This window comes from Finegoldia sp. P1-F-LS (genome assembly GCF_052932205.1).
The window spans coordinates 1-115,343 of record NZ_JBRFJH010000005.1; the positions used below are offsets into that span (position 1 = coordinate 1).

General features: G+C 32.1%; 113 protein-coding genes, 2 tRNA genes and 1 other RNA gene (1 of these 116 running past the window's edge). 96 read left to right on the forward strand and 20 right to left on the reverse strand.

All coding sequences use genetic code 11. The features are described 5' to 3' along the window. Positions 1–125: 125 nt before the first annotated feature. The 4 genes from grdA (ACU68Y_RS05340) to ACU68Y_RS05355 form a co-directional block, all read right to left on the reverse strand. On the reverse strand, positions 126–602 hold the full coding sequence (gene grdA, locus ACU68Y_RS05340; protein WP_080545251.1) for a glycine/sarcosine/betaine reductase complex selenoprotein A: 477 nt from the start codon (positions 600–602) through the stop codon (positions 126–128). 59 nt (positions 603–661) lie between these two features. After that, the gene (locus tag ACU68Y_RS05345; RefSeq protein ID WP_002837524.1) at positions 662–1,954 is read right to left on the reverse strand and encodes a glycine/sarcosine/betaine reductase component B subunit; all 1,293 of its coding nucleotides are present in this window, start codon (positions 1,952–1,954) and stop codon (positions 662–664) included. Between the two features lie 107 nt (positions 1,955–2,061). Further along, the gene (gene trxA / locus ACU68Y_RS05350) at positions 2,062–2,382 is read right to left on the reverse strand and encodes a thioredoxin TrxA (protein WP_002835444.1); all 321 of its coding nucleotides are present in this window, start codon (positions 2,380–2,382) and stop codon (positions 2,062–2,064) included. A gap of 21 nt (positions 2,383–2,403) precedes the next feature. Further along, the gene (locus ACU68Y_RS05355; protein WP_002837523.1) at positions 2,404–2,778 is read right to left on the reverse strand and encodes a GrdX family protein; all 375 of its coding nucleotides are present in this window, start codon (positions 2,776–2,778) and stop codon (positions 2,404–2,406) included. A gap of 332 nt (positions 2,779–3,110) precedes the next feature. On the opposite strand from ACU68Y_RS05355, the gene selA reads away from it, so the two are divergent. Next, complete coding sequence (gene selA, locus ACU68Y_RS05360; protein ID WP_035111905.1) at positions 3,111–4,517, forward strand: L-seryl-tRNA(Sec) selenium transferase; 1,407 nt, start codon at positions 3,111–3,113, stop codon at positions 4,515–4,517. 281 nt (positions 4,518–4,798) lie between these two features. Then, positions 4,799–5,932, forward strand: a complete 1,134-nt coding sequence (locus ACU68Y_RS05365) for a YkvI family membrane protein (RefSeq protein ID WP_304151534.1) — start codon at positions 4,799–4,801, stop codon at positions 5,930–5,932. A 192-nt stretch (positions 5,933–6,124) separates the two neighbouring features. Here the strand turns inward: ACU68Y_RS05365 and grdA (ACU68Y_RS05370) are convergent, their stop codons facing one another. After that, on the reverse strand, positions 6,125–6,601 hold the full coding sequence (gene grdA / locus ACU68Y_RS05370; RefSeq protein ID WP_080503388.1) for a glycine/sarcosine/betaine reductase complex selenoprotein A: 477 nt from the start codon (positions 6,599–6,601) through the stop codon (positions 6,125–6,127). 175 nt (positions 6,602–6,776) lie between these two features. After that, complete coding sequence (gene trxB, locus ACU68Y_RS05375; RefSeq protein ID WP_002837510.1) at positions 6,777–7,709, reverse strand: thioredoxin-disulfide reductase; 933 nt, start codon at positions 7,707–7,709, stop codon at positions 6,777–6,779. 441 nt (positions 7,710–8,150) lie between these two features. Between trxB and ACU68Y_RS05380 the strand changes: the two genes are divergently transcribed. Further along, positions 8,151–9,542, forward strand: a complete 1,392-nt coding sequence (locus ACU68Y_RS05380; RefSeq protein ID WP_002841417.1) for an alanine/glycine:cation symporter family protein — start codon at positions 8,151–8,153, stop codon at positions 9,540–9,542. A 242-nt stretch (positions 9,543–9,784) separates the two neighbouring features. Here the strand turns inward: ACU68Y_RS05380 and ffs are convergent. The 3 genes from ffs to ACU68Y_RS05395 all read right to left on the reverse strand — a co-directional run bounded on the left by ffs (position 9,785) and on the right by ACU68Y_RS05395 (position 10,561). After that, positions 9,785–10,048: signal recognition particle sRNA large type (ffs, locus tag ACU68Y_RS05385), an RNA gene on the reverse strand. Beyond that, positions 10,048–10,138: transfer RNA gene (locus ACU68Y_RS05390), tRNA-Ser, on the reverse strand. The genes ffs and ACU68Y_RS05390 overlap by 1 nt, the downstream gene beginning before the upstream one ends. Before the next feature lie 171 nt (positions 10,139–10,309). Further along, the gene (locus ACU68Y_RS05395) at positions 10,310–10,561 is read right to left on the reverse strand and encodes a GlsB/YeaQ/YmgE family stress response membrane protein (RefSeq protein WP_002837517.1); all 252 of its coding nucleotides are present in this window, start codon (positions 10,559–10,561) and stop codon (positions 10,310–10,312) included. Between the two features lie 188 nt (positions 10,562–10,749). Here ACU68Y_RS05395 and ACU68Y_RS05400 point away from each other — a divergent pair, with 188 nt between their 5' ends. Genes ACU68Y_RS05400 through ACU68Y_RS05410 form a run of 3 tightly spaced genes read left to right on the forward strand, consistent with a single transcriptional unit; the run spans position 10,750 to position 14,667 of the window. Further along, on the forward strand, positions 10,750–11,649 hold the full coding sequence (locus tag ACU68Y_RS05400) for a Ppx/GppA phosphatase family protein (RefSeq protein ID WP_002841399.1): 900 nt from the start codon (positions 10,750–10,752) through the stop codon (positions 11,647–11,649). Between the two features lies 1 nt (position 11,650). After that, positions 11,651–13,837: an RNA degradosome polyphosphate kinase gene (locus ACU68Y_RS05405; protein ID WP_316449165.1), complete on the forward strand. Its 2,187-nt coding sequence runs from the start codon at positions 11,651–11,653 to the stop codon at positions 13,835–13,837. 47 nt (positions 13,838–13,884) lie between these two features. Then, the gene (locus ACU68Y_RS05410) at positions 13,885–14,667 is read left to right on the forward strand and encodes an Mrp/NBP35 family ATP-binding protein (RefSeq protein ID WP_002838559.1); all 783 of its coding nucleotides are present in this window, start codon (positions 13,885–13,887) and stop codon (positions 14,665–14,667) included. A 63-nt stretch (positions 14,668–14,730) separates the two neighbouring features. On the opposite strand, the gene ftsH is transcribed toward ACU68Y_RS05410, so the two are convergent. Both ftsH and ACU68Y_RS05420 read right to left on the reverse strand, forming a co-directional pair. Further along, entirely contained in the window at positions 14,731–16,617 is a 1,887-nt protein-coding gene (gene ftsH, locus ACU68Y_RS05415) for an ATP-dependent zinc metalloprotease FtsH (RefSeq protein WP_446755323.1), read from the reverse strand. Between the two features lie 9 nt (positions 16,618–16,626). Further along, positions 16,627–17,064 carry a MarR family winged helix-turn-helix transcriptional regulator gene (locus ACU68Y_RS05420; protein WP_060790100.1) on the reverse strand — a complete coding sequence of 146 codons (438 nt, stop codon included), beginning with the start codon at positions 17,062–17,064 and terminating at the stop codon, positions 16,627–16,629. 123 nt (positions 17,065–17,187) lie between these two features. On the opposite strand from ACU68Y_RS05420, the gene ACU68Y_RS05425 reads away from it, so the two are divergent. The 9 genes from ACU68Y_RS05425 to ACU68Y_RS05465 all read left to right on the forward strand — a co-directional run bounded on the left by ACU68Y_RS05425 (position 17,188) and on the right by ACU68Y_RS05465 (position 23,856). Then, positions 17,188–17,862, forward strand: coding sequence for a hypothetical protein (locus ACU68Y_RS05425; RefSeq protein ID WP_316449164.1), 675 nt, complete (start codon positions 17,188–17,190; stop codon positions 17,860–17,862). Next, positions 17,862–19,400 carry a ClC family H(+)/Cl(-) exchange transporter gene (locus tag ACU68Y_RS05430; protein ID WP_232501043.1) on the forward strand — a complete coding sequence of 513 codons (1,539 nt, stop codon included), beginning with the start codon at positions 17,862–17,864 and terminating at the stop codon, positions 19,398–19,400. Before ACU68Y_RS05425 ends, ACU68Y_RS05430 begins: the two co-directional genes overlap by 1 nt. Beyond that, positions 19,393–20,355: a hypothetical protein gene (locus ACU68Y_RS05435; RefSeq protein ID WP_004167013.1), complete on the forward strand. Its 963-nt coding sequence runs from the start codon at positions 19,393–19,395 to the stop codon at positions 20,353–20,355. The genes ACU68Y_RS05430 and ACU68Y_RS05435 overlap by 8 nt, the downstream gene beginning before the upstream one ends. Positions 20,356–20,357: 2 nt before the next feature. Continuing rightward, complete coding sequence (gene yedF / locus ACU68Y_RS05440; protein WP_002838545.1) at positions 20,358–20,939, forward strand: sulfurtransferase-like selenium metabolism protein YedF; 582 nt, start codon at positions 20,358–20,360, stop codon at positions 20,937–20,939. Next, the gene (locus ACU68Y_RS05445) at positions 20,939–21,193 is read left to right on the forward strand and encodes a DUF3343 domain-containing protein (protein WP_002835422.1); all 255 of its coding nucleotides are present in this window, start codon (positions 20,939–20,941) and stop codon (positions 21,191–21,193) included. Before yedF ends, ACU68Y_RS05445 begins: the two co-directional genes overlap by 1 nt. A gap of 3 nt (positions 21,194–21,196) precedes the next feature. Then, positions 21,197–22,036: a mechanosensitive ion channel family protein gene (locus ACU68Y_RS05450; protein ID WP_094202564.1), complete on the forward strand. Its 840-nt coding sequence runs from the start codon at positions 21,197–21,199 to the stop codon at positions 22,034–22,036. Continuing rightward, positions 22,026–22,253 carry a DUF951 domain-containing protein gene (locus ACU68Y_RS05455; RefSeq protein WP_002838581.1) on the forward strand — a complete coding sequence of 76 codons (228 nt, stop codon included), beginning with the start codon at positions 22,026–22,028 and terminating at the stop codon, positions 22,251–22,253. The genes ACU68Y_RS05450 and ACU68Y_RS05455 overlap by 11 nt, the downstream gene beginning before the upstream one ends. Positions 22,254–22,270: 17 nt before the next feature. Continuing rightward, positions 22,271–23,260: a bifunctional glycosyltransferase family 2/GtrA family protein gene (locus tag ACU68Y_RS05460; RefSeq protein ID WP_316517722.1), complete on the forward strand. Its 990-nt coding sequence runs from the start codon at positions 22,271–22,273 to the stop codon at positions 23,258–23,260. A 122-nt stretch (positions 23,261–23,382) separates the two neighbouring features. Beyond that, positions 23,383–23,856, forward strand: coding sequence for a hypothetical protein (locus ACU68Y_RS05465; RefSeq protein ID WP_012290412.1), 474 nt, complete (start codon positions 23,383–23,385; stop codon positions 23,854–23,856). A gap of 69 nt (positions 23,857–23,925) precedes the next feature. Here the strand turns inward: ACU68Y_RS05465 and ACU68Y_RS05470 are convergent, their stop codons facing one another. Beyond that, complete coding sequence (locus ACU68Y_RS05470; RefSeq protein ID WP_316517723.1) at positions 23,926–24,429, reverse strand: GNAT family N-acetyltransferase; 504 nt, start codon at positions 24,427–24,429, stop codon at positions 23,926–23,928. A 139-nt stretch (positions 24,430–24,568) separates the two neighbouring features. Here ACU68Y_RS05470 and ACU68Y_RS05475 point away from each other — a divergent pair, with 139 nt between their 5' ends. The 19 genes from ACU68Y_RS05475 (at position 24,569) to sufU (ending at position 45,678) form a co-directional block, all read left to right on the forward strand. After that, positions 24,569–25,750: an arginine deiminase gene (locus ACU68Y_RS05475; protein ID WP_012290414.1), complete on the forward strand. Its 1,182-nt coding sequence runs from the start codon at positions 24,569–24,571 to the stop codon at positions 25,748–25,750. 2 nt (positions 25,751–25,752) lie between these two features. Next, positions 25,753–26,742 carry an ornithine carbamoyltransferase gene (gene argF / locus ACU68Y_RS05480; protein ID WP_002838550.1) on the forward strand — a complete coding sequence of 330 codons (990 nt, stop codon included), beginning with the start codon at positions 25,753–25,755 and terminating at the stop codon, positions 26,740–26,742. A 184-nt stretch (positions 26,743–26,926) separates the two neighbouring features. Then, positions 26,927–28,153: an O-antigen ligase family protein gene (locus ACU68Y_RS05485; RefSeq protein WP_316517725.1), complete on the forward strand. Its 1,227-nt coding sequence runs from the start codon at positions 26,927–26,929 to the stop codon at positions 28,151–28,153. Positions 28,154–28,252: 99 nt separating this feature from the next. Then, on the forward strand, positions 28,253–29,086 hold the full coding sequence (locus ACU68Y_RS05490) for an MBL fold metallo-hydrolase (RefSeq protein WP_094202570.1): 834 nt from the start codon (positions 28,253–28,255) through the stop codon (positions 29,084–29,086). Then, a complete protein-coding gene (locus tag ACU68Y_RS05495) occupies positions 29,061–29,888 on the forward strand; it encodes a tRNA 2-thiocytidine(32) synthetase TtcA (RefSeq protein WP_002838555.1) in 828 nt (275 codons plus the stop codon). The genes ACU68Y_RS05490 and ACU68Y_RS05495 overlap by 26 nt, the downstream gene beginning before the upstream one ends. 22 nt (positions 29,889–29,910) lie before the next feature. Continuing rightward, positions 29,911–31,104, forward strand: a complete 1,194-nt coding sequence (locus ACU68Y_RS05500; protein WP_316517726.1) for an FprA family A-type flavoprotein — start codon at positions 29,911–29,913, stop codon at positions 31,102–31,104. A 186-nt stretch (positions 31,105–31,290) separates the two neighbouring features. Beyond that, the gene (locus ACU68Y_RS05505) at positions 31,291–32,955 is read left to right on the forward strand and encodes a formate--tetrahydrofolate ligase (protein WP_012290418.1); all 1,665 of its coding nucleotides are present in this window, start codon (positions 31,291–31,293) and stop codon (positions 32,953–32,955) included. A 154-nt stretch (positions 32,956–33,109) separates the two neighbouring features. Further along, on the forward strand, positions 33,110–34,210 hold the full coding sequence (gcvT, locus tag ACU68Y_RS05510; RefSeq protein WP_080551593.1) for a glycine cleavage system aminomethyltransferase GcvT: 1,101 nt from the start codon (positions 33,110–33,112) through the stop codon (positions 34,208–34,210). Positions 34,211–34,222: 12 nt separating this feature from the next. Continuing rightward, a complete protein-coding gene (gcvH, locus tag ACU68Y_RS05515; RefSeq protein ID WP_002838561.1) occupies positions 34,223–34,603 on the forward strand; it encodes a glycine cleavage system protein GcvH in 381 nt (126 codons plus the stop codon). Then, positions 34,603–35,949: an aminomethyl-transferring glycine dehydrogenase subunit GcvPA gene (gene gcvPA / locus ACU68Y_RS05520; RefSeq protein WP_035111943.1), complete on the forward strand. Its 1,347-nt coding sequence runs from the start codon at positions 34,603–34,605 to the stop codon at positions 35,947–35,949. The genes gcvH and gcvPA overlap by 1 nt, the downstream gene beginning before the upstream one ends. 1 nt (position 35,950) lies before the next feature. Further along, on the forward strand, positions 35,951–37,405 hold the full coding sequence (gene gcvPB / locus ACU68Y_RS05525; protein WP_002838552.1) for an aminomethyl-transferring glycine dehydrogenase subunit GcvPB: 1,455 nt from the start codon (positions 35,951–35,953) through the stop codon (positions 37,403–37,405). Continuing rightward, a complete protein-coding gene (gene lpdA / locus ACU68Y_RS05530; protein ID WP_002838541.1) occupies positions 37,405–38,814 on the forward strand; it encodes a dihydrolipoyl dehydrogenase in 1,410 nt (469 codons plus the stop codon). Before gcvPB ends, lpdA begins: the two co-directional genes overlap by 1 nt. 169 nt (positions 38,815–38,983) lie before the next feature. Then, a complete protein-coding gene (locus ACU68Y_RS05535) occupies positions 38,984–40,186 on the forward strand; it encodes a S1C family serine protease (RefSeq protein ID WP_002841328.1) in 1,203 nt (400 codons plus the stop codon). A 198-nt stretch (positions 40,187–40,384) separates the two neighbouring features. Continuing rightward, positions 40,385–40,660: a hypothetical protein gene (locus ACU68Y_RS05540; protein ID WP_002838556.1), complete on the forward strand. Its 276-nt coding sequence runs from the start codon at positions 40,385–40,387 to the stop codon at positions 40,658–40,660. A gap of 115 nt (positions 40,661–40,775) precedes the next feature. Beyond that, a complete protein-coding gene (gene sufC / locus ACU68Y_RS05545) occupies positions 40,776–41,525 on the forward strand; it encodes a Fe-S cluster assembly ATPase SufC (RefSeq protein WP_002838564.1) in 750 nt (249 codons plus the stop codon). Beyond that, a complete protein-coding gene (gene sufB, locus ACU68Y_RS05550; RefSeq protein ID WP_446755321.1) occupies positions 41,525–42,937 on the forward strand; it encodes a Fe-S cluster assembly protein SufB in 1,413 nt (470 codons plus the stop codon). The genes sufC and sufB overlap by 1 nt, the downstream gene beginning before the upstream one ends. A gap of 9 nt (positions 42,938–42,946) precedes the next feature. Then, positions 42,947–43,996, forward strand: coding sequence for a SufB/SufD family protein (locus ACU68Y_RS05555; protein ID WP_446755320.1), 1,050 nt, complete (start codon positions 42,947–42,949; stop codon positions 43,994–43,996). Further along, positions 43,986–45,236, forward strand: coding sequence for an aminotransferase class V-fold PLP-dependent enzyme (locus ACU68Y_RS05560; protein WP_446755319.1), 1,251 nt, complete (start codon positions 43,986–43,988; stop codon positions 45,234–45,236). Before ACU68Y_RS05555 ends, ACU68Y_RS05560 begins: the two co-directional genes overlap by 11 nt. Then, positions 45,223–45,678, forward strand: coding sequence for a Fe-S cluster assembly sulfur transfer protein SufU (gene sufU, locus ACU68Y_RS05565; protein ID WP_002838553.1), 456 nt, complete (start codon positions 45,223–45,225; stop codon positions 45,676–45,678). Before ACU68Y_RS05560 ends, sufU begins: the two co-directional genes overlap by 14 nt. A gap of 116 nt (positions 45,679–45,794) precedes the next feature. Here sufU and ACU68Y_RS05570 read toward each other — a convergent pair whose 3' ends face one another. Then, complete coding sequence (locus tag ACU68Y_RS05570; protein ID WP_446755318.1) at positions 45,795–47,030, reverse strand: 2,3-bisphosphoglycerate-independent phosphoglycerate mutase; 1,236 nt, start codon at positions 47,028–47,030, stop codon at positions 45,795–45,797. 19 nt (positions 47,031–47,049) lie between these two features. Continuing rightward, positions 47,050–48,405 carry a DASS family sodium-coupled anion symporter gene (locus ACU68Y_RS05575; RefSeq protein ID WP_446755317.1) on the reverse strand — a complete coding sequence of 452 codons (1,356 nt, stop codon included), beginning with the start codon at positions 48,403–48,405 and terminating at the stop codon, positions 47,050–47,052. A gap of 193 nt (positions 48,406–48,598) precedes the next feature. Here ACU68Y_RS05575 and ACU68Y_RS05580 point away from each other — a divergent pair, with 193 nt between their 5' ends. The 3 genes from ACU68Y_RS05580 to ACU68Y_RS05590 all read left to right on the forward strand — a co-directional run bounded on the left by ACU68Y_RS05580 (position 48,599) and on the right by ACU68Y_RS05590 (position 51,405). Next, positions 48,599–49,528, forward strand: coding sequence for a LysR substrate-binding domain-containing protein (locus ACU68Y_RS05580; RefSeq protein WP_446755316.1), 930 nt, complete (start codon positions 48,599–48,601; stop codon positions 49,526–49,528). A gap of 471 nt (positions 49,529–49,999) precedes the next feature. Next, positions 50,000–51,082 carry a hypothetical protein gene (locus tag ACU68Y_RS05585; RefSeq protein WP_094223294.1) on the forward strand — a complete coding sequence of 361 codons (1,083 nt, stop codon included), beginning with the start codon at positions 50,000–50,002 and terminating at the stop codon, positions 51,080–51,082. Positions 51,083–51,189: 107 nt separating this feature from the next. Next, a complete protein-coding gene (locus tag ACU68Y_RS05590) occupies positions 51,190–51,405 on the forward strand; it encodes a hypothetical protein (RefSeq protein ID WP_199797321.1) in 216 nt (71 codons plus the stop codon). 714 nt (positions 51,406–52,119) lie between these two features. On the opposite strand, the gene ACU68Y_RS05595 is transcribed toward ACU68Y_RS05590, so the two are convergent. Further along, positions 52,120–52,629 carry a hypothetical protein gene (locus tag ACU68Y_RS05595; protein ID WP_446755315.1) on the reverse strand — a complete coding sequence of 170 codons (510 nt, stop codon included), beginning with the start codon at positions 52,627–52,629 and terminating at the stop codon, positions 52,120–52,122. Positions 52,630–52,709: 80 nt separating this feature from the next. Further along, complete coding sequence (locus ACU68Y_RS05600; protein WP_446755314.1) at positions 52,710–53,831, reverse strand: FAD:protein FMN transferase; 1,122 nt, start codon at positions 53,829–53,831, stop codon at positions 52,710–52,712. A 130-nt stretch (positions 53,832–53,961) separates the two neighbouring features. On the opposite strand from ACU68Y_RS05600, the gene glmU reads away from it, so the two are divergent. From glmU to lepB, 32 genes are all read left to right on the forward strand, one after another. After that, positions 53,962–55,326: a bifunctional UDP-N-acetylglucosamine diphosphorylase/glucosamine-1-phosphate N-acetyltransferase GlmU gene (gene glmU / locus ACU68Y_RS05605; RefSeq protein WP_446755313.1), complete on the forward strand. Its 1,365-nt coding sequence runs from the start codon at positions 53,962–53,964 to the stop codon at positions 55,324–55,326. A gap of 15 nt (positions 55,327–55,341) precedes the next feature. Beyond that, on the forward strand, positions 55,342–55,911 hold the full coding sequence (gene pth / locus ACU68Y_RS05610; protein WP_004269569.1) for an aminoacyl-tRNA hydrolase: 570 nt from the start codon (positions 55,342–55,344) through the stop codon (positions 55,909–55,911). Continuing rightward, a complete protein-coding gene (gene mfd / locus ACU68Y_RS05615; protein WP_446755312.1) occupies positions 55,908–59,414 on the forward strand; it encodes a transcription-repair coupling factor in 3,507 nt (1,168 codons plus the stop codon). The genes pth and mfd overlap by 4 nt, the downstream gene beginning before the upstream one ends. An 11-nt stretch (positions 59,415–59,425) precedes the next feature. Beyond that, positions 59,426–60,391, forward strand: coding sequence for a peptidylprolyl isomerase (locus ACU68Y_RS05620; RefSeq protein WP_002841317.1), 966 nt, complete (start codon positions 59,426–59,428; stop codon positions 60,389–60,391). A 113-nt stretch (positions 60,392–60,504) separates the two neighbouring features. Continuing rightward, positions 60,505–60,795 (forward strand): HU family DNA-binding protein, encoded by a 291-nt coding sequence (locus ACU68Y_RS05625; RefSeq protein ID WP_002838549.1) that lies wholly within the window; start codon positions 60,505–60,507, stop codon positions 60,793–60,795. Positions 60,796–60,864: 69 nt separating this feature from the next. Continuing rightward, entirely contained in the window at positions 60,865–61,359 is a 495-nt protein-coding gene (locus ACU68Y_RS05630; protein ID WP_446755311.1) for a hypothetical protein, read from the forward strand. Continuing rightward, positions 61,359–62,240: a YitT family protein gene (locus ACU68Y_RS05635; RefSeq protein ID WP_035111520.1), complete on the forward strand. Its 882-nt coding sequence runs from the start codon at positions 61,359–61,361 to the stop codon at positions 62,238–62,240. Before ACU68Y_RS05630 ends, ACU68Y_RS05635 begins: the two co-directional genes overlap by 1 nt. Before the next feature lie 26 nt (positions 62,241–62,266). Continuing rightward, positions 62,267–63,466 (forward strand): diphosphate--fructose-6-phosphate 1-phosphotransferase, encoded by a 1,200-nt coding sequence (locus tag ACU68Y_RS05640; RefSeq protein ID WP_094225514.1) that lies wholly within the window; start codon positions 62,267–62,269, stop codon positions 63,464–63,466. 100 nt (positions 63,467–63,566) lie between these two features. Then, positions 63,567–63,642 (forward strand) — tRNA-Lys (locus tag ACU68Y_RS05645). 45 nt (positions 63,643–63,687) lie between these two features. Then, positions 63,688–64,491 (forward strand): metallophosphoesterase, encoded by an 804-nt coding sequence (locus ACU68Y_RS05650; RefSeq protein ID WP_446755310.1) that lies wholly within the window; start codon positions 63,688–63,690, stop codon positions 64,489–64,491. A gap of 102 nt (positions 64,492–64,593) precedes the next feature. Further along, on the forward strand, positions 64,594–64,878 hold the full coding sequence (locus ACU68Y_RS05655) for an isoleucyl-tRNA synthetase (RefSeq protein ID WP_316531677.1): 285 nt from the start codon (positions 64,594–64,596) through the stop codon (positions 64,876–64,878). 10 nt (positions 64,879–64,888) lie between these two features. Beyond that, positions 64,889–67,333: a hypothetical protein gene (locus tag ACU68Y_RS05660; RefSeq protein ID WP_446755309.1), complete on the forward strand. Its 2,445-nt coding sequence runs from the start codon at positions 64,889–64,891 to the stop codon at positions 67,331–67,333. After that, complete coding sequence (locus ACU68Y_RS05665) at positions 67,333–68,181, forward strand: ABC transporter ATP-binding protein (RefSeq protein ID WP_002838543.1); 849 nt, start codon at positions 67,333–67,335, stop codon at positions 68,179–68,181. The genes ACU68Y_RS05660 and ACU68Y_RS05665 overlap by 1 nt, the downstream gene beginning before the upstream one ends. A 131-nt stretch (positions 68,182–68,312) precedes the next feature. Beyond that, positions 68,313–68,726, forward strand: coding sequence for a 30S ribosomal protein S12 (gene rpsL / locus ACU68Y_RS05670; protein WP_002835374.1), 414 nt, complete (start codon positions 68,313–68,315; stop codon positions 68,724–68,726). Between the two features lie 109 nt (positions 68,727–68,835). Then, the gene (rpsG, locus tag ACU68Y_RS05675) at positions 68,836–69,306 is read left to right on the forward strand and encodes a 30S ribosomal protein S7 (RefSeq protein WP_002838554.1); all 471 of its coding nucleotides are present in this window, start codon (positions 68,836–68,838) and stop codon (positions 69,304–69,306) included. A gap of 28 nt (positions 69,307–69,334) precedes the next feature. Beyond that, positions 69,335–71,422 carry an elongation factor G gene (gene fusA / locus ACU68Y_RS05680; RefSeq protein ID WP_446755308.1) on the forward strand — a complete coding sequence of 696 codons (2,088 nt, stop codon included), beginning with the start codon at positions 69,335–69,337 and terminating at the stop codon, positions 71,420–71,422. Between the two features lie 13 nt (positions 71,423–71,435). Continuing rightward, positions 71,436–72,629, forward strand: a complete 1,194-nt coding sequence (tuf, locus tag ACU68Y_RS05685; RefSeq protein ID WP_002842030.1) for an elongation factor Tu — start codon at positions 71,436–71,438, stop codon at positions 72,627–72,629. 169 nt (positions 72,630–72,798) lie between these two features. Further along, positions 72,799–73,092, forward strand: a complete 294-nt coding sequence (locus tag ACU68Y_RS05690; RefSeq protein ID WP_094202581.1) for a hypothetical protein — start codon at positions 72,799–72,801, stop codon at positions 73,090–73,092. A gap of 30 nt (positions 73,093–73,122) precedes the next feature. Further along, entirely contained in the window at positions 73,123–75,462 is a 2,340-nt protein-coding gene (locus tag ACU68Y_RS05695) for a hypothetical protein (RefSeq protein ID WP_446755307.1), read from the forward strand. Next, entirely contained in the window at positions 75,455–76,273 is an 819-nt protein-coding gene (locus tag ACU68Y_RS05700) for an ABC transporter ATP-binding protein (protein WP_446755306.1), read from the forward strand. Before ACU68Y_RS05695 ends, ACU68Y_RS05700 begins: the two co-directional genes overlap by 8 nt. An 84-nt stretch (positions 76,274–76,357) precedes the next feature. After that, positions 76,358–77,275: an AEC family transporter gene (locus ACU68Y_RS05705; RefSeq protein ID WP_446755305.1), complete on the forward strand. Its 918-nt coding sequence runs from the start codon at positions 76,358–76,360 to the stop codon at positions 77,273–77,275. A gap of 65 nt (positions 77,276–77,340) precedes the next feature. After that, entirely contained in the window at positions 77,341–78,627 is a 1,287-nt protein-coding gene (locus tag ACU68Y_RS05710) for a 2-hydroxycarboxylate transporter family protein (protein WP_094202585.1), read from the forward strand. Between the two features lie 129 nt (positions 78,628–78,756). Further along, a complete protein-coding gene (locus tag ACU68Y_RS05715) occupies positions 78,757–79,929 on the forward strand; it encodes an NAD(P)-dependent malic enzyme (protein ID WP_002838642.1) in 1,173 nt (390 codons plus the stop codon). 9 nt (positions 79,930–79,938) lie between these two features. Beyond that, a complete protein-coding gene (gene pepT, locus ACU68Y_RS05720) occupies positions 79,939–81,150 on the forward strand; it encodes a peptidase T (protein ID WP_316531999.1) in 1,212 nt (403 codons plus the stop codon). A 95-nt stretch (positions 81,151–81,245) separates the two neighbouring features. Further along, the gene (locus tag ACU68Y_RS05725) at positions 81,246–82,706 is read left to right on the forward strand and encodes an APC family permease (RefSeq protein ID WP_316531998.1); all 1,461 of its coding nucleotides are present in this window, start codon (positions 81,246–81,248) and stop codon (positions 82,704–82,706) included. Positions 82,707–82,900: 194 nt separating this feature from the next. Continuing rightward, positions 82,901–83,983: a non-hydrolyzing UDP-N-acetylglucosamine 2-epimerase gene (gene wecB / locus ACU68Y_RS05730; protein WP_094225521.1), complete on the forward strand. Its 1,083-nt coding sequence runs from the start codon at positions 82,901–82,903 to the stop codon at positions 83,981–83,983. A gap of 11 nt (positions 83,984–83,994) precedes the next feature. Then, positions 83,995–85,215, forward strand: coding sequence for a glycosyltransferase family 4 protein (locus ACU68Y_RS05735; protein ID WP_035110921.1), 1,221 nt, complete (start codon positions 83,995–83,997; stop codon positions 85,213–85,215). Between the two features lie 75 nt (positions 85,216–85,290). Next, on the forward strand, positions 85,291–86,064 hold the full coding sequence (locus tag ACU68Y_RS05740) for an FAD binding domain-containing protein (protein ID WP_446755304.1): 774 nt from the start codon (positions 85,291–85,293) through the stop codon (positions 86,062–86,064). Then, entirely contained in the window at positions 86,061–86,522 is a 462-nt protein-coding gene (locus tag ACU68Y_RS05745) for a (2Fe-2S)-binding protein (protein WP_002835357.1), read from the forward strand. Before ACU68Y_RS05740 ends, ACU68Y_RS05745 begins: the two co-directional genes overlap by 4 nt. Further along, complete coding sequence (locus tag ACU68Y_RS05750) at positions 86,509–88,782, forward strand: xanthine dehydrogenase family protein molybdopterin-binding subunit (RefSeq protein WP_232501044.1); 2,274 nt, start codon at positions 86,509–86,511, stop codon at positions 88,780–88,782. Before ACU68Y_RS05745 ends, ACU68Y_RS05750 begins: the two co-directional genes overlap by 14 nt. Positions 88,783–89,099: 317 nt before the next feature. Next, complete coding sequence (locus ACU68Y_RS05755; RefSeq protein WP_002838615.1) at positions 89,100–90,386, forward strand: dicarboxylate/amino acid:cation symporter; 1,287 nt, start codon at positions 89,100–89,102, stop codon at positions 90,384–90,386. Positions 90,387–90,489: 103 nt separating this feature from the next. Then, a complete protein-coding gene (gene lepB / locus ACU68Y_RS05760) occupies positions 90,490–91,017 on the forward strand; it encodes a signal peptidase I (protein WP_002838654.1) in 528 nt (175 codons plus the stop codon). A gap of 45 nt (positions 91,018–91,062) precedes the next feature. On the opposite strand, the gene ACU68Y_RS05765 is transcribed toward lepB, so the two are convergent. Beyond that, positions 91,063–93,015: a fructose-1,6-bisphosphatase gene (locus ACU68Y_RS05765; RefSeq protein WP_002838639.1), complete on the reverse strand. Its 1,953-nt coding sequence runs from the start codon at positions 93,013–93,015 to the stop codon at positions 91,063–91,065. 178 nt (positions 93,016–93,193) lie between these two features. On the opposite strand from ACU68Y_RS05765, the gene nox reads away from it, so the two are divergent. Continuing rightward, positions 93,194–94,531 carry a H2O-forming NADH oxidase gene (nox, locus tag ACU68Y_RS05770; protein WP_446755303.1) on the forward strand — a complete coding sequence of 446 codons (1,338 nt, stop codon included), beginning with the start codon at positions 93,194–93,196 and terminating at the stop codon, positions 94,529–94,531. A 42-nt stretch (positions 94,532–94,573) separates the two neighbouring features. Here nox and ACU68Y_RS05775 read toward each other — a convergent pair whose 3' ends face one another. Beyond that, positions 94,574–95,350, reverse strand: a complete 777-nt coding sequence (locus ACU68Y_RS05775; RefSeq protein ID WP_002838593.1) for a ZIP family metal transporter — start codon at positions 95,348–95,350, stop codon at positions 94,574–94,576. A gap of 154 nt (positions 95,351–95,504) precedes the next feature. Here ACU68Y_RS05775 and dnaX point away from each other — a divergent pair, with 154 nt between their 5' ends. The 5 genes from dnaX (at position 95,505) to ACU68Y_RS05800 (ending at position 99,159) form a co-directional block, all read left to right on the forward strand. Next, positions 95,505–97,118, forward strand: coding sequence for a DNA polymerase III subunit gamma/tau (dnaX, locus tag ACU68Y_RS05780; RefSeq protein ID WP_446755302.1), 1,614 nt, complete (start codon positions 95,505–95,507; stop codon positions 97,116–97,118). An 8-nt stretch (positions 97,119–97,126) separates the two neighbouring features. Beyond that, the gene (locus ACU68Y_RS05785; RefSeq protein ID WP_311433146.1) at positions 97,127–97,468 is read left to right on the forward strand and encodes a YbaB/EbfC family nucleoid-associated protein; all 342 of its coding nucleotides are present in this window, start codon (positions 97,127–97,129) and stop codon (positions 97,466–97,468) included. 16 nt (positions 97,469–97,484) lie between these two features. Next, positions 97,485–98,093 (forward strand): recombination mediator RecR, encoded by a 609-nt coding sequence (recR, locus tag ACU68Y_RS05790; protein ID WP_446755301.1) that lies wholly within the window; start codon positions 97,485–97,487, stop codon positions 98,091–98,093. Between the two features lie 78 nt (positions 98,094–98,171). Further along, positions 98,172–98,864, forward strand: a complete 693-nt coding sequence (locus ACU68Y_RS05795) for an AzlC family ABC transporter permease (protein ID WP_012290456.1) — start codon at positions 98,172–98,174, stop codon at positions 98,862–98,864. After that, positions 98,857–99,159, forward strand: coding sequence for an AzlD domain-containing protein (locus ACU68Y_RS05800; RefSeq protein WP_002838595.1), 303 nt, complete (start codon positions 98,857–98,859; stop codon positions 99,157–99,159). Before ACU68Y_RS05795 ends, ACU68Y_RS05800 begins: the two co-directional genes overlap by 8 nt. A gap of 45 nt (positions 99,160–99,204) precedes the next feature. Here ACU68Y_RS05800 and ACU68Y_RS05805 read toward each other — a convergent pair whose 3' ends face one another. Both ACU68Y_RS05805 and ACU68Y_RS05810 read right to left on the reverse strand, forming a co-directional pair. Further along, a complete protein-coding gene (locus tag ACU68Y_RS05805; protein ID WP_446755300.1) occupies positions 99,205–101,292 on the reverse strand; it encodes a molybdopterin-containing oxidoreductase family protein in 2,088 nt (695 codons plus the stop codon). Between the two features lie 11 nt (positions 101,293–101,303). Beyond that, a complete protein-coding gene (locus ACU68Y_RS05810) occupies positions 101,304–101,624 on the reverse strand; it encodes a hypothetical protein (RefSeq protein ID WP_446755299.1) in 321 nt (106 codons plus the stop codon). An 83-nt stretch (positions 101,625–101,707) separates the two neighbouring features. Between ACU68Y_RS05810 and ACU68Y_RS05815 the strand changes: the two genes are divergently transcribed. From ACU68Y_RS05815 to nusG, 21 genes are all read left to right on the forward strand, one after another. Further along, positions 101,708–101,944 carry a glutaredoxin family protein gene (locus tag ACU68Y_RS05815; RefSeq protein ID WP_002838591.1) on the forward strand — a complete coding sequence of 79 codons (237 nt, stop codon included), beginning with the start codon at positions 101,708–101,710 and terminating at the stop codon, positions 101,942–101,944. A 288-nt stretch (positions 101,945–102,232) separates the two neighbouring features. Beyond that, a complete protein-coding gene (locus ACU68Y_RS05820) occupies positions 102,233–103,456 on the forward strand; it encodes an NAD(P)/FAD-dependent oxidoreductase (RefSeq protein ID WP_446755298.1) in 1,224 nt (407 codons plus the stop codon). After that, positions 103,457–104,749 (forward strand): NAD(P)H-dependent oxidoreductase, encoded by a 1,293-nt coding sequence (locus tag ACU68Y_RS05825; RefSeq protein WP_002838629.1) that lies wholly within the window; start codon positions 103,457–103,459, stop codon positions 104,747–104,749. It abuts the gene before it with no gap. A gap of 163 nt (positions 104,750–104,912) precedes the next feature. After that, a complete protein-coding gene (locus ACU68Y_RS05830; RefSeq protein WP_446755297.1) occupies positions 104,913–106,376 on the forward strand; it encodes an aspartate ammonia-lyase in 1,464 nt (487 codons plus the stop codon). Positions 106,377–106,508: 132 nt separating this feature from the next. Continuing rightward, a complete protein-coding gene (locus ACU68Y_RS05835) occupies positions 106,509–106,883 on the forward strand; it encodes a hypothetical protein (RefSeq protein WP_002838620.1) in 375 nt (124 codons plus the stop codon). Positions 106,884–106,894: 11 nt separating this feature from the next. After that, on the forward strand, positions 106,895–107,854 hold the full coding sequence (locus ACU68Y_RS05840; protein WP_035112240.1) for an NAD(P)H-dependent glycerol-3-phosphate dehydrogenase: 960 nt from the start codon (positions 106,895–106,897) through the stop codon (positions 107,852–107,854). A 118-nt stretch (positions 107,855–107,972) separates the two neighbouring features. Beyond that, on the forward strand, positions 107,973–108,338 hold the full coding sequence (gene ylxM / locus ACU68Y_RS05845) for a YlxM family DNA-binding protein (protein WP_002835331.1): 366 nt from the start codon (positions 107,973–107,975) through the stop codon (positions 108,336–108,338). Then, positions 108,328–109,668 (forward strand): signal recognition particle protein, encoded by a 1,341-nt coding sequence (ffh, locus tag ACU68Y_RS05850; protein ID WP_002838602.1) that lies wholly within the window; start codon positions 108,328–108,330, stop codon positions 109,666–109,668. Before ylxM ends, ffh begins: the two co-directional genes overlap by 11 nt. A gap of 19 nt (positions 109,669–109,687) precedes the next feature. Continuing rightward, the gene (gene rpsP / locus ACU68Y_RS05855; RefSeq protein ID WP_002835329.1) at positions 109,688–109,939 is read left to right on the forward strand and encodes a 30S ribosomal protein S16; all 252 of its coding nucleotides are present in this window, start codon (positions 109,688–109,690) and stop codon (positions 109,937–109,939) included. A gap of 21 nt (positions 109,940–109,960) precedes the next feature. Continuing rightward, entirely contained in the window at positions 109,961–110,191 is a 231-nt protein-coding gene (locus ACU68Y_RS05860; RefSeq protein ID WP_002835328.1) for a KH domain-containing protein, read from the forward strand. Then, entirely contained in the window at positions 110,191–110,679 is a 489-nt protein-coding gene (rimM, locus tag ACU68Y_RS05865) for a ribosome maturation factor RimM (protein ID WP_002838613.1), read from the forward strand. The genes ACU68Y_RS05860 and rimM overlap by 1 nt, the downstream gene beginning before the upstream one ends. Beyond that, positions 110,679–111,380 carry a tRNA (guanosine(37)-N1)-methyltransferase TrmD gene (gene trmD / locus ACU68Y_RS05870; RefSeq protein WP_002841610.1) on the forward strand — a complete coding sequence of 234 codons (702 nt, stop codon included), beginning with the start codon at positions 110,679–110,681 and terminating at the stop codon, positions 111,378–111,380. Before rimM ends, trmD begins: the two co-directional genes overlap by 1 nt. After that, the gene (gene rplS / locus ACU68Y_RS05875; RefSeq protein WP_002835325.1) at positions 111,380–111,727 is read left to right on the forward strand and encodes a 50S ribosomal protein L19; all 348 of its coding nucleotides are present in this window, start codon (positions 111,380–111,382) and stop codon (positions 111,725–111,727) included. Before trmD ends, rplS begins: the two co-directional genes overlap by 1 nt. A 51-nt stretch (positions 111,728–111,778) precedes the next feature. Further along, on the forward strand, positions 111,779–112,636 hold the full coding sequence (ylqF, locus tag ACU68Y_RS05880; RefSeq protein WP_446755296.1) for a ribosome biogenesis GTPase YlqF: 858 nt from the start codon (positions 111,779–111,781) through the stop codon (positions 112,634–112,636). Continuing rightward, the gene (locus tag ACU68Y_RS05885) at positions 112,623–113,246 is read left to right on the forward strand and encodes a ribonuclease HII (protein ID WP_012290465.1); all 624 of its coding nucleotides are present in this window, start codon (positions 112,623–112,625) and stop codon (positions 113,244–113,246) included. The genes ylqF and ACU68Y_RS05885 overlap by 14 nt, the downstream gene beginning before the upstream one ends. After that, positions 113,227–113,568, forward strand: a complete 342-nt coding sequence (locus ACU68Y_RS05890; RefSeq protein WP_002838660.1) for a YraN family protein — start codon at positions 113,227–113,229, stop codon at positions 113,566–113,568. The genes ACU68Y_RS05885 and ACU68Y_RS05890 overlap by 20 nt, the downstream gene beginning before the upstream one ends. Positions 113,569–113,640: 72 nt before the next feature. Then, complete coding sequence (locus ACU68Y_RS05895; RefSeq protein WP_002841630.1) at positions 113,641–114,129, forward strand: MogA/MoaB family molybdenum cofactor biosynthesis protein; 489 nt, start codon at positions 113,641–113,643, stop codon at positions 114,127–114,129. Positions 114,130–114,186: 57 nt separating this feature from the next. Further along, positions 114,187–114,744: an elongation factor P gene (gene efp / locus ACU68Y_RS05900; protein WP_002838657.1), complete on the forward strand. Its 558-nt coding sequence runs from the start codon at positions 114,187–114,189 to the stop codon at positions 114,742–114,744. A gap of 76 nt (positions 114,745–114,820) precedes the next feature. After that, positions 114,821–114,970 (forward strand): 50S ribosomal protein L33, encoded by a 150-nt coding sequence (rpmG, locus tag ACU68Y_RS05905; protein ID WP_002835319.1) that lies wholly within the window; start codon positions 114,821–114,823, stop codon positions 114,968–114,970. Between the two features lie 9 nt (positions 114,971–114,979). After that, positions 114,980–115,198, forward strand: a complete 219-nt coding sequence (gene secE / locus ACU68Y_RS05910) for a preprotein translocase subunit SecE (RefSeq protein ID WP_002838623.1) — start codon at positions 114,980–114,982, stop codon at positions 115,196–115,198. Between the two features lie 23 nt (positions 115,199–115,221). Further along, on the forward strand, positions 115,222–115,343 hold the start of the coding sequence (gene nusG, locus ACU68Y_RS05915; RefSeq protein WP_002838609.1) for a transcription termination/antitermination protein NusG. 460 nt of this gene lie beyond the right edge of the window; 122 of the gene's 582 nt are visible here — the first part of the coding sequence; the start codon lies at positions 115,222–115,224; its stop codon lies beyond the right edge, outside the window.

Consider the following 115,343-nt stretch of genomic DNA (forward strand, 5'->3'; position numbering starts at 1 on the left):
AACCCTATTTTTAAATTCTTAAACTCTAGGGTATTTTTTCATGCTTATTTTTATTCAGTTTTTATCAATATCAATTCTTATATTTTTAGCATTTTACCTCTTGACTTTTAATAGTTAGTCTTTCTTTATAAAAATTTACAATAATCGCTTCTGATATCGTTCATTTCTTCAGCGATTTCATCAACGTCAAGAACCATTTCCATCATACCAACTTGTTCATCATAAACGTCAGCATCGAATTGTTCTTTACATTCTTCTTCTACAACATGGTAAACTAACAATCCAAGTTCAACGCCTGCTAATGGGCCTGCGAATGTTGGGTCACCTGCTGTTACTGTTTCAGCTGCAAGACCTGCAGCTTCAGCTTCTGCGGCACCTAGAAGAACCACTACGTTTTCAGCTCCGTATTGTTCAGCGAAGTCTTTAACTCTCTTTTGGTTTTCTAAGTCCATAGCTCCTGCACTAGTTCAGACGAAACATTCTGTAGATGAGAAAATTACTTCTGTGTTAGGAACTGTGTTTACACATGTTTCAATTGCAAGACCTGGAATTCCATCACGGTCTCCAATTATGATAACTTTTTTATTTTCTAAAAATCCCATAACTATCCTTTCTTAAGTTTATATTTTGTTTATATTTTTGAATAAATCTTTTTTATTAATTAATAAGTTTTTGCTGTTAATCTGTTGAATCCAGTTTCGTTAGTAGCACCAGTAATTGCTTGGATTTCTACTTCGATAGTACCGTCATCTTTTAATGCTCCATCAGATCCACCAGCGATTGTGTCAACGAATTGGATGTGACCAATTACTTTGTCCATCTTTGGTAAAGTGATGAATTGGTTAGCATTACCACCAGTTACTACTGCGTTTGCAGCTGGGTCAGCGTCTGCTAATGATTGAGAAGCACCGTCACGTCCTGCATATTCATCAGTGATGATAACAGTCTTGATTCCTTTACCTTCAATCTTCTTACAGTTCATGATTAAGTCAGTATCTGGGTTACCGAAACCTTCTTGTGATACGATAGCAGCGTCAGCTCCTAAGAATTCACAAAGTTTTGCAGTCATGTCAGAGTGTCTGATCTTATCCATCAAGTATACATTTTCGTTAGTAATTACAACTCCTAAGAAGTTGATTGATTTACCGTGTTCTTTGTATAATTCTCTGATTACACCATTGTTTAGGTGAACGTAAGTTGGGTTTTTGTCACAAGCACTTACACAGTTACCTGAACAAATAGCTCCGTCCATGATTTCAGTTGGGTATAAGAAAGTTGGAATAATTTTCTTAGCGTCAACTCCATAAACATAAGTGTCGTGTAATAAACCTTGAGTTTGTAACATGTAAACATATACAACTTTTGGTAATTCTGGATATTGTTTAACTTGTTCTAAGATTGGAAGAGTTTCGAATGTTTCCCATTCATCTGCTTCTAAATCTTTTGCTAATCTACCGATGAAATCAGTGATTCTTAAACCAGCCATTCTAACGCCAGCTTCGTGATTGTGTTGTTTAACACCTTCAACTGGTTCGATAGTTACTACTAAGTTAACTGTCTTAGAGAATGGAGTGTATTCAGCACCTAAACCTGACATGTCGATGATACCTTCTTGGAATCCTACGATTTTACCTGTTGTAACAACAGCAATGTCTTTAAGAGCGATAGTTTTACCTGAACCAACAGGATCAACTTTGTTTAATATTCCTGGGAATATTTCTCCACCTTCAACTTTAACTCTTGGTTCGTTAACATCCTTTACTGGTGTTATACGAGTGCTTTCACCTGGATGAGCGATATCAAAATCAATTGATTCTAAGTGTTCGTCATCAGCTACACCTGATACATCTGCTAATTCTTTCTTATTAAGATACAAAATGTGGTCTTCGATTCTTGACTCACCTTCATCAAAGATGATGTCTTTAATAAAAATCTTACCTAATTCAAGACGCATATCTTAACCTCCTATAATAATTTTTTATTTAAACTCAATAGGGGAGTGACCCCTAATGAGTTTTAACCTAATTTACTTCTACTTTAATCTTTTAATCTAGCTTAAGATTAGTTGTAGTGTTTTTGGATCATAGCTTCTATGTTTTCCAAATTAGCGTCATCTTTATTGATTTCATCAATTTTTTGACCGTCTTTGTACATTAACATAGTTGGTAATCCTAATACTTGTTGTTTGATAGCAACTCTTCTTGCTGAAGTAATGTTTAGTGAACAGAATTTAATTTTGTCACCGTATTTTTCAGCTAATTCATGAACGCCTGGCATAAGTGCCTTACATGGTTCACAACCGTCACTCCAGAAGTCTACGAATACTAATCCTTCAGCTTCTAATACTTCTGGTTCAAAAGTTTTCTTGTCTAATTCTAACATTTCAAATGCCTCCTAAAATTTTTATATTAATATTCTATCCAAAGTTTGACTAATAATGTCAAAATCAACAACTCTGAAATCATCAAGGATTTCAGCTGGCCAACGCTTTGGCTTAGAAATATTCATAAACTTAGTTGCAGTATTGATACATTCTTCAATCATCATCAAAGAGTCCGTATCAAATTTGTCACCCTTTTCTAATATAACAGATCTAAAAACTGTTTCATTTGGTTTTACTGATCCGTAAAGTGGGTGAGTTACTAGGCGATAATTTTGATGAATTAAATCGCGTGCTTTTTTCAAAATCCCGATATAGTCGATATCCATGTATTCAACTTTTATATCAGATCTTTTGATAGCATCTTTAAAATATTCATTGTTTGTGATTAATAACATCTTTTACCCTACCTGTCTTTTGATTCGTTATTAGCTATCTTTCAAGCTCAGTATTATTATATAACAAAATCACACAAAAGTAATCATATATAGAAAATCATAATAACCGCTCATAAAAAATCACAAATTCCTTTAATATATAAAATTTAATTTGTTAAAACAGAAACATAAATCTGTAAATAAAAAACTGGAATTATTTTCTAATTTAAAAAGTGATTACTACAATACAATCCTTATATGATAGACAATTCTCTGCTCTTATATTATAATTTACTCATAAGTTAATGTCAAATACGTATATATTATATAGAAGAAAATGGAGGCAAATAAAAATGGGAATTGATTTAAAAGAAATGTTTAAGAAACTTCCACAAGTTTCAGAAATTTTAGAATCGGAAGAAATTTTACAAGCGTACGAAGAATATCCTGAAAGTTTAATAAAAGATTCAGTAAGAGAATCAATAGAATTTTTTAGAAATAGAATATTAAATAAAGAAGAGTTTGACTTTTATAACAAAGATGTTATTGACAAGGCATTTGAATTGATGGACAAAAACTTCTCGCCATCATTGAAGCCTGTAATAAATGCAACAGGAGTTATTTTACATACAAACCTTGGTAGATCATTATTAAATGAAAAAGTAGTCGATAACTTATGCAAAATTGCTGGGAATTATTCTAACTTAGAATATGACTTAGATGAAGGGAAAAGAGGCTCAAGATATGTCCATGCTGTAGAACTTTTGAAAAGAATTACAAAAGCTGAAGATGCTGTAGTAGTAAATAACAATGCGTCGGCAGTTTTTCTTACTCTAAATACTTTGGCTCAAAACAAAGAAGCTATTATAAGTAGGGGAGAATTGGTAGAAGTTGGAGGATCTTTTAGAATATCTTCCATTATGGAAAAATCTGGAGCGAAGTTAGTAGAAGTTGGTTCAACGAACAAAACGCACATGTACGATTATGAAGATAATATTAATGAAGAAACTGCTCTTATTATGAAGGTTCACACTTCAAATTATTCTGTAGTAGGATTTAGTGAAAGTGTAAGTGGAGATGAATTGAGGCAATTGTGTGATGAAAAAGGAATACATTTAATAGAAGATTTGGGTTCTGGTTCTTTAATAGATTTGTCAAAGTTTGGTCTAAGCTACGAAAGAACTGTCAAAGACTGTATTAATGAAGGAATTGATTTGGTATCATTCTCTGGTGACAAGATTTTAGGTGGTCCACAAGCTGGAATTATTGTAGGTAAGAAAGAATTGATATCTAAGATTAAGAAAAATCAATTATTAAGAGCATTCAGAGTTGACAAGTTTACATTAGGAGCATTGGAAGAAACACTCAAATTTTACTTAGATGAAGAAAAAGCAATTGCAAATATTCCTACTTTGAAGATGATATCTATGCCAAAAGAAGAAATTCTTCGAAAAGCAGAAAAACTAAAGTCTATGATTGAAAAAGAAGTAGATTTGAATATGGAAATTGTTGAATCGCAAAGCGAAGTGGGAGGCGGGGCATATCCGTTAGATAAATTAGATTCATATTCAATTGCTATAAAACCAGATATGAAGGTGTCTGAATTTGAAAGAGGTCTCAGATTATCAAAGGATCACATTATAGGAACGGTTCACGATGATACATTCTTCATGGATTTAAGATGTATTTTTGAAAAAGATTTTGAAAGAATTGTAAAAGTGATTAAACTCAATACTATTTTGAAAAAAATGCCAATGTGATTTAACTGAATATTATTATAAAAATCTTATATGAAAATCCCGAATTGATAATTCGGGATTTTTGATTTATTGAACAAAAATTTTAGAAAAATTGTAGGAAAAAATTTACAAATTGAGATTAAATATGTTATAATGACTAAACAGGATTTAATCCTTGTTTTTTTATTGTTTACTATTTTAATGTAAAAATATTAGGTTAATTTATATTTAACTCTTTGCATTTTTTGGAAAACGATACACTTATAATATCAATCGGAAGAAAAATCAATAGGAGGTAATTTATGAAACAAAAATATAACATAGGTCAGGTAATCACCTATGCAGGAGCGTTTATCGCTTTACTTATTGGATCTGGATTTGCAACGGGCCAAGAAATTTTACAATTCTTTTCTTCGTATAGATTATATGGATTAATCGGAATTATGATTTGTTTCGGATTGTTTACGTTTGCAGGATTATCATTTTTGAATGATGGTTATTATCAAAAATTTGAAAAACCAAATGATATTTACAAGTTGATGTGTGGAAATAAGATAGGTACTATTTTTGACTATTACGCAGTATTTTTTATTTTCTTATCTTACACAGTTATGATTGCTGGTGCGCAAGCAACAGCAGTTCAACATTTTAACGCTCCAAAATATGTTGGTGGCGCTATTATGGCTGCAATTTGTATTACTGTTGTAATGCTTGGTTTAGGCAAAATTGTAGATGTTATCGGTAAAATTGGACCAGTAATAGCAATAATGGCGATAGTTATTGGGATTATTTCAATTATAATGAACATGGACAAGTTGCAATCAAGCTTGGCTCTAATGGACCAATTAGTAAAAGGCGGTCAAGTTAAAGTGGCAAGCAAGAATTTCTTCTTGGCAGCTGGATCTTATGTTGGATTTAACATGATATGGTTGGTTGCTTTCTTGGCTGAAGTTGGTAATAAAGCAAAAAGCTTGAAAGATGCTCAAGCTGGTGTTTATGTAGGTGCTACAGGATTTTCTGTTGCAATATTTATCATGAGTATCGCTATCATATTATCAATTCCTGATTTGTACAATTCACAAATTCCTGTGTTGATTTTGGCAGGAAAAATACATCCAGTATTAGCAACAGTTTTCTCGATTTTTATCATGCTTGGAATATTCACGACATCTGTTCCATTATTATGGACTGTAACTGGAAGATTCTTTAAAGAAGGAACTAAAAAATACAAACTATTTACGTTAATTGCTGGAATTATTGGAGCAATTATCGGATTGACATTAAAATTTGACTCATTAGTAAATGTAGTTTATGTAGTTAATGGTTATATCGGAATGGTATTATTAGCATGGATGATAATTAGAAGTGCATCAGGTAGAGCAAAAAAACAAAACCTAGATGGCGCTAAGAGAAACAATATTGAATATGAAAATTAATTTAAGTCGGCGAATTATTCGCTGACTTTTTTATATGTTCATTTATAAAAATTTACTATTAATCAGATAAATAAATAACAATATAATTTAACCCGAAGTTAAAAAATCAAGAAAAAAACAGCCTAATTAAAGGCTGTTTTCTTTTTAAATAATAATAAGAAGAATATTCACTTTCAAGTGAAATGTTAGATTTTATAAAAATTTACAATATTCGCTTCTGATATCATTCATTTCTTCAGCGATTTCATCAACGTCAAGAACCATTTCCATCATACCAACTTGTTCATCATAAACGTCAGCATCAAATTGTTCTTTACATTCTTCTTCTACAACATGGTAAACTAACAATCCAAGTTCAACGCCTGCTAATGGGCCTGCGAATGTTGGGTCACCTGCTGTTACTGTTTCAGCTGCAAGACCTGCAGCTTCAGCTTCTGCGGCACCTAGAAGAACCACGATGTTTTCAGCTCCGTATTGTTCAGCGAAGTCTTTAACTCTCTTTTGGTTTTCTAAGTCCATAGCTCCTGCGCTAGTTCAGACAAAGCATTCAGTACTTGAGAAGATTACTTCTGTGTTAGGAACAGTGTTTACACATGTTTCAATTGCAAGACCTGGAATTCCATCACGGTCTCCAATGATTATAACTTTTTTATTTTCTAAAAAACCCATAATACATCCTTTCTTTAATTAAAAATTTTATTTTTCATTCCCTCAAAAGAATGAAATTACCACAATCGAACGCCTATCGTTCGTTGACATCATTATAATATCATAATTAAAAAAAATTGCAAATTTCACAGTGGAAATTTGCAATTCTTTTATAGAAAATCTCAATAAATGAAAATTAGAATTTATCTACGTATTTTTCAGCTTGAGTAGCAGCGATAGCACCGTCAGCTGCAGCAGTAACTACTTGACGTAAAGTTTTTTGTCTAACATCACCAGCTACATAAACGCCTTCAACGTTAGTATGCATTTCTTCATCGCCTAAAATATATCCATATTCGTCTAATTCAATCTTGCCTTTGAATACATCAGAGTAAGGAATAGTACCTACGAATACGAATACACCCATTGTTCCGTCATCTTCGTCACAGTGATATTCTTCTTCTTTTCCAGATTCTTTGTCAACCATAACGATTGATTCCAAGATTCCTTCACCTTTAATTTCTTTAATAGAAGTGTTGAATCTCATTGATAAGTTATCGCAAGCTTTTGCTTCATCTTCAGCAGTCTTATCACATTTTAAGTGATCGCCTCTAACTAAAAGAGTAACTTTTCTAGCGAATTTTGTTAAGTAAGTAGCTTCTTCAACAGCAGAGTTACCACTACCAACAACGAATACTTCTAAGTCAGTAAAGAAATCTGCGTCGCAAGTTGCGCAGTAAGATACACCTTTACCAGTGAATTCTTTTTCACCAGGGCATCCTAATTTTCTTGGAGCAGCACCAGTTGCAATAATAACAGCTTTAGCTTCTAATACATCTCCATTTTTTAATGTAAGTTTTTTAACTTTGTCTGAAAAGTCAACGTCTACAACATCTGCTCTTCTAATTTCAAGACCGAAGTTGTCGATTTGGTCAGCCATTTTTTTGATTAAGCTTGGACCAGATTCTCCAACGATTCCACCTGGATAGTTTTCAATAGAATCAGTAGTAGTGATTTGACCACCAGTTTTTTCTTTTTCAACTATCAATGTGTTCATCTTAGCACGTGCAGCGTATAAACCAGCTGATAAACCAGCAGGGCCAGCACCAATAATAATTAAATCATACATGTAAATTCACTCCTTAAAATTTCTTTTGAGTAAGAACTCTATAAATAATAATATCACAAATAATCAAAAAAATCACTATTAAGCAGTTTTTTGGAAGAAAAAACTAATTATGACAAAAATGTAACAATTCAAACATTAGTGTAATATAGCAATTAGTTTACAATAAAACGAAAAATATTTGTAAAATAACAAAAATTTTAGTAAAGTTGTTGATTTTTAAAAAAAACATAGTATAATAATAGTAAGAGATATGAAAAGATTTTCATAAGTGATTTGGTTAGAGTTACTTAAGTCAAGCATTCGCATTAATTTTATTTAATAATCCAGGATATAAAACAAAAAATGCTTGACATAAACAAATTTGAGAGAAGATTTGTTGTATCATATTTTAATCACAATAAAGGTTTTCAAGTATCTCAAAAAATTTAAGGAGGAAATATTATGGATCAAAAAGTATTGAACGATACCATAGTGGCCATTAACAGTTTTCTAAGTAATAATATTTTATTAATTGCACTTTTAGGTTGCGGTATTTTCTACACAATCTATTCAAAAGGTGTTCAATTTAGAAAATTAGGCGCAGCATTTAAACAAACTTTTGGAGGAGTTTTCTCAAAAGAAAAGAAATCTGAGGAAGAAGGAGTATCTTCTTTCCAAGCATTAGCAGTAGCTATAGCAGCTCAAGTAGGTACTGGAAACGTTGCAGGGGTTGCAACAGCTATCATGGCAGGTGGTCCAGGAGCAATATTCTGGATGTGGTTAGCAGCAATACTAGGTATGGCTACAATCTACGCCGAAGCAGTTTTAGCACAAAAATTTAGAGAAAAAGACGATGAAGGCAACTTCGTCGGAGGTCCTGCATATTATATTAAAAATGGTATTGGACCAAAACATCCTGGATTAGCAAAAGTAATGTCAACAGCATTTGCAATTTTAATCGTAATTGCATTAGGATTCGTAGGTAACATAGTTCAATCAAACTCAATTGCAACAAGTGTTGTAGCAGCTACTGGTGGTAAACTTAATCCTATTATTGTAGGTATTGTAGTTGCAGTATTAGCTGGTGGAGTATTCATCGGTGGTATTAAGAGAATTGCGAACTTTGCTCAATTGGTAGTTCCTTTCATGGCATTAGTTTATATAATAGCTGCAATTATAATGATGGTTAAATTCCACTCTCACATTATTCCAGCATTCAAACTTATCTTTGAAGCAGCTTTCAATCCAGAAGCAGCTCTTGGTGGTGCATTAGGTATTACAATTAAAATGGCAGCAGCTAAAGGTGTTGGTAGAGGATTATTCTCTAACGAAGCTGGTATGGGTTCTACACCACACGCTCACGCTACAGCTAATGTAGCTCACCCTGTATTACAAGGTTACACAGCTATGGTTGGTGTATTCATCGATACAATAGTTATTTGTACAGTAACAGCATTAATGATTTTAGTTACAGAAGCTTGGACAGATAAAAGTCTTAATGGTGCATTAGTTACTCAAGAAGCTTTTACTAGAGCTTTTGGACCTACTGGTACAATTTTACTTGCGGTTGCATTAGGATTCTTCGCATTTACAACAATCGTTGGTTGGTACTACTTCGGTGAAACAAACATCAGATTCTTATTCGGTCATAAAGGTTTGTGGCCATACAGAATTTTAGTATTGTTATGTATCATTGCAGGTTCTTTACAAGAAGTAGACTTAGTATGGAACACAGCTGACTTAACAAACTCACTAATGGTTATACCAAACATTATCGCTATCATTATGCTTCATAAACACGTTAAGAATATGACTTTACATTATGAAACAAATGGTAAAGAAGGTTCATTATAAAATAAGTCAAGATTTATTTATAAGAGATAAAAAGCATCACGAAAGTGGTGCTTTTTATTTGGTTAAAAGCATTTTAAATACGATTCATGAAAACTTGAATTTGATTTATTGGAAAGTAATATAAATTTAATAGGGAAAATGCATATAAAATTAATAGAAATTATTTAAAAATCAGGATTTGAAACCATAAATAAATTAAAAAATTGCAAAAAAAAAATACCATAAAAGTCTGGTAAATATGTAAGCACACCCGAGTCTGTTAGAAAAAGCGGAGGCGATCCCTACTAGTTAGCTCAAAATAGGCACCCTCACATCACACAGGAATGACTGCTTATGGCTGCTACCTTCCGATCCTGACCAGGTTCACAGGTTCCTGTTGCGTGAGACCCACTTCTCAACACCACTTTTTAAGTTCATACCAACACTTTTAATCCCTCGCTCGGGAATTCGATCCTGCTGTAGCGATTGCAGGTAACAGGGCATCGCTAATTCCCCATCTAGTGCATGGCGGAGAGTAAGGGATTCGAACCCTTGAAACACGTTAATGTTTACATGATTTCCAATCATGCTCCTTCGGCCAACTCGGACAACTCTCCATATCATATTGTTAAATTATAATATGATAATTAATATTTGTCAAATTTTTACATTATTTATAATTGTAGATTTTTGATGATAAATTTGAAAGAAAATTGATGATTTTCAATAAAATTTTTCAACAAAAAAGTAGTATGTCGAAAAAGACATACTACATAAAATCAAATTGATTATTTCTTTTTAATTTTGTTAATAATAGATAGTAAGATTACTGAACCTAAAATTGCAACTAAAATGCTGTAAAGGTTGAATCCATTTACTCCGCTTTTTCCGATAATACTCATTACCCAGCCACCGATTGTAGCTCCGACAATTCCGCATAGGATGTTAGCACCTGCTCCCATGTTTGCATCGTTGCCAGTAATTTTAGATCCTATCCATCCTGCTAATGCTCCTACTATAATCCATGAAATAATTCCCATACATAATACCTCCTTAAAGTATTCTAATTTATTACAATTTATTTATACCCGTATGATTTAAATTATAAACACATTTAACAAAAATTTGACATATTCTGTAAAAATAATGTAAATTTAACGAAAAATTATTGTAAATTTGACAATTTAACTGATAAAATATAGTAAAATTATATTAAAGAGGTGTTTTTATGATTTATGCTGTTATTGATATAGGATCGAATACAATTAGATTATCGGTTTATAAAGTTATAGGAGATGAAGTTAAGAATCTTTTTAATGAAAAATCAAGTGCATCACTTGCGTCATTCATAGAAAAAGGAATGATGAACGAACATGGGATTCAAAAGTTGATTAATACACTAAAAGAATTTAAGAATTTGATTTCAAATTTTGAAGATATTTCAAAAACATATGCAATCGCTACTGCATCCATTAGAAATTCTTGTAATAGACGAGAAATTATTGAAAGAGTTCGAACAGAAGTGGGAATAGACATTGAACTTATAAGTGGAGAAGAGGAAGCAAAGTTATCTTTTTTAGGATCTGGAATAGATTCTCAAAGCGGCATATTGACGGATATAGGTGGTGGAAGTAGTGAGATTGTAGTATTTGAGCAGGGAAAAGTTGTGAAGACTTCTAGTTTGAATATAGGTTCACTAGTTGCTTTTGATAATTTTGCAAGAGGATTATTCATTACTAAAGATGAGAAAAAATTATTGGAAGATGATATAAAATTAATGATTGCTTCAAATAATCTCAACAGAGTTCAACACGATCTTGTGTGTGCTGTAGGTGGAAGTGCCAGAGCATGCCTTAAACTTTACAACGAATATTATGACAAGGAAGCTGGTAATGTAATTATTACTATGGATGGTTTGAAAAACCTTATTAATACACTTATAAATATGGAAAACAGAGCAAAGATGAAATTGATTTTAAAAGTTAAAGCAGATAGAATCCACACATTGATTCCAGGAATGATAATTTTGTATAGAATTGCAAAATATTTCTACGCAGACATTATAAGAGTTAGTATGACTGGTATTAGAGAAGGATTCGTCTACAATAAGATATTAGAAAGGGGATAAAATGAACGATATTTCATTCACCCAAAATAGGGAATTATCATGGTTAAAATTTAATGAAAGAGTGCTTGAGGAAGCAGCAGATAAAAGTGTAGAATTATTTGAAAGAGTTAAGTTTTTTTCTATATTTGATACTAATTTTGAAGAATTTTTCATGGTAAGAGTTGGAAGTCTAACAGATATCAATGATATGAAAAAAAAGGTCATTGACAACAAAACTCTTATGAGCACCCAAGAACAGATTGATTGCATTATGGATGAATCTAAAAGGTTGTATGAGAAAAAAGATACTGTGTATGAGGATTTGAAGCAAGATTTACAAGAAGAAAATGTAACTATTTGTAGAGTTAATGAATTAGATGATAAGGAAAAAAGACTTGTTTATTATTATTTTAACTCTACCATTGCTCCTATATTGAGTTTTCAAATAGTAGATAGAGTTCATCCTTTTCCACAAATTCCAAACCTTGCAATTGTGGTTTTATTTCAATTAACATCTCAATCAAAAAACAAAAAGCATTTTATGGGGCTTATTCAACTTCCTGATAAAATAAAAAGATATGTAAAATTATCTGACACAAAAGTTGTGCTTATTGAAGATATCATTAGAGAATTTGGTCAAGAAATATTTGATAACTACGATTGTACATCAAAGTACATATTGTCTGTAACTCGAAATGCAGATATAGAATATGACGATGAGGATTTGGAATTTGATGATGATTACAGATCATACATGAAAAAGATGATTAAACTCAGAAAAAGACTTAGACCTGTAAGACTTGAAATCAACGAATATCCTAATGAAGAAACAAGGGAATTCTTGTTGAAAAACCTGAATTTGACAGAGCATCGTATGTTTGTAACTAAAAGTCCTATGAGATGTGGATTTTTGTTTGATTTAGTGTATGATATGCCAAAGAATGTAATTAAAAAGTATACTTATGAGGATTTTTCTCCACAAGAATCTTCGATGATTTCAAAAGAAAAATCAGTTATAGAACAAGTTTACGATAAAGATTTGTTCCTATCATTTCCTTATGAATCAATTGATCCATTTATTAGACTTTTGAATGAGGCTGCAGAAGATGAGTCGGTAGTTTCCATCAAGATTACAATTTATAGATTGGCTAAAGATTCTGAAATCACTAAAGCCTTGATAAAAGCCGCTGAGAATGGCAAAGAGGTTGTGGTTCTTATGGAATTGAGAGCTAGATTTGATGAAGAAAATAATATTTTGTGGTCATCGAGATTAGAAAATGCTGGTTGTAGAATAATATATGGATTTGATCACTATAAGTGCCATTCAAAAGTTTGTTTGATTACCAAGATTAAAGATGAAAAGATTTCTTATATTACACAAGTGGGTACGGGAAATTATAACGAAAAAACATCGAAACTCTACACTGATTTTTCTTATATGACAACAAGACAAGAAATAGGTGAAGATGCGAAGGAACTTTTCGATAATTTTTTGTTGGGGAATTTGAATGGTGAATACAAGCATTTGATGGTGAGTCCTCATTCTATGCAAGTTGGACTAGATAAATTAATCGATGAGCAAATTGAAAAAGCAAAAGTATCCGAAGATGGTTATATAAGAATTAAAATGAACTCGATTTCTGATAGAAAACTTATCGACAAATTATCCAAGGCTTCATGCAAGGGAGTTAAGATTGATTTGATGGTGAGAGGAATTTGCTGTTTGGTTCCAGGAATAAAAGATAAGACTGAAAATATAAATGTTTATCAAGTTGTTGGAAGGTTTTTGGAACATCATAGAATTTATCAATTTGGTAAGGCCGAAAACTGTAAACTTTACATTTCTTCTGCAGATTTTATGACTAGAAATATCAGAAAAAGAGTGGAAGTTGCAGTTCCAATCTATGATGATTACATTAAGCACAGAATATTAAATTTTATGGATATAATGTTTGCCGATGATACGAAAATAAGAAAACTAAATTCTGATAAATCATATTCTAAGGTTGAAAATACTGAAAATAAAAACGCACAAGAAATTCTAATAGATATTGCAAAAGAAAATTCCGTAAAAAGAAATTTGCAATCAGATGATAATAGAGTTATTAGCTCACATTCTAATAAAACTATAAATTCAGATAATAATGATAATAAAAGGATAACTGTATTCGACAAAATTAAGAATTTCTTTAAAAACTTGACACATTAATAAATTATGTGAGAATATTTAGGTATAATTTTTAATGGGGTGAAATTATGACAGAAAGAAAAGTTCCTAATTTTTTGATTGAATCAAACACAGGAAGTAATATAAAAAACATCGTTGGAATAGTGAGTGGTAAAGGTGGGGTAGGAAAGAGCCTTGTCACTTGTTTATTGGCAAACGAAATGGCAAAAAAAGGATATAAAGTTGGTATCATGGATGGAGATATTACGGGACCATCTATACCAAAATATTTTGGATTAACTGAAAAGGCAACAGCTGATTCTGAAGGTCACATCAATCCTGTTACAACATCTAATGGAATTAAAGTTATATCAATGAATTTGATGCTTCCAAAAGATGATGATGCAGTAATTTGGAGAGGACCTGTAATCGCTGGAGTTGTTAAACAATTTTATCAAGATGTAAATTGGGGAGATTTAGATTATTTATTCGTGGATATGCCACCAGGAACTGGTGATGTACCATTGACTGTGTTCCAATCAATACCAATCAAAGGTATAGTTGTTGCGATGTCACCATCAGGACTTGTAGAAATAATTGTAAAAAAAGCATTGCACATGGCAAAAATGATGGGAAAGAAAGTAATAGGATTAGTTGAAAATATGAGTTACTTGGAATGCCCTGATTGTGGAAAACACATCGAAGTTTTCGGAACAAGTACTGTTGATAAAATTGCACAAGAAGAAAATATAGATACAGTTTGTAAACTTCCAATTAATCCAGAAATTTCAAAATTAACTGAAACTGGAAAAATAAGTGATGTTGACACAAATTATTTGGAAAATATTACAAAGAAAATAGAAACTTTATAAATTACAAACAAAAAAACATTCTCTAAATTTGAGCATTACTCAAAATAGAGAATGTTTTTGTTTTTATAAATCGCTAACTGTAGTATCGTCTACTTCTTCTTTTTTAACAGCATTTTCGTCTGTTTCAGGTTTCTTTTCATCTTCAAGATTAAGAATTTCCATGAATTCTTCTCCAGTTATAGTTTCTTTTTCTAGTAAGAATTTTGAAATTTCATGAAGTTTATCGATGTTCTCAGTTAAAATGTTTCTAGCTTTTTCGTGAGCGGATTTTATAATCGATTCGACTTTATTATCGATTTGTCCTGCTTTGTGATCACTTGCAGCTAATGTATTACCGCCGCCAAGATATTTAGAATTTGTAGTTTCCAAACTCATCATATCGAACTCATCAGTCATACCATATTGAGTGACCATTGCACGAGCGATTTTTGTAGCTTTTTCTATATCATTTGAAGCGCCAGTAGTTCTTGTGTTAAACACAACTTCTTCCGCACTTCTTCCTCCTGTTAATGTGACTATCATGTTAAATAGTTCTTCTTTACTCATGAGGAATTTTTCTTCTTGATCTACTTGCATTGTGTAGCCCAACGCACCGCTTGTTCTAGGAATAATTGTAATCTTAGTAACAGGAGCAGAATGTGATTGCATTGCAGCAACTAATGCGTGTCCTACTTCGTGATAAGCTATAAGTTCTTTTTCTTTTGGAGTTATAACTGTGCCTTTTCTTTGTTGACCGGCTATTACAACTTCAACAGACTCTATCAAATCTTCTTGTGTTACGATATTTCCTCCCATTCTTACAGCTCTTAGTGCAGCTTCATTGACTATGTTTGCCAATTGAGCACCACTTGTACCTGCTGTCATCAAAGCAACTGCCTTGTAATCCATATCTTTTTCGATTTTGATTTTACGAGCGTGAACTTTAAGAATATCGATACGTCCTTGTAAATCTGGAAGTTCAACAGGAATTTGTCTGTCGAATCTACCAGGTCTAGTAAGTGCTGGATCCAAAATTTCAGGTCTATTAGTAGCTGCTAATATAACAACTCCTGAATTTCCACTGAAACCGTCCATTTCATTTAATAATTGGTTAAGAGTTTGTTCTCTTTCATCATTACCAGAAATTCCTGCAGTATCACGTCTCTTACCGATAGCATCGATTTCGTCTATGAATACAATACAAGGAGCTTTTTCTGCTGCTTGTTTGAACAAATCACGAACCTTGCTGGCTCCCAATCCGACAAACATTTCAACGAATTCTGAGCCACTCATTGAAAAGAATGGAACTTTTGCTTCACCAGCAACAGCTTGTGCAAGCAAAGTCTTACCAGTTCCAGGAGGCCCTACTAACAAAACTCCTTTTGGTAACACAGCACCAATTTCGTTGTATCTTTTTGGATCGTGCAAGAAATCTACAACTTCTAGCAAAGCATCCTTGGCTTCCTCTTGACCGGCAACATCTGTAAATTTCTTTCCAGTTTGACTTTCAACGTAAATTTTTGCGTTGCTCTTACCAAATTGTAATGCATTGCCGCCCATTTTTTTAGTAGCTTGGCTCATTGCTAATTGCAAGAAACCAAATATTATTATAAATGGTAAAACAAATTGCAAGAAAATTGATAATAGCGGAGCATATTTACTAGGAATATCGCTTGAAAATTGAACTTTGCTGTTCAATAGACGATCGACTAATTTTTCGTCTCTGATCAAACCTGCTTTGTATATAACATTGTTTTGATTCTTAGCTTTGAAATTGATATGAGTGTCTAATATTTTTACCTCTTTAACTTCTCCTTTATCGAGCATTTCGACAAATTTATTATAAGGTACTTCTTCTTCTTTTGTTTTTGAAAAAGTAGGGAAAAGTAAGCCGGCAACCACAGCATATAGAACTATAGCTATAAGATAATAAATTATTATCTTTTTCTTAGATTGCTTATTTTCTTTCATATTGTGCCACTACATTAATTCAACGTTCAATTTTTCGTTCAATAAATTCAAGCTTTTAATAATACTGTTGTATTCTTCGTTAGTTAATTTAATTTGTTTTTTGTATTTTTCAGAAATTTCGTTAACTATGTTTTCGATAATTTTCTTGCCTTTTTCTGTCAAACGAACAGTAACAATTCTTTCGTCTTTTTCAGATCTTTTTCTTGAAACATATCCTTCTTTTTCTAATGCTTTACATAAGTTAGAAATGTTTCCTCCTGCCATACCAACTAACACTCCGATATCACCAATAGTTAAATCGTCGTTTTTTCCTAATTCAAATAAAGTTTTAACTTTCATTATAGTCAATCCATATTTATCTGAAATTGGTGCTAATAAAGCGTCTGTTTTACGATAAGTTTCTCTCAATAATTGAGATAATTCTGTGTTTATTAAATTGTAATCCATACTTCCTCCATTTAATTTTTAAAATATTATGTATTTTGATATAATAAAATACACATAAGTGGTTATCCACTGACTACAGTATATATGTTAATTATATAGAAATTATGGAGATAAATTTAAATTATGGAAAATTTTAATAAAAAAGATTATAAAAAATTGTGGGTTAATTTTAAATCTAGTACACAAGCTATGGACATGCTCGTGATTTTATATAATATAGAAATTTTTGAAATATCGTTGATAACAATAGAATCTGATGTTAACAACAACGTATTGGACTTGATGGATAATTTGGATTGGGATGTTGAAGTTGTATTTTTGAAAGATTTTATGAGTGAAAATGATGTTGTTTTATCGAGATTTTTAGGTGATTTTAAAAATATTGACTTACTTAATTTTTCAGATATGAAATATTTGTCAGAATTTTTTGCAGAAAACAACGAAGCATTAGAATCAATAGATGATATTTTTATGTATGACAAATACATCAAATCAAATGAAAGTAATTTGAGTGTATTAAATGGAAAAAGTGTATTCATGATTACTAATGATACATTTAACAAAAATGATTATACGGATATATTGAATGAAATGTTTGATGAATCATCGGAAAAATTAATTGAAGATTTGTTCTTGTTGTACGCATATTCCAAGAAAGATCATTTTATTTACGCACAAACAAATATAAATATTGATGAAGAAAATAATTTGATAGAAGGCGAAGGAATTGATACGTATATTTCAGTTACATATAATATCGACAGATTTAGAGAATTTTTAGAAAGCGTGATTATTTAATGAATAAAAAGTTTAAAATAGGATCTTCGATGTCGCTTTTCTTAGCGAGTTTATCCATAGGAGTATTTTCAGGTGGATTGGCTGTTTTTTACAGATTTTTGCTAAGTAAATTAGAAGTGGTTAGAAATACTATTTACTCAAACAACAGTTTTCCAAGAGCGATTTTGATCATTGCAGTATCATTTCTGCTTGGAATTTGTGTTAGTAAATTACTTAAATGGGCTCCATTATCAGGTGGTAGTGGTATTCCACAAGTTCAAGGAGAACTTATCGGAGCTTTTAATCAAAATAGTTTCAGAGTTACTATATCCAAAATTGTTGGAGGTGCGATTGCATCGTTAGTGGGACTTTCTTTGGGAAGAGAAGGTCCATCAATACAATTGGGAGCAAGCAGTGCGAAGTGGCTTTCTGAAAAATTCGGAAAGAGCAAAACAGAAGAAAAATTGTACTTGACTGCAGGAGCTGCGGCTGGTCTTTCGGCTGCATTCTCGGCGCCGATTTCTGGGCTTGTGTTTATACTGGAAGAACTTCACAAATCTTTTTCAAAAAAAGTTGTTGCAATTAGTTTTTCAGCAGCAGTAATTGCAGATGTTATTGCAGTTTGGGTCTTCAAAATAAAACCAGTGTTTTCTTTTGGAATGACACATGTTCTTCCTACAAAATATTATTTGTTGATTTTCCCAATGATAATTATTTGCTCTGTTGTTGGGAAATTATTCAACTCTTCAATAACATTTTTCCAAGATGTATTTGCGAAGATTAAGCTAGAACAAGATATAAAAATTGCGATATTTTTTGCATTCGTATCAGTCGTTGGATTGTTTTACAAAGATATTTTAGGTGGTGGACATTCTTTCATAGAAAATATGGCAACACACAATTACAATTCATTTTTTGTTTTGATAATACTTTTGTTGTTCAAAATGTTTATGACATCGACATCTTATGCAACAGGAACTCAAGGTGGTATTTTCTTGCCTGTTTTAGTATTAGGTGGAATTACTGGATTGTTTTATTTTAATTTAATGAGTGCATTTGGATTCGTACAAGATGTTTATTTATCAAATTTTGTTGTTCTCGCTATGGTTTGTGTGCTAACAGCTGTTGTTAGAAGTCCGCTATTGAGTGTTGTCTTGGTATTGGAATTAAATGGTAACATGACACATTTATTGGGACTGGCATTTTGTTCAATCATGGCATATTTTATATGCATGGCGTTGGATTTCGAACCTATTTACGATATTTTGTTGAAGAGAATGTTGAATAAAAGAGTTGTTGGTAAAGGTGTAAACGACGAATTTACAATGTTCGATATAAAACTTGGGTACAATAATGGTGTTTCCAACAAAAAAATCAAAGATATTGATTTTCCAAAAGATGCATTGATTGCTGAAGTGGATTCAAATGGAGAAAAATACGTTCCAAATGGAGATAGCGTACTAAAAACAGGAGATATTGTCACTGTTTTAGTAAAAGATGAACAACTTTACGATACTAGAATGAAAGTTCTCGAAGTTTTTGGAGAAAATAATGGATAAAATAAAAGAAAACTTGAACTATATATTGCTTGCGATAGTTGCACTTCTCGTATGCATCTTGGCATTGATGATGTTTTCTAAGAAAAATGTCTACACTATTAATACTGGAAACAGCACCGTTTTGAAGAAAAACTACGTAGTAACTCATTATGATAACAAGATTTTTATGTACAAAAATGAGGATTTAATTTTAAAGAAGGATTACGACGATAAAAAACCTTATTATTTTGATGGCAAATTTCTCTATTTGATTGATAAAAAGGATTTATTGCAATATAATACAAAAGGAAAGATAAATTCGAAACTTTCGTTTAAATCAGATATAAATTACATTTTTGCGAACAAGGATCACATTATTGTCGATTTAGAAAATGAGTTTTCCATTGTGAATGATATGAAAGTTTTGGAAAGTTTTGATCTTAAAGATGAAGTATCGAGTCTGATAGCATCGAACAAATCAAACTACACTTTCACAACGATTGGAAAGCGCGATGGAAGAATTTTTTCTAAGATTTACATGTACGATGATAAGGGACTTGTTTACAAAAATATATTCATTGACAAACCAATTTTTAGAATGAAGTATGTCGGGGACAATTTGATTGTTGTGTTTGACGGATATATCAAAGTTTTTGACAAGGCTAAGATTATAAAATCAAAATCTTTTGATGGAACAAAAAATGTCGGTATTTCTGATAACAACGTATATGTTATTACAAAAACAGGAGAGCTTTTGATATACGATAAAGATTTGAATTTGGTGAGCCAATCTAAAATAGACGATTCACTAAAAATTTATTCGAATGATAAAAACTGCATATTATATAACCAAAACGGGTATTTTATCTTTGAGGATTCCAAACTAGTGGAATATAAAGCATCCGATCTTAAATCAATAACAGGAGAAGATGATTTTTATTTAATATTTAATAACAGAATAGAAAGGATTAGGTAATTATGGAAATTGTAGATGCAAGAGGACAAGTTTGTCCAAGACCAATTATTATGACAAAAAATGTATTTGACGAATTAGAAGAAGGTACTGTTAAAACACAAGTTGACGACATGTACTGCGTTGAAAATTTGCAAAAATACGCTAATGGTCAAGGTTTTGAATTCAGTTATGAAGAAACTGATTATGGTTTTGAAACTACTATTGTAAAAGAAAAAGGAGCACAAAAAAAGGTTGAAGAAACTAATGGTAATTTAGTATTAGCATTCTCAACCGATAAAATGGGTGATGGAGATGAAAAACTCGGTAAATCTCTTATTAAATCATACATTTATTCTGTTGCAGAAGCTGATGAAGTTCCAAGTACACTTTTATTCTTCAACTACGGAATTCATTTGACAACAGAAGGATCAGAAGTTATCGACGATTTGAAGAGAATCGAAGAAAAAGGCGCAAAGATTATGACTTGTGGAGCTTGCTTAGACTTCTATGATAGAAAAGAAAAACTTTTGGTTGGTGAAGTTACTAACATGTATGTAATTTACGATACGTTATCAAAAGCAGACAGAAATGTAATTATAAGATAATGGAAAAGATATTATTAACTTTTACATCAGTTAATTTTACAATGATGACAGAAAGTAAACTTGTGAGTATGGGATACGATATTAAAACTATCCCTACTCCAAGGGAAATTTCTGAGAGTTGTGGATTAGCGATTATGTTGGATCCTGATAAAAAAGATGAGATGATAGCATTGAAAAAAGAACTTCCAATCGCAAAGATTTGGTCGTATCTTAAAGTAGATGGAGTAATTTTTGTAAATGAGGTAAAAGAATAATTAATGTTATTTAGTATTCAAAAATTTAACGAAATATTTTATAATTCAGCCGGCCAACTAAATTTGTTGGCCAAGATTTTATTGGCCTTGTTAATTATTGTGCTTACGCAAGTTGTCGTAAGCATTTTAACTACGAGCTTCGATAAATTATTAATGAAAAAAAGAAGTTCCATCGAAGGAAGACAAATCACGGTTACCAAATTATTGAACAATACAATAAAATATTTGATTTATTTTTTCTGTGTAGTTCATGTCCTAGATTTATTCGGGGTTAAAACAGATAAAATATTGGCAACTGCTGGTATCGGTGGGGTTGCAATTGGTTTTGGTGCGCAATTTATAATCAGGGATGTAATCAGTGGGCTTGCAATAATTCTTGAAAATCAATTCAAAGTGACAGATCATGTAATTATCAACGGAATTGAAGGAAATGTTCAAGAATTGGGGCTTCGCGTTACAAAAATCAGAGGATTTGACGGAGCTATTCATTTGATTAGTAACGGTCAAATCAACACAGTTACTAATTTATCTAAAGAAAATCAAAGAATTGAAGTTAAAATGGAAGTTCCAATTAAATATAGTTTGGATCAATACGCAGAAATTGTAAATGAAATTTCCAATGAATTGGTAGACAAGTATACAGATATTGTAAAAAAACCAGAATTAATTGGAGTTACCAAAATGGACAAGAACTCCATGACTATTACGATTTGGGGAAGTTGCAAACCAGAATCACAATATTTGTATCAAAGAGAAATTATTAAAAAATTCATAGAAAAAGCCAAATCAAAATCAATGGATTTGAATTGTTATTTTGTAGCAGGTGATGAAAATGAAATATAAAGTAAATGATATTGTAACACTAAAAAAAGGTCATCCATGTGGCGAAAATAAATGGGAGATTTTGAGAACTGGAGCAGATATTAAATTAAAATGCTTGGGATGCGATAAAATAGTGTGGCTTACAAGGTTAGAATTTAACAAAAGAATCAGAAAAATACAAGATAAAACTGGCAAATTTGTATCTATAGTTCATTACGAACCAGAAGATGACGAATAAAAAAAGATAGGAGAATTATGAATTACGTTGTAATACCAGCGTACAAACCAGACGAAAAACTCACGAAATTGGTGGAGAATTTATCAGAAAACCACCTCAATATAATTGTAGTTAAAGATGGTCCGTGCGATTATGATTTTTCAAAACTTAATAATATAGTTCTTCTAGAGCATCAAACTAATATGGGAAAAGGAGCCGCTCTTAAAACTGCGTTCAAATATTTGAAATCACAACAAGCAAATGGGACTGTGGTTACAAGTGATGCTGACGGACAACATTTGGTGAAGGATATTTTAAAATTAATAAAATTTTCTGAACAAAACAAGGATAAGCTGATACTTGGAGTCAGAGATTTAAAAAGAGGAATCCCGATTAAATCTTTGCTAGGCAACACTATAACGAGAATGGTATTTTATTCTAGTTCATCGAAATACATTAAGGACACGCAAACGGGACTTCGTGCATTCAACACATCACAGCTTGATAAAATGATTGAAATCGAAGGGGACAGATACGAATACGAAATGAATATGCTTTATGAATTTGACTCGGAAAGCATAATGCAAGTTCCTATCGAAACCATTTATATAGAAAATAATGAAACAAGTCATTTTAATGCACTTAAAGATTCAGCAAAAATCTACAAAAGTATATTAAAATTTTCTACGTCAAGTTATTTGAGCTTTTTGGTGGATTATTTTACTTTTATATTGTTATTTTACAAATTAGATGTACAAAGTTTGGTGTTGTCTAATATAATAGCAAGGGCAGTATCAAGCACGTTTAACTTTTATGTGAATAACAAATACGTATTCAAAAACAAAGATAAAATTCTAAAAAAATACATCAAATATGTGACACTCGTAGTGTTCATATTAGCCTTGAATACAGTCGTGTTAAAAATTTTGCAAGCTTTAGGAATCAGAGTCTTTGTGGCGAAAATCATAACCGAAGCTTTGATGTTCATAGTAAGCTACAATATTCAAAAAAGAATAATATTCAAATAGCGCTTTTAATAGAAAAAAATTATAGAATTTTTATTAGAAGTGCTTTTTTAGTTAAAATCTTTAAAATTTTGTAGATTTTTTAGTATTGGATTTGTTGTATAATAATCTTGAAAGGAGTTATTATGAAAAAAATTGGATATTTGTTATTTGCGATTATCATTTCTTTATTAATGGTAAGTTGTGCGCAAAGTGACAAATCAAGAGTCTCTGATGAACTTAACTTAAAATTAGTTAAAGCAAATCAAATCATGAAATACGATGATCACGGAGCAATGGGAGATGGGACAAGATTTATAACATTTGAATTTGGCAGCAACGATACATTGAATCAGATAAAATCGGATAGTAAATGGAAGAAATTTCCGTTGGATAAAACAACGAAAACTTTAATGTATGGAGATGAAAAAACATCATCTTATGTGACAGATAATAATTCCAGATTGCTTTTTCCAGAAATTTCTGAAGGTTATTATATGTTAATCGACAGACAAGAAGACAAGAGTCAAAATATCTTAAAACGTTCATCTTTAAATTTTACACTTGCAGTTTACGATACAAAATCTAATACTTTGTTTTTTGCAGAAATTGATACTTAAAATTATAGATTGAAAAAATAGCAAACCAACGGTGGACAATCCTCACGCAAATGGTTTGCTATTTTTATTTTATTTCAATGATTTTTCGAATGCTATTCTCTCATCTGTTTTTCTGATATAAACTATTCCACATTTTTGAAATCCGTTTTTTTCTATAAATCTTAGCATGGATTTGTTATCTTTGTGTGTGTCAACTCTGATGGAGTCGTAGTTTAGTTCTTTTAATTTATCTTCAAAGAAATCCAATAAATTTTTGGCTACATTTTGTGACTTGAAATCAGGGTGAACAGCTATTCTGTGAATTACCCCATATTTTCCATCAACTAGCCATTGTCCATCGATGTTTTTGTAATCATCATCCCCATCCAAGACCAACACAGCCATTCCCACGACTTTTTTATCTATTTCTGCTACGTATAATCTATTTTCTTTCAAATCAGTTAAGAATACATCTTCATTGGGATAATTTTCGCTCCATTGATTTATTTTATTTTCTTTCATGTATGATTTGGCTTTTTCTACAATTTCCATTATTTCAGAAATATCATTTTCATTTGCAATTCTTGTTATCATTTTTTCACCTCGTTTTATCTCAAATTTTATCATATTTTAAATAGTATTTTAATATTAAAAAAATTTCGATATTTTTGTGTTAAATTTTCTCACAAATGTGTTATAATTTTATGTGGAAATCAGTTAAGGAGGCAGCATATTGAAACCAAATATTTACTCTGAGATTGATAAGTTAAAATCTGTAATAGTTCACAGACCGGGAGAAGAATTGAACAATTTGACTCCTGATTTTATGGAAGAGTTATTGTTCGACGAACTTCCTTACTTGGAAAATGCTATCAAAGAACATGATTTTTTCTGTGAAACTATGCGTAATGAAGGTATTGAAGTATTGTACCTAGAAGATTTGGCTGCAGAATCTATTGAACAAGATGACGTTAGAAAACAATTTATTGAAGATTTTCTTGAAGAATCGGGAAATAAATCCGCAGATGAAATCAATTTACTTAGAGATTTACTTACAAATATCTCAGATGAGAAAGAATTGATACTTAAAACTATGTCAGGAGTTAGATTGGATGAAATCGGTATTAATGACGAAAGCGGAAGACTTTTGGCTGTTAATCCAATGCCTAACTTGTATTTCACAAGAGATCCATTTTCTTTTGTGGGAAATTGTGTAAGTATCAACAGAATGTGGTCGGAAACTAGAAATAGGGAAACGCTTTACGCAAAATATATTTTTACTTACAATTCTAGATTCAACGATATTGAAAAGATCTACGATAGAACTGAAGATACTTCTATCGAAGGCGGAGATATTTTAATTTTGAACAGCGAATGTGTAGCTGTTGGTATTTCTCAAAGAACACAAAAAGAAAGTGTAGACAAATTCGCTAAGAATTTATTAGAAAAATCAGATTTCAAATTTGTTTTGTCTTTCAAAATTCCTAACAAAAGAGAATTTATGCACTTGGACACTGTGTTCACAATGATTGATAAGGGAATTTTTACAGTTCACCCACTAATCGAAGGACCTTTGTATGTTGAAAAGTTGTATCTTGAAGATAGTACTTTACAAAGAGAAGTTCAAAAGGGTTCATTAGAAGAAATTTTATCTTCAAATTTACACGTTGATAATGTTAAAATTATAAGATGCGGTGGAACAAACCCAATCGATCAAATGCGTGAACAATGGAATGACGGTTCAAATACTTTGGCGATTGCACCAAATACTGTTATTGTTTACGACAGAAACAATGTTACAAACAGCTTGCTACAAGAAGCTGATGTAAATATAAGAACTATTAAATCAGGCGAATTATCTAGAGGACGTGGGGGTCCAAGATGTATGAGTATGCCATTTGAAAGGGAGATGTAATTATGTTAAAAGGAAGAGATTTTTTAACTTTAAAAGATTTCACTAAAGAAGAAATCGAACATTTACTAGATGTAAGTGCTGCATTAAAAGAAAAGAAAAGAATGGGTATTGTAGGAGAAACTTTAAAAGGCAAGAATATTGTTTTGTTATTTGAAAAAACTTCTACTAGAACAAGATGTTCATTTGAAACAGCTTGTCACGATGAAGGTGGTAATGTAACATTCTTAGGTATGAATGATAGCCAATTCGGTAAGAAAGAATCTGTAAGAGACTCTGCTTTAGTATTATCAAGATTCTACGATGGTATCGAATTTAGAGGATTTGACCATGCAACTGTAGAAGAATTAGCAAAATATTCTTCAGTTCCAGTATGGAATGGTTTAACTGATATTTATCACCCAACACAAATCTTAGCAGACTTTTTAACTGTAAAAGAAAACATCCACAAAAACTTAGACCAAGTTAAATTCGTTTATGTTGGTGATGGTAGAAACAACATGGCAAACTCTTTAATGATAGGAGCTGCTAAATTAGGTATGGAATTTGTAAATCTTGCTCCAAAAGAATTACATCCATCAAATGAAATGATGAACACTATCCAAGAAATAGCTAAAGAATCTGGTGCAAAAATCACAGTAACTGATGATTTCAATAGCTTAAAAGGTGCAGATGTAATCTACACTGACGTTTGGGTATCAATGGGTGAAGAAGATCAATTCGAAGAAAGAATCAACCTACTTAAAGATTACCAAGTAGATATGAAGAAAATTGAAATGACTGAAAATCCTAACGTAATCTTCTTACATTGCTTACCATCTTTCCACAACTTAGAAACTAAAGTTGGTCGTGAAATCCACGAAAAATTTGGCTTGAGTGAAATGGAAGTAACTGATGAAGTATTCTACAGTAAATATTCAAAAGTATTTGATGAAGCTGAAAACAGAATGCACACTATCAAAGCAGTTATCGTTGAAACAATTGGTAATAAATAAATTTTAATTTTTAAGAGGTAACTTTCACGAGTTATCTCTTTTTTTATTGAAAAAATATTGCAATTTTCATAAATTTTTGGTAAAATATCTTGTCATTGTCAATAGTTACGATTTGTCAAAATACGTGTATTATTGCGAATTTTTGATATTATATAATTAGAGGATTTTGAATGAGAGGTGAGATATGAAAAGTTTATACAATAGAATACTAGATTACAGTACGGACCAAAAATTAATTCTGTTGACTGCGATTACAATGTTTATGCCGTTTTATATTGGAATAAGCGTTTTAATTGTAGATATGTTTTATTTTGTATACCAAAATAAATTCAAGAAAATTTTTGATAAGTCTAATCTTTCTGTATTTGGATTGATTTTTGCTGTGTATTCTTTGGTAGTAAGCATTGTGTTCAACAATACTTATGGAATACTTGCGACAGTTGGAATGTTTGTGCTTTTCGTATTTTTGCTCTTTATTAGAAAAAATATGACAGAACAATTTATGGAAGATTGTATGTTAATCATCATGATGTTCGCATCGATATGCTTTTTGATAACATTGACTCAGTATTCGATTATTTTGAAGGACAATTCTTTCAACTACACTCAATTTATGAAATACATCAGCGAGAACAGAACAACTGTTGGAACATTTTTCTTCAATGCAAATTACTATGCTATGGTATGTTCATTGGTTGGAATTATCAGTGCGTACAAATATTTTTCGACAGAATCATTTGAAAGATTATTTTCTTTTGTGGTTGGTGTTTTAAGTGTTCTCACATTATTAATCACAGATTCAAGAGGAGCGATGTTTGCTAGTTTCGTGGCGGTATTTGCTCTTACAATTATGATGAAGAAAAGAAAATATACTATAGCAATTATTTCCGTATTTGCATTAGCTTTTGTTGGAATTGTAGCTTTAGGAAGAATGGATTTGATTCCGAGAGTTGATAAAATTGGATTCGATATGGGCCTTAGAAGATCGATTTGGATTAGTGCCATTGCTGCTTTCAAGAAGAACTTCATAATTGGCGTTGGTCCACTTGGAATTCACAATATTTATACTACAATAAGAGATCGTGCAATACTTCATTCGCACAATTTGTATTTGGATATTTTGGTAAATTACGGACTTATAGGAGCTGGATTGTTGATTCCTATTATTTATCAACTATTTCGAGAAATTAAAAGTCTGTATTCACAAAAATACACCAAAATGATTATTGCAATGGTGATCATGGTTATGATTCACAGCATGGTGGATGTTACAATTTTTTGGACACAAACATCATTCATATTTTTAACATTTGTAGCTGGAGTCGGTGAATTATCAACAGTTCCAGTTTCTGAACTTAGTTTGTTCAAGGCTAAGAAATCTTTTAAAACAAAAAATATTTATGAAAAATAAAATAAAATTTACAAGATAGTTGGTAAAACTTGCCAGCTATCTTTTTTACTTTAAAAAAAATTCAATATCAATTATAATATTAAATAAGGAGGATTTTTAATGAGCTTTAAATTTTGTTCGCTATCAAGTGGATCAAGCGGAAATAGCGAATATATAGAGACTGAACACTCCAAAATTTTAATCGATGCAGGTTTTAGTGGAAAAACAATTGAAAACCTACTTAAATATATAAATGTTGATCCAAGTGAATTAGATGCGATTTTTGTGACACATGAACATGCAGATCACATTAAAGGGATTGGCGTATTGAGTAGAAGATACAATCTTCCAATTATAGCAAATACTGAAACTTGGTATGCTATGGATAACAAAATAGGGAAAATAAATGATAAAAATATTTATATCTTCGAAAATAATAGACACATTAATTTTAAAGATTTGGATATTTTACCTATCAAAACTAGTCACGATAGCGCAAATAGTTGCGGATATGTGATTAGCAAGGACAATAAGAAATTATCTATAGTTACTGATACTGGAATTATCGAAGACAGCGTTTACGAAGAAATTAAAGATTCAAATCTTTTTTTTATTGAAGCAAATCACGATATTGATATGCTAAAATACGGAAGCTACCCTCCAGCATTAAAACAAAGAATCTTGTCAGATCATGGACATTTGTCAAATGATTCTTGCGCATATTTATTGGGAGATATTTTAAGAGGTAATCATGAAGTTATTCAGTTAGCGCATTTGAGTAAGGAGAACAATACTCCAACAAAAGCGTTGAGTACTGTAGAAGGTTATTTGAAAAGTTTAGGACTTGATGTTGGAGAATCTGTAACTTTGGAAGTTGCAGAAAGATACAGTCCTAGTAACATAGTGGATTTAGAAAAAATGGAGATATATGCAAAGAACTGTACAAGAAGTTGAAAGAGCAATTATAAAAAAATATAGAAAACACATTTGGTCGAAGTTTATCAAGGCGATAAAAGAATATGATCTTATTCAAGATGGAGACAAAATCGCCGTTTGTATGAGTGGAGGCAAGGATAGTTTGCTTCTTGCGAAATTATTTCAAGAACTTCAAAAACATGGAATGAATAATTTTGATCTTGAATTTATAGCGATGAATCCAGGATACAGCGAAGAAAACACTAGACTTGAAAAGGAAAATTTTGAAAAGCTTAACATCCCTTATCACATGTACGATACAGATGTATTTAGTGTTAGTGAGAAAATTTCATCGAACAATCCATGCTACATGTGTGCAAGAATGAGAAGAGGAGCACTTTATTCAAAAGCAAAAGAGCTTGGCTGTAACAAAATGGCATTAGGACATCACTTTGATGATGTTATAGAGACTATTTTATTGAACGTTTTGTGTTCTGGAAATTATAAAACAATGATGCCAAAACTTCACTCGAATAATTTTGAAGGAATTGAACTTATTAGACCGATGTATTTGATTAGAGAAGAATCTGTAAAAAGTTGGTTGAATTATTCAGGATTAAAAGCATTAGATTGTGCTTGTTCTGTAACTAAAAAAACAGAAGGATCCATGAGAAAACAAATTAAACTATTAATTGCAGAACTTTCAGATAGAGGATTTACGAATGTAGAAAATTCGATTTTTAAATCTAGTGAAAATGTTGATGTATCCAGAATACTTGGGTATGAATATAATGGAGAAAAGCATAACTTTTTGGATACTTATGGTGAAAATGATTTATAATCGTTAATTTATAGGAGGAAATATGGGAGTAGAACCAATTAAAATCCAAGAAAATTTGTATTACTTGGGAGTGAACGACAGACAGACAGAATTTTTTGAGAACATGTGGCCATTGCCTTACGGAGTTGCTTATAACTCATATTTAATTACAGGCGAAAAAACTTGTTTGATGGATACTGTAAAAGTTAGTAAAAGTGATGAATTTGTAGATAATGTTAAGGCGATATTAAAAGATAGAAAATTGGACTATTTGGTAATTCATCACATTGAACCAGATCATTCAGGATCAATTCCACAAATTTTAGATCTTTATCCAGATATAAAAATAGTTGGAAACAAGAAAACAAGATCTATGTTGAATGACTATTATGAAATTGATTCAGATCATTTTGTTGAAGTTGGAGAAGGCGATGTACTTGATTTGGGAGATAGAAAACTTACATTCTATCTAACAGCAATGGTTCACTGGCCAGAATCAATGGTTAGCTACGATGCTGAAAATAAAATTTTATTCTCACAAGATATTTTCGGCGGATTTGGAACTAATGACGGAGCAATCTATGATGACGAATTAGATTACGATTTGAGAAGAACAGAATTCAGAAGATATTATACAAATATCGTTGGAAAATATTCTCAAATGGCTGTACGCGCTATAAACAAATTGTCTTCTCTAGATATCGAAACAATCTGTCCAGTTCATGGTTGTATTTGGAGAAAACAACCTTCAAGAATTGTAGAAGATTACACTAAGTGGGCAACTTATGAAGTAAATGAAGGAGTTGTAATAGCTTATGCATCAATGTATGGAAATACAGAATTGATGGCAGATCAATTAGCTAGATATTTGGCAGACGAAGGCGTTAGAAATATTGAAGTAATGGATGTAAGCAAAACTCACGAATCTTATATACTTTCAAATTGCTGGGAAAAGAAATCATTAGTATTAGGATCTTGCACATACAACAACACTGTATATCCAGTAATGAATAATTTATTGAACATTTTGAAAATGCAAAAATTAAAAAATCATGTGGTTTCTGTTTTTGGATCATTTGGATGGAGCGGTGGCGCTGTCAAAAATCTAAAAGAATTTGTTGAAGAAGGAAAATTCGAAACAACAGAAACAATTGTTGAAGCAAAAGGTCGCATGAAAGAAGAAGACGATCAAGGCTTAAGACAAATGGCAAAAGAAATTGCAGCAAAAATTAAATAATAAATTTTTAAAAGCCAATCATTAAATGATTGGTTTTATTTTTTATTTGAAAAATGCGTTAAATTAATAATAATTATCAAAAAAATAAAAAAAAGCGTTTTTTAGTGTTATTATTAAATTAAGTTGGGTATAAATTAGATAGTGGTTATTAGGTTAATAGCTAATTAAAATAAAAATTTGGAGGTAATGTTTATGGCTACAGATGTAGAAATTGCTCAAAAAGCGAAATTAGAAAAAATCAGCGTGATTGCTGAAAAAATGGGATTAACAGAAGAAGATTATGAACAATATGGTAGATATAAGGCAAAATTAGATTTAAATCTTTTTGAAAAAAATAAAGATAAAAAAGATGGTAAATTAATTTTGATGACAAGTATTAACCCTACACCAACTGGAGAAGGTAAAACAACTATGAATGTTGGTTTGGCAATGGGACTTAACAAAATTGGCAAAAACGCTATCTCAGTATTAAGAGAGCCATCTTTAGGACCAAACTTCGGTATGAAAGGTGGAGCTGCAGGCGGTGGATATGCACAAGTAGTTCCAATGGATGAAATCAACATGCACTTCACAGGTGACTTCCACGCAATTACTACTGCAAACAACTTGATTTGCGCTATGATGGACAACCACATTCACCAAGGTAATGCGTTAAACATAGATCCAAAACAAATCTTAATTAAAAGATGTATGGATATGAACGAACGTGAATTAAGAGATATAATTATCGGAGTTGGCGCAAAAGGTAACGGAGTTATGCGTCAAGATGGTTTCGAAATTACTGTTGCAAGTGAAATCATGGCTATTTTATGTCTTGCAAAAGATTTGAAAGACTTAAAAGAAAGAGTTGGAAATATTCTAATCGCTTTCGATAAAGAAGGTAAACCAGTTTATGCAAGAGACGTTAAAGCTGATGGTGCAGTAGCATTAGTTATGAAAGAAGCTATCAAACCAAACTTAGTTCAAACATTAGAACACACTCCAGCAATTATTCACGGTGGACCATTCGCTAACATTGCACATGGTTGTAACTCTTTAATAGCTACTAAATTAGGATTGAAACTTGGAGATTACGTTGTTACAGAAGCAGGTTTCGGTGCTGACTTAGGAGCAGAAAAATTCTTCGATATTAAATGTAGAAATGATTTACATCCAAACATGGTATGTATCGTAGCTACAATAAAAGCATTAAAACATCACGGGGAAGCAGAAGATTTCAAAGTTGAAAATGTAGAAGCTTTGGAAAAAGGATATGCTAACCTTAAACGTCATATTGAAAATATGAAGAAATACAAAGTTCCAGTAGTAGTAGCAATCAATAGATTTGCAACTGATACAGATGCAGAAATTAAGAAATTAACTGAATTAGTTGAAGCAGATGGAACAAGAGCTATTTTCTGTGATGTATGGGCTAAAGGTGGAGAAGGAGCTAAAGAATTAGCAGAATATGTTGTTGAAAATACAAAAGAAGAAAACGACTTCGAATTCTTATATGACCTTGAATTACCTATCAAAGAAAAAATCGAAAAAATTGCAAAAGAAATTTACAGAGCAGACGGCGTAGAATTCAGTGCAAAAGCTAAGAAAAAATTAAAACAAATCAAAGAATTAGGATTAGACAATTATCCAGTATGTATGGCTAAGACTCAATACTCATTCTCTGATAATAAAAAATTAATCGGAGCTCCAACTGGATTTACAATCACAGTAAGTGATTTCAAAATCTCAAGAGGTGCCGGATTTGTTGTTGCATTATTAGGATCTGTAATGACAATGCCAGGTTTACCAAAAGTACCTTCAGCAGAAAATTGCGATGTTTTAGATGACGGTACAGTTGTAGGATTATTCTAGAAAATTTAAAAGCCTGAATTTGTGTGAATTTAATGAGGTTTATAAAATTTCTATAAATTCAGGCTTATTTATTCTCACAATTAATAAATTTTGTTACAAAAACTAATAACTTTTATGGTACAATAGTTGTGAAAAGGATTATAAGTAAAAGGAGATGCTTATGAGTACAAAAAAAACTCCTCTATATGAGGAACACAAAAAATTAGGTGGAAAAGTTGTTGACTTCGCTGGTTTTTATTTGCCAGTAGATTATGAAGGTTTACAACAAGAACACGAAGCGGTAAGAAACAACGTTGGCCTATTTGATGTAAGTCACATGGGTGAATTTACTGTTAAAGGCAAAGATGCATTGAAATTTATCAACTATGTTTGCACAAATGATTACTCTAAATGTGCAGATGGACAAATCCAATATTCTTTATTATTACACGAAGATGGCGGAATGGTTGATGACTTATTAGTTTACAAAAACAACGATGAAGACTTTTTAATGGTTCCAAATGCAGCTAATACTGAAAAGGACTTCAAACATATTTCTAAATATGTAGATAAATTTGACGTTGAACTTAAAAACATTAGTGATTCAGTAGCTGAAATCGCTATTCAAGGTCCTAAAGCTGAAGAATTATTACAAAGATTAGTTGATTATGATCTTTCTAAAATCGAATACTATCATTTCGTAAAAGATATTAAATATAAAGAATACGATGTACTAATTTCTAGAACTGGTTATACTGGTGAAGATGGATTCGAAGTTTATGCAACTGCTGAAGCAATTGTAAAATTATGGAATGAGTTATTAGAAAAAGGAAAAGACTTAGGTGTTAAACCATGTGGTCTTGGATGTAGAGATACATTGAGATTTGAAGCAGCAATGCCTTTATATGGTAACGAACTTTCAGATGAAGTATCTCCATTAGAAGTTGGCTTGAAGTTTGCAGTTAAAATGGACAAAGACGACTTCGTTGGTAAAGCAAAAACTCAAGAAAAAATTGATGCAGGAATAAACAAGAAACTTATTGGTATCGAAATGCAAAGCAAACGTATCGCAAGACAAGGTGCTGAAGTTCAAAAAGATGGCAAGACTATCGGTAAAGTAACTACAGGATACCTTTCACCAACATTTGGCGTATGTTTAGCAAACGCATTTGTAGATAAATCAGCTGTAGCATTAGGTGATGAAGTAGATGTTGTTATCAGAAATAAACCAGCTAAAGCAACAGTTGTTAAAAGAAAATTTTTGGATAGAAAATAGGGGGAAAAGAAAATGGCAGAAGTAGCAAAAGATTTATTGTACACAAAAGATCATGAATGGATTAAAGTAGACGGAGATGTTTATGAAATTGGTCTTGCAGATTATGCACAAGACAGTTTAGGAGACATCGTATACGTTGAATTACCAGATGTAGATGATGAAATTGATGCAGAAGACTCTGTAGCAAGTGTTGAATCTGTAAAAGCAGCATCAGAAGTTTATACTCCATTTGCTTGTACTATAGTAGAAGTTAATGAAGAATTAGACGATGAACCAGGCAATATCAACAAAGCTCCATATGAAAGCTGGATTGCTAAGGTTAAATTCGAAGACTTCGATGAATCTAAACTAATGAATTCTGATGAATACGAAAAATTCTTAGGAGAATTATAATGTATCCATACATCTCAGTTACTGATCAAGAAATTGAGGAAATGCTAAAAACAATTGGCATTTCCTCTCTAGATGAACTATATTCAGACGTTCCTGAAAATGTTCAATTTAAAGGCGAGTTAAATATTCCTAAAGCAAAAAGTGAAGAAGAAGTTAGAAGATACTTCAAAGACATTTTTGCTAAGAACATATCTACTGATGATAAGGTTTGTTTCTTGGGTGGTGGAGCTTATGATAGATACGTTCCTTCAGTTATCCCAGCAATGGCAAGCAGAAGTGAATTCTACACTTCATATACACCTTACCAACCAGAAATAAGCCAAGGTACTCTTTCCTATATTTTTGAATATCAAACAATGATGGCAAACCTTACTGGTATGCCAATATCAAACGCTTCTTTATATGATGGTGGAACAGCTATCACAGAAGCAGCTTTGATGACTATCCAAAAGTCCAAAAAATCTAAAATTCTATGTGCTGACACAGTTAGCCCTTCAGCAAAAGAAATATTGTTGACTTATTGTCACGATAGAGGAGTTGAAGTAGAATTTGTTCCTATGAAAGATTTATTAACAGATATGGACGAATTGGAAAAAATGATGACTGACGAAGTTGGTACAGTTATCGTTCAATCTCCAAACTATTACGGATATATCGAAGATGTTAAAAAATATGAAGAGTTGACTCACTCTATCAAGAAAAACTACTTGATTATGTCAGCAGATCCAATGAGTTTAGGCTTATTAAAGAAACCATCTGAATACAACGTTGATGTTGTTGTAGGTGAAGCTCAACAATTCGGAGTTAACTTACAATATGGTGGACCTTATTTAGGATATATGTGCTTTACTGATGAATTTGTTAGAAAATTCCCTGGCCGTGTTGTAGGACAAACTACTGACGAAGACGGCAAGAGATCATTCGTTTTAACACTTTCAGCAAGAGAACAACACATTAAACGTGATAGAGCAACTTCAAATATCTGTTCTAACCAAGGTGTTAACTTACTTGCAGCAAGTATTTATTTATCACTTTTAGGTAAAGCTGGTATTAAAGAAGTAGCAACTCAATCATTACAAAAAGCTCATTATCTATTTGACGAATTAAAGAAATTAGATAATGTTAAAGTTCTTAGTGAAAAACCATTCTTTGATGAATTCACTATCGGTTTTGACAAAGACACTGAAGAAGTTAAGAAAGCATTATTTGATAAAGGATTCTTAGCTGGAATTAGCATTAAAGAAGCTACAAATGGATGTGGCAATGGTTTAATTATTGCTGTAACTGAAAAGAGAACAAAAGAAGAAATGGATAATTTCGTAGCAGCAGTTAAGGAGGTATTATAATATGGCTTATAATAAGTTAATATTTGAATTATCACAACCAGGTAGAACTGGATATAAACTTCCTGAATTAGACGTAGAAGAAAAAGATAACTTAATTCCTGAAGAATTTTTATCAAATGAAGAATTAGATTTACCAGAAGTTAGTGAAGTTGACGTAGTTCGTCACTATACTAACCTTTCAACTCTAAACTTCGGCGTAGATACAGGTATGTATCCATTAGGATCTTGTACAATGAAGTACAACCCTAAAATCAATGAAGAAATTGTAGCAAATCCAAAACTTGCTCGTCTTCACCCAAAACAAGACGATTACCAAGTTCAAGGTGCATTGGAAGCAATGTATACTTTACAAAAATCACTATGCGAAGTATCTGGTATGGATTATATGACATTACAACCAGCAGCAGGTGCTCACGGTGAAATCACTGCTATTACAATATTCAAAAAATATCATGAAGTTAATGGTAATTCTGAAAAGAATGAAATCATAGTTCCAGACTCAGCTCACGGTACTAACCCAGCAACAGCTGCAATGGCTGGATATAAAGTAGTAGAAGTTAAATCAAATGCAAATGGTGTAGTTGACGTTGAAGACTTAAGAAAAGTTGTAAACGAAAAAACAGCTGGTTTGATGTTAACTAACCCTAATACTTTAGGTTTATTTGAAACTAAAATCAAAGAAATCGCTGAAATAGTTCACGAAGCAGGCGGATTACTATACTACGATGGAGCAAATGCTAACGCCATTTTAGGACACGCAAGACCAGGGGACATGGGATTCGATGCAATCCACTTCAATGTTCATAAAACATTCTCTACACCACACGGTGGTGGAGGTCCAGGTGCAGGTCCTGTAGGTGTTAAGAAATTCTTAAGAGAATATTTACCAAAACCAATTGTAGAAAAAGATGGAGATAAATATTTCTTAGATTACAGCATGGAACATTCTATTGGTAGAATGAAAGACTTCCAAGGTCACTTCGGAATTTTAATGAGAGCATTGACTTATATCCTAACAATGGGTAGCGATGGATTGAAATGTGCATCTACTACAGCAGTATTAAATGCAAACTATCTACAAGCTCAATTAAAAGATGACTATAACTTACCACACGACTTCATCTGCAAACACGAATTCGTATTAGGCGGATTAAAGGATGATTGCGATGGACAAGTTAAGACATTGGATGTAGCTAAGAGACTGTTAGATATGGGATTCCATCCACCAACAGTATACTTCCCATTAATCGTTCACGAAGCATTAATGGTAGAGCCTACTGAAACTGAACCAAAACAAACTCTTGATGCTTTCGTTGCTGCAATGAAACAAATTGCACAAGAAGCAAGAGAAAACAAAGATATATTATTAGAAGCTCCTATTACAACTGTTGTTAGAAGACCAGATGAAACAGAAGCTGCTAAGAATTTAATATTGACTTTCAAAAAAGGAGAATAATGACTAAAGATATCATTATTATCGGCGCTGGACCTGGTGGCTATGAAACAGCCATCAGGGCATGCCAGCTCGGTTTAAATGTAACTTTAATCGAAAAAGCTGAAGTAGGTGGTACATGCTTGAACAGAGGATGTATACCTACTAAAACTTTATGGAAAATTGCTGATTTGTATAAAGAAATTAGAGAATCAGAAACTTTTGGAATTGAAGTTAATGACCATAAATTATTAGCCGATAAAATTAAACAGAGAAAAACGGAAATTATCGAAAGACTTAGAAGTGGTGTTGAATACCTTTTCAAAACTTACGATAATTTAACTTTTATTAGAGGAGAAGCTAGCTTTAAGGATAATAAAACTGTTGTTGTGAAGACTTTGGAAGGAGAAACTAAAGAACTCACAGCAGATAAAATTATCATAGCTACTGGATCCAAAGACTATAAGCCAACTAATATTGAAGGCATCGACCATCCTAGAGTTTTGACATCAACAGGACTTTTGGAATTAGAAGAAATTCCAAAATCTATGGTTGTTATCGGAACTGGCGTAATAGGAATGGAATTTGCATCAATATATTCACAATTTGGAACTGAAGTTACTGTAGTTGGTAACAAATTGTTGAAAACAGAAGATGGCGAAATTCAAAAACGTCTAAAATCAATTTTGAAGAGCGATACTTTGAAGTTTGTAACGGGAGTTTACGCTAAGAAAATTGTTGAAGAAGACGGAAGATTAAAAATCATTAGTCAAAAAGTTGGCAAAGATAAATTCGAAGAAACTTATGCAGACTACGTTCTTGTAGCGAGTGGTAGAAGCAGTAATACAGACAATCTTGGACTTGAAAACACAGATATTAAAACTGAAAATAATGCTATTGTTGTAGATGAAAATCTTCAAACAAATGTTGAGGGCATTTACTCCATTGGAGATTGTGTTTATAAGAACACTCAATTAGCTCACGTTGCAAGTAACCAAGGTAAAAATCTTGTAAGAGAATTTTCTGGAAAAGATAGAAATATAAACATGGACATAGTTCCAGCGGTTGTATTTACAGTTCCAGAAATTGCATCTGTAGGTCTAACTGAAGAAAAAGCAAAAGAACAAAACATCGATTATGTAACAAGCAAATTTATGTATCAAGCTAATGGTAAGGCATTGAGTTTGAATGCTACAGAAGGTTTTGTAAAGATAGTTGCTACAAAAGATTTATCTAAGATTTTAGGTTGTCATATAATTGGTCATGATGCATCCACTATTATTCACTTCGCTGCAATCGCGATGAACAATAATGTTGGAGTAGAAGGTTTATCAGCAATGATTTACGCTCACCCAACTATTAGTGAAGTGTTCATGGATTCTGTTGAACAATTAGAAGGATTATCTATCAATACGCCAAACCCTAACAAATAAATCAAATCCTCGTATTTAATTTCTATGAAGAAATTGATACGGGGATTTTTTAAAGTTTACAAAAAGTCAAACATAAAGTTTGATTTTTCGTAAACTTTAGTACACTTTTACTCACAGTTAAAACACATTTGATTGATAAAGTATAAGTATCAAAGATGGAGGTGCAAATATGGACAGAGACCCTTACTCTGATTACAATGATTATATAAGAAAAAGAAGAGACGGCTTAAGTGAGAGAAAAGTCGAAAATATGATTAAAAAAGAAATCGCTAAGAACAAACCTAAAATTGGTTGGCTCAAAGCATTAACAATATTTTTATTAATTTATTCTTTGGTTATGAGTTATTTTGTAGTTAAAAATATGACTGGAATTACTGAGACTATTAACAAGAATGGTCAAGTGGAAAGCAGTACTATTTCTATAAAAAACAGTAGCGTTTCAACAGAAAATGCTGTAGCTAAGAAATCTTTGGATTCTGTTGTTGGTATTACAACTGTAGGAGTCCAAGAAAATATGTTTTTCCAAGGCAGAGTTGTTGAAGGCGTTGGTAGTGGTGTTGTTGTTAGCAAAGATGGATACATTTTAACTAACGCACACGTTGTGCAAGATGGTAAAGCCGAAAAAATTGACGTTTTACTTACAAATGGCAAGAAATCATCTGCAAAATTATTGTGGTATGATACAACTTTGGACCTTGCAGTAATAAAGACTGACTTAACAGGGTTAAAACCAGTTGAAATGGGAGATAGCGACAAAGTTCAAATAGGAGACAAGGCAATTGCTATCGGTAATCCACTTGGATTGGATTTGCAATCAACATTGACTAGTGGATATATTTCTGGAAAAGATAGAACAATCACTTTACAAAATGGCTTACAAATGGACGGATTGATGCAAACAGACGCAGCTATCAACTCAGGTAACAGTGGTGGTGGACTTTTCGATCAAGAAGGTAAATTAATTGGTATAAATACTGCAAAAGCTTCTGCAGAAGGAATTGGATTTACTATTCCAATCAATGTGGCAAAGTCTATTGTTGATAATATTATTACAGGTGGATCTTTTGAAGGAGTTAAGTTGGGAATTAGTGGTGTTGATGTCAAGACTTTCCAACAAGCTACTGGTCAAAAATTATCCATTGACAAGGGAATTTATGTAGTAGAAGTTGTAAAAGGATCTTCTGCACAAAAAGCTGGCGTTACTAGAGGAGATATCATAACGAAAGTAAATGGTAAACAAATCAATACGATGAGTTCTTTGAAGAAGGTATTGCTTGAAGTTAGACCGAAACAAAAAGGCAAAATTACAGTATACAGAGATGGTAGTACAAAAGATTTGGATATTGAATTTAGTACTTTAGAACAAAAATAAGTTATCACGTTTTTTCCTTCCTTAATTTGCGTGAGATTTGAAATATATAAATTTGAAAGCGGTAGTGAGAGCTATCGCTTTTAAATTGTAAAAAACAAGAAAAATGAAAAAAACTATAAATTTCAAATTTTTCTGTTTTGCTATTTACACAATGAATTAATTAGTATAAAATATGGGAAGGTTGAGGAGGATAGAAATTTGAAGCAAATTTATTCTGTAAAAATGATTTTGAAATACAAGACAGATGTGTCGATATATGAAGAAGATATTGTTCTTATAGAAATGGAAAGCATCGATGAATTAAAAGACAAATGCTTGGAATATGTAGATTTGATCCAAGAAGATTTGAACGATCATGAATTTGTAGAATTGCATAAGATTGTGAATTGGAATTTATCTAATGAAAAATTTGATAGCTCTATGAATTTCAAAGAAGTATATTCCGAATTTATAGATGAAGACGAAATTGCATAGTAAAATAGTAGGTTTTTGCTTAAAGACTTAACTATTTTGCTATTTTCGTGTATAATATAGTAGGACATAAAATCTCTTATATATATATTTATTACATAACTGTAAGGAGGTTATTATGTCAAAAAATTTATTAACTATTAAAGACTTATCCGCTAGGGTAGGCGATAAAGAAATATTAAAAAACATAAATTTAAATATAAACTATGGTGAAGTTCACGTTATTATGGGGCCTAATGGTTCTGGTAAGTCAACTTTAGCCAATGTTATTTTGAACAATCCACAATATGAAACTACTTCAGGTGATATTTTACTTGATGGAGAAAGTATTATGGATTTATCAACGGATAAAAGAGCCAAAAAAGGTATTTTTATGTCTTTCCAAAATCCAATGGAAGTTTCAGGCATTAGTGTAGAAAATTTCATCAGAAGTGCAAAGATTGCAAAAACTGATGAAAATATAGGATTCTTAGAATTCAGAGAAGAACTGGAAGATAATATGGATATACTTGAATTTGATCATGGATATTCTTCCAGATATTTGAATGTCGGTTTTTCCGGTGGTGAAAAAAAGAAGAATGAAATTCTACAAATGTTAATGCTACAACCAAAATTAGCAATCCTTGATGAAACAGATTCTGGTCTTGATGTTGATGCGGTTAGAACTGTATCAAAGGGTGTAAGAGAATTCTTAAATGAAAATAATTCTGTTATTGTTATCACTCACCACAAGGAAATCTTAAAAGAAGTTAAACCAGATTTCGTTCATGTAATCATGGATGGTAGTATTGTAAAAGAAGGTTCTAGCGAACTTTTGGATCAAATTGAAGAAAAAGGATTCAATTGGATTAGAGAAGAGGTGAAATAATGGCACCTACAAAGAGGACTCAAGTTGATGAAATGGATAGAGGTATCTATGACATCAAGAATAAATTTACTTTTAGAAAGAAAACCGAAGAGGGTTTGACTCCTGAAATCGTAAGACAAATTTCAAAAGAAAAGAAAGAACCTCAATGGATGCTTGAAAAAAGATTAGAAGCTCTTGAAATTTTCTATAATTCAGAAGATCCTGAATGGGGTCCTGATTTGAGTGTCGTTGATATGGATAAGGTCACAACATATATTAGACCTGATGCAGACATGTCTAGCGACTGGAATGAAGTTCCGGAAGAAATCAGAGACACTTTTGATAAGTTGGGTATCCAAGAAGCTGAAAAAGAAATGATGTTAAGTGGGGTTGGTGCGCAATACGATAGTGAGGTTGTGTATCACAACATTCAACAATCTTTGGTTGACCAAGGAGTTATATATACAGATTTTGATACAGCTCTTAAAGAACATGAAGATATTGTTAAAAAATACTTTGCGAAATCAATCACACCAAGACTTCATAAATACGCTGCACTTCATTATGCGGTATGGTCAGGTGGATCATTTGTATATGTTCCAAAAGGAGTAGATGTTAAGATTCCACTTCAAAGTTATTTTAGATTGAATGCTCCAGGAGCGGGTCAATTTGAACATACAATGATTATCGTAGAGGATGACAGTTATTGTCACTTCATCGAAGGTTGCTCAGCTCCAAAATACAACGCATTAAACGTGCATGCGGGTGCAGTTGAAATATTTGTTGGAGAAAACTCTACTCTTAGATTTTCTACAATTGAAAACTGGTCACGTAATATGTACAATTTGAACTCAAAAAGAGCAATCATTGAAAAAAATGGTAAGGTTGAATGGATTTCTGGTTCGTTCGGATCAGCAGTATCTATGCTTTATCCTTCAAGTGTCTTGAAGGGAGAAGGCGCAAGTAGTGAATACACTGGTATTTCATTTGCAGGACGCGATCAAAATTTAGACACAGGCGCTGTTATGATTCACGCAGCTCCACATACTACAAGCTATGTAAACAGTAAGTCAATTTCTAAATCAGGCGGTATTAGTGTTTACAGAGGTTTGGTAGACATAAAAGAAAATGCTTACGATTCAAAATCATCAGTAAGCTGTGAATCGTTAATGTTAGATAACGAAAGTAGATCAGATACAATTCCGGTTGTTAAAATAGCGAATAAACATGTCGATTTAGGACATGAAGCATCTATCGGTAGGATAGATGATCAAGTTATTTTCTATTTGATGACAAGAGGTATTCCAGAAGAAGAAGCAAAATCAATGGTAGTTCGTGGATTTGCTGAACCAATAGCGAAGGAATTACCTATGGAATATGCGGTTGAGATGAATAATTTGATTAATCTTGAATTAGAAGGAAGCATAGGATAGGAGTTGTATATGGAACAAATTAAAGGAAATAGACTGGGATTTAAAACTTTCAAATATTTGAAAGTCAACGATACAGAAATAAATCTTCCAGATATAGATATAAAAGAATACAGAATAGACTCTGATCCAGTAGAAGCATTGGATAACAAAGATTTTGGTGTGTGCCAAGAAGCTTTGGATATGAACGAAAAATCGGGAAATCTATTCAAAAAATATAAAACAGAAGAAAATCAAGTAAAAGATTTCGGAGTTATCGAGTTGGTAACTGATAGAGAATATGATATTTTGTTGGATACTCATAAAATTGTTGCCGAAAAGAACTCGAGTTTACGAGTTGTACTTGATTACAGAGATAATGACGACAACAAGAAATTCAGAAGTTCAGTAATAGAAATCAATGCAAAAGAAAACAGTAATGTTGAAGTATTCGTAATACAAACAGAAAAAAACACGACAGCATTGGAATCAGTAATATTGAACTTAGATGAAGAAAGTAATGTAATCCTTAGTCAATACGAATTAGGTAGCAAGGACAATTATGTCAATACAAAAGCTAATTTGAATGGAAAGCATTCTTACTTGGATATCAACAGCATTTATTTCACACATGGAGAAAACTCATTGAATATGCTTTATGAAATAAATCATTTTGGAAAAGAATCCAAATCTTCATGTATTGTAAATGGTGCATTAAAAGAATCATCTTACAAAAACTTCAAATCAACTCTTGATTTCAAAAAAGGTTCCATGGGTTCTACAGGAACAGAAGAAGAATACGCAGTTTTATTATCAGATGATGCAAAAAGCTTGTCAGTTCCTATACTTTTAGCAGGAGAAGACGACGTAATAGGAAATCACGCAGCAAGTGCAGGTAAGATTGATCAAGACATGCTATTTTATATAATGAACCGTGCTATATCCAGAGATGTAGCAGAAAGTATGATAGTTGAATCAAAATTTAGCGAATCTTTGAGCAAATTAGATGACGAAAATTTGGAAGAAAAATTACTTTCATTCATCAGAAAAAAGATGGCAAAGAGGGAATTGGATGTTAGATAAAAAGCAAGTAGAAGATATAAGAAAGGACTTTTTGTATTTGAGTAAAGAATACAAAAATCCGATAGTTTATTTGGACAATGCAGCTACCAGCCAAAAACCGATACAAGTTATAGACAGCGTAAGTGAATTTTACAAATATGAAAATGCAAATCCTCACAGAGGAGCGCACACATTAAGCGTTTTATCGACAGATGTTTACGAATCTGGAAGAGAAAAAGTCGCGAAATTCATCAACGCAACAGATTCTTCAGAAATAGTATTCACAAGAAATACTACTGAATCTTTAAATTTACTAGCTTATTCGTATGGGTATGAAAATTTAAAAGAAGATGATGAAATTGTCATATCAATAATGGAGCATCACAGTAATTTAGTAACTTGGCAAGAAGTTTGCAAGAAAACAGGCGCCAAACTAAAATACTTGTATGTAGACAAGGGAAATATGCAATTGGATTTTGAAGAATTCAAGAAAACAATCACTGAAAAAACGAAAATTTTCTCGATAACACAAGCATCAAACGTAGTGGGAACTATGCCCGATGTTGAAAAAATGATAAAATACGTTAAATCAGTAAACAAGGATTGCATATGCATCGTGGATAGTGCACAATATATTCCACACAACAAAGTTGACGTACAAAAATTGGGATGTGATTTCCTAGTATTTTCAGGTCACAAAATGCTAAGCATAATGGGAGTCGGAATACTTTATGGAAAGAAAGAATTGTTGAACAACCTAAAACCATTCTTGTACGGTGGAGACATGATTGAATATGTATTTGAAGACAAATCATCGTACTTGGATGCGCCTGGAAGGTTTGAGGCCGGAACACAAGATGTAGGAGCAGTAAAATCACTAATCACAGCGATTGATTACATCGAAAAAATAGGAATCGAAAACATTAGAGATTATGAAAAAGCATTGATGGATTATGCTTATGACAAAATCAAACAAAAATCAGATATTATCGATGTATACACAACAAGTGATACTCACAGATCTCCAGTTTTAGATTTTAACTTTAAAGAAGCTCATCCACATGATGTTGCAAGTATTATGGACAGTTACGGAATTGCAATCAGAAGTGGCCACCATTGTGCACAGCCGCTTCACAGATATTTGAAGACGAATTTCTCATGCAGAGCAAGCTTTGCATTCTATAATACATTTGAAGAAGTTGACTTTTTCATTGAACATCTTGAAGACGTAAGGAGATTGATGAGAATTGGAACTAGGTAGTTTATATACAGAATTAATATTGGAAAAAAGCAGGGATAAATCAAACAGACGTGAATTGGAACATCCAACTCATTGCGAGTTGGGACACAATCCTAGCTGTGGAGATGAAATCACATTGCAATTGAAAGTACAAGATAACACAATTGAAGACATTGCATACACTGGAATGGGTTGTGCAATATCACAAGCATCCACATCCATTATGTGCGATGTAATCAAAGGTAAATCGGTAAATGAAGCAATAGATTTGTGCAACAAATTCATCTCAATGATAAAAGGAGAAATCACTGACAGAAAAGAGCTAAAAGTTCTGAAAGATGCAGTGTGCTTCCAAAGCATATCCACATTACCAGCGAGAGTAAAATGTGCTGTTCTTTCATGGTACACATTAAAAGATATGCTTGAAAATGACAAATCAGAAGGATCATTTATTCCTGATTAATAGACAATAAAATAGATAATAAATTTTCAACTGATGAAACGTGGGGTTCATCAGTTTTTTTATGCAATAAAATAGCCCCTCAATCTGTATTTCAGATTTTGGGGCTAATATTTAAATTAGTTACCTTGTTTTTTAGTTTTTTCTAAAAAGTCGTATAGTGTATTGGATAAATCCTTACCTTTGATTCTACAAAGTCCACCGTAACTACACGAAATTTCATCAAATTTTGTAACTCTGTCTTGTCTAATTCCAGGACCTGCTATTAAAACTGGAACAGGATCTCCACTGTGTTCCATTCTTTCGCATGGAGTAGAGTGGTCTGCTGTAACGGCTATTATTGTGTTTTCCAAATTAGCTTCTAATAAAAGACCAATAAACTTATCAAAAACTTCAACAGCTTGTGCTTTTTTCTCAGGATTTCCATCGTGACCAAAAAGGTCTGTTGCTTTTAAGTTTACTAGAACAAAGTCATGATCTTTCAATGCATCAATCGCCATTTGAGCCTTTGCATTAACATCTGTATCAATATTTCCAGTCATTGTTGAAGCTGTTAATGCTGTGAAACCAGCCAATCGAGCGACTCCCAAGACTGTTCCTTCGGCAGCAACACATGCACCTTTAATATTTAGTTTTTCAGAAATTTTTTCCAATTTAGGCATTATTCCGGCTCCTCTTGTAAGAATAAAGTTAGCAGGTAAAAGCCCTTTGGATATTCTTTCTTCATTCACAGGATGTTTTGATAAAATTTCATTTGCCTTTAATAAAAATTTGTTCACAATTTCTGCTGTGAAAATTGAGTCAGGTTTACCGTCTTTTGACTGACATTTTTTGTAGTTTACATCAACTCCAGCAACTTTAGGATCGGTGTCAGTAATATTTGCAGAAAGTCCTGGACCTCTTAGAATTAAAACGGCTCTGTGTTCAGTCGCTTCTTTAAAAATAACTTTTATCCCATCAATTTCTATGTTATTTAATGATTGAGCTAACAGATTAGTGTTTTCTCTAATTCTTCCAGCTCTTCTGTCTACAACACACAGATTTTCATTTACAGTTGCAAAGTTTGATCTGAAAGCAACATCTCCTGCTTGCAATTCAATTTCTCTACCAAAGGCTTCAATAGGTCCTCGGCCTGGATAGTCTTCTAATCCATATCCGAACAAAATCATGTGGCCAAAATCTGTTCCAACAGGAATTCCTGCTCCATGAACATCCATTATTCCTGTTGTTCCCACAGATGCTAATTTATCTAAGTTTGGAGTGGAGGCATACTCTAATGGAGTCTTGCCTCCTAAAATTTCACAAGGTCTGTCGCCGACGCCGTCTGCAACAGCTAGTATAACTTTTCTATTCATATATTCTCCTTAATGACATTTAAAATATTATTTGATAATACGTAAAGTATAAAAGTGAAATAACTACTGATCCAATGAAACAAGTTATTAAACCAAGTTTTAGCTCGTCTTTTACATCAAAATATCCAAGACTCAAATACAATGCATTGACTTTTGAATGAGGTGGTAGAGTCAAAGTGTAGGCAATACCGAAAGAGCAAGCCATTGCCAAAGGAACAGGGTCGATATTTAAAGATTGTGCTAAAGTTATGATTGTTGGAATCAATATTGTAGCTCTTACTGTTTTTGTTGTAAATATCAAGTGACTGAAAATAGTTATAAAAATAAGTATTACAGCAACTAGATTAGGGTTTAAAGTGTTAAGACCAATTTTTTCGACAAAGTTTTGAATAATAAAACTTGCTCCGCCAGAATCATTAAATGCGTTACCAATAGCATACGCTCCAGCTGAGAAAATCATTAAGTTCCATTTAATATTTGCTTGCTTCCAATCAATAACACCAACTTTAGGAAGTAAACAAACAAGCATACTTATCACCGCTGTTTGTTCAGTTGAAATACTGAAACCGAATAATTTTTCTTGGTAGTTACCAGTCGCCCAAGAAAGTAGTGTAAGGGCAAATATAATCGCAGTCTTTTTTTCAGCGATAGTCATTGGACCAAGATCTATTAGTTGTTTTTTCAATATTTCCTTAGTTGATTCTCCACCAATATTCAAGTCTTTAATGTGATATAGTTTATAGCCAACTATAAAAGCTATCAAACCAGTGATTAAAACTTGAGGTAAAGAACCTAAAAGCCAATCCATATAACCCAACTTTGATCCAGTCATTTTGTTTATAAATCCTATAGCTAAAAGTTGACTGGAAGTTGCTGTTATGACCATAGAAGTTGCCAAGTGGTTGTTCATAACTCCTTGCAAAGTTATCAATCTACCAAAATTACTTTCTCCAGGAACTTGCTCATAGACTTCTAATAAAATCATAATAATTGGAATTAGTAACGCAGCCCTGGCACTTGTTGATGGAATGAAAAATGCTAGGATAAAGTTTACTAACATTAGGGAAATTAAAGTTCCCTTTGGAGTCTTGCCAAATTTGGTAAGCATTGACAATGCCAAACGCTTGCCGAGATTTGTTTCGTTAATAGCAGAAGTTAATACAAATGCAGCTACCATTAACCAAATAATATCATAGCCTAATGCTCCAAATGTGACCTTTTGTTTTTCAACCGCTCCTATCATAGGTAAAAGTAAAATTCCAATAATCGAAGTTTGATAAATTGGAATTGGCTGAGCTACCCACATAATAAGGGCGAATACAAAAACTGCTAGAGATTTTTGTGCCTCTGGAGTCATACCTTTCGGAGTAGGCATCAACATTAGTACAAAAAATAAAATTACAGCAATTATGCCGCCGATTTTTGCACCATTTGAAGTTTTTTCTTACTTGCTGATGATTTCGTTTTCATAATTTTACCAACCTTTCTAAATTGTTAGCTTAATTATATTACACGGATAACTATAACACAATTCGATTTTATTCTTAAAACAATAACATTATGTTATAATGGATTTAGAAAAATTTAGAGGTGAACAAATGGATATTAGCAAATTAGAATCTTTTTTAGTTTTAGCAGACTGCAAAAGTTTTACTAAAACAGCAGAACTTAGGTATTTATCTCAGCCGGCAATAAGTAAACACATAGATAGTTTGGAGCAGGAACTCGGCGTATTTTTATTCGATAGAAATGGTAAAACTGTTAGCCTCACAATACAGGGAAGACATTTCATAAAATATGCAGAATCTATAGTTAAAATATATCAAAAATCACAAGAATTAATCAGACAAATTGAAGATCTCAATCAAGGAACACTTTACTTTGGTTCAACAAACTTTATAGGAATTTATCTGATGCCAAAATTTATTAAAGCCTTCCAAGGCAAATACCCAAAGATTAATGTAAATATGACAGTTGGCTCCTCAAAAGACCTATTTAAAAAACTCGAAAAAAATGAAATTGAATTTGTATTTTTGTCTCATTATGTAAAAATTGACACAAACAAATATATTTCCAAGCCATTTTTTACAGATGAAATGGTGTTGGTGGTAAGTACCAAAAACAAACTGGCAGAAAAATCTACATGCAGTATCTCAGACATAAAAGATCAAGTATTTATTACAAAATCACAAACATCTTCTCTATATAAATTTTTAGAATCTTGCGTTGTTGATGTAAAATTTAAAAAAGAACTTATAATAGATAATCAAGAAGCAATAAAAAAAGCAGTTGTAGAAAATGCGGGAGTTTCTATTATGTCGAAAAAATCAGCTCAATTAGAAGAGGAAGCAGGGCTAATAAAGTGCATAAAAATCGTAGATTGTGATTTCAAAAGACAAATAAATCTAGTTTATAATAAAAATTTACAGATAACTCCAGCGGGCCAGGCTTTTTTTGATATTTTGGATATCAATAACAAGTTTGAATTTGGAAAATAAAAAAGGGGCTGTTGCAAAAGTCCCAGTATAGAAAAAAGAGGCTGTTGCAAAAGTCCCATAATAGAAAAAGACGAGGAAACATAAAAATCCTCGTCTTTTTTGATACAATGTATTTATGAAAACCACTAAAAATACATCATCATTAGCTGACTATACACTAGTTAATGATACAATTCAACTAAGATTAAACTTTAATACAGAATGCTATCTTGACAGTCAAGATATTTCTACTCTTTCTTCATAATTTAAATGTTTTACTTTTTCTATAATTATGATATAATTTACTAAAGTCATTGTTTCCTCCTATGTTTTTTGTTTTGATAAATTTATTATACATGAGAGGACAGCGACTTTTTTATATAGGATGTTTCATTTAATATTACAACTCGCCTATAGAGAACATTTATAATAAATGTTTGAAAAAAATATTTGCTTATATAATATTATGCAGATGAATTATTAGGAGGAATTATGAAAAATAGAGAAGAAGTATTACAAGAAAAGATTGAAAGAAGAAATAGTAGACATGAAATAGGTAACAACATTTCATGGTCAGCAATATTTGCTGGTGCAGTGACATTTATCGCTGTAATGTTCTTACTAAGTTTTATAGGATCATCAATCGGATTTGCAACTTTAGACTTTCAGTCATCAAATCCATTTAATGGATTATTTACAGGTGTTGGCATTTGGACAGTAGTTCAATTATTAGTATCTTTATTTGCAGCAGGTTTTGTTGGAGGACTAGCAGCTAAAAGAGTTGGTTTATTGCATGGTTTCTTATCATGGGCATTATCAATGGCTTTAGTAGTTGTAATGTTATTCACAGCTGTTACAGCAACAGTTAAAACTGCAGCAAATGCAGCAGGATCAGTAGCTGGAGAAGCAGGTAGTTTAGCTGGTAAAGCAGCAACTACAGTTTCAGAAAATATATCATCATTAAGTTCAACAGCTTTTGAAAAAGTAGCTCAAGAAGTTGAAGGTGTTGATTCAAAAGAATTACAAGCTAATGTTGAAAAATACTTAAAAGATTCAGAAAATGAAAAATTAAGACCAGGATACTTACAATCACAAGTTGATGTATCAGTAGAAGAAATCAAACAAGCAGCAAAAGATATAGCCTTAAATCCTGAAAATGCAGAAAAAATTGCTAAGGATACAGCAGACAAAATAGGTGCAAGAGCAGAAGATATTGCAAATTCAGTAAAACAAGAAGATATAAAAAAATCAGTATCAAAAAATTCAGACCTATCAGAAGCTGAAGTTGAAGAAATATCAAACAACATTTATGACGGTTTACAAAAAACATATGCACAAGCAGAAAAAACATTTAACCAAGCATCTGAACAAGTTTCAAAAACAGTGGCACAAGCTAAAGATACAGCTGAAAAAACAGCAGAACAAGCTAAAGAAACAGGAAATGATGTAGCAAGCACATCAAGCAAGGCTTCATTATTAATCTTTGTTGGATTGTTATTAAGTGCTATTGCAGCAATGTTTGGTGGTTCATTAGGTTCAAGAGTATCTAATGAAAGATTTATAGAAGAAAACTAATAAAAAAATAATAAAAAATATAATTTGTTTATATCACTTAGCCTAGGCTAAGTGATTTTTTTTGGAGTTTATTAAATAAATCACTAAATTGAATATATTTTTTTATAATGGTAAAATATACCAATACTAAAGCAAATAGAAGTAAAGAATGTAGACAAAAGAAAATAAACTTCGTACATGGTCAAGGCAAAAGAAAACATCAACTTCAACGAGACTATGAACAACTAAAAGATTGGAAAAGCAAACTAAAAAGTTATCCAAACAAACTAGATAAAATAGTAGCAGATGGGGATACTAAAGCGAAGAAAACTATGTATAGCTAGCAGAAAATAGGCTGACATCATACATAAAACCATCAAACTATGAACAATTCAAAACACGAAAATATAAAAAGAACAAGAATTCTGAAAAAGTTTAGTCTATGATGAAACCCAAGACAAATACATATCAAATGAAGGCAAAGAATTCATAAGATGCAATAATAGGTATGGGAAAAGAAAAAATGGATATGTAACAACTAAAAAAGTATACAGGTGTTTTATCTGGAATAAAGATGGTCAAAAAACTAAAGGAATCTACATAGCAGAAATCTTCAAAAAATATAGGAAAGAATCATTAGAAAACATAATATCCGACCAAGGAATAGAAGAAAGACTAAATAGGTCTCTTCAAGCTGAGGGGCTTTTTCCAAAATAAAGTAAGGACTAAATTACAATAGATTCCACCATAGAGGAAAAGCAAATATAATAAGTGAAATATGCCTACACTCTATTGCGTTAAACCTAAATAAACTGACATCAAAAATAGAAAATAAGAATCTAGAAATCATAAAATACAAAGCTGCTTAAGAAAAAAATATTCATTATAGCTAGCTTTATTAAGTGTGCCCATTTTTATAGAGAACAGGATAAATTTATCTAGAAAATATTTTAAAAACAAAAAACACAATGGCTAAACTTAAATACTTGATAAAAAAATGCTGTTGCAGAGTAGAATCATCTATTCTGCAACAGCCCCTTAATTTAATTATTGAATTTTTAGAAAGCTTTGAATCTTTCTACTTTATCTTTGTCGATTCCATGTTTTTCATTATAAGTCATTTTTGTTGTACTAATCATGAATGGAACGCCATCGATTTTACGAGCTTCTAAGAAGTTTACTACTTTTGAGTAGTCTCCAGAAGTTTTTCCACCTTTTTTCATTATTTTCATAATTGAGTATGGGTGTTCTGGTTCTTTAATTGTGATTAATGAAGAATTTGGTTTATCGAATGCTTTTTGAACGATATCTTCGAATTCTTCAGTGTCGATACCAGGAATTAAATAGTATTCAGCATCTTCGTCAATGCTTTCTAATCCTTTAACTTGTACTGATTTGAATTGTTTCTTAGCAATTCCCATCATAATAGCTAATAATTGTCTGATTCCTGTTGATCTATGTCCTGAGATAATAATATTTTCGTGGTTTTCAATTGCTTTTTCGATGAATTCTGCTTGTTGTTCATCTAAAAATTCTGAATCCACAAATCTTTGTATCATTTGATGCATAAAAATCCTCCTTATGTTTGATTTAATATCAATAATATTCTATCACATATTCAATAAAATATCATACTATTTTATTAATTCTAATTTTCTAGTTCTATAATATCTTTTAAGCCGTCAGTGTATTTGATGTCGTTGTTTTCAAATACCCAGAATGCTTCCACTCCGTCTAATGAATCCACTAATTTTCTTCCTTCGTCATAATTCATAACGAATACTGTTGTAGATAGGAAATCTGCAAGACCCGAATCTTTTGTGACGATAGTAACAGATTTGAAATGATTTGCAGGATTTAGTGTATCTGGATCGATTATGTGGTGGTATTTTTTGTTATTGTAAACGTAAAATCTTTGGTAATCACCACTTGTAACCATGGATGTTGAGCCAGGTATTTTCAAAATTGCTACATATTGTTTGTCTGGTTCTTCATTCAAATTAGGGTTTTGGATTGCAACTACCCAGCTGTCTTTTCCTTTTATAATTGGAGTACCAATAGTTCGTACGTTTCCACCTGCTGAAATTATTCCGGATTTTAGTCCACGTTTTTCTAATTCTTGTGCTATTTTTTCTGTGGCAAATCCTTTTGCAGTAGCGCCTAAATCTAGTCTTGAATCCTTATCCTTTAAGAAAACTGTGCTGTTTTTTTCATCCAACACGATATTGTCGATACTTGTGTGAAGATTTTTTTCTTTTAAAACATCTTGTGAAGGTATTTTAATAATTTTCTTTTCGAGAGCGTTGTCTCTGTATTCCTTCCACAAATCAGTTACAGAACCAAATGCAATGTTTGTTTTCTTATGGTATTTGGCATAATCTTCAACTGACAATTTGATTAAATCAAACAAATCTTTGTCGACTTTTACAGGTTTAACGCCTGCATTATCGTTGATTGTCTTCGCGTTATCTACGCCATCAAAATTTTCGTAAGTGCTGTATAGTTTGTGAAGTCTGTCAAATTCATCGTTAATAAATTTTGAATATTGATTGAATTCTTTTTCAGTTTTCGTGTACAAACTATATCTTATTACAGTGTCAAATTTGTCATAAAGTGTGGCTTCGTGTTTCTCAAAATCTTTAGAAGAAGATACATCACTTTCTTTTACTTGTGGTGCTGGATCTTTTGCAACTGGTTTGTTTTCAGTTTTATTTTGAGAACAGCCAACTAACATTGTTAATGTTAAAAATACTAATAATAATTTTTTCATATAATCACCACTTAATATTATATCAAATTTTAGAAAAAAGTTGACATCTTTGACTTATTTTAGCATTATATGCTTTTAAATTTCCTATTTTATAGTATAATGGTAATGACAATTTTTTAGGAGATGAATAATGAAGAAAGCTATTATACTTTCTGCGGGAGAAGGCACTAGAATGAAATCTCACAACTCAAAAGTTTTGCATAAACTTTTGAACAAGCCTATGATTGAGTATGTCATGGATGCTTGTGATTTTGTGGATCAAAAGATAGTTGTCGGCGGAAATAATTACGATATTTTAAGAGAAAACTTAGATGAAAGTATTCATCTAGTAAAACAAAGTATAGGAGAAAATTATCCATATGGAACGGGATATGCCGTTAAATTGTGTTTGGATGAAATAAATGACGACGATAAAGTTATTATTTTAACAGGAGATACTCCTCTAATAAAGCAAGAGACGTTAAAGAAGTTTTTTGATTATCATGAACAACAAAATTCTGTTGCAACAGTTCTTACAAGTGAAATCGACGATCCATTTGGATATGGAAGAATTGTAAAAGACGAAAATGGCAATTTGCTAAAAATCGTTGAGCAAAAAGATTGCAATGATCAACAACTTTTAATAAAAGAATTCAACAGTGGAATGATGATTGTAAACGGCGATGTGTTGAAGATGTCAATCGAAAAAATCGACACTAATAATTCAAAAGGTGAAATGTATTTGACAGATATTTTCGAAATCATCAGAAAAGATGGCAAAATCATCAAAACTTTCAAACATTCTGATGTAAATGAAACTTATGGTATCAATACAAAAGCTCAATTGTATTTTTGTGAACAAATTTTAAAACAAAGAATTAATGAAAAGTTCATGGAAGATGGTGTTGTTATTTCTAATTCAGATTCTGTAATCATTGAACCGTCTGTAAAAATCGGAAGGGACACTGTGATTATTGGACCTTGCAGAATTTATGGAAATACAGAAATAGGTTGTGATTGTTTGATTAAGGGCGATTGTGAAATCGTGGATTCCAAAATCAGTGACAATGTTGTTATTAAATCATCATACATTGAAAATTCTGTTGTCGGTAAGAACACAGACATCGGACCTTTCGCTCATTTGAGACCAAACAGCGTTTTAAAAGAAAATGTTCATATTGGAAACTTTGTTGAAATCAAAAACTCAACTGTTGGCAACAAAACAAAAGCAGGTCATTTGGCATATGTTGGAGACAGTGATTTGAAGGAAAATATCAACATCGGTTGCGGAGTAATTTTTGTGAATTACGATGGTAAAAACAAACATCGATCTGTTGTTGAAGACAATGTGTTTGTAGGTTCAAATTCAAATGTGATTGCTCCTGTGACTTTGAAAAAAGACAGCTTCATTGCTTGTGGAACTACAATTACTGAGGATGTTGAAGAAGGAGCACTTTCAATTGGAAGAAGTCGCCAAGAAAACAAAAAAGATTGGGTTTATAAGAAAAAAAGATAGAAATGGAATGATTATATGTATTTAATCGCAGGACTGGGTAATCCAGGAAGTAAGTACGAATACACTAGACACAATGCCGGATTTATGGTTATAGATGATTTGGCAAAAAAATTGAATATTAAGGTGAACAAATTAAAGTTCAAATCTTTGATTGGAGAGGGATTCATCGGAAACGAAAAGGTGATTTTGATGAAGCCTTCAACTTACATGAATGATTCAGGGAAAGCTATTTTGGATTGTTTTAATTATTATAATTTATCTGCAGAAAATCTTATTGTTATTTGCGATGACATTGATATTCCTTTCGGAACTATTAGGATAAAAAAGAAGGGCTCCGCTGGAACTCACAATGGTTTAAAATCTATTATTTATCTTATTCAATCTCAAGATTTCGCAAGAATAAAAGTTTCTGTTGGTCAAAATGACAAATATGATTTGAAAGATTTTGTGTTGTCACAATTTAGCAAGAAGGAATTCGAAGTTTTAGAAAAAGAAATTGACATGTCAAGTGATGCTGCTATCAAAATAGTAGAAGAAAATGTCGATTATGCTATGAATAACTTCAACGGGAAAAGCGTGATATGAATTTTTTAACTAAAATTTATGAAGATAACACAGAATTTCAAGGTTATTTGGATTCTTTGTCATCCAATAACTCGTCGATTTACATTCACGGGGTGATTAAGGAAGCTTTTGCAAGTTTTGTGTATGCGACATCAAAAAACATCGACAAACCTCTTGTAGTAGTCGTAGAAGATAATATGAGAGCGAGAAATCTGACAGAATATCTGAATGATATTGAAGAAAATATCTGTGAATTTTTCCCGAGCAGAGAACTCAACTTCTACAATGCAAAGTCTCTAGATGATAATGCAGAAGATCAAAGAGTTAATGTGTTGTTCAAATTGTTGAACAACGAAAAATTTATTATTGTTACAACATTTGATGCTTTAACGAAGAAAATCACAAAAAAATCAGTAGCAAAAAAATACGCCTTTACAATAAAAGACACTGATTTGATAAATTTAGAAGAACTTCAAGAAAAATTGAGGGTGTTGAAATACGAAAGAGTAGACACTATTGAATCCAAGGGACAATTTGCTATTAGAGGTGGAATTGTAGATATTTTCCCCGTACACAGCAGATTTCCTGTGAGAATTGAATTATTCGATGATGAAATAGATTCGATGAGATTTTTCGAAGTATCAACTCAAAGATCGATTGAAGATTGTAAATTCGTAAATATCATTAGCTGCAGCGAACTTATTATTGAAGATTCAAAGAAAGAATCCATTATCAATTCTATTCAGAAAAATTTGGACAAAAGAGTCGATCATCCGATTTTTGGAGAAAATGTAGATAATGTCAAGGACAAATTTGAAAAGCTGATGGAATATATCAGAAGCGATTTGGAATATGAAATCGACTTGGTATCGTGTTTTTTAACTAAAAAAGATTATGATACTGTGTTTGATTATTTTGCCGATGACAGTATCATGATGATAGAAGATTTGTCAAGATGCTATGATATTTACAAGGAAAAGGAAAAGAGATTTTTGGAAGATTTCGTGTATTTGGTTGAAAAAGGAGAAGTTTTATCCAAACACGAACAATCGCTTATTCCAATTTCCGATATTTTAAAATTGATAAAAGCCAAAACATCGGTAAATATTACAAGTTTGGTAAAAAGAACAAGACTTATCGAATCGAATGCGATGTATCAGCTTAAGACATTGGAGGCGCCAAACTTTAATAAAAATATCGACAGTTTGGTTGAAAATATCAAATCCAACAGTTTGAGAGGATTTAAACAAATCGTATTTGCTGCAAATGTAGAACGCAAAAACATGCTCAAGGATTTGTTCCTAACTAATGGAATTCCAACTCTTGAAGCTGAGGATTACAATGCGAACATTAAATCTTCGCAGGTTTTGATTACTCAGAAGAATTTGCCAAATGGTTTTGAGATAAAAGATCCCAAGTATTTGATAATTACTTACAAGGAAATTTTCGGACGCGAAAAACAAATTCGAAAACGCAAGAAGAAAAAAAGCACTGGTCAGGACATTGTCAATTATTCTGATTTAAACATTGATGATTATGTGGTTCATGAAAATCACGGGATTGGTCAGTACAAGGGAATCGAAAAAATCGATGTAAATGGAATTCAAAAAGATTACATTGTAATTCAATATAAAGCTAATGATAGGCTGATGATTCCAACCGATCAAATGAATTTAGTCCAAAAATACATCGGGGGAGGCAATGTCAAAAAGCCTTCTTTAAATAAACTAAGCGGAAATGATTGGGCAAAGGCGAAACAAAAAGCCAAGAAATCAGTTGACGAAATGGCGGATGATTTGGTTGAATTGTATTCCAAAAGAGCCAAATTAAAGGGGTATCAGTTCTCACAAGATACCGAATGGCAAAGAGAATTTGAAGATTCCTTCCCTTATGAAGAAACAGATTCACAAGTACGATCCATCGAAGAAATCAAAGCTGATATGGAATCGGATAGGCCAATGGACAGGTTATTGTGTGGCGATGTTGGTTATGGGAAAACAGAAGTTGCTATCAGGGCATGTTTTAAAGCGATAATGGATGGGAAACAAGTTGCGTTTTTAGTTCCGACGACGATTCTTGCGCAGCAGCATTTCAATACAATCAAAGAACGATTCAGAGATTATCCAATTAGAGTTGAAATGATGAGTAGATTCGTTTCTCCTGCACGTCAAAAACAAATTATGAAAGATGTGCAAAGAGGTCTTGTAGATTTATTGGTTGGAACTCATAGGATTTTGTCGAAAAATTTGAAGTTCAAAGATTTGGGATTATTAGTAATCGACGAAGAGCAAAGATTTGGTGTGAGACACAAAGAAAAATTAAAATCTATGAGAGAAAACGTAGATGTGCTAACGCTGTCAGCGACTCCAATTCCTAGAACTTTACAAATGGGATTGACTGGAATAAGAGATATGAGTTTATTGGAAGAACCGCCAGAAGATAGAACTCCTATATCAACTTATGTTACAGAGTACAATCCAAGCTTGATAAGAGATGCAATAATCAGAGAACTTGACCGCGGCGGACAGATTTATTTTGTGTATAATAGAATAGAAGATATTGATCAGATGGAATTCAAATTAAAAGAATTAGTTCCGGAATTAAACATAGCGATAGCACATGGTAGAATGAACGAAAAAGAGCTAGAAAACGTAATGCTCGACTTTCAAGATGGAATTTACGATTTGCTATTGTGCACAACTATTATAGAAACAGGTCTTGATATACAAAATGTCAACACAATGATAATTTATAATGCAGATAAGATGGGCTTGTCGCAATTGTATCAATTAAAGGGACGTATTGGTCGATCTGATAGAACTTCGTTTGCTTATTTTACATACGAAGGACAAAAATCATTAACAGAAATTTCCGAAAAAAGACTTATGGCTATAAAAGATTTTACGGAATTTGGTTCTGGGTTTAAAATAGCAATGAGAGATTTGGAACTTAGAGGAGCTGGAAATCTTTTGGGAGAAAGCCAACACGGTCACATCGCAAAAATCGGTTATGATTTGTATGTGAAGCTTTTGGAACAAGCTGTCAGAGAAGCTAAGGGTGAGACTATTTCTGAAAATAAAAATACTGTTATAATAGAAATCAAAGTCAACGGATACATTCCAGAAGATTACATTTCTGAGAATGAAACAAAGATTGATATCTACAAAAAAATCGCATCTATTCAAGATGAAGATGATTATTCTGAAATAATTGATGAATTAATCGACAGGTTTGGTGATGTTCCTAAGCCTATCGTTAATATAATGGATGTATCTATAATAAAAGCGTTCTGCGCGAGATTATCCATTGAAAGTATAAAAGAAATAAAGGGAGAACTTTTCTTGCAATTTTCTTCTCCTGACAAAATTTCATTAGAAAAATTAAAATACTTGACAGAAAATTACAAAAAAGAAATGAGATTTGATTTGTCAGAAAAACCAAAAATCATTTTGGGATTTGAAGACAAAAATTTGAGAGATCCTATCGAAGTATTATCAATACTTTTGAAGGACAATGAGAAATAATTGGAGGAAAAATGAAGAAATTTTTAGCAATTGTATTAGCTATGATGATGGTAATGGTAACAGCATGTTCTAACAAACCTAATGGAGCAGTAGCTAAGATTGGAAAAGAATACATCTATCAAAAAGATGTAGACAAAGTTATGGAAGATTACAAACAATATTATGGACAAGATATTTTCAATCCTAACACTGAACAAGGCAAGGAAGCTTTGAAGCAAATCAAACCTAAAATCATTGATATGCTAATTAACGAAAAAATCGCAAACAAATTGATGAAAGATAAAAAAATCGAAGTGTCTGACAAGGAAGTTCAAGCAGAAGTTGATAAGCTTCAAAAACAATTAGGTGGAGCAGACAAATTCAAAGAACAACTTAAGAAAGAAAACATGACAGAACAAGCTTTGAAAGAACAAATTGAAAAGCAATTGAAGAACAAGAAACTTTCTCAACAATTTGAAAAAGACTTCAAACCATCTGACAAAGAAATCAAAGACGAATTTGACAAAAACATAGACACTTATACTCAATATAACGCAGATCACATTCTTTTCTCAGGAAAGGATGCTAAGGGTAAAAATTTAGATGCTTCCAAGCTTAAAGCAAAATCAGAATTAGCTGACAAGACTTACGAAGAAGTAAAAGATGGAAAGAACTTCAATGAAGTTGCAAAAGCAAAATCAGAAGACCCATCAGCTAAGCAAAATTCTGGTAAATTAGGTGATTTCTTATCATCTACTATGGTAAAAGAATTTTCTGATGCATTAAAGAAAATGAAACCAGGTGAAGTTTCCAAACCAGTTAAGACAGAATTTGGATATCACATCATTAAACTTAACAGTAAAGTTACTGAATTAGACAAGATGACTGATGCAAATAAACAAAACATTAAGACAGCAATTTCTAACAAAATTATCCAAGAAAAAGTTCAAAAAGAATTTGAAAAACAAAAAAAGGATTTGGGAGTAAAAATTTACTAATTTTTAATAAAAAAGGCTATTTTTTCAGTCAAAACACTTGAAATAAAAAAAATATTACTGTATACTGTATTTAAAATAGGTTTTAACTATTTTGAAAATTTAAGGAGGAAAAGATGAATAAATCTGAATTATTATCAAGCATAGCTAAAAAAAGTGAGCTATCAAAAGTAGAAAGCGAAAGAGCTTTAAACGCATTCATTAAAACTGTTGAAGAAACATTAGCAAAAGGTGAAAAAGTACAATTAGTAGGATTTGGTACATTTGAATCAAGAGAAAGAAAAGCTCGTGAAGGAAGAAACCCAAGAAATCCTGAAGAAAAAATTCAAATTCCTGCATCAAATGCGCCTGTATTTAAAGCTGGTAAATCTTTAAAAGAAGCAGTTAACCAAAAAAAGAGTAAATAGTTTATAAATCAGGCCAATCGGCCTGATTTTTTATTTATTAAATTTTTAATTATCAAAGAAAGATTGATTATGATTTACGATTTTTATATTAACAAAGATATTAAGGATAGATTTAGAATTTTATCGGATGATAAGTTGATTTATTCTGGATATAAAGAAGGAAACAGCACTTCGTTTTTCGATGCGTTTATCGGTTCCAGTTTTGATAAGGGATCGAATTTAGTGTTTTACGATGAAAATGAGGATGTTGTGATGAAGGTTGAGCGTATTTTTTATGAAAACAACAAAAAATACGTAATTAATTCCAAAAATTTAAACTTTACATTAGAATCTGACATGTCTAACACTATTAAATACGACAACGACAAGATGATTGATATTTCTGATTTTAAAAATATTAATGTGCTAGATTTTGGAAACATAGAATTAAACAAGAAAGGTTTCAGCATTTATGAAAAATTTACTTTGGATGTAAAGAATCATGACTACACATTCGTTGTTATTGCTGTAGCTTTGTTTATATGGGATGTATATATTAAAGAAAGATTAGGATTTATAAAATAATGAGTAAAACGGATTTTTTTGTAAAAAATTTTGGTAATAGAAATGAAGCCAAGAAGAAAATCATCTCAATTTTGTTAGCTAATTTATTAGCGGCTGTTGCGATTGACTTTTTCTTCAGTCAAAAAAACTTCTTGAGTGGTGGTTCTACTGGTATTGGATTGTTGGTTCAATATATGACTGGAATTCCTACAGGAGTTACGGTGTTCTTGCTTAATATTCCAATTATGATTATTGGATACAAATACTTAACTAGACAATTTGTAAACTATGCAGCTATTTCTACGATTGTGTTGTCAGTGTATTTGACATTGTTCCATTATCTTCCAAATCCATTTATATTAAAAGATGATATGCTTGTAGCTGTAGTCGGTGGAGCGATAAATGGTACTTCGATGGGTACGCTTTTTAGGTTTGGTACTTGCAGTGGTGGCTTGGATATCATAGCTGCGATTATGAAAAACGAAAAAGATATTTCTATAGGAAATGTACTTATGGCTTGTAATGCAGTAATTATCGCGATAGGTAGTGCCTTGTACGGTATTGACAAGGGATTTTACACTATAATTTCTATGTTTGTAGCTTACAGAGTTTTGGATAAAATAGAATTGGGAATAGGCGAAACAAAACAAGTTTTCGTTATAACTTCTAAAAACGATGAAGTTGCTTCAATTATCATGGAAGATATGAACCGTGGTGTTACTTTCTTGCATGGAGAAGGTGCTTATTTGAATAACGAACAAGAAGTTATTTTCTGCGTATTGAAAAGAGCCCAAGTTGCTTATTTGAAGAAAAAATTGAAGAAGATTGATCCTCGTGCATTTATTACAGTGAATGATGCATATGAAGTATTGGGTAAAGGATTCGAAAGAGAAGAATATTAAGGAGTGGTATTATCAAAAATTTATTAATAGCACAATCAGGTGGGCCAACTTGTGCCATCAATGCGACACTTGCTGGTTGTTACAAAAAAGCAATTGAGCTAGGGTTTGACAATGTTTATGGTGCATTATACGGTGTGCAAGGATTGTTGGATTCCAAAATCATAGATTTGAAAGCACAAATCAAAACAGATGAAGATTTGAACAGATTGAAAATCACTCCAGCAAGTGCATTGGGATCTTGCAGATACAAAGTAGATAGCGAAGAGAAACTTGCCAAAATCGTAGAAATTTTGAAATCATTTAACATTAATTATTTTATCTACATTGGTGGCAATGATTCGATGGACACCGTGTATCAATTATCCAAATACATCGAAAAAATTGGAGAAGATATTCATGTTATGGGCTCTCCGAAAACAATCGACAATGATTTATTTGGAACTGACCATACACCAGGATTTGGTTCTGCAGCGAAGTTTGTAGCAAATTCTGTCTATGAAATAGCAAAAGATGTCGAAATCTACGACTACAGAACTATAACTATTGTTGAAATCATGGGACGATATGCTGGATGGTTAACAGCAGCAGGGGCAATCTCCAAAAAACTTTGTAACCTTGGAGCAGATCTTGTGTATATAAGTGAAGACACATTTGAATTTGATAACCTAGTCAAGGAAATCAATGAAAACTTCAAAAGGACAGATAATATTTTGATTTTAGTAAGTGAAGGTATTAAAGATTCTTCAAATAACTTCATATCCAAAACATCTGGCAAAAAAGACAAGTTCGGCCATGCACAATTGCAAGGACCATCTCACATAATCAGAGATAAATTAAAAGAAATTTACGATATGCCAATTAGAAGTATTGAACTTAACATACTTCAAAGATGTGACATGTCATTTGCATCCAAGACTGATATCGAAGAATCATTCGAAGTTGGAGAATTTTCTGTTGAGTGTGTAGAAAATCATTCAGGTAAAATGGTTGGAATCAAAAGAATTTCCAACAAACCTTACAAGACAGAATTCGAACTTGTCGATATAGAAAAAGTTGCCAACAAAACAAAAATGATAGTTCCAAAATACACAGACAGCCATTTCCAAATCGACGACGAATTTATGGACTACATTCTTCCTTTAATCGAAGGAGAAATCGACGTAGAATACAAAAATGGAATAGCACAATACTTTGCATTCGACAAAGAAGATATTGTGAAATTGTAAAATCAAGAGCAGAGTTTGTAATAATTCTGCTCTTTTTTAAAAATTTGTAAAAAACACTTTACAAAACAATATTATTGTGCTATCATAGAAAGGTAGTCGTGGTTCATTAGCTCAGATGGTAGAGCACCTGACTTTTAATCAGGGTGTCCCGGGTTCGAGTCCCGGATGAGCCACCAATAGCCGAGCTTTTGTTGCTCGGTTTTTTTTATTTGAGGTGAAAAATGTATTTAATTGTATCCGCATTGATATTATTATTTTTATTAATATCAATATCGTACAAAATCAACATAGTACAATACGAAATAAAATCTGAAAAGATTGACCGTGATATGGACATATTATTCTTATCGGATCTTCATTCATGCGATTATGGAATAAATCAAAAGAAATTAATGGATAAAATAAAATCCGTAGATTGTGATGTGATTTTGTTGGGTGGAGATATTGTAGATGACAAATTAAAACCCAAAAAAGCATTTGAATTGCTGGAACAATTGCAACAACTGGGCAAAAAGATATACTACGTTCACGGAAATCACGAAAAAAGAATAGAAAACCTGGTAGAAATAGATGAGACAATCAGAAAATATAATGTACAAATTCTCGGTAATGAAGAAGTGTTCTTATCAAACAATATTAAACTTATCGGAGTGGACGATTCATCGGGAGAAATATTGGAAAACTATGAAAATAAATTAGAAGATTTAGATGAAAAATTAAAACCAGAAAATTTTAATATTTGTTTGATTCACAAACCGGATTATTATTTCAAGAAAAATCTGAAAAATTTCGATTTGATGATTTCAGGTCACACTCACGGTGGACAATGGAGACTTCCTTATATCTTAAATGGAGTTATATCTCCGGGACAAGGTTTGCTTCCAAAGTATGCTGGTGGAATGTATAATGATGGTTATACACTTATAGTGTCACGTGGACTTGCCAAGGAAAAGACCGTAGTTCCAAGGATATTTAATCGACCAGAAATTAACTTGATAAAATTAACAAAAATCAACAATAGTTAAGAAAAGTATACAATGCTTGGAAAACTATTGTTTTTTTATTTTATTGTACTAAAATATAATTAAAGGTAAATAAATTACTTCTTGATAACGAAAGGGGACAATATGAAATATTCAATGAAAAAGCTAATTGCAACAATCGCAGTAGTATTTGTTGTAATAGCTGGACTTAATGCTAGTCTTGTAAATAAATCAGAAACGATTTCTAGTTCAGGGATAGAAGTCGATGATGATTATAAGTACATTTCACTATCACATGAAAATGTAGGAGGAGAAATGGAATATGAAAAATCTGGCTACAAGGGAGTACTGAAGAAATCAATACGTCCAGACTATGAAGAAGAGGGTAGGTTGTATTACAGATACTCTGGGAATTTAAAGAAACAATAAGGAGACAAAAATGTTTATTTACAAACTAAAAAAATTATACAGATACAGGCTGATTCCATTTTTGATTCTATTTTCTATTACTATGGGTGTGGTTGTTTTTTTTCTACATTTTAGAACAACAAACCATGCGTTTGATTTTCTTAATTCAAATGACATCTCCATTTCTAATAATATCAGTTGGGATGAGTTAATCATCAAAAAAACTGATTGGAAGAAAATAACACCAGAAGAACCTGACAAAAAAAGCTACGAAAACCACAAAGCGTACCTAAATGAAGGGAAAAATATACTACAAAACTTGATGAAAGCTCATGGTCTTGATGAAAATTACAAGTACGACAAGTCTAGTTATAATGAAAAGGATATCATAAAGTACACTAATGAATTGGATGCTCTGAATAATAAATACCATACAGACGAGAACATAGATAATCCTAAGGAGCTCAGGAGAGCTGTACTGAATGGAGAAGGCTACATAAATTTCTTGAAAGAGAGAAACTCAGTAGAAGATAAATTGATTGACGAGAATGACAATCATAGTTTCAGCAAAGTGATATTTGATGAAGCTGGTGTGATTTTTGGAGCTGTGCCAATAATTCTACTAGGCTTTCTGATAATTTTCACAATGAGAGAAGATGATATAACCAGCGTAACATCGAATTCCAAAATCAAGGATGTAGCGAACGATTTTGGTATTATTATGTGTATGATTGTGATGTACATTTTCATTTCATTGTTGACAGTATTTGTGGCATCTTTAATAACAGGAAATGGCGTGGGCGATTTATCATATCACTACGATTCTACATTTGTTATTAGAACTGTTCAGGACAGAGTTAGTTCGATACACGAATACTCATACGTTATGAGAACGCCTTTGTCTACATTTTTTAAGAGTGTATTTCCATTTACTTTAATCACTATGGCGTTTGGATTTGCTTTTTCATTTGTTGATAAACTTATACAAAACACCAAAGTTAAATATTTTACTTTGATTTTAATAATGAGTTCGCTATTGGTTGATTTTAATTTCTTCAATCATGCATACAATCCTCTAAGCTTGTTCAAATCATTTTCGATAAAACCAGTGATTGCTACAGTGGTTATGCTTTTGATAACAGCAATAGGTACGATTTTTTTGAACAGGAGAAAAGAATTCACATCACATGATACATACAAAGAGCGAAATGTATTCAGCTTAAAAGGTTCCGTGAAAAACTGTGTATTATCATTTAATGGGTTTTTGATAATGTTTGTAGTGTGTGCTATTTTGGTTGGAAATATCTGTTTACAAAACAATTGGCACAATTTTAATTCAACTCAAATTAAAGAATATAACGATCTTAATTCTGCTTTGGAAAATTTGGCTTATAAGGATATTGATGAGATTAAAGCAAAGTATGGCAATAGCAAAAGAGCAAAAGAAATGATAGATTCTCATTCAGATGAATTGGAATTTTACGAAAATGAGAACAAATACTTCGAAGTTTATGAAAATAGATACAAATCTCCTCAAAAGTTCAACAATTTGAATAAGGAAAGGGTAACTGAATTTAATGCTGGATTTCATAATGGTACAGGTAGTGAGACAACTGGAATGGTGGACGTATTCAACGATTTTGCCCTTGAAGGAGCTTTCTTCAAACAAAAATACATGATAACCAATAACATTATGCCAACCGACAGATATTACATTCCAGAATTGGGAATAGATTATAATCCTTTTGATGTGGATAGTTTCAAAGGAATTTTGTCTAAAATCAACTACTATATTACTCATGGTATATCAGAGAGAACTAATGCTTTTGCGATGTTACATGATTATTTTTATCTCAAATTTAATGTGATTTTAATAATATTTGCGTTACTACTGTTCACATCTACGATTATCAAATCGAATAAGCAGCTTGAACTAAAATCGGTACTTCCAGTAAGTAGAACAAAATCGTACAAGTCAAAAATTATAGAAAGCGTAATATACGCGATTGGTATAAACATCGTTGCAGCATTGATATTATTCTTAGCTGGTGGTATTATGGGTGGATTTGCAGACAGTGATTTTCCAATTATCAACTATATTGTGGACGGTGGAATTATTTACTTAAATGTTGGTCCATTTCTGGTATATATACTAGAATCTTTTACAATAACTGTGTTGTTTACGATATTTATCAGTATGTTTGTAAATGCTATGTACACTACTACTAACAAGCTATTTACGATATTAATATCCATAATTGCATTGATAATTCCATTTACCGCAATTAAATACATGGGAGCAATCGGATCTTTTATTCCATTTAACTATGTGGATTCGGGATTCGTAACTACGGGATTTTTGTCGGCGTTGATAAGACAGAATTCTTACACGATGCTGATAGCAGTTGTAGTTCTAGTGATTAGTTCAATATTGTTTTATGTATTGGGCAGAGTTTCATTTGGCAGGAGGAAATAATGTTAGAAGTAGTAAATATTGAAAAAAGTTACGGAAAGAAAAAGATACTTCACGATATATCTTTTAGTATTGAAAAAGGACAAATCAAAGCGTTAGTTGGACCGAACGGCTCTGGTAAGACTACTTTGATGAATACTATGACCAATCTTTTAAAAAGAGATGGCGGACAAGTTTTGGTAGACGGCAAAGAGTTTAAGGATGAGAAGATTTTTAATCATATTTCTTTTTTCAAAGATGAGAAAATCTTGGATGAAAACTTGTACGGAATGGATTATTTGAACTACATCAAAAATGTCTATAAAAGAACTAAGGATGATGTGGATAGAGTTATAAAAGAGATAGGAATTGAAAGCTTTGTAAAAAGCAAGACTGGTTCGTATTCTTTGGGTATGAAAAAGAAGCTGATGCTCGCGATGGATTTCTTGCCACAAAGAGATATTATATTGCTTGATGAACCACTTTCTGGTCTTGATCCAACTAGTGTTATAAAGATGATGGCTCTTATAAAGAAGAAAGCAAAAGATGGACAGGGAATTTTAATATCCAGTCACTCTTTAAATGATATCGATGAAATCACCAATAATATTTTGTTCTTAAAAGACGGGAAAATTTTGGAAGAAGTTTTGGAAAATGAAAAATTTATTGAGATTATTTCAAACGATAACGAAAAATTATCATCTGTTTTGAAATCAAAGGGTTTTAATATGGACAAAAATATGATAAGCTTAAACAACAATAGTATTAATGATATTTTGTCTATTATTATAGAAAATAATATTGAGATTTTGGATATCAAAAGACGTTCGAAAACTTCTCAAGAAAGATACAAAGAAATTTTCGGAATTTAAAATAAAAATATGTAAAAAATCAAGAATTTGTTTGACATATCATAATGTTAATGATAGAATATACAAGGATAAATAAGAATATCTTGTATATTCTTTTTTTATGCATAAAATAATTTCAGGAGGTGGAAAATTTGCCAACAATTAATCAATTAGTAAGACAAGGAAGAAAATCTAAAACTTACAAGTCTGATTCACCAGCTTTGAGTCGTAACTTCAACAGCATCAAAAAAAGCTATACAGAAGCTAACTCACCTCAAAAAAGAGGCGTATGTACTTCAGTAAGAACTATGACTCCTAAAAAGCCTAACTCAGCACTTCGTAAGGTTGCCAGAGTTCGTTTAACTAATGGTATGGAAGTTTTATCTTACATTCCAGGTATCGGACACAACCTACAAGAACACAGTGTTGTATTAATCAGAGGTGGTAGAGTAAAGGACTTACCAGGGGTAAGATACCACATTGTCAGAGGTGCTTTGGATACTGCAGCTGTTCAAAACAGAATGCAAGGTCGTTCAAAGTACGGTGCTAAGAAACCAAAGAAATAAAACAAAAACAAAAGGTATTAGTGTGAATAAAAGATTTTAATATACATTTATAGCACAGCGATGTAATTCGAGTACCTGAGAAATACTAAATAGTAAGGAGGGAAGCGAAGTGCCAAGAAAAGGACATGTTCAAAAAAGAGAGGTAATGCCAGATCCAGTTTACGATGATAAGACAGTTACTAAGCTTATCAACAACATTATGTTAGACGGAAAAAAAGGTACTGCCCAAAAAATTGTTTATGGTGCTTTTGATATTATCAAAGAAACTACAGGAGAAGAAGCTCTTGAAGTATTCTACAAAGCAATGAACAATATTATGCCTATCTTAGAAGTTAAAACTAGAAGAATAGGTGGAGCTAACTACCAAGTTCCTATCGAAGTTAGACCAGAAAGAAGACAAACTTTAGGTTTGAGATGGTTAACAACTTATACAAGAGCTCGTGGTGAAAAAACTATGGTTGAAAAGTTAGCTAAAGAAATCATGGATGCAGCTAATAACACTGGTGCATCAGTTAAGAAGAGAGAAGACGTACACAAGATGGCTGAAGCTAATAAGGCTTTTGCACATTATAGATACTAATCTATCGGAAAGTAAGTAAGGAGAAAAAATGGCTAGACAAGTTTCATTAAAAGATACAAGAAACATTGGTATAATGGCCCATATTGATGCCGGTAAAACGACAGTTACTGAACGTATTTTATACTATTCAGGTAAAATCCATAAAATTGGGGACACTCACGACGGTGCTGCTCAAATGGACTGGATGGTTCAAGAACAAGAAAGAGGTATTACAATTACTTCTGCAGCAACAACTTGTTTCTGGAAAGGTAACAGAATCAATATCATTGATACACCGGGTCACGTTGACTTCACAGTTGAAGTAGAAAGATCTCTTAGAGTTCTTGACGGTTCAGTTGCTTTATTCGATGCGAAAAGCGGTGTAGAACCACAATCAGAAACTGTTTGGAGACAAGCTGACAAATATGGCGTACCAAGAATTTGCTTCATCAATAAAATGGATGCAACAGGCGCTGATTTCTTTATGTCTGTTGACACTATTAGAGAAAGATTGAGAGCAAATGCTGTACCTATCGAAATTCCTATCGGAGCTGAAGATAAATTCGTAGGTGTAGTTGATCTTATTACAATGAAGGCTAATATCTACAAAAACGAACTAGGAACAGAATTCACTGTTGAAGAAATTCCAAGTGACTTAGTAGAAGTAGCTGAAAAATATAGAGCAGAATTATTAGAAAACATAGCAGAACACGATGAAGAGTTAATGGAAAAATACCTTGAAGGTGAAGAATTAACTGAAGAAGAAATCAAAAGAGCTATAAGAACTGCAACAATTGCTAACGCAATGAACCCAGTACTTTGTGGTTCTGCATATAAGAACAAAGGTGTTCAACCATTATTGGATGCTATCGTTGATTATATGCCAGCACCAATTGATGTACCTGACATTAAAGGTGTGGATCCTCAAACTGATGAACCAACTACAAGAAAATCATCAGATGAAGAACCATTTGCTGCATTAGCATTCAAAATCGCAACTGACCCATACGTTGGTAAACTTGCATTTACAAGAGTTTACTCAGGAACAGTTGAATCAGGAAGCTATGTATACAACTCAACAAAAGGTAAGAGAGAAAGAATTGGTCGTATCTTAATGATGCACGCTAACAAGCGTGAAGAAATCGAAAAAGCATACGCTGGAGACATCGTAGCTATTATCGGTTTAAAAGATACAACAACAGGGGATACTTTATGTGATATGGATAGCGAAGTTATCCTTGAAAACATGGAATTCCCAGATCCAGTAATTTCTGTAGCAATCGAACCAAAAACAAAAGCAAGTCAAGAAAAAATGGGTATTGCTCTTGCAAAACTAGCAGAAGAAGACCCAACATTTAGAACATATACTGACGAAGAAACAGGCGATACTATCATCTCTGGTATGGGTGAACTTCACCTTGAAATTATCGTTGACAGACTTTTACGTGAATTCAAAGTAGAAGCTAACATCGGTAACCCACAAGTTGCTTACAGAGAATCAATAACTCAAGCAGCTGAAGCTCAAGGTAAATATGTTAAACAATCAGGTGGTCGTGGACAATACGGTGATTGTACTCTTAGAGTTGAACCACTTGATAATCCAGAAGAATCAAATGGTATCGAATTTGTTAATGCAATTGTCGGTGGTGCTATTCCAAAAGAATACATCCCATCAGTTCAAGCAGGTGCTGAAGAAGCAGCTCAAACAGGTATCTTAGGTGGATATCCAATGCTTGACATGAAGATTACTCTTTTAGATGGTTCTTACCACGATGTCGACTCATCAGAAATGGCATACAAAATTGCCGGATCTATGGGTTTCAGAGCAGCAGTTGCAAAAGCAAAACCAATCTTATTAGAACCAGCGATGAAAGTTGAAATCACAACTCCAGATGAATATTTGGGAGATGTAATGGGAGACGTTTCATCAAGAAGAGGTAAGATTGACGGTATGAATCCTAAAAATGGTGTACACGTATTAGATGCGTTTATTCCATTGGCAGAAATGTTTGGATATGCAACAGACTTAAGATCAAAAACTCAAGGTCGTGCAACATATTCAATGCAATTCGATCATTATGAACAAGTTCCTAACTCAATATCAGAAGAAGTTATAGGAAAAAAGAATAATAAATAGGAGGCTTATATAAATGAGTAAAGCTAAATTTGAAAGAACAAAACCACATGTTAACATTGGTACAATAGGTCACGTTGACCACGGTAAGACAACATTAACAGCAGCAATCACACTTGTATTAAACAAGAGAATGGGATCAGGAGAATTCGTAGACTACGCTAACATCGACAAAGCACCAGAAGAAAGAGAAAGAGGAATCACAATCAACACTTCTCACGTAGAATATGAAACAGAAAAAAGACACTACGCACACGTAGACTGTCCAGGCCACGCTGACTACGTTAAAAACATGATCACAGGAGCAGCACAAATGGACGGAGCAATCCTAGTAGTAAGTGCAGCAGACGGTCCAATGCCACAAACAAGAGAACACATCTTGTTAGCAAGACAAGTAGGCGTACCAAAAATCGCAGTTTTCTTAAACAAAGAAGACCAAGTTGACGACCCAGAACTAATCGAATTAGTAGAAATGGAAGTACGTGAACTATTAAACGAATATGAATACGAAGGAGACGACACACCAATCGTAGTAGGATCAGCATTAAAAGCACTAGAAGATCCAGACGGAGAATGGGGAGACAAAATCATGAAATTGATGGAAGAAGTTGACGAATGGATCCCAGCTCCAGTAAGAGACGTAGATCACCCATTCCTAATGCCAGTAGAAGACATCTTCACAATCACAGGACGTGGAACAGTAGCTACAGGTAGAGTAGAAAGAGGAAAAGTAAAAGTTGGTGACAACGTAGAAATCGTAGGACTTACAACAGAAAAAAGAACAGTAGTAGTAACAGGTGTAGAAATGTTCAGAAAACAACTTGACGAAGCAGAAGCAGGAGACAACATCGGAGCATTACTAAGAGGTGTACAAAGAGAAGAAATCGAAAGAGGACAAGTATTAGCAGCACCTGGAACAATACACCCACACACAAAATTTGAAGCAGAAGTATACGTATTAACAAAAGACGAAGGTGGAAGACACACACCATTCTTCTCAGGATACAGACCACAATTCTACTTCAGAACAACAGATGTAACAGGAAACATCGAACTAGAAGAAGGCGTAGAAATGGTAATGCCAGGAGATAACGCAAAATTCATAATCGAATTAATCACTCCAATCGCAATCGAAGAAGGACTAAGATTTGCCATCAGAGAAGGCGGTAGAACAGTAGGAGCAGGCGTTGTTTCTAAAATTATCGCATAGTTAAATACTAAGATTAATTAGCTCTCACTTAGGTGAGGGCTATTTTATTTGAAAAAAATATCTATAAAATATATAAAAAAAAAACCGACTAATATTTTAATAAAATAGATTAAAAAATAAAAAAATAGGGTATAAACTAAATAAGAAAAATACGAAAGGGGACTTGAAAATGAAAAAAATTTTATTTATCGTTATGATTGCATGCATGACAGTGGTTTGTACAATAAATGCAAACGTTTCATCGGCTGTTAGTTCGGCAAGTTATTATGAATTAGAAAATGTTGAAGAGAATGAATACGGTGAGAATTTTACTTTTGTGAGGGGAAAATCACCTGTACATTTGAAGTATGAAGATGTGTATAATGACGGTTACAGTGGAAAACTTTACAGACAGAGATTAATTACTATTGATGTAACCAATAATACTGAGACTTGGTATTATTCGGGAGAAATTAGCAAATAATATTTTCTAAATTCAATGAAAGGAGACAATATGTTTGAACTGAAAAAACTTTACAAGGCATTAATATTTCCAGTTGTAGTTATTATTTTTTGTGTATATTCTTATGTGACATTAAACAGCATAAAAAATGAATATACTGATCAAGATTATTCATATTTTATGAAAACTAGGAATAATTTTGAAAACACAATGATGGAATCTTTTGCATTATCAAAATCTTCTGAAAACAAAGAAGAACAGCAGAAATATTTGGATTTTAGCAAGATGAATTTTAACTCTTTGCAATACATAAAACCATTGGAATACGATGTGAGTATGTTGATGGAAGAGACAAAAGTTGCAAAGTATTCTTCAAAAACAGAGCATAATTTCTACAATGAATTATTGAGCCAATATGATGAGATAAAATCATTCAAAAGGCAAAACAACTTAAACAAGTTGCCTAGTTATGGAATGTATAACGAATTGGATTCTTATTTTAATTTGGTTCGTGATGAAATTAACAGATACGGGTTCTACACAACCTCCAACAATTTTAGTTTTTTTAAATCATTTGGTTTCCTAATGGAAAATGTCATGAATGATATTTTCTTGTGTGTGGTTTTTCTGATAGCTGTATTTGCTAGTGAGATGAATTTCAAAAATCTAAAATTAGATATGATTTCAATGAGCTCCAGAAAATTAGTATATGCAAGGCTTGTAAAGTATGTAGTATTCTTTATTATTGTAATATTTTCGATGATTTTGGGCAATATTATTTTCTCTGTAATCAAAGGATTTCCAACAGGAAGTGCGAACGATATGATTTTGAAATCTGTAACAGACCTTAAAATTAATACGCCTATAACAATGAATGTAAACTCAATGGTACTTGCTTTAAAATACATAGGGACGGGATTTTTAATTTACAGCATTGCGATGATTTTGTATGAGATTTTCAGAAGGTACATGAAACAAAGTCTATCAATTATAGCTGTTTTATCGATTTACTGGATAATTTCTTTGATTTCAAGAAAATATGATCTATCGTTTAGTTTAAATAGTTTTCATAATCTTGGTAATGTTTCAATAGTTGTTCCAATTTTATTAGCGCTATTGATTGTATGTTTAATACTAGTTAACAATAACAGATACAAGTTGATTTATTATAATTTTTCTAAAACATACTCCAAAATCAATATCAAAAATATCTTGCAATTGGATTTTGCAAAAATCATGAGAAGCAAATTATATAAGTATTTTGGTGTACTAACTGTAGTGGTAGCTGTGTTTTTCTGTTTTAATACTATAAAATACAAAAACATAAAATCAAGGGATGATTTACAAACTATTGACAGTGAGATTGAAAGTGCAAAGATTAATGTTCACAACAATCCAAAAGACAAAGGATTCAAGCAAACACTAATTAATTTGGAAAATTTTAAAAAATTTTATGTTAACAGAGCTAATAATCCCACAGAATATTACAGTAATATGTTTCTTTATTTGAATTCTAAATGGGGATTTGATGTAGAATGGATAGATCCAAGTACTTCTCGATCTAATGAGAATAGGGTGAATTATTTTATGGATAACAATTTAAAGCCCGATTCAAGTTATAAGCTTGTTAGTAATGAGATTGAACAAAGTTTATTATCAAATAAAAAGCTAAGCTTGTATAAAACAAAACAACATGACCCTACTGAACAAAAAGGACTTATAGGAAATATTATATCTATGTATGAAAATGGGATTATTCCGGCCTTTACGTTGATTATTTGCTTGATATTTACTCTTGAGTTTAAAAAGGAAAGGTCCAATGGAACTTTGAAGTTGGCTTTTGTGAATGAATGGAAAAAAGATGTCTGGAAATCAAAGCAGATTAATTCGTTTGTATTATCTGTCGGAATGTATATTGTGATTTTGGCAATTAGCATGATAATTGGATTATTTAACGGAGGACTTGGGGAGAAGTTGTATCCAGTGTTCTGCTACGATTACAGCTATAACGGCGTGGTAGAGGGTGTGTTCAGGGCATCTAGTGGTTTCATCTTGCCAATGATTTTGATAAATGTTCTGATAATTTTACTTGTGGTTAGTTTTTCAAATATGATGACAACATTAATCAAGAATGAAACTGTGAATATAATTGCTACAACTTCCTTGATTGTTTTGGGAATTATTATTAGCTATTTTGGAACTTTGGGTAAGTTTTTCTTATTAAATCCATTTAGTTCGTTGGATAGTCTGATGATTCTAAAAGGTGGATACAATTATTTGAATAAGTTTAGTTTTTCTAATCCGATTTATAATGTGATAATGATTGTATTTTATATTGTAGTGTTTAATGTGATATCAATGAAAAGGATGAAGGGGGATATTAATGCTTGAGATTAAAGGTCTGAACAAATCTTACGGTGAAAACGAAGTATTAAAGGATTTGAATTTGAAATTAGACAAACCTGGGATATACGCGTTAGTTGGACCAAATGGTATTGGTAAGACTACTCTTATGGATATAATTTCTGATTTGACGAAGTACGATTCAGGTGAGATTAAGGTTAATGATATAGATAATAAAAATCCGGAGATTTTCAAGCATTTATCTTATGCAAGAAGCTTGGATATGCTGTATGATAACTTGACAGGGTTGGATCATTTTATTTTCGCAAAGAACTCACGCCACGTTTCTGATGAAAAGTTTGAAGAAGTATTGGATATTTTTAAAGTTCATAATTTTATGAAGAGGAAAGTTAGCACTTATTCTCTGGGTCAAAAGCAAAAAACTTTGTTGACGTATTTTTTTATGGGAGATTATGATATTTACATTATGGACGAGCCTGTAACGGGATTGGATCCTACTAGCGTTATTTTGTTGAGAAATTATCTTCTGAAATTAAAAGATGATGGCAAGATAGTTGTGTTGTCATCTCATACTTTGTCAGAGGTGGACAAGTTAACAGACGATGTAATGTTTCTGGTGGATAAAAAAATAGCGTTTGAGAATTTGTCTGAGATTTCAAAGGAACAATACAAGGTTGTAACATCCAATAGTGAAAACAAAAAGATCGTCAATATTGTGGGCAAAAATGATTTGGATGATTCTTTGAAGAAATTTATCTCTGATGGTTTAATTATCGATTCGATTGAAAAATCAGATTATACTACAGAGGACAGATACATTGAATTATACACAAAATAATTTGATTTTTTGACAAATAAATAGTATTGTTGTATAGGTAAGTGGTTTCATTTACCTATATTTTTATGTGAAAAAGGTGGTTTTTTGATAGATTATACACAGTTGTATTTGACTATAATTAATTTGTTCTGTTTAATTTTTATTGGGTTTTTGCTGAGAAAATTCAAGATTGTAGATGAGACTACAATGACAGGACTTAACAAGCTGATTTTTAATGTGTTGTTTCCACTTAAAATAATGATGAGTTTTTATAAGGTTGATTTTAGACAAAATCTCAGTGTAAAATATTTTGTTTATTTGAATGTGGTGTTTGTATTTCACATTTTTCTTACTTACTTTTTGGCGAAAATTACCAACAAGGACAAATCTTATGTGGTGCTGGAGGCAAATGCTATGAGTAGAGGTAATTTCATAATAATGTCGTTTCCAATATTGAGTGTTCTGTTTGGAGATGAAGGGATTGTCATGGCTGGAGCTATCACAGGAATTAGTCAGTTTTTCTATAATTTCTACACTGTAAGCCTATACGAAGGATTGGTAGGGGAGAATAATTCTAAGAAAAAGCTGTTCATAAATGTAGTGAAGACACCTTTGATGATTGGGCTTTTCGTAGGAATATTTTTGTATGGAACTAAGGTTAATTTGTTTTTCTTGGAAACTCCTTTGAGAAGTTTGGGGGATATTGCAGGAACCTTGGCTTTGGTGACTATGGGATATGGTTTGAATTTTAGAATAGATTTCAAAGAAATTAAATCAATTATGAAGGTTTCGATTGTAAAACTTTTGGTTCTTCCTTTGACAGGATTATTTATTGGGAAAATTTTCAGTTTGTCTGAAATTCAAAAGGTTGTTGCGTTGATCTTATTTGGTGCTCCTACGGCTGTTAATACTTATGTTTTCGCGAAGAGATACCATCAAGATGATTCATTGGCAGGTTATTATGTTGTGAGCACGACAATTTTGTATTTATTTACTTTGATACTTTTAATTAAGCTGATTTAGTTTGCTTTTTTGTATTTTAAATGAGATAATATAAAATGTAAAAATTTGAAAAAAGGGGGAAAGTTATGGATAAAAAGATTGCAGGTTTAAAAATTCCGTATTTTATAATTGCATGCGTAGTTATTATAGTATCTTTTATATTTGATGTTCTACCAAAAGGTATGGTTGGGGCATTTTTATTTTTGATTGTATTTGGCGAATTATTAAACCTAATCGGAAATCACACACCAATTATTAAAACATATTTGGGCGGTGGAGCTATTGTATCTATATTTTTGGGAGCTGCTATAACTTATTATAAATGGTTACCAGCTGATTCTATCAAAAGTATAAATACTTTTATGACTAAAGGAGGATTCCTTGATTTCTACATCGCAGCTTTGATCACAGGATCAATTCTTGGTATGAATAGAAAGTTGCTTATCAAAGCAGCTATTAGATATTTACCATGTATCTTGGGTTCTGTAATTATGGCATTACTTTTAGTAGGTGGTGTAGGTTTGTTGTTCGGAAAGAGTGTAGGTGAATCTATCGCATACATCGGTATCCCAATTATGGGTGGTGGAATGGGAGCAGGTGCTGTACCTATATCAAAAGTTTTCGAATCAGCATTAAATATTCCATCTGAAACTATTTTGAGTAAACTCGTTCCAGCAGTTGCTTTAGGTAATGCTACGGCAATTGTTGCTGGTGGTTTATTGAACAGACTAGGAAAAGTAAAACCAAACTTAACTGGTAATGGTCAATTAGTTAGAAGCAACGATGATAGTTTGAAAGCTGAAAAGAAAGAAAATATAATCTTAGAAGATGTTAAAGATTATGGCGCTGGTATTGTAATTGCTACAGCATTTTTCACATTTGGTGCAATATTAGCATTTTTATTCGGAAAAGTCGGCATAAAAATTCACTCATATGCTTGGATGATTATTTCTGTAGTTATCGTTAAGGCAGCAGGAGTTGTTCCAGAAAAAATCGAACACGTTGCAGAAGGTTGGTACAATTTCGTAGCCAAAAACTTTACTTCAGCACTTATGCTTGGTATTGGTATGGCATACACTAATTTGGGACAAATCTTTGAAGCATTTACACCAAGCTATGTAATTCTTGTTCTTGCGGTTATTATAGGAGCAATTATAGGTGCAGGTATTGTTGGATATTTCGTAGGATTCTATCCAATTGAAACAGCTATTACAGCCGGATTGTGCATGGCTAACATGGGCGGTACTGGTGATGTTGCTGTGCTTACGGCTGCAGATAGAATGGAACTTATGCCATTTGCACAAATATCTTCTCGTTTGGGAGGGGCGCTAATAATTTTATTGGCATCTGTTTTGGTTCCAATATTTTTCTAAACTAATTGAGGTATTTTAAATAATACCTCTTTTTGTTTGGAATAGTTGGGTTTTAGTGTTAAAATTATATTGTAATAACGAAATTCGACATTTTGTCGAAAGTTATATGAAAATTTATGAGGTGAAAAAATGAATATTGAAGAAATTAAACAAAAAGCTCTTGAACTTCACGAAAAAAATCAAGGAAAATTAGAAGTAGTATCTAAAGTAAAAGTTAATGACGCTATGGATTTGGCATTGGCTTACACTCCTGGTGTTGCTGAACCTTGTAAGAAAATTCACGAAGACAATTCATTAGCATATAAATATACAAATAAAGGAAATATGGTTGCAGTTGTAACTGATGGTTCTGCAGTTTTAGGTTTGGGAAATATTGGCGGAATTGCTGGTATGCCAGTTATGGAAGGTAAATCAGTTTTATTTAAAGAATTCGGTAATGTCGATGCATTCCCAATTTGCTTGAACACTCAAGACACTGAAGAAATAATCAGCACTGTAAAAGCAATTTCTCCTTCATTCGGTGGAATTAACCTTGAAGATATTGCGGCTCCAAGATGTTTCGAAATTGAAAAAAGATTAATTGAAGAATTAGATATACCAGTATTCCACGATGACCAACACGGTACAGCTGTTATAGTATTATCTGCCGTTATCAATGCATTGAGAATTGTTAAGAAAGACATTTCTGATGTAAAAATCGTAATCAGTGGTGCAGGTGCAGCAGGTATTGCAATTTCTAACTTGTTAACATTAGCTGGTGCTAAAAATAATTTAATCTTAAATAGTCGTGGAATTATCGATCCTGATGATGAAAAACTTGACGAAGCTAGAAGAGAAATCGCTAGAACAACTAATCCTAATAAAGTTAAAGGTGATTTGAAAACTGCTATGGAAAATGCGGATATTTTCATCGGAGTTTCTGCTCCTGGAATCTTAACAAAAGAAATGGTAGCTTCAATGAATAACGATGCTATTGTTTTAGCAATGGCTAACCCAGTTCCAGAAATCTATCCTGACGAAGCAAAAGAAGCTGGTGCAAGAGTAGTGGGAACAGGTAGAAGTGATTATCCTAACCAAGTTAACAATGTTTTGGTATTCCCTGGAATATTCAGAGGCGCATTAGATGCAAAAGCAGACAGAATTACTGACGATATGAAATTATCAGCAGCGTATGCAATTGCTCATATGGTTGAACAACCAGTAGAAGAAAGAATTTTACCAGAAGCATTCAACAAAGATGTTGCAAAAAATGTTGCAAATGCAGTTAAAAAATCTTGGGAAGAAAAGAAAGTTATAAAATAGGAGAAAACAATGATAGATATAGTTGATAGATTTATTGAATACGCAAAAATTTACACTACAAGTGATGAATCAAGCGAAACTTGTCCATCAACAGCTAGGCAAAAAGATTTGGGCAATCTTTTAGTTAAACAACTAAAAGAAATGGGAATTGACAATGCACATATGGATGAAAATGGATATGTGTATGCATCATTAGAATCAAACTTGGATAGAGAATCAAAAGCCATTGGATTCATTTCTCACATGGACACTGCTCCTGATATGTCAGGTGAAAGTGTCAAACCACAAATCTTAGAATACAAAGGTGGAGACATTAAATTATCTGATACTGTAACAACGACTGTTGAAGATTTTCCGTTTTTAAAAGATTTGGAAGGACAAACTTTAATTCACACAGATGGAACTACTCTTTTGGGTGCTGACGATAAATCAGGTATCGCGATTATAATGGATGTTGTTAATAAATTGTGTGAAAACAAAGATATAAAACATCCGACAATCAAGATTGGATTTACTCCAGATGAAGAAATAGGCAGAGGAGCTGATTTGTTCGATGTAGAAAAATTCGGAGCAGACTTTGCGTATACAGTAGATGGTGGTCCAATTGGAGAATTAGAATATGAAAACTTTAATGCGGCAGGTGCAACTATAACTATTCATGGTAAAAATGTTCACCCTGGTAGTGCAAAAAATACAATGATTAATTCGCAATTAATCGGTATGGAATTATTCAATGAACTTCCAGTAGCACAAAGACCAGAATATACTGAACATTATGAAGGATTTTACTTGTTGACATCATTCGAAGGAACTGTTGAAAATACTGTTATGAAATTCATAATCAGAGATCACGACAAGAAAAAATTCGAAGAAAAGAAATCTTATTTGGAAAAATTAGTTGAATTCTTAAATGTTAAATACAACAATGCTATCGAATTAAATATGAAAGATAGCTACTACAACATGAAAGAAAAAATAGAACCTGTAATGGAAATTGTGGATTTGGCTTACAAATCAATGGAAGATTTGGGAATCAAACCATTAGTTCAACCAATCAGAGGTGGTACTGATGGAGCACAATTATCTTATAAAGGACTTCCTTGTCCGAATATTTTCACTGGTGGATATGCCTTCCACGGAAAGCACGAATTATTATCTGTCGATCAAATGAAAAAAGCATCGGATTTGGTTTTAAAAATTATAGAAAATTATTCAAAATAAAATAACAATGGCTTCCAGTAAATCTGGAGGCTATTTTTATTGCAAAATGTTTCAAATGAAGATAAATTTTGTTATAATCTATTTAGGAGGGAAATATGAAAAACGATGTTTTAATTGATGATCAAAAGAAGAAATCGCTTACAGTGACCAATCTTATTTGGATGGGATTCACAGTTGTATGGGGTTTCGGAAATGTTGTTAATAACTATGCAAACCAAGGTTTAGCAGTCATTACAAGCTGGATATTCATAATGGCTTTGTATTTTATACCATATTCATTAATGGTAGGAGAACTTGGTTCGACTTTCAAGGAAGGACAATCAGGACTTAGCTATTGGATAAAACAAACTATGGGACCATTACTAGCTTATTTGTCTGGATGGACTTATTGGGTAGTACATATTCCATATCTAGCACAAAAACCACAAAACTTAATGGTTGCAGGTTCATGGGCGATTTTTAGAAATCCTAAAATGGTAAAATCTTTAAATCCAATTGTACTACAATTATTAGTGCTAATAATATTTTTGTTATTCGTGCTTTTAGCTGCAAATGGTATTAAATCTATAAAAGTTTTAGGATCAATCGCTGGTACTGCAAGTTTTGTGATGGGTATTTTATTTATTTTATTAATGTTGGCAGCTCCTGCATTAAGAGGAGTAGAAGTTGCATCTCCAAATATGACGAGTATCAAAACGTATCTGCCTAACTTTAATTTGCATTATTTGACCACAATATCCATGCTAGTATTTGCCGTAGGTGGTTGTGAAAAAATCTCACCTTATGTAAATGATACACAAGATGCTGGTAAGAACTTCCCAAAAGCTATGATAATAATGGCTTTAATGGTAACAGTATCTGCGATTTTGGGTTCAGTTGCAATGGGAATGATGTTCGATACAACAAATGTTGCAAACGACTTAAAAATGAACGGTGCTTACTACGCGTTTGAAAAATTGGGACAATATTATGGAATAGGTCCATCACTTGTTATTATCTATGCGTTGACAAATTTCGCTGGACAAGCAGCAGCTTTGGTTATGAGTATTGATGCACCACTTAAACTTTTATTGAGTGAAGCAGATGCAAAATACGTTCCAAATTTCTTGAGAAAAATCAACGACAAAAAAGTTCCAGTTGGTGGATACAAACTAACTACAATTTTGGTTAGTATTTTGATTATTATTCCAGCTTTGGGAATTGGAAACTCAAACGAATTGTACAACTGGTTATTGGATTTGAACTCAATAGTAATGCCAATGCGTTACATGTGGGTATTCGCGGCATATTTTGCATTAAAACACTATCTAAATGAAAAACAAGGTGTAGAATACAAGTTCGCAAAATCAAAATCATTTGGAAAAATTATTTCTGGTTGGTGTTTCGCGTTTACAGCTTTTGCATGTATATTAGGTATGATTCCAAAAGAAGGAGAACCATTCACAAGTCAATGGAATTTCAAATTAATTCTAAACATTTTGACTCCAGTCGTATTGTTGGGATTGGGATTAATATTACCATCAATTGCTAGAAAAGAACAAGCAAAAAATAATTAAAAATTTTTATAATCTAATCAAAGAAAGCTTCATTTATTTTTTAAATGAGGCTTTTTGATTGTTGAATTTTCTTATATTTTCTCAATTGAAATTCACAAATTACATGTGATATAATTAGTTGTTAGAAACAGATTAAATGATTGAATTTAAAGATTTTGTAATAATAAATATAAAAACAAAAATAGGAGAAAAAATTGAAAATTGTTACAGTAGTTGGAGCTAGACCACAATTTATAAAAGCGGCTATGGTGTCCAAAGAATTAAGAAAAAATTTTGATGAAGTAATGATACATACTGGTCAACATTTTGACTATAATATGTCTGAAGTTTTCTTTGAAGAAATGAATATTCCTTATCCAGATTATAACTTGGGGATTTCTGGGGGAACTCACGGCGAAATGACTGGTAAAATGTTGATGGAAATTGAAAAAATATTGATAAAAGAACAACCAGATATGGTTTTATTATACGGAGACACCAATTCAACATTGGCAGGAGCATTGGCAGCTGTTAAGCTTCATATTCCGATTTGTCATGTAGAGGCTGGTAATAGATTGGGTACACTTGATAATCCAGAAGAAGTGAACAGAATTATGACTGATCATTCTTCTAAAGTTTTATGCTGTTGTACTGAATCGGCGCTTGGATTTTTGAAAAAAGAAGGCTTGGAAGATCGAGCAACTTTGGTTGGCGATCCAATGTATGATGCTTTCTTGGAATATTCTAAGAAAGTTTGCGATAAAATTCCTGAAAAAATAATTGATTTGAATGGAGAAGAAGTAAATCTTCCAGAAAACTTTTATTATTTAACTTGTCACAGAGCAGAGAATACTGCATCAATTAAGCCTTTGTCAGAAATACTTGCTGCTATGGAAGAATTGGATGAAAAATGCATATATCCAGTGCATCCTAGAAATCAAAAAATGGTCCAAGAACTTTCTGAAAAGCACCACTATACAAATATTATTTTCTGCAAACCAGTTGGATACATGATGAGTGTGTATTTGGTTAATCACGCTAAGAAAATTGTGACTGATTCAGGCGGATTGCAAAGAGAAGCGTATTTTGCAAGAAAACAATGTGTGACTATTTTTGATCATATTGTATGGCCAGAAACTATGACTGAAAAGAGAAATCAATTATCTAAACCAAACAAGGAAGAGATTTTGAAATTATTAAACGAAAAAGTTGATTTCAAAAACTACGATTATCCTTTTGGTGATGGTCATTCTAGCAGAAAAATTATCGAATGCATCGAAAATTATTTGAATAAATAAGAGGAAAATTAATGAATATTTTATATATTAACCATTATGCAGGTTCTCCTGAAATGGGAATGGAGTTTAGAACTTATTATTTGGCTAGTGAATGGGTTAAAATGGGTCACAATGTGACGATAATCGCAGGTGATTATTCTCACTTGAGAAGAAAAAATCCAGAAGTTTCAGAAAATTTTCAAACAGAAATTATTGATGGGATAAAATATATGTGGATTAAAACTGGAGAATACGATGGAAATGGTGTAAAAAGAGCCATGAGTATGTTCAGATTTGTATCAACATTAAGAAAAAACGCTAGAGATATTGTTGAAAATGAAAATCCTGATGTGGTAATTACTTCTTCGACTTATCCATTGGATACTTTTGCTGGCCAAAAAATGAAAAAAATTAAAAAAGATATCAAATTGGTACATGAGATTCACGATATGTGGCCAATAACATTGATAGAAGTTGGGAATATGCCCAAATACCATCCTTTTGTAGTGATGATGCAAATAGGAGAGAATTCTTTCTGCAAGAACTCAGATTATGTGTGTTCATTGCTTCCTGCAGCAAAAGATTATTTGATTAAGCATGGAATGAAAGCCGAAAAATTCTTCCACGTTCCAAATGGTATCGTAGAATCTGAATGGGAAAATTACGATAAAATTCCAGAAGATTATGTGAAGATTTTCGACAAAATCCACAGCGAAGGAAAGAAAGTTATATGCTTTTTCGGAAGTCACACAAAATCTTATTGTTTAGATAATTTGGCAAAAGCTTGTATTGATAATGATGATGTGGCTGCAGTATTCATTGGTGGTGGAATTTACAAGAAAGAATTGATGGAAAAATACTCCAAATACGAAGATAGTATTTATTTCTTGGATTCTATATCGAAGACATCAATTCCAGATTTGTTCAATTACATTGATGCTACTTATGTTGCTGCGATGGATAATGATATGTTCAGATATGGAGTATGTATGAACAAATTATTTGACTCCATGATGGGTGCAAAACCTATTATCTATGCAATTAATGCTCCTAATAATTATATAGTAGATTATAATTGTGGGATAAATGTTGAGTCTGAAAACTTGGAAGAATTGAAAAAAGGAATAGAAAAGTTTGTGAATTTAGATGAAGAAACATTAAACCAAATGGGCAAAAACGGTAGAAAAGCAATTGAAGAGAATTTCACTTATCACAAATTAGCAGAAAAGTTTTTAAAAGGGCTGGAAAATTAAATGTTAGTCGGTTGTCAAAAGATAACCGGCTATTTTTGTGATATAATAAAGACTGATTAAAATCAAGGAGTGGTTATGTTTACATTAAGAGATTTCAAAAGTCCAGAAACATTGGATGAAGCTTATGAGTTATTGATGAAATCAAAAATGAATAAAATTTTGGGTGGATGTCATTTTCTTAAAGCAGGCTGTCGTTCTTACAATGTTGGGATTGATTTGTCAAAATTAGATTTAAATTACATAAAAGTTGAAGATGATGAAATAAAAATCGGAGCAACTACTACATATAGAGATTTGGAATACAATGATTTCTTAAAAGAATTTTGCGATGGAATTATTCCTAAATCTTTGAAAAGAATTGTGTCAACTCAACTAAGAAATACTGCACAAGTAGGTGCAAGTGTGTTTTCAAGATATGCTTTTTCTGATTTTTTGCCTATTTTATTATTACTAGATGCAAAGGTTAGATTGTACAATAATGGTGTAATGAGTGTTGAAGAATTTTTGAATTCTGATATAAAGAAGGACTTATTAGTTGAAGTTATAATTCCTAACAAAGATATACATTGCACTCAAATTGTTCAAAGAATTTGCTGCAAGGATTTTCCAATTGCTATTGTAGCAGTTTCTAAAATAGATGGGAAATACAAGGTAGTATTTGGCGCGAGACCTCAAAAAGCAATGGTTATGAGAGATGTTTCTGATGAGATTAATTCTAATGGATTTGACAGGGAAAAAACATTGGAATTAATAGATGAATTTATTGGGTCAAATAACAAGGCGAAGAAAAAATACAGAAAACTTTTATTTGTTGGATTATTGGGAAAAGCGTTAGGTGAATTGCAATGATTATAGAATTAAATGTTAACAATAAAAATCATATAGCTAGTGTTGATTGTGATACTACATTGTACAACGTTCTTCGCGATTTAGGATATAAATCGGTAAAGTGCGGTTGTACGACATCAAATTGTGGTTTATGCACTGTTTGGCTGGATGATGTTCCAGTACTTTCTTGTTCTATTTTAGCATTGAGATGTGAAGGCAAAAAGATTACAACTTTGGAGGGAATATCTGAAAGCCAAAGAAAATTCGGAGAACTTTTGACTGAAGAAGGCGGGGAACAATGTGGTTTTTGTTCACCAGGATTCATTATGAATGTTTTGAGTTTGAAGAAAACAATCAAAAATCCTACAGATGAAGAAATCGAAGATTATTTGATGGGAAATTTATGTAGATGTACAGGTTATGCATCTCAAATGAGAGCTATTAAGAAATATTTGGAGATTGATGATGAAGATAAATAAAGATTTCAAGAAAATAGATTCAAATTCATTAGTTACTGGTAAACCTGTCTACACAGAAGATTTAAAAGATTCTAATGCACTAATAATTAAGTTGATGAGAAGTCCTTATGCGAGATGCGAAATTTTAGAAATCGACAAATCAAAGGCAGAAGCGATGGATGGAATTGTTGCAGTGTACACTTATGAGGATGTTTTTGATAATAAATTTACTTTGGCAGGACAATCTTATCCAGAACCAAGTCCATACGATATGTCGATTTTATCAAAAAATATAAGATACATGAAAGAGCCTGTAGCAATCGTTGTTGGAGTTAACGAAAAAGTTTGTAATCAAGCTATGAAGAGAATCAAAATAAAATACGATGTAAAAGAGCCACTACTTGATTACACGAAAGCTATCGATAACGAAATCGTAGTTCACGAAGAAGACGTGTTCTTTAATGGTCCAACGAAAGTTTTCGGTTACAATACGAAAAGAAATCTTGTTGGTGAAAAGAAAGAATCATGGGGAGAAGATATTGACAAGGTAATGAGTGAGTGTGATGTTGTATTGGAAGATACTTTTACAACAAAAGCACAAGCGCATTGTATGATGGAAACTTACAGATCGTATTGCTACATGGATCAATTTGATAGATTGTGTTGCATTTCATCTACACAAGTTCCATTTCATATCAAAAGACAATTGTCCGTTGCTCTTGGAATTAGCGATTCAAGAATCAGAATTATAAAGCCAAGAGTTGGTGGAGGATTCGGTGGTAAACAAACAAGTGTCACAGAAATTTATCCTGGATTTGTAACGTTGAAGACAGGAAAGCCATCAATTCTTGTATTTGACAGGGAAGAAACTTTTGAAGCTTCAAATTCTCGTCACCAAATGAAAGTTAAAGTAAAAATTGGTGCGAAAAAAGATGGGACGATTGAAGCGTGTGATATTTATGCACTATCTGATCAAGGAGCATATGGATATCATGCATTTACTACTTTGAATTTGGTTGGTAACAAAACTCTTCCGTTATACAGTAGAATGAGAGCCGCGAGATTTTTCGGACAAGTTGTCTACACTAATAAACTTCCTGGTGGAGCTTTCCGTGGTTACGGTGCAGTTCAAGGAACATTTGCATTAGAATCTATGGTAAACAAATTAGCCAAAGAATTAAACATGGATCCTGTTGAACTAAGACTTAAAAACACTGTTCGAGAAGGAGAAAAAACTCTTGCTTACGGAATAGATGTCAAAAGTTGCAAATTAAATGAATGTATCGAAAAGGGAAGAGAAATGATTGAATGGGATAAATATTATCCGTTCAAAGAAGAAAAAGATAAAATAATTTCAGTTGGAATGGCAATCGCCCAACAAGGAAGCGGAATTCAAAATGTCGACACTTCAACAGTTGAAGTGAGATTAAACGAACAAGGCGATTATACATTGTTGATGAGTCCTACAGATGTTGGACAAGGCACTGATTCTATAATGGTGAATTTGGCAAACGAAGTGTTGCAATGCGGAATGGACAATATAATTCCGATAATTGCAGATACTGATATAACTCCATACGATCCTGGTAGTTACGCATCAAGTGGTGTGTATATAACTGGTGGAGCAGTTGTTCGTGCTTGCGAAAATTTATTAAACAAAATCAAAAAACGTGTTGCAATGAGATTTGAAACTTCTGTTGAATGGTTAGAAATCAGAGATCAAGCAGTTTATTTGCAAAATAAGAAATTAATTGCAATTAAAGATTTGGCGAGAGATTTGTCAACTGGTCCAAATGGTATGCAATTAATCGGAGTAGGAAATTTCGATTCAAAAACATCACCACCACCATATATGGCAGGATTTGTAAAAATTAGTATTGATAAATTAACAGGAGAAATCAAAGTAGAAGATTATGCGGCAGTTGTAGACTGTGGAACTGTGATGAATACTAAATTAGCTACGGTTCAAGTCGAAGGCGGAATTGGGCAATCTATAGGATATGCCTTGTATGAAGATTCATTGTGGGATGATGAAGGAAGATTAAAAGAACATTCTTTTATTTCGTATAATTTGCCTTCAAGAAAAGACATTGGAAATATTCATGTTGATTTTTGTGAAAGTTATGAACCAACAGGTCCATTCGGAGCAAAATCAATCGGAGAAATAGTTTCAAACACACCTGCACCAGCTATTAATGGAGCGATATTGAATGCAATTGGTTGCACTTTTGATACTCTTCCAATAAAAGCTGAAGATGTTTTATTAAAAATGTATGAATAGATTTTAAGTCAGAGATTTCTAACCTCTGACTTTTTTTGTGAGAAAATATTACAAAAATTAAATAATTTATATATATAATTCGATAATAAAAATTTAATAATAGTTTCACAAAATATCAAACGATTTTCATTTGTAGTATTAGGGATACGTATTTTTGCGGTACGATAATTTTATTAAAAAAAATCGTAATAAATTTCAAAATTACTTAATAATGTCCATAGTGAATTAAATAAAATTTACAAAAGTTAAAATTTAATTTGAAAATTGTGCTCAATATACTATAATATATAACTATAAAATAAAAAAGGGGTGTTTAGATGAAATTCGTAGCATTAGCAGTTACTTTAGTATTGTTTGCTTTATTGATGTTCATGGCTAAGAAGAAAATGAATTTTGGTACAAGAACAATTTTAGCTGCAATTTTAGGTATAATAGTAGGATTTATTTTTAAAGGAAACACAGAATATGTAAAAGTATTTGGATCTATCTATGCAAATTTATTATTTGCAATAGTAATTCCATTATTATTTACATCAATAGTTAGCACTGTAGTTTCTTTGGAAAGTATAGAAAAAATGAAAAAGATTGGAACGAAAACAATCGGTATTTTAAGTTTACACAATGTCTTAGGTTCACTTATAGGTTTGATTTTAGGGGTAGCATTCAAAATTGGACAAGGAAGTTCATTGACTTTAGCAGCAGATGCAAAAGCTAAGGAAGTTCCAACTTTTGCAGAAACTTTTGTAAATTTCTTCCCAGATAATGTTTTAGGAAATGCAGCAGAAGCAAAAGTTGTTCCTATAATTATTTTCTCTGTTCTTTTGGGATTGGCGATTTTACAATTAGAAGAAAGAGGAGAAGGAGAAAGAGCAAAACCATTTTTAAGTTTTATCGATTCAGCTGCGGCAGTAATTTTTAGATTTACAGGAATGATTATAGATTTTACTCCATACGCAGTATTGGCTTTGATGGCAAACGCGGTTAGTAGAACTGATATGGCTAGTATGATGCCATTGATAGTCGTGTTGATATTAACTTATGTTGCATCGATTTTCCACTCTTATATTACAACTAGTGCTCTTTTGGCGATATTTGCAAAAGTAAATCCATTAAAATTCTTCAAAAAATTCTGGCCAGTTCAATTGATTGCATTCTCAACACAATCATCAGTTGGATGTATTCCAGCAAATACTGAAAATTTAAGAGACAAATTGGGTGTTTCTGAAAAGATAGCAACTTTTGTTGCTTCGACCGGTTCAACTGTTGGTATGCCAGGTTGTGCAGGATTCTGGCCTGTATTGTCAGCTATTTTGACAATTAATGTTATGGGAATTCATTATTCATTTGGACAATATGTGATGCTTGTATTAGTAGCATTAGCAGTGTCATTGGGTACTGTTGGAGTTCCAGGAACTGCAACAATTACTACTACAGCAGTATTCGCAGCAATGGGACTTCCCGTTGAAATGGTTGTATTGATGAGCCCTATTTCAATGCTTGCAGATATGGGTAGAACTGCTACAAATGTTACAGCAGCAGGTTCTTCTGCAGTTATAGTTGCAGCAAGCGAAGGCGAATTGGATAGAGAAGTTTTTAATTCATAATTTTTAAAAATAATTTTAAAATACTACAACAAATTATAGACCTTTACACATTTATTGATTCGTATTATAATCAAATTAGTAAAAATTAGAAAGGATCGTTAATATGACAGAAAAAGCAAAATCTTTTTTTGAGTGGTTATTTGTAATAGGAATTGCGATTGTATTGGCATTACTGCTTAGAAATTTTGTTATTAGTACAACTCATGTTGAGGGAAATAGCATGAATCCTACAATTGAACAAGGAGATAGAATTTTCGTCAACAGAATGGGAATTTTCAAAAACAAATTAAAACGAGGTAATATTATAGAACTTCACGCACCGGATAAATCTGGTCGCGATTATATCAAAAGAATTGTAGCATTACCTGGAGATACTGTTGAATTAAAAAACAATAAAGTGTACGTTAATAATGAACAATTGAATGAAAATTATACTAGTAGTCAGACTACTCTTGTTTCTGGAGATAAAACAAAATGGGAATTAGGTGAAGATGAATATTTTGTATTGGGGGATAATAGACTTCCTCGAGAATCAAATGATAGCAGAATATTCGGACCGATAAACAAAAAAGACATAGTAGGAAGAGCTTTTTTGAGATATTTTCCATTTAATAAATTTGGTGTATTATAAGAAAAACTAATCTTGGATTTCCAAGATTAGTTTTTTTAATTTCTATTAATTTGAATTTTGTTGAATTGTTCCGCTTCTATATGCATCGATTAAACTTTCTAAATCTTCGATAAGCTCAAGGATTTCTTCTCCTTCATCTGTATCTTTTATGAGCATTCTTTTTGGAAATTCTTCTGTAATTGTAACTTCTGGTGTATATGCACCATGAACTGATTCCATAACTTGGAAATTCTTGTGCTTTGCTATTGCCAAGTGATGAGAATTAAATGTCAATGTGTAGCCAGCAATTCCAGTTTTCTTTTGATAGGCTTCGGAAATTCCACCATCAATTACATAAGTTTTGCCATTAGCAGACACTGGTTTTTCTCCGTTGATGCTTTTAACTGGGACATGGCCGTTAATTATGTGAGAAGTTTCAGGGTTCATATTGAATTCTTCGAATATTTTATCTGCGTATTTTTCGATTTTACTTAAACTGAAATAAGGATTACTTACTTCTTTTCTGACATCTTTGTCAGTGATGAAGAAGTTTTCAAATGTTGATATTTTGCTTTTTCCAAACATTGGTGATTTTGGACCACACCACATGTACCAGAAAAAGTCCAACGCAGTTTGCCTGTCAGGATCATTGTCATCCATGTTTCTTGCCGAATTTATAATTCCTTCAAAGAAATCTAAAAGCGATTTGCCGCTGTATGTGTTAGATTGATACGTAAATTCTTCAAAACTTCCGTCCTTGTTCATAGGAATACATCCATGGAAAAGCAAATTGCTATTTGCGATTTTATACACTGAACCATAAGAGAATAAAAAGTCCATGTGTTCTTTTAATCTGTGACTTGTTCTGAATGATTTTGAAATGCATTCGACAACTTCTTGTTCACTTGGAGTTAATTCAAGAGGGTTTTCAGGATCAACTGTAGGGAATTTTATATCCAAAAGCGCATGAGCTTTACCATTTGCATCCTTGTAAATTCCATTTTTAAAGTCGATTCTTTCTAGATATAATCTGTCCAATTGTTCAAATTCTGGATTTCTCTTAAAAAGTTGGTTCTCCAATTTGAATTGAATGATTGAAATAGCCTTATGCATTCTTGCCGCATGTAGCAAATCCGTTTCTGAGTGTTTATTATCATCCAAGATTCTAACTTTGAATCTTTCGCAAGGATCGTCATAGTATGATTCATCTGCCAAAGTAGATAATAATCTCAAATTAATTCCGTAGCCATCTTCCAAAGATTGAAAATTATTATAACTTATAGCATTTCTAACAACATTGCATGCATTTACATAACTTCCAAGATATGCACCAATCCATGTTACATCGTGGTTTCCGTATTGAATATCCACATCTTTTTTTGCAATTAATGTATCCATAATAATGTCTGGTCTTTTTCCTCTGTCGAAAATATCTCCTACTATGTGAAGCCAGTCGATATTTAAATCTTGAATTAATTCACACAAAGTTATTATAAAATTTTCACTAACTTCTATTTTAATGATACTATCCAAAAGTTGGTTAAAATATTCTTTTTTGTTTAAAGATTCATACTGAATGTTGAGCATTTCATCAATCAAATCTCTGTAATAAAAAGGAGTCTGGTTTCTGACTTTTTGTCTGGAATATTTGCTCGCAACTCGTTTTGCTATTCTTATTAGATAAAAAATGGTATCTCTAATCCATGTTTCTGTGTATTCATCGTTTTCCTTTGTTATATTTATAATCGTCTTAGGGTCGTAAATTAAATTGGCCAACTGATTTTTTCTTGATTCAGATAATTTGTCTTTGAATTCAAGGTCAATTTTAATTCTAGTATTACCTGAAGCACTTTTTATAATTCTATTGAAGCTATCATATTGTCCGTGCAAATCAGATAAAAAGTACTCTGTGCCTTTTGGCAAAACTGACAGAGAAGTCAAACTAATTATTTTGTTGGCTGCTTGTTCAATCGTAGGAAATTCTTTTGCAAGTAATTTTAAGTATTTTAAATTGTTCAATTTTCTACCTCCATAATACTATTATATATGAACTTTGAAAAAAAGAAATAGTTTGCCTATTGAAAAATGATTACAAATTTGATATAATTATAGCGTAAGATTTGTTAAATAACAAACAAAAATTTTTTACTTATTAATCCTACAACATTAGTAGGAAATAAAAAAAGGAGGAAACATAATGAGTAAAATAGTTTTAATTGGAGCTAACCATGCAGGTACAGCTTGTGCAAACACAATATTGGACAATTACAAAGATGAAGAATTAGTAATTTTTGATCAAAACTCCAATATTTCATTCTTAGGATGTGGAATGGCATTGTGGATTGGAAAACAAATTAAAGGTCCAGAAAAATTATTTTATTGTAGCAAAGAAGTTTTCGAACAAAAAGGTGCTACGGTTCACATGGAAACAAAAGTAGACAACATTGACTACGACAAAAAAATTGTTTATGCAAAGGACAAAGACGGAAAAGAAATTCAAGAATCTTACGACAAATTGGTATTAGCTACAGGATCTCAACCAATTTTACCAGACATCGAAGGAATGGATTTGGAAAATGTTCAAAAAGTTAAAATTTTCCAAGATGCACAATCAGTTATTGACAAGATAAATCACGAAGAAATCAAAAAAGTTGTAGTAGTAGGAGCTGGCTACATAGGAACAGAACTTGCAGAAGCTTTCAAGAGATTAGGAAAAGAATCTACATTGATTGAACACGGAGATACGGTGTTAAGAGGCTATTACGATGATAAATTCTGCAAAAAAATGGAAAATAACCTAAGAGATCACGGTGTAAATTTAGTATTTAATGAAGAAGTTGTAAAATTAGAAGGAACTGATGGCAAAGTAAATAAGGTTATAACTGATAAAGGTGAATACGATTGTGACATGGTAATAATGTCTATAGGATTCAAACCAAACAGCTCACTTGCAAAAGATCATTTGAAATTAAACGATCATAAAGCAATAATCACTGACAAACATCAACAAACTTCTGATGAAAATGTATTTGCAGTTGGAGATTCAACAGTTATTTTCAACAACGCAACAGGAAAATTTGAATACGTTGCATTGGCTACAAATGCTGTAAGAAGTGGTATAGTAGCTGGTCACAATGTTTGTGGAACAAAATTAGAATCAAACGGTGTGCAAGGATCAAACGGAATTAAGATTTACGATTTGTGCATGGTATCAACAGGTTTAACAGTTAGAAATGCTGAAAAATTGGGAATGGAAGTTGAATACACTGATTTCACAGATTTACAAAAGCCACCATTTATGGAAGAAAACAACAAAGAAGTTACTATCAGAATTGTTTACGACAAAAATTCACGCGAAATAAAAGGTTGTCAAATAATGAGTGAATATGATATTTCAATGATGATTCACATGTTCAGCTTGGCAATTCAAGAACACGTTACAATCGACAAACTAGCTCTTACTGATATATTCTTCTTGCCACATTACAACCAACCATACAACTATGTAACTATGGCAGCTATTCAAGCATTATAACAAAAAATTAGCGACTACTTTTATAGTAGCCGCTTTTTTTATTTAGCCAAGAGCAACATCTAATATCATCATTATGATAAATCCAATTATAATTCCGTAAGTCGCTTGGCGTTCGTATCCATTGCTATGAGTTTCTGGAATAATTTCGTCGCTAATTACAAAAAGCATTGCGCCACCTGCAAAAGCCAAAATAAATCCTAAAATAGGTGAGAACCAAGTTACAAGTCCGTAGCCTAAAAATGCTCCGACAGGTTCTACTAATCCTGTAAATAATGCTATTAAAAAAGCTTTTTTCACAGTATAATTTTCTCTGACCAAAGCCAAAGCAACCGCCAAACCTTCAGGCATATTTTGTAAACCAATTCCTATTGCGATAGGAAGACCGTGTGCTATTGAATTTCCACCAAAGCCAACTCCAGTTGCCATACCTTCTGGGAAATTGTGAATTGTAATTGCAATTACAAATAGCCATATTTTTTTCAAAGAATCTGAAGGATTTCCTTCAACTCTTTTATCCAATAAATGTTCGTGTGGAGAGTATTTGTCGATTAAATCTAAAAATACAGCTCCTGCTAAAATTCCAAGTGACGAGATTAAAACTCCTCTAAAACCTCCACCGTTTTCTTCGATACTAGGTAAAATTAATGAAAAACAAGTTGCAGAAAGCATGACACCTGCAGCTGCCCCTAAAAATACATCTAACTTACCTTGATTAACATTTCTAGTGAAAAAAACGGGAATTGCACCGACTCCAGTAAGAAGTCCAGGCAATATCAACCCTAACATAGTCAATAAAAATGGGTCAATATTTTTTATCATAAAAATCCCCCTTTAAAAATAAAATTTCTATTACTATTTTACTATGAATTCAAGATTTATCAAATATGGTATAATATAAAAAGATTTAATTGTGTTTAAATTATATTAAAATTGAAAAAATTACTCGTTGTTTAACAATGAAACCGAGGTACTTATGCAAGCTATTTATAGAAAATATAGGCCGGATACTTTTGACAAAGTTTACGGACAAAAACATATAACTGATATTTTAAAAAATCAAATTGAAACGAAAAATATTTCGCACGCATACATTTTTTCAGGTTCAAGAGGAACTGGTAAAACAAGTTGTGCGAAAATTTTTGCGAGAGCTATTAACTGTTTAGATTTACAAGATGGAAATCCTTGTAACAAATGCGAAAATTGTCTGAGTTCGTTGGAAGAATCCACATTAGATATCGTTGAAATGGATGCTGCTAGTAACAGAAGAATTGACGATATCAGAGAACTACGTGATAAAGTAATTTATCCACCTACAAAACTCAAATATAAAGTCTATATTATAGACGAAGCTCACATGATTACTAATGAAGGATTCAATGCATTACTTAAAATCATGGAAGAGCCACCAAAACATTTGGTGTTCATTTTAGCTACGACAGAAATAGATAAGATTCCACAAACTATTTTATCCAGATGTCAACGTTACGAATTCAAAATGATAAATTCCAAGGATATTTCGGATAATATAAAATACATTTTGAACGATTTGAATAGAAAAATGGATGACGATGCGATTGAACTCATTGCTAATAAAGCGGATGGAGCAATGAGAGATGCATTATCTATTTTGGATCAAGTTTTAAGCATTGAAAAAGAAAATATAACAAAACAAGATATAAATGGTATACTTGGTATTGTTGACAATAAAGGAATCTTCAAACTTGTTAATAGCATAATAAAAAAAGATGCTACAGAAGTTTTGGGTAATTTGTACACAATATCACATAACAAACCTGTCGAAAATGTTATGGATGAGTTGTTGAATCATTTTAGAAACTTGTTGCTATCAAAAAATGGACTTGAAAAAATTAGGCAGAATAACACTCAATACAATGATGATTATAATGCACAATCTGAATTAATCACTAATAGGCAAATAGTAGAAAGCATGTCGATCATAATTGAGCATCAGAAAAAATTAAAACAGGCGGATAATCAAAAAGCTCTTCTTGAAATTTTGGTTATGCGACTTATAGATTACATCGATTATGATGATTTGATTGCTAGAGTGAATACGTTGGAAGATAAGCTCAATAATATTGAACAAAATGGAATTAAAATCAATTCTACAAAAGAACTATCAGAATTTGACGAGAAAATCGATAAAAAAATAGAAATTTCACAAAAATCTTCAAAAAAAGAAGCAAAACAAGATGAATTATCTGATAAAAATGATATAATAAAGATTGATGAAAAAATCGACGATAAGGTAGAAGAAGTTGTCGAAAATGAGGATTCATTTGGAAAACTAAGAGAAGTTTTAAGAGAATTCGACAAAATTCCTAAAGAATTAGCTGATGATATCAATGCTAGTTTGGAAAATGATAGACTGATTTTGAAGACTAATCAGTTGTATTTGTATACTTTGCTTCCTCACAAAAAAGTTATTGAACAGTTGCTTAAACCACATTACGATTTCAAGGTTTTAGATTTGCAAATTGATAATGAGAAAGAGGAAAAAGGAAACGAAAGCGTTAAAAAATTACAGAATTTGTTTGGAAAAAATGTCCAAATAATTGAAAAATAGGAGGAATTATGGGAAATAAATTTAGAGGCGGAATGCCTGGCATGGGAAACATGGGAAACATGATGAAACAAATGCAAAAAATGCAAAGACAAATGGAAGAAACTCAAAAAAGATTAGAGGAAACTGAAGTTACTGCAACTAGTGGTGGAGGAGCTATTGAAGTTGTTGCTAATGGAAAAAAAGAAATAGTTTCTATTAAAATAGATGAAGATTTGATAAAAGACGGCGATGTTGAAATGCTTCAAGACATGGTTATGGTTGCTGTTAACGACGCCATTAAAAAAGTATTAGACATGAGTGAGTCTGAACTTGGTAAAATCACTGGAGGAATTAATATTCCAGGATTCTAAATAAGGGGGGATAATTTTGTCACTATACCCTAAAGCAATGGACGAATTGATTAAAAATTTGTCGAATTTGCCAACTATTGGCAGAAAAAGTGCGAGAAGATTAGCTTATAGAATTATAGACATGGATCAAAAAAAAGTCGATGAGCTTGTAGAAAGTATTGTAAATGTAAAGGCTAATATTAGACCGTGTGCTAATTGTGGAAATCTTACTGATAAAAAATTGTGTGATATATGTTCCGATCAAAAAAGAGATAATAGTATTATAACTGTAGTTGAAGATTCAATGAATGTAATTTCAATTGAAAAAACTGGCGAATACAACGGGAAATATCACGTATTAGGAGGATTATTATCTCCAAGAGATAATATCTCTCCACAAGATTTGAATTTGGAAAATTTGTTTTTGAGATGCAAAAAAGATTATGTAAAGGAAGTTATCCTAGCATTATCACCAACAACTAACGGAGATTTAACAACTAACTTCATAATAGAAGTTCTTAAAAATGAAGAATATAACGTAAAAGTTTCCAGAATTGCGATGGGAGTACCATTGGGAGCTAATTTGGAATATTATGACGAAATGAGCTTGTACAAAGCTATTTTGGATAGAAGAGAAATAAAATAATCATAATCTGCAAATCTTGTAGATTATGATTTCTTACGTTTAAATGTTTGTAATAAAAATGGAATGGAGGAAAATTTAATGGATTCAAATAGAATTAAAGAAGCAATCAAATTTTCGACTCCAATTATGTTGGGATATATTCCTATTGCAATGGCTTTTGGATTGTTGTGCAAAGGTCAAAACATTAGCATGTTGGATTCGACTTTGTTTTCTTTTGTTTTCTATTCTGGAGCAGCGCAATTCATGGCAGTTGAATTGTTAGGTGCAGGAGTGGGTATGTTTTCTATCGTGCTGTCGGTATTTTTATTGAATTTAAGACTGTTCATAATGTCGACTTCTTTGGGAATTCATACAGAAAACGTAAATCCTAAAGCTCTTCCTGCTGTTGGATTTATGTTGACAGATGAAGCATTTTCGGTGATGAGTTTTAACAAAGATAAACTTAACACAGAATTTGCGTTGGCAGTTGAATTTGGACCTTATTTGGCGTGGGGAATATTTACACCGGTTGGATATTTGATAGGACAATTAATGCCAAAATCAGTCCAAACATCACTTGAAGTCGGACTTACTGCGATGTTTATCGCACTTGTAGTACCATCTATTAAGAAAAGTTCCAATGGTTTGGTAGTTAGTTTGATTGGTGTAATAACTTATGCAATTATTTTTTATTTGAAATTTATACCATCTGGATGGGATATAATCTTAGCAATTTTATTGTCATCATACATCGGATTGAAAGTAATTATGAAAAGAGGTCAAAATGTATAATATAATTTTAATTTTATTATGTAGCTTAGTTACAGCTGTTCCTAAGATAATACCTCTTAAATATTTAAAAGGAAAACAACTTTCTAGACAAACTGCCGAATTTTTAAACATAATACCATATACATCATTAAGTATTATGGTTATAAGAGGAATTCTGACAGCTTCAAGTGAAATGCTAATTCCTACAATTGTAGCTTCAATCGTAGCGATTATTATAGCTTATTTGAAAGAAAATGTTGGACTAACAATTATATTAGCAGTTCTAACAGCATTTGTTTGTTTGAAATTTTTCTAAAAAAATACCTTCTGTGTTAAATTATTACACAGAAGGTTTTTCCTTTTATTTAACTTTTCTAATATTGCAATGTTGTCTTTTGAAAACTGGAAATCCTGAAATAGGATCGAAGATTTCATTATCGATTAACATATTAATATTCGCATCTTTCCATTTGTCATCTTGAATAAATGAACCACCACCAACATTTATTTCCAAATCGTGACGATTTGACATATTATTAGTAACTGCTTGAAGTATTACACTCGCTCTATCGTTGTAGACTTCAACCAAATCCATATTTTCAATTCCTAATTCCTTAGCATCATCTTCATTCATTATAACTTGTGGATATTCTTGATGATTTAATAATCCATCGATGTTCAAATGTTGCGTTCTAAATGTCGTATGAATTCTTGCGCCTGTGTTCATAGTAAATGGATATTTGGATAATTTTTCTGATTTTTCGTGCTCATTTTCAAATCCATCGTCATAAACAGGAATAGGTGAGAATCCATATTTTTCTAAAAATTTTGAGTGGATTTCGATTTTTCCAGTTTCTGTATTAAATGAATCGTATTTTTCATAAGACACTTCAGGCTTTTTGTCGAAATGATATACACCATTTTCTTTCAATTCTTTTAAAATTTCTGGTGTGTGATAGAAAGCTTTATCCAATAAATCATCGAAATTTTCAGGATAGTATTCACCAAATCCTAATGCATCTGCAATTTTTTTCAAAATAAAAATATTTGGAAGAGAATTGCCCAAAGGTTCGACTAATTTTTCTTTGATTTCGATGTGGTCGGGATATATTGCGTAGCGGTCTTCTTCGTAATAAGTTGTAGCAGGGAGGATGACATCTGCAAAGTATGCATCTTCGGTCATAAATCTGTCACAAGTTACAAAGAAATCTAAGCTTTTTAATGCTTTTCTGAAAAGTTGACTGTTTGGATAATTTACAGACATACATGAACCTAAATTGATTAGACCTTTTATTGGATAAGGATCGGATTCTAATATTGCTTGTGGAAGTTTCGTAAATTGAGGTTGTCCGATTAATTTATCGAAAAGAGGGAATTCTTTTGAACCGATTTTTTCGATATTTTTTGCATTATTCGGTGGGTTTTGTACCCTCTTAATTGGCTTTTTCTTATTAATCAAAAGTCCGCCTTTAACATCTAAGTTTCCCAATAAAGCCCACAAAATATACAACGAACGTATAGTTTGAACTCCGCACTGTGAATATTCAAGTCCTGTGTATGATTTAAGAGCAACTGTGTTGTCAAAGAGTAAATTTGCCAACTCTTTTATCTTATCAACTTCAAGTCCTGTGATTTCTGATGTTTTTTCCAAATCAAATTGTGTAAAATATTCTTTGAATTCATCGTATCCGTAAGTGTATCTTTCGATAAAATCTTGGTCAAGTTTATCTTTTAAGTAATTTAGTATTCCAAGAATTAGTACCATATCAGTTCCGCTGTTGACGATGTATTTGTAGTCAGCGTATTCGATAATATCTGAATTGTAATGGTCAACGGCGATAATCTTCATTCCTTCATTTTTTCTTTTTATCATGTTGTTGTAGAAGAATGGAGGAGAATCTGTCTTGGGATTGGCACCCCACACACAAAGCATTTGAGTGTTTTGCAAATCGCAAACTAGATTTGGTGCACTTAATCCAAAAACTGTTTGAGGAGCAAATATACCAAACGATACAAAACATAATGAGCCAACTGATCCGTTGTTCGGACTTCCAATTGGAGATAAGAATCCTCCGTTATCAGTGTTAGGCATTTGAATTGAAATAAAATCGTTCGTAGTTGTGTCAAATGCGCCTCTACCAAAATGACTTGCAATTGATTTTGCGCCGTATTCATCAATTATTTTAGAACATTTTTCTTTGATAAGTTCCATAGCTTCATCCCATGAAGCTTTTTTGAATTCTAGTGTTCCTTTTTCTCCAGTTCTGATCAAAGGATCAGTCAATCTGTCTTGTGAGTTTAGGATTTCGTCTGAATACAATCCTCTTAAACAAAGGGCGGAAGGTTTTTCGTCTGATTTTTTGATGGATTTTATCCTTCTACCATCCATGTCACATTCTACATGGCATTGTCCAGGACAAATTCCACAAATAGTTTTAATTGTTCCCATTGCATCTCCTATTATTTAAAATTTTTTATTTCGAAAATATCATACACGCATTCTTCATACGGATGAATATCTTCGATAATTTGTATACATTTTTTGATATTATTTTCTGTCGTGCGAAATTCTAATTTGATTTCGTCAACTTCGTTGATAATATTTTTTTCACCAGAAAAATTATTTGCTACATTATTGGGCATGAAATGACCTTTGACTTTCGATGTAGTATAACAGTAATCATAATTTCCTATTGTTATAATTTTTTCATCACCTAGTTTTTTTATTAACAAATCTATGTAATCTTCTGGTATGTATACATCTATTTTATATGTTATCATAAAAACTCCTTTTGTTCATGTTTATTTATTATTAGATCGGGTATATATATTTTATCAAAGAATTTAACGAAAGGGAGATTATTATGGATTTAAAATTGTATTACAAAGAAACTTGCCCATTCTGCAAGAAGGTTTTAAGATTTATAGAAAAAAAAGGAATTAAGGATGTTGAATTAGTAGACATCAAAGCCGATGAGGCTAATGAAAAATACCTTATCGAAAAAGGTGGAATGGACCAAGTACCTTGTCTTTTCATTGATGAAAAGCCAATGTATGAATCAATGGATATTATAAAATTCTTGGATGAAAAATTTCAATAAAAATTTTGAACAATAGAAATTTTGCTCTCACTTTTGTGGGAGCTTTTTGTTTGTCAAAATCAAAAATTATTACAATTAATCGTCATTTTTAAAAATTCACATGATTTATGATAGAATAAATATCGTAATAAAAAAAGTAGCAAACCTTTGGGAGAGATTTGCTACTTAAATAACATTGGCAAGTTCATATTAGGAGGATGAACAACCATTTATTGTTACCATTATAGTATCATATATTTATTGTTAATAAGTTACAAATTTATTACGATTTAGGGAATTGAGGAGAAAATGAAGGTAGGAATTATCGGAGCAGGAGCGAGCGGCGTTTTTGCGGCATTAAGTTTAAAACAAAATTACATAGACACAACTGTTATCGAAAGAAACGCCAACGCTTTGAAGAAAATTTATGCGACAGGTAATGGTAGATGCAATTTTACTAATAGAAATGTATCGTACAAGAATTATCATGGCGAAAATCCAAAATTCACAATCAGTGCCATCAAAAAATTTGATAACTACGATGTTATTGAATTTTTCAATGATATGGGAATTCCCGAAGTTGAGCTTGAAAATGGCAAGATTTTCCCAAAAAGTCTGCAAGCTTCATCAATCGTAAAACAAATGATGTGTTTGGCAAATCATCTGGAAGTAGAATTTATTTTCGATAGTTTCGTTGATGATGTTAGAAAAAACGGCGATATTTTTGAAGTAAAATCCAATGGTTTGATTTACAAGTTTGATTATTTAATAGTCGCTTGTGGATCTAAGGCTTACAAGAAAAGTGGGTCTGACGGAAATGGATACATTCTTATGAAAAAATTGGGACACAATATCGTGAAGACTCATCCTGGTATCGTTCAGTTAAGGCTTAATGGAGATAGTTTCAAAAAAATGAGCGGCACCAAATTCAAGGCTAATGCAAAGTTAGTAGTGGACGGAAAAGAAGTTTTTGAATTTTATCACGATGTTTTGTTTACTGATTACGGAATTAGTGGGCCAACTATTTTGCAGTTATCAGGTGAAGCTATTAGAGCTAAAAATAATGGATTAGATGTTAAAATAAGAATAGATACTGTGGATTTGGATGAAAATAAATTGTACGAACACTTAATCTACATAATATCTTTAAATTATTATAAGAAAATAAATGAGTTGTTGGTCGGTTTGATTAACGACAATTTGATTGAAGAAGTTTTGAATCAAGCAGGTATAAGTTATGATATTAATGTGTGCGAGCTAAGCAAGGAAGAAATTTACAAATTAGCACACACGCTTAAAAATTTGGAATTTAGTGTTAGTGGATACAAGGATGAGGATTCTGGTCAAATTACTTGTGGTGGAGTAGATACAGATGAAATCAATCCGTCTACTATGGAATCAAAAAAAATTAAAAATCTGTACATTATTGGTGAGATTATGGATGTCGACGGAGATTGTGGTGGATACAATCTTCAATGGGCTTTTTCATCGGCGTATTCTTGTGCGATGTCCATAATTAAAAAGGAGAGCTAAATGAATAAAATGCAAAGAAAACTTGTTGACTTAGATAACCACGGTCAAAAAGTTAGAGTAGGTTTGGTTGGTTGTGGCAAAATGGGATCAGGTCTTGTAAGTCAGTTGAGTAGAATTAAAGGAATGAGACCTTCTGTTATTATAGATAGACACGTTGACAAGTGCGTGACTGCTTTGAGAAAAGCAGGTGTAAAAGATGTGGATATTGTCAGAACAACTGATTTGAAAGTTGCAGAAAATGCTATTAAAAATAATTCGTTCGTTGTAAGTGATGATTATACTTTGAGCTACAAGTTAGATATGATTGATGGAGTAATTGATGCGACAGGAAATCCTCCATTTGGAACACAACTTGCAGTAGAAAGCATTGAACACGAAAAACATACTATTTTATTAAATGTAGAATGTGATGCTGTTGTAGGACCAATTTTAAATGAAATGGCGAAGAAAAAAGGTGTTGTATACACTGGATCTGCAGGAGATGAACCAGGCGCTATAATCCAATTGTCAGATTTTGCGCTTGGATTGGGATTCAAATTGTTAGCTGTTGGTAAGGGCAAGAACAATCCATTGGATAATTACACTAATGAAGATATTTTAAGAGAAGAAGCATTGTCAAAAGGATTGGTTCCAAAAATGTTGACATCATTTGTAGATGGAACGAACACTATGATTGAACTTACAGCTGTAGCAAATGCGTTGGGATTCACTCCTGATGTTTTGGGTTGTCACGGAATTACAACAAACATTCACGACATTGCTGACAAATTCAAATTAAAAGAACAAGGCGGTATTTTAAATAATTACAATATAGTTGATTTTGCATTTGGAGTTGCGCCGGGAGTTTTTGCAATTGTTACTCACGACACAAACGAGGTTCACGATTTGATGGAATATTTGTCAATGGGTAAAGGACCAAATTATACTTTGTACAGACCATATCATTTGACAAGTTTGGAAACTCCACTTACAATTTACGATGCAATTGTAGAAAAAGAACCAACAATTTATCCAAAATACGGTCAAGTTTCTGATACAATCACAGTTGCAAAAAGAGACATCAAAAAAGGCCAAAAAATTGAAGGAATTGGTGGACACGATTGTTTCGGTAAAATAACATCTCACAAACATCAAATGGAGAATAATTTGTTGCCAATGCCAATCATCACAGAAAAAACAACCGCAAAAGTTGATATACCAAAAGACACATTGATTACTTACGACATGGTTAATTTGGATGAAGATCATATCATTACAAAACTTCGTAAGAGACAAGATGAATTGGGATTATAAAATTAAAAAAAAATCTATTATCAGCCGATAAAAAGTTTTTAAAACTTTAAAATTTCGGCTGATTTTTATTTTAAAATCAATTTTTATAAAATTTTGACAATGGATTTTAAAAGTGTTAATATCAATTTGTAATGTAATAAATAAACGTTTTTTGGGGGTTAATATGGATTACAGATTAGAGTCTGATAGTGTTGGAGAAAAACAAGTTCCAAAAGATGCATATTACGGTGTGCAATCTTTAAGAGGAATGGAAAATTTCCCAATAACAGGGAGAACTTTACATGAAGAATTAATTTATGGATTGACAATAGTTAAAAAAGCTTGTGCAATTGCAAACCACAGAGCAGGAATTATGAGAGAGGATGTCAAAAACGCAATCGTTTACGCATGTGACCAAATTCTTGAAGGAGAATATCACGATCAATTTTTGACTGATCCAATTCAAGGTGGAGCAGGCACAACAGCTAATATGAATGCAAATGAAGTTATTGCAAACATTGCCAACGAAAAACTCGGTGGAGGATTGGGAACTTATGAATATGTTCACCCAAACGATCACGTTAACATGAGTCAATCTACAAACGATGTTTTTCCAACTGCAGGTAAAATTGCAACTTTAAGACTACTAATAAAAGCCTTAAACGAATTAAAGCAATTAGAAATTTCTTTGCTTAATAAATCTGTAGAATTTGATGATGTACTTAAAATGGGACGTACTCAACTTCAAGATGCAGTGCCAATTAGATTGGGACAAGAATTCCACGCATATTATTCCGTAATCAAAAGAGATATCAAAAGAATTAGAAGATCATCAGATCAAATTGAATCCATAAATATGGGAGCAACTGCGATTGGTACAGGTGTAAATGTAGACAAAGTTTACTTTACAAATATAGTTCCTATTCTAGCAGAATTAACAGGATTTGATTTGCATCAAGCAGAAGATTTAATAGATGGAACTAATAACCTTGATGGACTTGTAGAAATATCTTCAGCAGTAAAATCAACAGCTGTAAGTTTGTCAAAAATGGCAAGTGATTTGAGATTAATGAGTTCTGGACCAAAAACAATGGTAGGAGATATTGAACTTCCACCAAGACAAAATGGTTCATCAATTATGCCGGGTAAAGTAAATCCTGTAATTCCAGAAGTTGTAAACCAAGTTGTATTCAGAATTATTGGTAACGATAATACAGTTACAATGTGTGCAGAACATGGACAATTGGAACTTAACGCATTTGAACCAGTTTTGTTCGATAGTTTATTCGAATCAATATCTATATTAACTAATGCGGTGAAAACTTTCAGAGAAAATTGTATACTTGGAATTAAACCAAACAGACAAAAACTTTCAAACGACGTTGAAAAATCTGTAGGAATAGTTACAGCACTTGTTCCTCATATCGGATACAAGAAGTCCGCTGAAATCGCAAAACGTGCATTGAGTACAGGAATCACAGTTAGAAATATCGTATTGGACGAAAAAATCTTAACAGAAGATGAATTAAAAGAAATTCTTGATCCAATTGCAATGACAATGCCAGGAATTGCAGCAGAATATTTGATCAAACAAAAACAACAAGCCTACATCGAAAAAAAGAAGAAAGAAGACAAGGAACAAAAGTAAAAAAATAAATTAAAATTTTCAAAAAGTCTGTTATCAAAGTAATTCTTTTATAATGGGCTTTTTATATTTTCATGCAAAAATTTTACATTATTTTAAATTTGTTAATATGTTATAATTTATCTAGGTGATATGATGAAAAATAATACTAAAAATGCAGACAATGTTATATTGGCGATATCAAATGTTTTGATGGTAGTTTTCGTGTCGACTTTGCTTAGAGGACACAATATTATAGCGGTATTAATTTTACTTGCGTGGGCAGTTTATGCATCGCAAAATAAAATGATTTTACCAAAAAGTCTTGAAAGAAAAAGAACAAAATTTGAATACGGAAGTTTTATAGTTTTATTAATAGGATTTATGTTGATTTATTACCATCCTAATAAGGTCTACGTGTTTTTAACATATCTTGCTTTTGTTATTTACAACACACTCTTGTGGATGAATATGATTAGAATGAGAGCTATTAATAAAGAAAATAATAAGAAATCTAACAAAAAGAAATAAAGAGGTATATGATGAAAATTATGGTTATTGGGCCTGGCAGATGGGGAAGTTTCATCGCTTGGTATTTGAAAAAAATTGGTCATGAAGTTTTGTTGTATGGTTTGAATGGAACTGAAGATTTCGAAAACTTCAAGAAAAGTCGTACCAATGGAATTATAACTTTACAAGATGATTTGGAATTAACCGATGATATCACAAGAGCAAAAGAATGCGATGTTATTCATGTTAGTATAAATGCACAAGGTTTTAGAAGTGTGTGTGAAGAACTTAAGTCCATTGGTATTAAGGATAAAATTATCGTTACTAATATGAAGGGAATTGAGATTTCGACTGGAAAAAGATTATCAGAAGTGTGCAAAGAAATTATGGATAAATCAAATAAAGTTGCAGCTTGGATTGGACCTGGCCATCCACAAGAATTTTACCGCAATGTTCCAAATTGTATGGTAATTGATTCGGAAGATGAAGATGTAAAAGAAATGTTGATTGAAAATTACAGTTCAGATTTGATTAGATTTTATTATGGCCAAGATTTGATTGGAAATGAAATCGGTGCAGCTTACAAAAACGTAATTGGAATTGCTGCAGGAATGTTGGACGGAATGAAAATAAGCTCTTTGAAGGGAGCTTTGATGAGTAGAGGTTGCAGAGAAGTTGCAAGGTTTATTAAAGCTTCAGGAGGCAAAGAGCTAAGTGCATACGGACTTTGTCATTTGGGAGATTACGAGGCGACAGTGTTCTCACAATACTCTCACAACAGAATGTTCGGTGAAATGTATGCGAAATCAGAAAAATACGATAAATTAGCTGAAGGATACTACACTGTAAAGGCTATTAAGATTAAAGCAGACAAAATGAATTTGGATTTACCAATAAACAATGCAGTGTACAAAGTTTTGTACGAAAATTCGAAATGTGAAGAAGAAATCGACAAATTATTCAGTAGAAGTTTGAAAAAAGAATTTTATTAGTGAAAATTATAAAAATTAGAAGTGCAAAAAAGCACTTCTTTTTTGATTAAAATGCTTGACAAATGGATTTTAAGTTTATATAATATACAAGTCAAGTAAAAAGGTTGACGGTGATTGAATGGAAAAATTATTAAATATTACCATGATGTTTGATTATTATGGTAAATTGCTTACGAAAAGAGAATACGATGTAATTGACAAATACTACAATGAAGATTTGTCATTAAATGAGATTGCTCAGATTTGTGATATTTCAAAACAAGCTGTAAGTGATAGTTTGAAAAGAGCTGAAAATAAGCTTTATGAATACGAACAAAAACTTGGCTTAATTGAAAAATCAAAAAAGAGTCATCAATTTCTTAGAAAAATCAGAAATGATCTTTTCTCTTTGTCACCAGAAATCAAAAGCAAAGAAATTGAAAATATCATTATAGATATAGAAGATTTCTTAAATGATTTAGAGGATGTGGAAAATGATATTTGAAAATTTGTCCGATAAATTACAAAATGCCTTGTCAAAATTGACCAACAGAGGAAAGTTAACAGAAAAAGATATAGATGTTGCAATGAGAGAAGTTAAACTTGCTTTATTGGAAGCGGACGTTAACTATAAAGTTGTCAAAGATTTTATCTCTCAGGTAAAAGAACGTGCTATTGATTCTTCTGTTTTGGAAAGTCTTACTCCAGGTCAACAAGTTATCAAGATAGTTAATGAAGAATTAACTAAAATGATGGGTGAAAAAGAAGAAAAACTTAACGTTTCACCGATGAAGCCTACAGTAATTATGCTTTGTGGCTTGCAAGGAGCTGGTAAAACAACTCATGCCGGAAAGCTTGCATTAAATTTGAAAAACAAAAATAAAAGCGTACTACTTGTAGCGTGTGATATTTACAGACCTGCTGCCATCAAACAACTTCAAGTTGTCGGTGGAAAAGTTGGGGTAGAAGTTTTTGAGATGGGACAGATAAATCCTGTTGAAATTTCTAAAAAAGCAATCGAAGAAGCTAAAAGAAAGAACATTGATTATGTAATTATAGATACTGCCGGTCGTCTTCACATTGACGATACTTTGATGGATGAGCTGAAAAATATTAAACAAGAAGTGAATCCTTCAGATATTTTGTTAGTTGTAGATGCGATGACTGGACAAGATGCAGTGAATGTTGCAGCTAAGTTTAACGAAGATTTGGATATTACAGGAATTATACTTACTAAGTTAGACGGTGATGCAAGAGGTGGTGCTGCTTTATCAATTAGACAAGTAGCTGATAAGCCTATTAAATTTATAGGTGTAGGTGAAAAACTTGGAGATTTAGAGCCGTTCCATCCGGACAGAATGGCATCTCGTATCTTGGGAATGGGAGATGTTCTTAGCCTTATCGAAAAAGCGCAAAATCAATTTGACGAGAAAAAGGCAAAAGAGTTAGAAGAAAAGATTAAAGCTCAAAGTTTTGACTTTAATGATTTTCTTGACCAAATGCAGCAAATCAAAAAAATGGGACCTATGCAAGATATTCTTGCAATGATTCCTGGTGTAGATAGCAAAATGCTTAAACAAGTTAATTTCGACAATAAAGAATTTGACAAGATTGAAGCGATTATAAAATCTATGACCAAACAAGAAAGAGAAAATCCAGATATCATTAGCATATCTAGAAGAAAAAGAATTGCTAAAGGATGCGGTCAAGATCAAGTAGCGGTTAATAAACTTTTGAAACAATTTAAAGAAATGAAAGTTATGATGAAAAATATGGGAGCGCTACAGAAGAAATTTGGCAAAAAAGGTAAAATGAAAATGCCTTTTTTTAGATAATAAGTTATGGAGGTAAATTATGTCAGTAAAAATTAGATTGAAAAGAATGGGAGCAAAGAAGAAACCATTTTATAGAATAGTTGTCGCAGATTCAAGATGTCCTCGTGATGGTAAATTCATCGAAGAAATCGGATATTATAACCCATTAGTTGAAGAAAAAACTGTTAAAGTTGACAGCGAAAAAGTTCAACAATGGATTAAAAACGGTGCAAAACCTACAGATACAGTAGACAGATTATTCAAAAATAATGGAGTTTACGAAGCAAAATAATAATACAAGTTGGGAGTTGTCATGGAAAAATTAGTTAAAACAATTGCTACTGCGTTAGTTGATAATAAAGAAGCGGTTGAAGTAACATCAAGACAAGACAAACATACGGTTATTATAGAAATTAAAGCAGATTCCAAAGATTTGGGAAAAATTATAGGAAAAGAAGGGAAGATTGCCAAGGCAATTAGAACTATTACTAAGGCAGCTGCTATTAAGAGTGGCGAAAAAGTTGTCGTAGATATTTTGCAATAATGGAATATATAGCTGTAGCAGAAGTGCTCAATACTCACGGTATTAAAGGATGTCTTAAAATGAGACCGTTGACTGATAATATCGAAAGATTTGACGAAGATATTTGTTATTATCTCGGGGATAAAAAAGTTAAGGTAACTATTCAAAATTACAGAATGTACAAGGGATTTTTGTACATTGATTTTGAAGAATTTAACGATATTAATGAAGTTCTTGGATTCAAAAAACAATATTTATATATAGATGAAAAAGACAGATACGAATTGAAAGATGGAAGCTTTTACATTGATGATTTGATAGGCTTAAAGGCTTATTTTAATGGAGAATATATTGGAGATTTAGTTGATGTTATTAGCATTTATAGTAATGATGTTTATGTAATAAAAAATGATGAAAAAGAATTTATGATACCTGCTGTAAAAGAGTTCATTAAAAAAATAGATTTAGAAAATGGATTAATCGATGTAGTTATAATTGAGGGTATGTGATGAAATTTATAATTCTCACATTATTTCCAGAAAGTTTTGATTACTTAAAATCATACGGTGTCATAGGAAAAGCAATCCAAAACAATCTCATTGAACTTGAAGTGGTTAATATTAGAGATTACACTAAAAATAAACACAAAAAAGTAGACGATGAGATATACGGTGGCGGTGCTGGTATGCTTATGACTTGCCAACCAATTTATGACTGCTTGGAAGATGTGAACAAAAACCAATCAAAGGTTGTGTTTATGTCTCCTCAAGGGAAAGTTCTTAATCAACGAAAGTGTATCGAACTTTCAAAAGAAAAAGAAATAGTTATTCTTTGTGGCCATTACGAGGGTGTCGATAGTAGAATCATCAATCATTATTGTGATGAAGAGATTTCTATTGGAGATTACGTGATGACTGGTGGAGAATTAGGTGCTATGGTTCTTATAGATTGTGTAAGCCGAATGATTAACGATGTTTTGGGAAATGATGAAAGTTATAAAACAGATTCGCACTACAATTTATTGCTACAGGAAGATTCCTACACAAGACCCAGAGTATTTAACGGATATGAAGTTCCTGAAGTTTTATTATCAGGAAATCACGAAAAAATCGAACAGTGGCGAGAAAAATCAAGACTAAACAACACTAAACTTAAAAGAGAAGATATATATCAGAAATATCTGAAAGAAAAAAACCAAGGAGGATCATAATGGATATTATAAAAACATTAGAAGATGAACAATTAAGAGAAAATAAGTTCGACTTTCATGTTGGAGATACTGTAAAAGTAGACTACCTTATTAAAGAAGGTAACAAAGAAAGAGTTCAAGTTTATGAAGGAACTGTAATTAAAATGCAAGGAACTGGACTTAGAAGAACTTTCACAGTAAGAAGATTAGCTTACGGTGTAGGAGTAGAAAGAACTTTCTTAATCAACTCACCAAGAGTAACTAACGTAAGATTAGTTAGAGAAGGTAAAGTAAGAAGATCTAAATTATTCTACTTAAGACACAGAGAAGGTAAAGCTGCTAAAGTTAAAGAAAAACAAAAATTCTAATTTGAGTGCTGAGAATTTCTCAGTACTTTTTTTAGATGGAAAGGAAATAACATGGACATTAATAATATAAACTGGTATCCGGGTCACATGAAAAAAGCTATCGACAAGATTAAAGAAAACATGAAACTTGTCGACATAGTGTTGGTACTTGTGGATAGCAGAATTGTAAAATCATCCATGAATCCAGTGATAGAAGATATTTTAAAGGATAAGCCACAATTGATTTTATTGAACAAGATGGACATGGCAGATCCTAAAATTACACAAAACTGGATTAATTATTTTGCAAAGAAAAATATAACAGCACTTCCAATCGATAGCAAAAACGGTAAAAATTTGGATAAAATTGAGCCGACAACTAAAAAGATTTTAGAAGATGTACTTAGTAATAGAAAAGATAAGAACATCAAATCAGAAATTATTAGAATGATGATAGTTGGTATTCCAAATGTTGGAAAATCTACAATAATTAACAAACTATCCAACAGACAATCTGCAAAAACGGGAAATACTCCGGGAGTTACAAGAACTAATCAATGGATTAGAATAAAAGGCAAGATGGAATTATTGGATACACCAGGTGTTTTGTGGCCGAAATTTGAAGATAATGAAATTGGATTGAACTTGGCATTTACTGGAGCTATCAAAGATGAAATTTTGGATGAGGAAAACTTAGCATACAAACTCATTGAAAAGCTTATGAGTATTGATCCACAAATTTTAGAGAAGAGATATTCAGTTGATACACAAAACAAGGAAACAATCGAAATAATGGATGATATTGCAATAAGAAGAGGCTGTTTATTAAAAGGGAAAAATATTGATTATTCTAAAGTTTCATCAATAATTATCGATGAATTTAGAAAAACAAAGTTAGGAAGAATTTCATTAGAAGATGTTTGCGATTGATTATAACGAATTTGAAGAAGAATTAATTTGTGGAATAGATGAAGTTGGAAGAGGACCATTGGCAGGGCCTGTTGTGACTTGTGCTATTATAATGCCTAAAAATTGTGAAATAATAGAAGGTGTCACTGATTCAAAGAAGCTTTCTGAAAAAAAGAGAATTAAATTCAAGGATATGATTTTGAATCAAGCATTAGCATACAGTGTAAATTTTGTAGATCAAGGTGTAATTGATGAGATTAATATCAAGCAAGCTACAAGATTATCCATGAAAAGAGCTGTTGAAAGTTTAAAAACAAAAGACAATAAATTCATAAAACCTGATTTAATTGTAATTGATGCCGAAGAAATCGACACAGACATTAAACAAATGTCATTTGTAAAAGGCGATGAAAAATTATATCCGATCTCTTGCGCATCAATTGTTGCTAAAGTTATAAGAGATGAGTACATGAAGGAAATGGCTGTGATTTATCCACAATATGGTTTTGAAAAACACAAAGGCTACGGAACGAAACTACATCGAGAAATGATACTAGAACATGGTGAATGTCCGCTTCACAGAAAAACTTTTTTGAGGAAATTATATGAAAATGGAAAAAAACCGAGGTAAATTTGCCGAGGATTACGCTTGTGAATATTTGACAGAAAAAGGTTACGAAATAATTGATAGAAATTATTCCGAAAGAATTGGAGAACTGGACATAGTATGTACTTATGAAAATTTTTTGGTAATAGTTGAAGTAAAAGCAAGAGTTGATGATAAATTTGGCGCCCCTTCTGATTTTGTAACTTCAGGAAAACAAGACAGGATAAGAAAGACTACTGAAATTTATATCGACAAACATGATTTGTACGATTATCAGCCGAGATTTGATGTAATAGAAATTTATTTGGATAATTTTAAATTAAATCACTATATTGACGCATTTTAATGTTGACAACAGGCTGGTATTTTTATATAATATCAAGGTCAAGCAAATATATTGACACAAAGAGGTTTTAATATGTATAAAGTAGCAGTGCTTACAGTATCAGATAAGGGTTCTCAAGGTAAAAGAGAAGATTTAAGCGGTAAGAAGATTATTGAGATCATCGAAAAAAACGGATATAAATTAGAAAAATATGATATTGTAGCAGATGAAAAAGAATTAATAAAAGAAAAGTTAATCGAATATTCCAATGATAATATAGAATTGATTTTGACTACAGGTGGAACTGGATTTTCAAAAAGAGATGTAACTCCAGAGGCTACATTAGAAGTTTCGGAAAAACTTTGTTTGGGAATTAGTGAAGCGATAAGAAATTATTCGATGACGATTACAAAAAGAGCAATGCTTTCAAGAGCTGTTTCAGTTATTAGAAAGAACTCACTCATAATCAATATGCCGGGTAGTCCAAAGGCTGTTGAGGAAAGTTTGGAATATATAATTGATACATTAGATCACGCTTTGAAAATTTTACAAGGCGATGCATCAGAATGTGCGAGAAAATAGTTGTTCATAATTAATTAGTAATGTATAATATATGATAGATAATTGTAGGAGGTATATATGATACAAGCAGGAGATTTTAGAAAAGGCACAACTTTTGAAATGGATGGAGATGTATGGCAAATTATAGATTTCCAACACGTTAAACCAGGTAAAGGTGCAGCTTTTGTAAGAACAAAAATCAGATCAGTTATGACTGGTTCAAACAGAGACATGACTTTCAATCCTAACGAAAAATATGAAGAAGCTAGAATTGAAACAAGAGAAATGCAATACTTATACAACGACGGAACTTTATATTATTTCATGGACCCAGATTCTTATGAACAATTACCAATTGATAAAGCTAGTGTAGAAGAAGCTATTCTTTACATAAAGGAAAATGATATGGCAACAATTAAATTTTTCAAAGGTAAAGCATTCCAAGTTTCTCCACCAAACTTTGTTGAGTTAGAAATCACTCAAACAGAACCTGGTATTAAAGGTAACACTGCAACAGGAGCTACAAAACCAGCCACTGTAGAAACAGGAGCTACAGTTAATGTACCTTTATTTGTAAATGAAGGAGATAAAATTAAAATAGATACAAGAACTGGAGAATATTTATCAAGAGTTTAGTATTTGTTGACTTTTCAACGCGTTTATGATAAAGTAGTACGGTGGATTTTGTCCATACTAATAGAGGAGGTCTAATATGAGAGATAAAGTAATTTTAGAATGTACTGAATGCAAGAGCAGAAATTACACTACTAAAAAGAATAAAAAACTTCACCCTGATAGAGTGGAAACAAACAAGTATTGTAAATTCTGTAAAAAGCACACTCTACACAAGGAAACAAGATAGGAGGAGCTTATGGCAGCGAAAAATGCGCAAAATTCTAATCAAAAATCAGCCCCAAAAAATCAAGGATTTTTAAAAGGCGTGAAGACTGAATGGAATAAAATTGTCTGGCCGACACCAAAGGAAACTTTAGAATACTCAGTAGTAGTAGTAATAATTTCCTTTATAGTTGCATTAATCGTGTACGGATTAGATACTGTGTTCCAACGTTTAATTGGACTATTTATTTAGATTAGAAAGGAACAGTATCCACAATGACCGAAAAAAATAACACATTTATTGAAAATGCAACTGAAGATTTTAAAGAACGTGCCAAAGAGGGAAAATGGTATGTAGTGCATACTTACTCTGGACACGAAGGTAAAGTAAAAGTTAA

Bases quoted from the DNA above. Each gene is read 5' to 3' on its own strand.
- ACU68Y_RS05745 (WP_002835357.1), top strand. From the start codon at position 86,061: ATGATTATAGAATTAAATGTTAACAATAAAAATCATATAGCTAGTGTT.
- ACU68Y_RS05580 (WP_446755316.1), top strand. From the start codon at position 48,599: ATGGATTTAGAAAAATTTAGAGGTGAACAAATGGATATTAGCAAATTA.
- ACU68Y_RS05470 (WP_316517723.1), bottom strand. From the start codon at position 24,429: ATGATAACAAGAATTGCAAATGAAAATGATATTTCTGAAATAATGGAA.
- fusA (WP_446755308.1), top strand. From the start codon at position 69,335: ATGGCTAGACAAGTTTCATTAAAAGATACAAGAAACATTGGTATAATG.
- ACU68Y_RS05655 (WP_316531677.1), top strand. From the start codon at position 64,594: ATGAAATATTCAATGAAAAAGCTAATTGCAACAATCGCAGTAGTATTT.
- ACU68Y_RS05650 (WP_446755310.1), top strand. From the start codon at position 63,688: ATGTATTTAATTGTATCCGCATTGATATTATTATTTTTATTAATATCA.
- mfd (WP_446755312.1), top strand. From the start codon at position 55,908: ATGAATTTTTTAACTAAAATTTATGAAGATAACACAGAATTTCAAGGT.
- ACU68Y_RS05585 (WP_094223294.1), top strand. From the start codon at position 50,000: ATGAAAAATAGAGAAGAAGTATTACAAGAAAAGATTGAAAGAAGAAAT.
- ACU68Y_RS05885 (WP_012290465.1), top strand. From the start codon at position 112,623: ATGTTTGCGATTGATTATAACGAATTTGAAGAAGAATTAATTTGTGGA.
- ACU68Y_RS05405 (WP_316449165.1), top strand. From the start codon at position 11,651: ATGAACGATATTTCATTCACCCAAAATAGGGAATTATCATGGTTAAAA.
- ACU68Y_RS05500 (WP_316517726.1), top strand. From the start codon at position 29,911: ATGGGAGTAGAACCAATTAAAATCCAAGAAAATTTGTATTACTTGGGA.
- rpmG (WP_002835319.1), top strand. From the start codon at position 114,821: ATGAGAGATAAAGTAATTTTAGAATGTACTGAATGCAAGAGCAGAAAT.
- ACU68Y_RS05660 (WP_446755309.1), top strand. From the start codon at position 64,889: ATGTTTATTTACAAACTAAAAAAATTATACAGATACAGGCTGATTCCA.
- ACU68Y_RS05835 (WP_002838620.1), top strand. From the start codon at position 106,509: ATGAAAAATAATACTAAAAATGCAGACAATGTTATATTGGCGATATCA.
- trmD (WP_002841610.1), top strand. From the start codon at position 110,679: ATGAAATTTATAATTCTCACATTATTTCCAGAAAGTTTTGATTACTTA.
- pth (WP_004269569.1), top strand. From the start codon at position 55,342: ATGTATTTAATCGCAGGACTGGGTAATCCAGGAAGTAAGTACGAATAC.
- efp (WP_002838657.1), top strand. From the start codon at position 114,187: ATGATACAAGCAGGAGATTTTAGAAAAGGCACAACTTTTGAAATGGAT.
- ACU68Y_RS05690 (WP_094202581.1), top strand. From the start codon at position 72,799: ATGAAAAAAATTTTATTTATCGTTATGATTGCATGCATGACAGTGGTT.
- ACU68Y_RS05820 (WP_446755298.1), top strand. From the start codon at position 102,233: ATGAAGGTAGGAATTATCGGAGCAGGAGCGAGCGGCGTTTTTGCGGCA.
- ACU68Y_RS05430 (WP_232501043.1), top strand. From the start codon at position 17,862: ATGAATAAAAAGTTTAAAATAGGATCTTCGATGTCGCTTTTCTTAGCG.
- ACU68Y_RS05755 (WP_002838615.1), top strand. From the start codon at position 89,100: ATGAAATTCGTAGCATTAGCAGTTACTTTAGTATTGTTTGCTTTATTG.
- ACU68Y_RS05450 (WP_094202564.1), top strand. From the start codon at position 21,197: ATGTTATTTAGTATTCAAAAATTTAACGAAATATTTTATAATTCAGCC.
- ACU68Y_RS05490 (WP_094202570.1), top strand. From the start codon at position 28,253: ATGAGCTTTAAATTTTGTTCGCTATCAAGTGGATCAAGCGGAAATAGC.
- lepB (WP_002838654.1), top strand. From the start codon at position 90,490: ATGACAGAAAAAGCAAAATCTTTTTTTGAGTGGTTATTTGTAATAGGA.
- ACU68Y_RS05465 (WP_012290412.1), top strand. From the start codon at position 23,383: ATGAAAAAAATTGGATATTTGTTATTTGCGATTATCATTTCTTTATTA.
- ACU68Y_RS05715 (WP_002838642.1), top strand. From the start codon at position 78,757: ATGAATATTGAAGAAATTAAACAAAAAGCTCTTGAACTTCACGAAAAA.
- rplS (WP_002835325.1), top strand. From the start codon at position 111,380: ATGGATATTATAAAAACATTAGAAGATGAACAATTAAGAGAAAATAAG.
- sufB (WP_446755321.1), top strand. From the start codon at position 41,525: ATGGCACCTACAAAGAGGACTCAAGTTGATGAAATGGATAGAGGTATC.
- ACU68Y_RS05725 (WP_316531998.1), top strand. From the start codon at position 81,246: ATGAAAAACGATGTTTTAATTGATGATCAAAAGAAGAAATCGCTTACA.
- glmU (WP_446755313.1), top strand. From the start codon at position 53,962: ATGAAGAAAGCTATTATACTTTCTGCGGGAGAAGGCACTAGAATGAAA.
- ACU68Y_RS05695 (WP_446755307.1), top strand. From the start codon at position 73,123: ATGTTTGAACTGAAAAAACTTTACAAGGCATTAATATTTCCAGTTGTA.
- ACU68Y_RS05840 (WP_035112240.1), top strand. From the start codon at position 106,895: ATGAAAATTATGGTTATTGGGCCTGGCAGATGGGGAAGTTTCATCGCT.
- ftsH (WP_446755323.1), bottom strand. From the start codon at position 16,617: ATGAAAGAAAATAAGCAATCTAAGAAAAAGATAATAATTTATTATCTT.
- ACU68Y_RS05355 (WP_002837523.1), bottom strand. From the start codon at position 2,778: ATGTTATTAATCACAAACAATGAATATTTTAAAGATGCTATCAAAAGA.
- ACU68Y_RS05795 (WP_012290456.1), top strand. From the start codon at position 98,172: ATGGATTCAAATAGAATTAAAGAAGCAATCAAATTTTCGACTCCAATT.
- ACU68Y_RS05785 (WP_311433146.1), top strand. From the start codon at position 97,127: ATGGGAAATAAATTTAGAGGCGGAATGCCTGGCATGGGAAACATGGGA.
- tuf (WP_002842030.1), top strand. From the start codon at position 71,436: ATGAGTAAAGCTAAATTTGAAAGAACAAAACCACATGTTAACATTGGT.
- ylqF (WP_446755296.1), top strand. From the start codon at position 111,779: ATGGACATTAATAATATAAACTGGTATCCGGGTCACATGAAAAAAGCT.
- nox (WP_446755303.1), top strand. From the start codon at position 93,194: ATGAGTAAAATAGTTTTAATTGGAGCTAACCATGCAGGTACAGCTTGT.
- gcvH (WP_002838561.1), top strand. From the start codon at position 34,223: ATGGCAGAAGTAGCAAAAGATTTATTGTACACAAAAGATCATGAATGG.
- ACU68Y_RS05485 (WP_316517725.1), top strand. From the start codon at position 26,927: ATGAAAAGTTTATACAATAGAATACTAGATTACAGTACGGACCAAAAA.
- ACU68Y_RS05535 (WP_002841328.1), top strand. From the start codon at position 38,984: ATGGACAGAGACCCTTACTCTGATTACAATGATTATATAAGAAAAAGA.
- selA (WP_035111905.1), top strand. From the start codon at position 3,111: ATGGGAATTGATTTAAAAGAAATGTTTAAGAAACTTCCACAAGTTTCA.
- ACU68Y_RS05740 (WP_446755304.1), top strand. From the start codon at position 85,291: ATGTTTACATTAAGAGATTTCAAAAGTCCAGAAACATTGGATGAAGCT.
- ylxM (WP_002835331.1), top strand. From the start codon at position 107,973: ATGGAAAAATTATTAAATATTACCATGATGTTTGATTATTATGGTAAA.
- yedF (WP_002838545.1), top strand. From the start codon at position 20,358: ATGGAAATTGTAGATGCAAGAGGACAAGTTTGTCCAAGACCAATTATT.
- ACU68Y_RS05575 (WP_446755317.1), bottom strand. From the start codon at position 48,405: ATGCCTACTCCGAAAGGTATGACTCCAGAGGCACAAAAATCTCTAGCA.
- ACU68Y_RS05400 (WP_002841399.1), top strand. From the start codon at position 10,750: ATGATTTATGCTGTTATTGATATAGGATCGAATACAATTAGATTATCG.
- ACU68Y_RS05460 (WP_316517722.1), top strand. From the start codon at position 22,271: ATGAATTACGTTGTAATACCAGCGTACAAACCAGACGAAAAACTCACG.
- secE (WP_002838623.1), top strand. From the start codon at position 114,980: ATGGCAGCGAAAAATGCGCAAAATTCTAATCAAAAATCAGCCCCAAAA.
- ACU68Y_RS05380 (WP_002841417.1), top strand. From the start codon at position 8,151: ATGGATCAAAAAGTATTGAACGATACCATAGTGGCCATTAACAGTTTT.
- ACU68Y_RS05625 (WP_002838549.1), top strand. From the start codon at position 60,505: ATGAATAAATCTGAATTATTATCAAGCATAGCTAAAAAAAGTGAGCTA.
- trxA (WP_002835444.1), bottom strand. From the start codon at position 2,382: ATGTTAGAATTAGACAAGAAAACTTTTGAACCAGAAGTATTAGAAGCT.
- ACU68Y_RS05555 (WP_446755320.1), top strand. From the start codon at position 42,947: ATGGAACAAATTAAAGGAAATAGACTGGGATTTAAAACTTTCAAATAT.
- ACU68Y_RS05700 (WP_446755306.1), top strand. From the start codon at position 75,455: ATGCTTGAGATTAAAGGTCTGAACAAATCTTACGGTGAAAACGAAGTA.
- ACU68Y_RS05570 (WP_446755318.1), bottom strand. From the start codon at position 47,030: ATGAATAGAAAAGTTATACTAGCTGTTGCAGACGGCGTCGGCGACAGA.
- ACU68Y_RS05800 (WP_002838595.1), top strand. From the start codon at position 98,857: ATGTATAATATAATTTTAATTTTATTATGTAGCTTAGTTACAGCTGTT.
- ffh (WP_002838602.1), top strand. From the start codon at position 108,328: ATGATATTTGAAAATTTGTCCGATAAATTACAAAATGCCTTGTCAAAA.
- ACU68Y_RS05890 (WP_002838660.1), top strand. From the start codon at position 113,227: ATGGAAAAAAACCGAGGTAAATTTGCCGAGGATTACGCTTGTGAATAT.
- ACU68Y_RS05590 (WP_199797321.1), top strand. From the start codon at position 51,190: ATGGTAAAATATACCAATACTAAAGCAAATAGAAGTAAAGAATGTAGA.
- ACU68Y_RS05345 (WP_002837524.1), bottom strand. From the start codon at position 1,954: ATGCGTCTTGAATTAGGTAAGATTTTTATTAAAGACATCATCTTTGAT.
- ACU68Y_RS05815 (WP_002838591.1), top strand. From the start codon at position 101,708: ATGGATTTAAAATTGTATTACAAAGAAACTTGCCCATTCTGCAAGAAG.
- ACU68Y_RS05595 (WP_446755315.1), bottom strand. From the start codon at position 52,629: ATGCATCAAATGATACAAAGATTTGTGGATTCAGAATTTTTAGATGAA.
- dnaX (WP_446755302.1), top strand. From the start codon at position 95,505: ATGCAAGCTATTTATAGAAAATATAGGCCGGATACTTTTGACAAAGTT.
- ACU68Y_RS05750 (WP_232501044.1), top strand. From the start codon at position 86,509: ATGAAGATAAATAAAGATTTCAAGAAAATAGATTCAAATTCATTAGTT.
- lpdA (WP_002838541.1), top strand. From the start codon at position 37,405: ATGACTAAAGATATCATTATTATCGGCGCTGGACCTGGTGGCTATGAA.
- ACU68Y_RS05825 (WP_002838629.1), top strand. From the start codon at position 103,457: ATGAATAAAATGCAAAGAAAACTTGTTGACTTAGATAACCACGGTCAA.
- ACU68Y_RS05895 (WP_002841630.1), top strand. From the start codon at position 113,641: ATGTATAAAGTAGCAGTGCTTACAGTATCAGATAAGGGTTCTCAAGGT.
- ACU68Y_RS05560 (WP_446755319.1), top strand. From the start codon at position 43,986: ATGTTAGATAAAAAGCAAGTAGAAGATATAAGAAAGGACTTTTTGTAT.
- ACU68Y_RS05365 (WP_304151534.1), top strand. From the start codon at position 4,799: ATGAAACAAAAATATAACATAGGTCAGGTAATCACCTATGCAGGAGCG.
- ACU68Y_RS05620 (WP_002841317.1), top strand. From the start codon at position 59,426: ATGAAGAAATTTTTAGCAATTGTATTAGCTATGATGATGGTAATGGTA.
- argF (WP_002838550.1), top strand. From the start codon at position 25,753: ATGTTAAAAGGAAGAGATTTTTTAACTTTAAAAGATTTCACTAAAGAA.
- gcvPA (WP_035111943.1), top strand. From the start codon at position 34,603: ATGTATCCATACATCTCAGTTACTGATCAAGAAATTGAGGAAATGCTA.
- ACU68Y_RS05710 (WP_094202585.1), top strand. From the start codon at position 77,341: ATGGATAAAAAGATTGCAGGTTTAAAAATTCCGTATTTTATAATTGCA.
- ACU68Y_RS05445 (WP_002835422.1), top strand. From the start codon at position 20,939: ATGGAAAAGATATTATTAACTTTTACATCAGTTAATTTTACAATGATG.
- ACU68Y_RS05495 (WP_002838555.1), top strand. From the start codon at position 29,061: ATGCAAAGAACTGTACAAGAAGTTGAAAGAGCAATTATAAAAAAATAT.
- ACU68Y_RS05805 (WP_446755300.1), bottom strand. From the start codon at position 101,292: ATGGGAACAATTAAAACTATTTGTGGAATTTGTCCTGGACAATGCCAT.
- sufC (WP_002838564.1), top strand. From the start codon at position 40,776: ATGTCAAAAAATTTATTAACTATTAAAGACTTATCCGCTAGGGTAGGC.
- ACU68Y_RS05830 (WP_446755297.1), top strand. From the start codon at position 104,913: ATGGATTACAGATTAGAGTCTGATAGTGTTGGAGAAAAACAAGTTCCA.
- ACU68Y_RS05630 (WP_446755311.1), top strand. From the start codon at position 60,865: ATGATTTACGATTTTTATATTAACAAAGATATTAAGGATAGATTTAGA.
- ACU68Y_RS05505 (WP_012290418.1), top strand. From the start codon at position 31,291: ATGTTTATGGCTACAGATGTAGAAATTGCTCAAAAAGCGAAATTAGAA.
- ACU68Y_RS05420 (WP_060790100.1), bottom strand. From the start codon at position 17,064: ATGGATTACAATTTAATAAACACAGAATTATCTCAATTATTGAGAGAA.
- ACU68Y_RS05665 (WP_002838543.1), top strand. From the start codon at position 67,333: ATGTTAGAAGTAGTAAATATTGAAAAAAGTTACGGAAAGAAAAAGATA.
- ACU68Y_RS05735 (WP_035110921.1), top strand. From the start codon at position 83,995: ATGAATATTTTATATATTAACCATTATGCAGGTTCTCCTGAAATGGGA.
- ACU68Y_RS05435 (WP_004167013.1), top strand. From the start codon at position 19,393: ATGGATAAAATAAAAGAAAACTTGAACTATATATTGCTTGCGATAGTT.
- gcvT (WP_080551593.1), top strand. From the start codon at position 33,110: ATGCTTATGAGTACAAAAAAAACTCCTCTATATGAGGAACACAAAAAA.
- ACU68Y_RS05455 (WP_002838581.1), top strand. From the start codon at position 22,026: ATGAAATATAAAGTAAATGATATTGTAACACTAAAAAAAGGTCATCCA.
- ACU68Y_RS05860 (WP_002835328.1), top strand. From the start codon at position 109,961: ATGGAAAAATTAGTTAAAACAATTGCTACTGCGTTAGTTGATAATAAA.
- pepT (WP_316531999.1), top strand. From the start codon at position 79,939: ATGATAGATATAGTTGATAGATTTATTGAATACGCAAAAATTTACACT.
- ACU68Y_RS05775 (WP_002838593.1), bottom strand. From the start codon at position 95,350: ATGATAAAAAATATTGACCCATTTTTATTGACTATGTTAGGGTTGATA.
- ACU68Y_RS05600 (WP_446755314.1), bottom strand. From the start codon at position 53,831: ATGAAAAAATTATTATTAGTATTTTTAACATTAACAATGTTAGTTGGC.
- trxB (WP_002837510.1), bottom strand. From the start codon at position 7,709: ATGTATGATTTAATTATTATTGGTGCTGGCCCTGCTGGTTTATCAGCT.
- ACU68Y_RS05635 (WP_035111520.1), top strand. From the start codon at position 61,359: ATGAGTAAAACGGATTTTTTTGTAAAAAATTTTGGTAATAGAAATGAA.
- ACU68Y_RS05810 (WP_446755299.1), bottom strand. From the start codon at position 101,624: ATGATAACATATAAAATAGATGTATACATACCAGAAGATTACATAGAT.
- ACU68Y_RS05395 (WP_002837517.1), bottom strand. From the start codon at position 10,561: ATGGGAATTATTTCATGGATTATAGTAGGAGCATTAGCAGGATGGATA.
- rimM (WP_002838613.1), top strand. From the start codon at position 110,191: ATGGAATATATAGCTGTAGCAGAAGTGCTCAATACTCACGGTATTAAA.
- gcvPB (WP_002838552.1), top strand. From the start codon at position 35,951: ATGGCTTATAATAAGTTAATATTTGAATTATCACAACCAGGTAGAACT.
- ACU68Y_RS05410 (WP_002838559.1), top strand. From the start codon at position 13,885: ATGACAGAAAGAAAAGTTCCTAATTTTTTGATTGAATCAAACACAGGA.
- rpsP (WP_002835329.1), top strand. From the start codon at position 109,688: ATGTCAGTAAAAATTAGATTGAAAAGAATGGGAGCAAAGAAGAAACCA.
- ACU68Y_RS05425 (WP_316449164.1), top strand. From the start codon at position 17,188: ATGGAAAATTTTAATAAAAAAGATTATAAAAAATTGTGGGTTAATTTT.